90 protein-coding genes (1 of these 90 cut by a window edge) are annotated in these 89,323 nt (G+C 59.5%); 40 read left to right on the forward strand and 50 right to left on the reverse strand.

What is annotated here, in order from left to right:
• Positions 1–57 carry the beginning of an NADPH:quinone reductase gene (locus PMI35_RS05175; protein WP_008064655.1) on the reverse strand. It extends 921 nt beyond the left edge of the window, so 57 of the gene's 978 nt are visible here — the first part of the coding sequence; it begins with the start codon at positions 55–57; the stop codon falls past the left edge of the window.
• Positions 58–219: 162 nt separating this feature from the next.
• Here PMI35_RS05175 and hemF point away from each other — a divergent pair, with 162 nt between their 5' ends.
• Complete coding sequence (gene hemF, locus PMI35_RS05170; protein WP_008064657.1) at positions 220–1,134, forward strand: oxygen-dependent coproporphyrinogen oxidase; 915 nt, start codon at positions 220–222, stop codon at positions 1,132–1,134.
• Between the two features lie 13 nt (positions 1,135–1,147).
• Complete coding sequence (gene aroE, locus PMI35_RS05165) at positions 1,148–1,969, forward strand: shikimate dehydrogenase (protein WP_008064660.1); 822 nt, start codon at positions 1,148–1,150, stop codon at positions 1,967–1,969.
• An 81-nt stretch (positions 1,970–2,050) separates the two neighbouring features.
• Here aroE and PMI35_RS05160 read toward each other — a convergent pair whose 3' ends face one another.
• The 3 genes from PMI35_RS05160 to betC all read right to left on the reverse strand — a co-directional run bounded on the left by PMI35_RS05160 (position 2,051) and on the right by betC (position 6,212).
• Positions 2,051–3,619 carry a SulP family inorganic anion transporter gene (locus PMI35_RS05160; protein ID WP_008064661.1) on the reverse strand — a complete coding sequence of 523 codons (1,569 nt, stop codon included), beginning with the start codon at positions 3,617–3,619 and terminating at the stop codon, positions 2,051–2,053.
• Positions 3,620–3,760: 141 nt separating this feature from the next.
• Positions 3,761–4,681, reverse strand: coding sequence for a choline ABC transporter substrate-binding protein (gene choX / locus PMI35_RS05155; protein WP_008064662.1), 921 nt, complete (start codon positions 4,679–4,681; stop codon positions 3,761–3,763).
• Between the two features lie 16 nt (positions 4,682–4,697).
• Positions 4,698–6,212: a choline-sulfatase gene (gene betC / locus PMI35_RS05150; protein ID WP_008064663.1), complete on the reverse strand. Its 1,515-nt coding sequence runs from the start codon at positions 6,210–6,212 to the stop codon at positions 4,698–4,700.
• A gap of 114 nt (positions 6,213–6,326) precedes the next feature.
• Here betC and PMI35_RS05145 point away from each other — a divergent pair, with 114 nt between their 5' ends.
• On the forward strand, positions 6,327–7,277 hold the full coding sequence (locus PMI35_RS05145; RefSeq protein ID WP_008064664.1) for a choline sulfate utilization transcriptional regulator: 951 nt from the start codon (positions 6,327–6,329) through the stop codon (positions 7,275–7,277).
• Here the strand turns inward: PMI35_RS05145 and PMI35_RS05140 are convergent.
• Positions 7,274–7,936 (reverse strand): NAD(P)-dependent oxidoreductase, encoded by a 663-nt coding sequence (locus PMI35_RS05140; RefSeq protein ID WP_008064665.1) that lies wholly within the window; start codon positions 7,934–7,936, stop codon positions 7,274–7,276. The genes PMI35_RS05145 and PMI35_RS05140 overlap by 4 nt on opposite strands.
• Positions 7,937–8,021: 85 nt before the next feature.
• Here PMI35_RS05140 and PMI35_RS05135 point away from each other — a divergent pair, with 85 nt between their 5' ends.
• The gene (locus PMI35_RS05135; protein WP_008064666.1) at positions 8,022–8,348 is read left to right on the forward strand and encodes a DOPA 4,5-dioxygenase family protein; all 327 of its coding nucleotides are present in this window, start codon (positions 8,022–8,024) and stop codon (positions 8,346–8,348) included.
• Here the strand turns inward: PMI35_RS05135 and PMI35_RS05130 are convergent, their stop codons facing one another.
• Complete coding sequence (locus tag PMI35_RS05130; protein ID WP_008064667.1) at positions 8,349–8,750, reverse strand: GFA family protein; 402 nt, start codon at positions 8,748–8,750, stop codon at positions 8,349–8,351.
• Positions 8,751–9,169: 419 nt separating this feature from the next.
• Here PMI35_RS05130 and PMI35_RS05125 point away from each other — a divergent pair, with 419 nt between their 5' ends.
• The 9 genes from PMI35_RS05125 (at position 9,170) to PMI35_RS05085 (ending at position 19,345) form a co-directional block, all read left to right on the forward strand.
• On the forward strand, positions 9,170–10,477 hold the full coding sequence (locus tag PMI35_RS05125; protein ID WP_008064669.1) for a CitMHS family transporter: 1,308 nt from the start codon (positions 9,170–9,172) through the stop codon (positions 10,475–10,477).
• Positions 10,478–10,562: 85 nt separating this feature from the next.
• On the forward strand, positions 10,563–11,330 hold the full coding sequence (locus tag PMI35_RS05120) for a TerC family protein (protein WP_008064671.1): 768 nt from the start codon (positions 10,563–10,565) through the stop codon (positions 11,328–11,330).
• A gap of 215 nt (positions 11,331–11,545) precedes the next feature.
• Positions 11,546–13,204: a Na/Pi cotransporter family protein gene (locus tag PMI35_RS05115; RefSeq protein ID WP_008064674.1), complete on the forward strand. Its 1,659-nt coding sequence runs from the start codon at positions 11,546–11,548 to the stop codon at positions 13,202–13,204.
• A gap of 104 nt (positions 13,205–13,308) precedes the next feature.
• The gene (locus PMI35_RS05110) at positions 13,309–14,685 is read left to right on the forward strand and encodes a M16 family metallopeptidase (protein ID WP_008064675.1); all 1,377 of its coding nucleotides are present in this window, start codon (positions 13,309–13,311) and stop codon (positions 14,683–14,685) included.
• 65 nt (positions 14,686–14,750) lie between these two features.
• Positions 14,751–15,779 carry a DUF5924 family protein gene (locus PMI35_RS05105; protein ID WP_008064678.1) on the forward strand — a complete coding sequence of 343 codons (1,029 nt, stop codon included), beginning with the start codon at positions 14,751–14,753 and terminating at the stop codon, positions 15,777–15,779.
• A gap of 54 nt (positions 15,780–15,833) precedes the next feature.
• Entirely contained in the window at positions 15,834–16,982 is a 1,149-nt protein-coding gene (locus PMI35_RS05100; RefSeq protein ID WP_008064680.1) for an ABC transporter permease, read from the forward strand.
• Positions 16,979–17,782 carry an ABC transporter ATP-binding protein gene (locus PMI35_RS05095; RefSeq protein ID WP_008064682.1) on the forward strand — a complete coding sequence of 268 codons (804 nt, stop codon included), beginning with the start codon at positions 16,979–16,981 and terminating at the stop codon, positions 17,780–17,782. The genes PMI35_RS05100 and PMI35_RS05095 overlap by 4 nt, the downstream gene beginning before the upstream one ends.
• Before the next feature lies 1 nt (position 17,783).
• Positions 17,784–18,722, forward strand: a complete 939-nt coding sequence (locus PMI35_RS05090; protein WP_008064684.1) for an MlaD family protein — start codon at positions 17,784–17,786, stop codon at positions 18,720–18,722.
• Positions 18,719–19,345 (forward strand): ABC-type transport auxiliary lipoprotein family protein, encoded by a 627-nt coding sequence (locus tag PMI35_RS05085; protein ID WP_008064685.1) that lies wholly within the window; start codon positions 18,719–18,721, stop codon positions 19,343–19,345. Before PMI35_RS05090 ends, PMI35_RS05085 begins: the two co-directional genes overlap by 4 nt.
• A gap of 118 nt (positions 19,346–19,463) precedes the next feature.
• Here PMI35_RS05085 and PMI35_RS05080 read toward each other — a convergent pair whose 3' ends face one another.
• The 4 genes from PMI35_RS05080 to PMI35_RS05065 all read right to left on the reverse strand — a co-directional run bounded on the left by PMI35_RS05080 (position 19,464) and on the right by PMI35_RS05065 (position 23,499).
• Positions 19,464–20,693 (reverse strand): nucleoside recognition domain-containing protein, encoded by a 1,230-nt coding sequence (locus PMI35_RS05080; protein ID WP_008064687.1) that lies wholly within the window; start codon positions 20,691–20,693, stop codon positions 19,464–19,466.
• A 208-nt stretch (positions 20,694–20,901) separates the two neighbouring features.
• The gene (gltP, locus tag PMI35_RS05075; RefSeq protein WP_008064689.1) at positions 20,902–22,233 is read right to left on the reverse strand and encodes a glutamate/aspartate:proton symporter GltP; all 1,332 of its coding nucleotides are present in this window, start codon (positions 22,231–22,233) and stop codon (positions 20,902–20,904) included.
• Positions 22,234–22,975: 742 nt separating this feature from the next.
• Positions 22,976–23,140, reverse strand: coding sequence for a DUF1328 domain-containing protein (locus PMI35_RS34245; protein WP_003177151.1), 165 nt, complete (start codon positions 23,138–23,140; stop codon positions 22,976–22,978).
• A 71-nt stretch (positions 23,141–23,211) separates the two neighbouring features.
• Positions 23,212–23,499 (reverse strand): hypothetical protein, encoded by a 288-nt coding sequence (locus tag PMI35_RS05065; RefSeq protein ID WP_008064690.1) that lies wholly within the window; start codon positions 23,497–23,499, stop codon positions 23,212–23,214.
• A 431-nt stretch (positions 23,500–23,930) separates the two neighbouring features.
• Between PMI35_RS05065 and algB the strand changes: the two genes are divergently transcribed.
• Positions 23,931–25,277: a sigma-54-dependent response regulator transcription factor AlgB gene (gene algB / locus PMI35_RS05060; protein ID WP_008064691.1), complete on the forward strand. Its 1,347-nt coding sequence runs from the start codon at positions 23,931–23,933 to the stop codon at positions 25,275–25,277.
• A gap of 10 nt (positions 25,278–25,287) precedes the next feature.
• The gene (locus PMI35_RS05055) at positions 25,288–27,072 is read left to right on the forward strand and encodes a KinB sensor domain-containing domain (protein WP_008064692.1); all 1,785 of its coding nucleotides are present in this window, start codon (positions 25,288–25,290) and stop codon (positions 27,070–27,072) included.
• Between the two features lie 6 nt (positions 27,073–27,078).
• Here the strand turns inward: PMI35_RS05055 and PMI35_RS05050 are convergent, their stop codons facing one another.
• From PMI35_RS05050 to PMI35_RS05020, 7 genes are all read right to left on the reverse strand, one after another.
• Positions 27,079–28,692 carry an EAL domain-containing protein gene (locus PMI35_RS05050; protein ID WP_008064693.1) on the reverse strand — a complete coding sequence of 538 codons (1,614 nt, stop codon included), beginning with the start codon at positions 28,690–28,692 and terminating at the stop codon, positions 27,079–27,081.
• Positions 28,693–28,767: 75 nt separating this feature from the next.
• Positions 28,768–29,547, reverse strand: coding sequence for an N-acetylmuramoyl-L-alanine amidase (locus PMI35_RS05045; protein WP_008064694.1), 780 nt, complete (start codon positions 29,545–29,547; stop codon positions 28,768–28,770).
• Between the two features lie 105 nt (positions 29,548–29,652).
• Entirely contained in the window at positions 29,653–31,644 is a 1,992-nt protein-coding gene (locus PMI35_RS05040; protein WP_008064695.1) for a diguanylate cyclase, read from the reverse strand.
• Positions 31,645–32,520 carry an endonuclease/exonuclease/phosphatase family protein gene (locus PMI35_RS05035; RefSeq protein ID WP_008064696.1) on the reverse strand — a complete coding sequence of 292 codons (876 nt, stop codon included), beginning with the start codon at positions 32,518–32,520 and terminating at the stop codon, positions 31,645–31,647.
• 12 nt (positions 32,521–32,532) lie between these two features.
• Positions 32,533–33,174: a thiol:disulfide interchange protein DsbA/DsbL gene (locus PMI35_RS05030; protein WP_008064697.1), complete on the reverse strand. Its 642-nt coding sequence runs from the start codon at positions 33,172–33,174 to the stop codon at positions 32,533–32,535.
• A 199-nt stretch (positions 33,175–33,373) separates the two neighbouring features.
• On the reverse strand, positions 33,374–34,003 hold the full coding sequence (locus PMI35_RS05025; protein ID WP_008064698.1) for a c-type cytochrome: 630 nt from the start codon (positions 34,001–34,003) through the stop codon (positions 33,374–33,376).
• A gap of 43 nt (positions 34,004–34,046) precedes the next feature.
• Entirely contained in the window at positions 34,047–34,337 is a 291-nt protein-coding gene (locus PMI35_RS05020) for a c-type cytochrome (RefSeq protein ID WP_008064699.1), read from the reverse strand.
• Positions 34,338–34,528: 191 nt separating this feature from the next.
• On the opposite strand from PMI35_RS05020, the gene yihA reads away from it, so the two are divergent.
• Positions 34,529–35,173, forward strand: a complete 645-nt coding sequence (gene yihA, locus PMI35_RS05015; protein WP_008064701.1) for a ribosome biogenesis GTP-binding protein YihA/YsxC — start codon at positions 34,529–34,531, stop codon at positions 35,171–35,173.
• Positions 35,174–35,506: 333 nt separating this feature from the next.
• Here the strand turns inward: yihA and polA are convergent, their stop codons facing one another.
• A complete protein-coding gene (gene polA / locus PMI35_RS05010; protein WP_008064703.1) occupies positions 35,507–38,326 on the reverse strand; it encodes a DNA polymerase I in 2,820 nt (939 codons plus the stop codon).
• Positions 38,327–38,400: 74 nt separating this feature from the next.
• Here polA and PMI35_RS05005 point away from each other — a divergent pair, with 74 nt between their 5' ends.
• The gene (locus PMI35_RS05005) at positions 38,401–38,691 is read left to right on the forward strand and encodes a DUF2782 domain-containing protein (protein ID WP_008064705.1); all 291 of its coding nucleotides are present in this window, start codon (positions 38,401–38,403) and stop codon (positions 38,689–38,691) included.
• 59 nt (positions 38,692–38,750) lie between these two features.
• Positions 38,751–39,701, forward strand: coding sequence for a homoserine kinase (locus PMI35_RS05000; protein WP_008064707.1), 951 nt, complete (start codon positions 38,751–38,753; stop codon positions 39,699–39,701).
• A gap of 116 nt (positions 39,702–39,817) precedes the next feature.
• On the opposite strand, the gene PMI35_RS04995 is transcribed toward PMI35_RS05000, so the two are convergent.
• On the reverse strand, positions 39,818–40,738 hold the full coding sequence (locus PMI35_RS04995; protein WP_008064709.1) for a zinc ABC transporter substrate-binding protein ZnuA: 921 nt from the start codon (positions 40,736–40,738) through the stop codon (positions 39,818–39,820).
• A gap of 66 nt (positions 40,739–40,804) precedes the next feature.
• Between PMI35_RS04995 and zur the strand changes: the two genes are divergently transcribed.
• Genes zur through PMI35_RS04975 form a run of 4 tightly spaced genes read left to right on the forward strand, consistent with a single transcriptional unit; the run spans position 40,805 to position 43,610 of the window.
• Positions 40,805–41,287, forward strand: coding sequence for a zinc uptake transcriptional repressor Zur (gene zur / locus PMI35_RS04990; RefSeq protein ID WP_008064711.1), 483 nt, complete (start codon positions 40,805–40,807; stop codon positions 41,285–41,287).
• Positions 41,287–42,072 carry a zinc ABC transporter ATP-binding protein ZnuC gene (gene znuC / locus PMI35_RS04985; RefSeq protein WP_008064713.1) on the forward strand — a complete coding sequence of 262 codons (786 nt, stop codon included), beginning with the start codon at positions 41,287–41,289 and terminating at the stop codon, positions 42,070–42,072. Before zur ends, znuC begins: the two co-directional genes overlap by 1 nt.
• The gene (gene znuB / locus PMI35_RS04980; protein WP_008064715.1) at positions 42,065–42,853 is read left to right on the forward strand and encodes a zinc ABC transporter permease subunit ZnuB; all 789 of its coding nucleotides are present in this window, start codon (positions 42,065–42,067) and stop codon (positions 42,851–42,853) included. Before znuC ends, znuB begins: the two co-directional genes overlap by 8 nt.
• A 37-nt stretch (positions 42,854–42,890) precedes the next feature.
• On the forward strand, positions 42,891–43,610 hold the full coding sequence (locus PMI35_RS04975; protein WP_008064717.1) for a PA5502 family lipoprotein: 720 nt from the start codon (positions 42,891–42,893) through the stop codon (positions 43,608–43,610).
• Positions 43,611–43,685: 75 nt separating this feature from the next.
• Here the strand turns inward: PMI35_RS04975 and katE are convergent, their stop codons facing one another.
• Positions 43,686–45,827: a catalase HPII gene (gene katE / locus PMI35_RS04970; protein WP_274517864.1), complete on the reverse strand. Its 2,142-nt coding sequence runs from the start codon at positions 45,825–45,827 to the stop codon at positions 43,686–43,688.
• A gap of 206 nt (positions 45,828–46,033) precedes the next feature.
• Between katE and PMI35_RS04965 the strand changes: the two genes are divergently transcribed.
• The 4 genes from PMI35_RS04965 (at position 46,034) to PMI35_RS34250 (ending at position 49,825) form a co-directional block, all read left to right on the forward strand.
• On the forward strand, positions 46,034–47,041 hold the full coding sequence (locus PMI35_RS04965) for a methionine ABC transporter ATP-binding protein (RefSeq protein ID WP_008064721.1): 1,008 nt from the start codon (positions 46,034–46,036) through the stop codon (positions 47,039–47,041).
• Positions 47,041–47,715: a methionine ABC transporter permease gene (locus tag PMI35_RS04960; RefSeq protein WP_008002212.1), complete on the forward strand. Its 675-nt coding sequence runs from the start codon at positions 47,041–47,043 to the stop codon at positions 47,713–47,715. Before PMI35_RS04965 ends, PMI35_RS04960 begins: the two co-directional genes overlap by 1 nt.
• A gap of 77 nt (positions 47,716–47,792) precedes the next feature.
• The gene (locus PMI35_RS04955; protein WP_008064730.1) at positions 47,793–48,566 is read left to right on the forward strand and encodes a MetQ/NlpA family ABC transporter substrate-binding protein; all 774 of its coding nucleotides are present in this window, start codon (positions 47,793–47,795) and stop codon (positions 48,564–48,566) included.
• A gap of 164 nt (positions 48,567–48,730) precedes the next feature.
• Positions 48,731–49,825, forward strand: a complete 1,095-nt coding sequence (locus PMI35_RS34250; protein WP_008064731.1) for an RHS repeat-associated core domain-containing protein — start codon at positions 48,731–48,733, stop codon at positions 49,823–49,825.
• A 43-nt stretch (positions 49,826–49,868) separates the two neighbouring features.
• Here the strand turns inward: PMI35_RS34250 and PMI35_RS04950 are convergent, their stop codons facing one another.
• Genes PMI35_RS04950 through PMI35_RS04930 form a run of 5 tightly spaced genes read right to left on the reverse strand, consistent with a single transcriptional unit; the run spans position 49,869 to position 53,771 of the window.
• On the reverse strand, positions 49,869–50,504 hold the full coding sequence (locus PMI35_RS04950) for an SCO family protein (RefSeq protein WP_008064732.1): 636 nt from the start codon (positions 50,502–50,504) through the stop codon (positions 49,869–49,871).
• On the reverse strand, positions 50,501–51,400 hold the full coding sequence (gene cyoE / locus PMI35_RS04945) for a heme o synthase (protein ID WP_008064733.1): 900 nt from the start codon (positions 51,398–51,400) through the stop codon (positions 50,501–50,503). The genes PMI35_RS04950 and cyoE overlap by 4 nt, the downstream gene beginning before the upstream one ends.
• Positions 51,388–52,461, reverse strand: coding sequence for a COX15/CtaA family protein (locus tag PMI35_RS04940; RefSeq protein WP_008064734.1), 1,074 nt, complete (start codon positions 52,459–52,461; stop codon positions 51,388–51,390). The genes cyoE and PMI35_RS04940 overlap by 13 nt, the downstream gene beginning before the upstream one ends.
• 10 nt (positions 52,462–52,471) lie before the next feature.
• Positions 52,472–53,065, reverse strand: a complete 594-nt coding sequence (locus tag PMI35_RS04935; RefSeq protein WP_008064735.1) for a hypothetical protein — start codon at positions 53,063–53,065, stop codon at positions 52,472–52,474.
• Positions 53,031–53,771 (reverse strand): SURF1 family protein, encoded by a 741-nt coding sequence (locus tag PMI35_RS04930; protein WP_008064737.1) that lies wholly within the window; start codon positions 53,769–53,771, stop codon positions 53,031–53,033. Before PMI35_RS04930 ends, PMI35_RS04935 begins: the two co-directional genes overlap by 35 nt.
• Positions 53,772–53,841: 70 nt before the next feature.
• Between PMI35_RS04930 and PMI35_RS04925 the strand changes: the two genes are divergently transcribed.
• On the forward strand, positions 53,842–54,045 hold the full coding sequence (locus PMI35_RS04925; RefSeq protein ID WP_008064738.1) for a twin transmembrane helix small protein: 204 nt from the start codon (positions 53,842–53,844) through the stop codon (positions 54,043–54,045).
• A 57-nt stretch (positions 54,046–54,102) separates the two neighbouring features.
• Here the strand turns inward: PMI35_RS04925 and PMI35_RS04920 are convergent, their stop codons facing one another.
• From PMI35_RS04920 to coxB, 4 genes are all read right to left on the reverse strand, one after another.
• The gene (locus PMI35_RS04920; RefSeq protein WP_008064740.1) at positions 54,103–54,990 is read right to left on the reverse strand and encodes a cytochrome c oxidase subunit 3; all 888 of its coding nucleotides are present in this window, start codon (positions 54,988–54,990) and stop codon (positions 54,103–54,105) included.
• 25 nt (positions 54,991–55,015) lie between these two features.
• Complete coding sequence (locus PMI35_RS04915) at positions 55,016–55,567, reverse strand: cytochrome c oxidase assembly protein (RefSeq protein ID WP_008064742.1); 552 nt, start codon at positions 55,565–55,567, stop codon at positions 55,016–55,018.
• Positions 55,568–55,698: 131 nt separating this feature from the next.
• Entirely contained in the window at positions 55,699–57,297 is a 1,599-nt protein-coding gene (gene ctaD, locus PMI35_RS04910) for a cytochrome c oxidase subunit I (protein WP_008064745.1), read from the reverse strand.
• An 82-nt stretch (positions 57,298–57,379) separates the two neighbouring features.
• On the reverse strand, positions 57,380–58,507 hold the full coding sequence (coxB, locus tag PMI35_RS04905) for a cytochrome c oxidase subunit II (protein ID WP_008064747.1): 1,128 nt from the start codon (positions 58,505–58,507) through the stop codon (positions 57,380–57,382).
• A gap of 369 nt (positions 58,508–58,876) precedes the next feature.
• Between coxB and PMI35_RS04900 the strand changes: the two genes are divergently transcribed.
• Positions 58,877–59,527 (forward strand): hypothetical protein, encoded by a 651-nt coding sequence (locus PMI35_RS04900; RefSeq protein WP_008064749.1) that lies wholly within the window; start codon positions 58,877–58,879, stop codon positions 59,525–59,527.
• Positions 59,528–59,651: 124 nt separating this feature from the next.
• Here PMI35_RS04900 and PMI35_RS04895 read toward each other — a convergent pair whose 3' ends face one another.
• The 3 genes from PMI35_RS04895 to PMI35_RS04885 form a co-directional block, all read right to left on the reverse strand.
• Positions 59,652–61,178, reverse strand: a complete 1,527-nt coding sequence (locus PMI35_RS04895; protein WP_008064751.1) for a SulP family inorganic anion transporter — start codon at positions 61,176–61,178, stop codon at positions 59,652–59,654.
• A gap of 90 nt (positions 61,179–61,268) precedes the next feature.
• Positions 61,269–62,000 (reverse strand): carbonic anhydrase, encoded by a 732-nt coding sequence (locus PMI35_RS04890; RefSeq protein WP_008064759.1) that lies wholly within the window; start codon positions 61,998–62,000, stop codon positions 61,269–61,271.
• 240 nt (positions 62,001–62,240) lie between these two features.
• A complete protein-coding gene (locus PMI35_RS04885; RefSeq protein ID WP_008064761.1) occupies positions 62,241–63,299 on the reverse strand; it encodes a PA0069 family radical SAM protein in 1,059 nt (352 codons plus the stop codon).
• A gap of 196 nt (positions 63,300–63,495) precedes the next feature.
• Between PMI35_RS04885 and PMI35_RS04880 the strand changes: the two genes are divergently transcribed.
• A complete protein-coding gene (locus tag PMI35_RS04880; RefSeq protein WP_008064763.1) occupies positions 63,496–63,801 on the forward strand; it encodes a hypothetical protein in 306 nt (101 codons plus the stop codon).
• 54 nt (positions 63,802–63,855) lie between these two features.
• Here PMI35_RS04880 and PMI35_RS04875 read toward each other — a convergent pair whose 3' ends face one another.
• Together PMI35_RS04875 and prlC are read right to left on the reverse strand one after the other, a co-directional pair.
• Positions 63,856–64,143 carry a YheV family putative zinc ribbon protein gene (locus PMI35_RS04875; protein ID WP_008064765.1) on the reverse strand — a complete coding sequence of 96 codons (288 nt, stop codon included), beginning with the start codon at positions 64,141–64,143 and terminating at the stop codon, positions 63,856–63,858.
• On the reverse strand, positions 64,140–66,191 hold the full coding sequence (prlC, locus tag PMI35_RS04870; protein ID WP_008064769.1) for an oligopeptidase A: 2,052 nt from the start codon (positions 66,189–66,191) through the stop codon (positions 64,140–64,142). Before prlC ends, PMI35_RS04875 begins: the two co-directional genes overlap by 4 nt.
• Before the next feature lie 89 nt (positions 66,192–66,280).
• On the opposite strand from prlC, the gene PMI35_RS04865 reads away from it, so the two are divergent.
• A complete protein-coding gene (locus tag PMI35_RS04865) occupies positions 66,281–66,826 on the forward strand; it encodes a gamma carbonic anhydrase family protein (protein ID WP_008064772.1) in 546 nt (181 codons plus the stop codon).
• Positions 66,827–66,854: 28 nt separating this feature from the next.
• Positions 66,855–67,505 carry an HAD family hydrolase gene (locus PMI35_RS04860; protein ID WP_008064774.1) on the forward strand — a complete coding sequence of 217 codons (651 nt, stop codon included), beginning with the start codon at positions 66,855–66,857 and terminating at the stop codon, positions 67,503–67,505.
• Between the two features lie 139 nt (positions 67,506–67,644).
• Here PMI35_RS04860 and PMI35_RS04855 read toward each other — a convergent pair whose 3' ends face one another.
• Positions 67,645–68,721 (reverse strand): aminopeptidase, encoded by a 1,077-nt coding sequence (locus PMI35_RS04855; protein WP_008064776.1) that lies wholly within the window; start codon positions 68,719–68,721, stop codon positions 67,645–67,647.
• Positions 68,722–68,781: 60 nt separating this feature from the next.
• Here PMI35_RS04855 and PMI35_RS04850 point away from each other — a divergent pair, with 60 nt between their 5' ends.
• Both PMI35_RS04850 and PMI35_RS04845 read left to right on the forward strand, forming a co-directional pair.
• Positions 68,782–69,204 carry a PA0061/PA0062 family lipoprotein gene (locus PMI35_RS04850; RefSeq protein ID WP_008064778.1) on the forward strand — a complete coding sequence of 141 codons (423 nt, stop codon included), beginning with the start codon at positions 68,782–68,784 and terminating at the stop codon, positions 69,202–69,204.
• A gap of 40 nt (positions 69,205–69,244) precedes the next feature.
• Complete coding sequence (locus tag PMI35_RS04845) at positions 69,245–69,667, forward strand: PA0061/PA0062 family lipoprotein (protein WP_008064779.1); 423 nt, start codon at positions 69,245–69,247, stop codon at positions 69,665–69,667.
• A gap of 6 nt (positions 69,668–69,673) precedes the next feature.
• Here PMI35_RS04845 and PMI35_RS04840 read toward each other — a convergent pair whose 3' ends face one another.
• Positions 69,674–69,907 carry a DUF1161 domain-containing protein gene (locus PMI35_RS04840; protein WP_008064781.1) on the reverse strand — a complete coding sequence of 78 codons (234 nt, stop codon included), beginning with the start codon at positions 69,905–69,907 and terminating at the stop codon, positions 69,674–69,676.
• A 187-nt stretch (positions 69,908–70,094) separates the two neighbouring features.
• Complete coding sequence (locus PMI35_RS04835) at positions 70,095–70,526, reverse strand: OsmC family protein (protein WP_008064783.1); 432 nt, start codon at positions 70,524–70,526, stop codon at positions 70,095–70,097.
• Between the two features lie 240 nt (positions 70,527–70,766).
• On the opposite strand from PMI35_RS04835, the gene PMI35_RS04830 reads away from it, so the two are divergent.
• On the forward strand, positions 70,767–71,768 hold the full coding sequence (locus PMI35_RS04830) for an LLM class flavin-dependent oxidoreductase (RefSeq protein WP_008064785.1): 1,002 nt from the start codon (positions 70,767–70,769) through the stop codon (positions 71,766–71,768).
• A 92-nt stretch (positions 71,769–71,860) separates the two neighbouring features.
• Here PMI35_RS04830 and PMI35_RS04825 read toward each other — a convergent pair whose 3' ends face one another.
• Both PMI35_RS04825 and PMI35_RS04820 read right to left on the reverse strand, forming a co-directional pair.
• Entirely contained in the window at positions 71,861–72,085 is a 225-nt protein-coding gene (locus PMI35_RS04825) for a DUF1161 domain-containing protein (RefSeq protein ID WP_008064787.1), read from the reverse strand.
• A gap of 122 nt (positions 72,086–72,207) precedes the next feature.
• Positions 72,208–72,423: a dodecin gene (locus PMI35_RS04820; RefSeq protein ID WP_008027736.1), complete on the reverse strand. Its 216-nt coding sequence runs from the start codon at positions 72,421–72,423 to the stop codon at positions 72,208–72,210.
• Between the two features lie 156 nt (positions 72,424–72,579).
• On the opposite strand from PMI35_RS04820, the gene PMI35_RS04815 reads away from it, so the two are divergent.
• Positions 72,580–72,906 carry a DUF883 family protein gene (locus PMI35_RS04815; protein ID WP_008064789.1) on the forward strand — a complete coding sequence of 109 codons (327 nt, stop codon included), beginning with the start codon at positions 72,580–72,582 and terminating at the stop codon, positions 72,904–72,906.
• On the opposite strand, the gene PMI35_RS04810 is transcribed toward PMI35_RS04815, so the two are convergent.
• A complete protein-coding gene (locus tag PMI35_RS04810) occupies positions 72,879–73,796 on the reverse strand; it encodes a LysR family transcriptional regulator (protein ID WP_008064791.1) in 918 nt (305 codons plus the stop codon). The two genes, PMI35_RS04815 and PMI35_RS04810, sit on opposite strands and share 28 nt — an antisense overlap.
• A gap of 112 nt (positions 73,797–73,908) precedes the next feature.
• Here PMI35_RS04810 and trpB point away from each other — a divergent pair, with 112 nt between their 5' ends.
• The 3 genes from trpB (at position 73,909) to PMI35_RS04795 (ending at position 76,503) form a co-directional block, all read left to right on the forward strand.
• The gene (gene trpB, locus PMI35_RS04805; RefSeq protein WP_008064793.1) at positions 73,909–75,129 is read left to right on the forward strand and encodes a tryptophan synthase subunit beta; all 1,221 of its coding nucleotides are present in this window, start codon (positions 73,909–73,911) and stop codon (positions 75,127–75,129) included.
• Entirely contained in the window at positions 75,129–75,941 is an 813-nt protein-coding gene (gene trpA / locus PMI35_RS04800; protein WP_008064795.1) for a tryptophan synthase subunit alpha, read from the forward strand. The genes trpB and trpA overlap by 1 nt, the downstream gene beginning before the upstream one ends.
• A 121-nt stretch (positions 75,942–76,062) precedes the next feature.
• Positions 76,063–76,503 (forward strand): anti-virulence regulator CigR family protein, encoded by a 441-nt coding sequence (locus PMI35_RS04795; RefSeq protein ID WP_008064797.1) that lies wholly within the window; start codon positions 76,063–76,065, stop codon positions 76,501–76,503.
• Between the two features lie 48 nt (positions 76,504–76,551).
• Here the strand turns inward: PMI35_RS04795 and PMI35_RS04790 are convergent, their stop codons facing one another.
• The 10 genes from PMI35_RS04790 to PMI35_RS04745 all read right to left on the reverse strand — a co-directional run bounded on the left by PMI35_RS04790 (position 76,552) and on the right by PMI35_RS04745 (position 86,437).
• The gene (locus PMI35_RS04790; protein ID WP_032832028.1) at positions 76,552–78,513 is read right to left on the reverse strand and encodes a DUF7844 domain-containing protein; all 1,962 of its coding nucleotides are present in this window, start codon (positions 78,511–78,513) and stop codon (positions 76,552–76,554) included.
• Positions 78,510–78,830 (reverse strand): DUF2388 domain-containing protein, encoded by a 321-nt coding sequence (locus PMI35_RS04785; RefSeq protein WP_008064818.1) that lies wholly within the window; start codon positions 78,828–78,830, stop codon positions 78,510–78,512. The genes PMI35_RS04790 and PMI35_RS04785 overlap by 4 nt, the downstream gene beginning before the upstream one ends.
• A 28-nt stretch (positions 78,831–78,858) precedes the next feature.
• Positions 78,859–79,173 carry a DUF2388 domain-containing protein gene (locus tag PMI35_RS04780; RefSeq protein WP_008064819.1) on the reverse strand — a complete coding sequence of 105 codons (315 nt, stop codon included), beginning with the start codon at positions 79,171–79,173 and terminating at the stop codon, positions 78,859–78,861.
• A gap of 106 nt (positions 79,174–79,279) precedes the next feature.
• Positions 79,280–79,597 carry a DUF2388 domain-containing protein gene (locus PMI35_RS04775; RefSeq protein ID WP_008064820.1) on the reverse strand — a complete coding sequence of 106 codons (318 nt, stop codon included), beginning with the start codon at positions 79,595–79,597 and terminating at the stop codon, positions 79,280–79,282.
• 340 nt (positions 79,598–79,937) lie between these two features.
• Positions 79,938–80,153 (reverse strand): DUF1127 domain-containing protein, encoded by a 216-nt coding sequence (locus tag PMI35_RS04770; RefSeq protein WP_007947887.1) that lies wholly within the window; start codon positions 80,151–80,153, stop codon positions 79,938–79,940.
• A 319-nt stretch (positions 80,154–80,472) separates the two neighbouring features.
• On the reverse strand, positions 80,473–81,966 hold the full coding sequence (locus PMI35_RS04765; protein ID WP_008064821.1) for an acetyl-CoA hydrolase/transferase family protein: 1,494 nt from the start codon (positions 81,964–81,966) through the stop codon (positions 80,473–80,475).
• A gap of 215 nt (positions 81,967–82,181) precedes the next feature.
• The gene (locus PMI35_RS04760) at positions 82,182–83,615 is read right to left on the reverse strand and encodes an NAD(P)(+) transhydrogenase (Re/Si-specific) subunit beta (protein WP_008064822.1); all 1,434 of its coding nucleotides are present in this window, start codon (positions 83,613–83,615) and stop codon (positions 82,182–82,184) included.
• Entirely contained in the window at positions 83,612–83,968 is a 357-nt protein-coding gene (locus PMI35_RS04755; RefSeq protein WP_008064823.1) for an NAD(P) transhydrogenase subunit alpha, read from the reverse strand. Before PMI35_RS04755 ends, PMI35_RS04760 begins: the two co-directional genes overlap by 4 nt.
• An 11-nt stretch (positions 83,969–83,979) precedes the next feature.
• A complete protein-coding gene (locus PMI35_RS04750; protein ID WP_008064829.1) occupies positions 83,980–85,101 on the reverse strand; it encodes a Re/Si-specific NAD(P)(+) transhydrogenase subunit alpha in 1,122 nt (373 codons plus the stop codon).
• A gap of 436 nt (positions 85,102–85,537) precedes the next feature.
• A complete protein-coding gene (locus PMI35_RS04745) occupies positions 85,538–86,437 on the reverse strand; it encodes a LysR family transcriptional regulator (protein ID WP_008064831.1) in 900 nt (299 codons plus the stop codon).
• Positions 86,438–86,594: 157 nt separating this feature from the next.
• On the opposite strand from PMI35_RS04745, the gene PMI35_RS04740 reads away from it, so the two are divergent.
• Entirely contained in the window at positions 86,595–87,776 is a 1,182-nt protein-coding gene (locus tag PMI35_RS04740; RefSeq protein WP_008064832.1) for an acyl-CoA dehydrogenase, read from the forward strand.
• A 12-nt stretch (positions 87,777–87,788) separates the two neighbouring features.
• A complete protein-coding gene (locus PMI35_RS04735; RefSeq protein WP_008064835.1) occupies positions 87,789–89,009 on the forward strand; it encodes a CaiB/BaiF CoA transferase family protein in 1,221 nt (406 codons plus the stop codon).
• The last annotated feature ends 314 nt before the right edge of the window (positions 89,010–89,323 follow it).

Here is an 89,323-nt window from a genome sequence, read left to right on the forward strand (position 1 = left end):
CACATACTCGAGCACTTCGGGACCACCATGGGCACGGAACTGGATACGCTTTGCCACCTGCACTCTCCTGAGATCGTTTTACCAAGCGCCCTATCGGACTCCTAAGCGTGATCTGCGTCAACTGCGACGAGCGCTTCGGCGGTGGTATGCTACGCGCCCATTTGCGCCAGCCCGCTCCAATGGAGCGTCGCGTAGCTTTGCCCGATCCAAGGTGATGCCATGACTACCCGCACCGAGGCCGTAAAAGCCTACCTGCTCGACCTGCAAGACCGTATTTGTGCTGCCCTGGAGGCCGAAGACGGCGGCACGCGCTTCGTCGAAGACGCCTGGACCCGGCCTGCCGGCGGTGGCGGACGCACACGCGTGGTCGAAAATGGCGCGGTCATCGAAAAGGGCGGCGTCAACTTTTCCCACGTCTTCGGCAGCGGTTTGCCACCGTCGGCCAGCGCCCATCGGCCGGAACTGGCCGGGCGTGGCTTCGAGGCCCTGGGCGTGTCGCTGGTGATCCACCCGCACAACCCGCATGTACCGACCTCCCACGCCAACGTGCGGTTTTTCATCGCCGAAAAAGAAGGTGAAGAGCCGGTCTGGTGGTTTGGCGGCGGCTTTGACCTGACGCCGTACTACGGCAATGAAGAAGATTGCGTGCACTGGCACCGCGTCGCCGAGCAGGCCTGTGCGCCGTTCGGTGCGGACGTCTACCCGCGTTACAAGGCCTGGTGCGACAGCTACTTCCACATCAAGCATCGCCACGAACCCCGAGGCATCGGCGGCTTGTTTTTCGATGACCTGAACGAGTGGGATTTCGACACCAGCTTCGCTTTCATGCGTGCCATCGGCGACGCCTACATCGAGGCGTACCTGCCGATCGTGCAGCGTCGCAAAAACGACGCTTATACCGCCAAGCAGCGGGAGTTCCAGGAGTTCCGTCGTGGCCGTTACGTCGAGTTCAACCTGGTCTACGACCGTGGCACCCTGTTCGGCCTGCAGTCGGGTGGACGTACCGAGTCGATCCTCATGTCGCTGCCACCGCAAGTACGCTGGGGTTACGACTGGAAAGCCGAGCCTGGCAGCGAAGAAGCACGCCTGACTGAATATTTCCTGCAAGACCGCGATTGGTTGGCCAAGGCCTGAACGAGGAATCCAGATGGACCGTTACGTCGTATTCGGTAACCCGATTGGCCACAGCAAATCGCCGTTGATTCATCGTCTGTTCGCCGAGCAGACCGGGCAGAAACTCGACTACAGCACTTCGCTGGCGCCGCTCGATGATTTTTCCGGCTGTGCCCGGGCGTTTTTCCTCGAAGGCCGTGGCGCGAATGTGACGGTACCGTTCAAGGAAGACGCTTATCGCCTGGCCGACAGCCTGACGGCGCGGGCGCAACGGGCCGGTGCGGTCAATACCCTGAGCAAACTGGACGATGGCAGCCTGCTGGGCGATAACACCGACGGTGCGGGTCTGGTGCGGGACCTGACGGTCAATGCCGGTTTCAGCCTCAAGGGCAAGCGCATCCTGCTGCTCGGTGCCGGCGGCGCAGTGCGCGGTGCGCTGGAACCGTTGTTGGCAGAGCAGCCGGCGTCGGTGGTCATTGCCAACCGTACGGTGGACAAGGCCGAGTTGCTGGCCGAACTGTTCTGCGACCTGGGCCCGGTATCGGCCAGTGGTTATGACTGGCTGCAAGAGTCGGTAGACCTGATCATCAACGCCACGTCCGCGAGCCTGTCAGGCGATGTCCCGCCGATTGCCAGCAGCCTGATCGAACCGGGCAAGACCCTTTGCTACGACATGATGTACGGCAAGGAGCCGACCTCGTTTTGCCGTTGGGCCAGCGAACATGGCGCGGCGGTGTCGATGGATGGGCTGGGGATGTTGGCCGAGCAGGCGGCGGAAGCCTTCTTCCTGTGGCGCGGAGTGCGCCCGGATACGGCGCCGGTGCTGGCCGAGCTTCGTCGACAACTGGCCCTTTAAAATCAAAAGATCGCAGCCTTCGGCAGCTCCTACAGGGTGAGCGCAATCCCCATGTAGGAGCTGCCGAAGGCTGCGATCTTTTTAATCCTCAAACCGGATCGGGCATTTCTCTGCCCCTTCCAGCTTCCTCAATTCATCCACCACCTGCGGCCGTGCCCGGCGCAGGGTCAGGCTGCGGTCCTGGCGCAGCAGCCGCCGCGCTTCCTGATGCAGCATCTCAACCCCCGAATAGTCGATGAAGTTGATTTGCTGCGCCTCGATCACCACCCGAGCACCGTGCATTCGTTGCAGGCGAACCTGCAGGTAATGGCTGGCGCCGAAAAAGATCGAGCCGCCGACCCGCAGAATGTCTTCATCGCCGTCGCGTAAATGCTGCACGCGGGGTTGCGAGGTGCGCTTGAGGTAAAAGAACAGCGACGCCAGCACCCCGGCGTAGATCGCCGTCTGCAGTTCCAGCAGCAGCGTGGCGATGCAGGTCAGGCCCATGACCACGAACTCGGCGCGGCTGACCCGCAACAGCGCACGAATGCCACGATGATCCACCAGGCCCCAGGCGATCAGCAAAATGCTGCCGGCCATGGCCGGGATGGGGATATGTGCGATCAGGCTGGCGCCGAAGATTGCGAACAACGCCACCCATAAGGCCGAAAAGACGCCGGCCAATGGCGAACACGCCCCCGCTTCGTAGCTTAGGCCTGAGCGGGTGAAGGAGCCGGCCGAGAGTGATCCGGAGAAAAACGCGCCGACGATGTTGGACAAGCCTTGGGCGCGGACTTCCTGATTGGCGTCGAGCAACTGCTGCGAGCGCGCCGACAGCGAACGGGCAATCGACAGACTGGTGACCAGCCCGAGCATGCCGACCGCCACGGCACTGGGCAGCAGGCGCAGGATCAGGTCGAGGTCCAGTGGCAGCGGACTCAAGGGCGGCAACTTGCCGATAAAGGCGCTCACCAGTTTTACGTGACCGAACATCGAGGGCCACAGCCAGACCAGCAGCGCACCCAACACCAGCGTAATCAACAGCGTCGGCCAGCGCGGCAAGCACAACTTGAGGATCACGCCGACCACGACGGTGGCCAAGCCGAGCATGAGCGAAGGCTTATCCACTTCACCCAGGTGTCTGGTCAATGTGATGAAACTGTCCAGTGCGGTGGCCTGGCTGGGCAGGTCGAGCCCCAGCAGGTTGGGCAACTGGCCGACGGCAATCACCACCGCCGCGCCGAGGGTGAAGCCAAGCACCACTGAATGAGAGACGAAATTGACCAGCGCACCAAAACGCAGCAACCCCAGCAGCCACTGGAAAATCCCGGCCAGGAGGGTCAGCAAAAGGATCACGGTGACGTAGTCCTGCGTCGCCGGAACGGCGAGGGGACTGACGCTGGCGTACAGGACGATGGAAATGGCCGCCGTCGGACCGCAGATCAAATGCCACGACGAACCCCACAGACAAGCGATCAACACCGGGATGATCGCCGCATACAAGCCGTATTCCGGTGGAAGGCCGGCAATCAGTGCGTAAGCGATGGATTGCGGCAACGCGAGAATCGCGCCACTGAGGCCGACGATCAGGTCACGACCGACGCTGGCGCGGGTTTGCCGGGGCAACCATGTGAGGAATGGGAAGAGTGAATGGCGGCTGGGAAGGGCCATGGGTCCTCTCGGGTTGGGTGTTTGCGCAAGAGTATCAGCACCAGACATTGTGGGAGCGAGCCTGCTCGCGATTGGGGTGTGTCAGCCGATACAAATGTCGGATCTGATGGCCTCATCGCGAGCAGGCTCGCTCCCACAGTTTTAGAGCTTGGCTTTTACTGCCGGCAACGCATCCTTGCCATCCACGGTCTTCACGCCATCGAGCCACTTGTCCAGAACGGCCGGGTTAGCCTTGATCCACGCCTTGGCCGCATCGGTATTGCTGACTTTCTTGTTCACCACCTCGGCCATGATGCTGTTCTCCATTTCCTGAGTGAAGCTCAGGTTGGTGAGCAGCTTGCCGACGTTCGGGCAGGCCTGTGCATAACCTTTGCGGGTCAGGGTGTGGACGCTGCCGGTGTCACCGAAGTATTTCTCGCCGCCCTTCAGATAATGCATTTTCAGCTGCACATTCATCGGGTGCGGCGTCCAACCGAGGAAGGTCACGAACTTCTGCTTCTTCACTGCGCGGGACACTTCCGCGAGCATGGCCTGCTCGCTGGATTCGACCAGTTTCCACTGACCCATGTCGAAATCATTTTTCTTGATGATCTCTTGCAGCGAAATGTTTGCCGGTGCGCCAGACCCGATGCCATAGATCTTGTGGTCGAACTTGTCGGCGTACTTGTTCAGGTCGGCAAAGTTATGCACACCCGCATCCCAGACATAGTCCGGGACAGCGAGGGTGAACTCGGTGCCATCGAGGTTCTTCGCCAGTTGCGTGACGTCGCCGGTGGCGACGAACTTGTCATAGAAACCCTGCTGCGCCGGCATCCAGTTGCCGAGGAAGACATCCACCTGGCCGTCCTTGAGCCCGCCAAAGGTGATCGGCACCGCGAGGGTGTCGACCTTGGCCTTGTAGCCCATGCCGTCCAGCAGAAACCCGGTGATGGCGTTGGTCGCGGCGATGTCGCTCCAGCCCGGGTCGGCCATTTTCACCGTCTCGCAACTCTGATCGGCATACACCGATGCACTGCCAAGGGCCAGGAGCCCGACCGTCAGTACTGTGGATAACCTTTGCATGGACTTCCCCTTAACATTATTGGTTTTGGCAGGGTTGTGGATAACGTGCTTTGCGCTCCAGATCGTCGAGGTCGATGTGATTGCGCATGTACTGCTGACTGGCGTCCACCAGTGGCTGGTGATCCCAGCTCTTCAGCTTGCCGATGGTCAGGGCCTCGGCGACGAAACGCCGGCGCCGCTGGCTCGCGAGCACCTGTTGGTGGATCGCCGGAATGTCCCATTTAGCCCGCGCTTCCGCGAGAAAATCGTCGAACAGCTGGCGATGTTGCGGCGACTGGCTGAGTTCTTCCAGCTCCCGCGGGTCATTGTGTACATCGAAGAGTAGGCAAGGGTCGTCTTCGCTGTAGATGAATTTGTAAGCGCCACGGCGAATCATCATCAAGGGACCGATAGTGCCTTCGGCCATGTACTCGCCGAACACTTCATCGTGACCGCCCTGCCCTTGCAGGTGCGCAACCAGCGAACGGCCATCGAGCGGCAAGCCCGGTTCAAGAGAGCCGCCGGCCAGTTCTACAAAGGTCGGCAACAGGTCGGCGGTGGATACTGATGCGCTGACCCGGCTGGCGCCGAATTGCCCTGGCGCACTTATCAACAGCGGCACGCGAGCAGCCATTTCGTACCAGTGCATTTTGTACCAGAGGCCACGTTCGCCGAGCATGTCGCCATGGTCGCCGGAGAAGACGATGATGGTGTCATCGATCAGCCCGGTATCCTCGAGGGTTTGCAGGAGTTTGCCGACGTTGCTGTCGATATAGCTGCACGCACCGAAGTAGGCGCGGCGCGCGTCACGGATTTTATCCACAGGCAGGGGTTTGTCCCACAGGTCATAGACCTTGAGTAATCGTTGGGCGTGCGGATCGAGTTCGTGTTGATCCGGTGTTTCCGGCAACGGGATGTCGGCGTCGTCGTACAGGTCCCAGAACGCCTTGGGAATGGTGTACGGGTCGTGGGGGTGAGTCATCGAGACCGTCAGGCAAAACGGCTGGTCGCCATCCTCGCGAATGTGGTCGAACAGGTACTGCTGAGCCTTGAACACCACCTCTTCGTCGAAATCCAGTTGGTTGGTGCGCACACAGGGGCCTGCCTGCAATACCGACGACATGTTGTGGTACCAGGTCGGACGCACGTCCGGTTCGTCCCAGTTAACCGCCCAGCCGTAGTCGGCCGGGTAGATATCGCTGGTCAGGCGTTCTTCATAGCCATGCAGCTGGTCCGGACCACAGAAATGCATCTTGCCCGACAGCGCGGTGCGGTAGCCGAGGCGTCGCAGGTAATGGGCATAAGTCGGCACATCGGCAGGGAAATCCGCCGCGTTGTCATAGGCACCGATCTTGCTCGGCAACTGGCCGCTGACCAGGGTAAAACGCGAAGGCGCGCACAACGGGCTGTTGCAGTAAGCGCTGTCGAACACCACGCCCTCGGCGGCGAGGCGGCTCAGATTAGGTAGCTTGATGGGCGAAGGACCGTAGAACGGCAACATTGGCGCGGCCATTTGATCGGCCATGATGAAAAGAATGTTCTTGCGCTTCATGTGATCGCGGCATTCCATAGTGGATGTTTATGCGAGAGTGCTGGGACCGAGGATGTAACCCCCACACTTTGCGGTAAAGCCCATGGCCGACAATGACTAGGATAACTACAGCTTATGTATGAGGCGCTTGGTGACCTTTCCCTGGATCTGCTCCGCGCTTTTGAATCGGCGGCGCGCCAGCGCAGCTTCACGGCGGCGGCGAACGAGCTGGGCACCACGCAGCCGGCCGTGAGCCAACAGATCAAGCGACTGGAGGAGCAGTTGGGGACTCGATTGTTCGACCGCATCTATCGCGGCATCGAACTGACCGAGGCGGGGGCCATTCTTTTCGAGCAGGTTCAGCTCGGTTTGCAGAATATCGAGGCAGGATTGAGTGCGATCAGCGCGCAACAACAGCATGAAGTGCTACAGGTCGCCACCGATTTCGCCTTTGCCGCCTATTGGCTGATGCCTCGGTTGCACCGCTTTCACGCGGCCAATCCACAGGTCGACGTCAGCTTGGTGACCAGTGAACGCAGCCATAACATGCTGCGCAGCGATATCGATGTGGCGGTGCTGTTCGGCGATGGCCGCTTCAAGCAGGGCGAGAGCCATTGGCTGTTCAGTGAGGAAGTATTCCCGGTGTGCAGCCCGCAGTTGTTGAATGATCGTGCCCTGCCCTTGCCTGCCCGATCCTTGCTGGAATTTCCGCTCTTGCACCTGCGGGGCGAGAACAGCAGTCACTGGTTTGACTGGAGCGGGGTCTTCCGCGAGTTGGGCATCACCTCGCCCCCGGCTCCGGGCCAATTGCGTTTCGACAATTACACCTTGCTGATTCAGGCCGCCATTGGCGGTCAGGGCGTGGCTATTGGCTGGCGGCACCTTGTGGATAACTTGCTGGCACAAGGTTTGTTGTGTCGGCCGATTGCCGAAACGGTGATCTCCAGGCTGGGTTATTACGTGGTCTTGCCGCAGCGTAAACGGCGTGGCGCCCTGATTCAGCAGTTTGTCGATTGGCTGATGACTGAGCAGGCCAGTAGTGCGCAATCGTTGAACGGGATGGCGCTGCCCTCCATTGCGGTTTAGCTGTCGGTCGCGACGAAATTGACGTGCTCGCCGATATGCAAGTTCAAGTGCAGCTCATCGGCGATCCCTACCGCCGTGCGGGCAAGGCGTGCCAGCGGCTCGGCCAGCCCCGGCTCCAGGTTGCCGCCGATTTGACTGAAATGCTCAATGGTCAGCCCCGGCACTCCGCGGGGGGCGTTCACCATCGTCCAATGCAAGGGGCTGCTTTGTAGCGCTTCGCGGATTTCTTCGGCGGCGTGGCGTTGCAACCCGTCCTCGAACTCCGGATCGTCCAGGATCTCGAAATCGCCCACTAGAAACAACCGGGCGATGCCCGCCGCGTGCATGCCATCGATCAATGCATCCACTGCCAGCACCTGCTCTACCGGGCCGGGCACGATGTTTTTTTCCACGTGTTCACTGTTGAATGGCAACCCTGGTGCATCCAGCAAACAGATAACCACCGAACTGCCGGCTACGCTTTGCTTCACACGCTGGGCATCGAACAGGTCGCCGGTCTTCGTGCGCAAACCCGGGCGTGGCGCCAGCGCCGTCAAGTCATCGAGAATGGCGATCACTTCATGTTGGCGCCGCAACATTTCAGCCATCAGCGCACTGCCCAGGCTACTCATGGCACCATAAAGCACCACTTTCACCACCGGGGTCTCGGCATTTTTCATGGCTGAACTCCCTTGTTTGCCTTCCTGTATGGCATTTGACCTGCAGGAAACGGTGAGGGTTCGACTCGGTTTTAGAGGGATTCAGATGCAACGGATCAAGGGCTACCACGCCCACGTCTATTTCGATGCCAGCACCATCGACCAGGCGCGGGCCCTGTGTGAGCAAGCCGCACAATTGTTCCCGCTGAAAATGGGCCGGGTGCACGAACGCCCTGTCGGACCGCACCCGGACTGGAGCTGCCAACTGGCATTCGGCCCCGAGCTGATCGGGGATGTGCTGCCGTGGTTGGCGCTCAACCGCAAGGGACTGGTGGTGTTCCTGCACCCGGACACCGGCAACGATCTGCTGGATCACAGCGAGCACGCGATCTGGATGGGCGCGATTCGGCCGCTGGATCTGTCTATTTTCTGATCAGAGTGTTTCTTCGGCTTCGCCCGGCAAGTGCTCATCCAGGTGCAGCCACGGCAGGCGGCTGTCGGTCCAGATGTGGCGTTCGGCCGGGGCCTGCTCGGGATGGTCGAGGGTAGCGATGGTCAAGTCGATACTGTCCGGGCTCAGGTGGGTCACCAATGCCAGCTGCGCCCCACAGTTACCGCAGAAATAGCGCGCGCCGGTTGGCGAAGAGTCGTATCGTGCCGGTTTTCCCGCCAGCCATTGAAAGGCCGATGCCTGCACGGTGATCCAGGTGGTCACGATCCCACCGCTGACCCGCCGGCAAATAGAGCAATGGCAATGGGCGATATCGTGCAAAGGCCCGCTGAATTGATAGCGCAGTTGCCCGCAGTGGCAGCCGCCTGTATGAAAGTCGACCATACCTATTCCTCCTGATGCGTTTTCACTGACGCCATCGCGAGCAGGCTCGCTCCCACAGGGGATCTGTGCCGTACACAAAATCAGTGTAGGAGCGACCCTGCTCGCGAAGGACACAACCCGGTTTCCCTCCCTGCCCCGGTCCGACGACCGGTTGCACATCCGGTCAATGCTTTCATCGGCGAAAGCTGGCTGAAAGCTTCCCCGATTAGGATCGCCCTCACTGCCGGCAATAGACCGGCTGGCTAATGCGAGTGTTCGATTGCTCGCCCGGCCCATTTAACAACAACAATGGTGACCCTGATGTCCTCTTCTATCCGCCGCTTCGCTGCAACTCCGCCCGTACGCCTCGTGCTTCCCGTTCTGCGCTGATCCCGTCCGATCCGCCCATTCCCTAGCCGCGCTACGCCTGGAGTATTCCCATGCTGACTTTCCTTGGCTTCGCCATGGTCATCACGTTCATGTTCCTGATCATGACCAAGCGCCTGTCCGCGTTGATCGCCCTGATCATCATCCCGATCGTTTTCGCCCTGTTCGGCGGTTTCGGCCCGAAAATCGGCCCGATGATGCTCGAAGGCATTACCAAGCTCGCGCCGACCGGTGTGATGCTGATGTTCGCGATCCTGTACTTCGCCCTGATGATCGACTCCGGCCTGTTCGACCCGGCCGTGCGCAAGATCCTCAAAATGGTCAAGGGCGATCCGTTGAAAGTGTCGGTGGGTACCGCCGTACTGGCGCTCGTCGTTTCCCTCGATGGTGACGGCGCGACCACCTACATGATCTGCGTGGCCGCCATGCTGCCGCTCTACAGCCGTATCGGCATGAGCCCGCGGATCATGGCCGGCTTGATCATCCTCGCCGGAGGCGTGATGAACATGACTCCGTGGGGTGGCCCGACCGCCCGTGCCGCCAGTGCGCTGCACGTCGACCCGTCGGCCATCTTCGTCCCGATGGTTCCAGCGATGGCGGCCGGTGTCCTGGCCATCCTTGCCATTGCCTACTTCTACGGCAAACGTGAACGTGCGCGCCTGGGTGAATTGCACCTGGTGGGCGATGAGATCGATCACAGCGAGATCACCGTCTCGCAATTCCCGGATGCCCGTCGTCCGAACTTGATCTGGTTCAATGGCGCCCTGACCCTGGGCCTGATGTGCACCCTGATCGCCGGTCTATTGCCGCTGCCGGTGCTGTTCATGGTGGCATTCAGTATTGCAATGATCGTCAACTACCCGTGCCTGCAACAGCAGAAGGACCGCGTCGCGGCCCACGCCGGTAGCGTGCTGGCGGTGGTCGGGCTGATCTTTGCCGCGGGCATCTTCACCGGTATCCTGTCGGGCACCGGTATGGTCGATGCCATGTCGAAAAGCCTGCTGTCGGTGATTCCGGATTTCCTCGGCCCATACCTGGCAGTGATCACGGCGTTGGTGAGCATGCCGTTCACCTTCTTCATGTCGAATGATGCATTTTATTACGGCGTGTTACCGGTACTTGCCGAAGCCGCCAGCCATTACGGTATAACCGCGGTGGAAATGGCACGTGCCTCGATCGTCGGTCAACCCGTCCACTTGTTGAGCCCGTTGGTACCATCGACTTACCTGTTGGTGGCCCTGGCCGGTATCGATTTTGGTGATCACCAGCGCTTCACCCTGAAGTGGGCAGTGCTGGTTTGCATGTGCATACTGGTTGCTGCATTGCTGATGGGGATTTTTCCGCTGTTCAGCACTCTATAAGCCCAAGACTCACCATTTCGGGTCCAGGCTTCGCGGTTTGAAGTCGGGGCCCTTTTTGGTTTAACAATCGCTCAAAGGAATACACATGGAATGGCTGACCAACCCTGAAATCTGGGTTGCCTTCTTTACCCTGACCGCCCTGGAAATCGTCCTGGGTATCGATAACATCATCATGATTTCGATCCTGGTCAGCCGCATGCCCAAGCACATGCAACAGCGCACCCGGATTTTCGGCCTGGCGCTGGCCATGGTCACGCGGATTCTGTTGCTGCTGTCGATCACCTGGGTCATGCGTCTTACCGCCGACCTGTTCGAAGTGTTCGGCCAGGGTATCTCCGGGCGTGACCTGATCCTGTTCTTCGGTGGCCTGTTTCTGCTGTGGAAGAGCTCGCAAGAGATGTACCACGCGCTGGAAGGTGAAGACGAAAGCGATGACGAGCCTTCGATGAAGGGCGGCAACTTCCTCTACACCATCATCCAGATCGCGATCATCGACATCGTGTTCTCGCTGGACTCGGTGATCACCGCCGTCGGCATGGTCTCCCACGTACCGGTCATGGTGGCCGCGATTGTCGTGGCGGTACTGGTGATGATGCTGGCCTCGGGCACGATCAGCGCGTTCATCGACAAACATCCTTCGTTGAAGATGCTGGCGCTGGCGTTCCTGTTGATCGTCGGTATGGTGCTGATTGCCGAAGCCTTCGACGTGCATGTGCCAAAAGGGTACGTCTACTTCGCCATGGCGTTCTCGCTGGCGGTGGAAGCGATCAACATCAAGATGCGCACCGCGATTGCGAAAAAGAAGAAGCAGCAGGATCCGGTGAAACTGCGCAAGGACATTCCGGGGCAGTAACCCGAATGCTTTGCTGAACAAAAAGGGGCCTTCGGGCCCCTTTTTCTTTATCTGCATCAAACTGTTTTCATGACAGTTTCATTTCAATCGCTTCTTTAGCTATGCGATGCTGGCGCCCAGACCGTTAGCCAACTACAGCTTAAGTACAGAACGTAGAACGACGCGCGGCACTTTCAACTTGCTCCTTTGGGGCGCTACCACCACAGGGGGCCTGCATGCTCACCCTGCTCAATCTTCTTTCAGCCGTGGCCTTGCTGATCTGGGGCACACACATCGTCCGAACCGGCATCTTGCGGGTCTACGGCTCCAACCTGCGTCACGTCATCGGCCAGAACATGTCCAAGCGCTGGCTGGCGTTCATCTCAGGGATCGTCGTGACCGCGATGGTCCAGAGCAGTAACGCCACGGCGATGCTCGTCACCTCGTTCGTCGGCCAGGGCCTGATGGCGCTGACCCCCGCCCTGGCAACGATGCTCGGGGCCGATGTCGGTACGGCGTTGATGGCGCGGGTGCTGACTTTCGATCTGTCATGGCTCTCGCCACTGCTGATATTTCTCGGGGTGATTTTCTTCCTGTCGCGCAAACAGACGCGGCTCGGGCAAATGGGCCGCGTGAGCATTGGCCTGGGGTTGATCATTCTGGCGCTGCAATTGATTGTCGAAGCGGCCGCGCCGATCACCCACGCCCAAGGGGTGAAAGTGATTTTCGCCTCGCTAACCGGCGACATTTTGCTCGACGCCCTGGTTGGCGCGTTGTTCGCGATGATTTCCTACTCCAGCCTGGCGGCGGTCCTGCTGACCGCGACCCTCGCCGGCGCCAGCGTGATCAGCCTGCCGGTGGCCATCGGCTTGGTGATCGGTGCCAACATCGGCAGTGGCATTCTCGCGTTCCTCAGCACCAGCATGCAGAACGCCGCCGGCCGCCAGGTGGCGTTGGGCAGCCTGTTGTACAAGATGATCGGCCTGTTGCTGATCATTCCGGTGCTCGACCCCTTGGTGCACTGGATCGACAGCCTCGACTTCAGCCCCCAGGAGATGGTCATCGGCTTCCACCTGCTCTACAACACGGCGCGTTGCCTGGTCCTGCTGCCCAGTGTCGGGCCGATGGCCAGGTTCTGTGCGTGGATACTGCCCGAGCGCCCGCAAACCAACGGCATGGCCAAACCCCGGCACCTTGACCCGACAGCGTTGGTCACCCCAAGCCTGGCGTTGGCCAACGCTGCCCGGGAGACCCTGCGCATGGGCGATCTGATCGACAACATGCTGGAAGCCATGCTCGACGTGCTGCACGGCAAGCAAACCGCCGTGACCCAGGAGATGCGGCGTCTGACCGATGACGTCGAGGCGCTCTACAGTGCAATCAAGCTGTACCTGGCGCAAATGCCCCGGGAAGACCTCAGTGACCAGGACAGCCGGCGCTGGGCGGAAATCATTGAACTGGCGATCAACCTCAAGCTCGCCAGCGACTTGATCGAACGCATGCTGCGCAAAGTCCAGCAGCAGAAAACCTCCCAGCGCCGGTCGTTTTCCGAAGTGGGGCTGGAAGAATTGGCCGGGCTGCACAGCCAGTTGATCTCCAACCTGCGCCTGGGTTTGTCGGTATTTCTCAGTGGCGACAAGGAAAGTGCCCGCCAATTGCTGCGTGAGAAACGTCGCTTTCGCGCACAGGAACGCCGCCTGGCCCACGCCCATGTCAGCCGTTTGCAACGTAAGATCGTGCAAAGTATCGAGACCAGTTCGCTGCACCTGGAATTGATTGCCGACATGAAGCGACTGAATTCACTGTTTTGCAGCAGTGCCTACGTGGTATTGGAAACGTCTGACACCGGGGCATTGGCTGTCGACGATTTGGCGGACATCACACATTCGCCTTGAACGTCTGGCACGGTGGTTAGTCAGTAACATTGATTCAGCCTCAAGGCCGTCATAGCGGATTGAAGGACGAAACGGATCTCCGATTGATTGCCGGGAAGCTCGTTATGCGTTGTCTGTTGTTCGCCTGTCTGTTGCTTGGCTCACTCCCCTCGTTTGCCCTGGATCGCTTCCAGGTCGAAGGCTACACCCTGCGCAACGGTTTGCAGATGTTGCTCAAGCCTGGCACCGAACGCGGCCATGTGGCGATTCGGCTGGTGGTTGGCGTAGGCCTGGATGATTTCGGTTGCGCCGAGAAAGAACTGCCGCACCTGCTTGAACACTTGCTGTTCAGCGGTATCGACGCCAGCGGTGAAGGCGGCCTGGAGGAGCGCATGCAGGCGCTGGGTGGCGAGTGGAACGCTTTCACCAGCAACGCCGACACCACCTTCGTGATCGAAGCCCCGGCGAAAAACCAGCGCAAGGTGCTCGATCTGCTGCTGGCGTTGCTGACGCAGACCCATTTCGACGACGACGCCATCCACGCCGCCAAGCAAGTGGTCGAGCGTGAAGACGGCGGCCACTACACGCACCTGCAACGCTGGCTGGATCGCCAGGACCTGGGCAATACCGCCAGCAAGCAACTGGCCGTGGAGCTGGGCCTCAAATGCCCTGAGCGCGCGGAAGTCGATCACCTGACCCGCGAACAGCTGGAGAAAGTCCGCAAGGGCTGGTACGCGCCCAACAACATGACGCTGATCGTCGTCGGCGACCTCGACCGTTTACTGCCGGCCTATCTGGATCGGGCTTATGGCGCGCTGACCGCCATCGACCCGACAGAGCACCCGCCCCTGCCACAAATCCAGGCCAGCGCTGCCCATGAGCGCAACCTGATTCACGGCTTCGTCGGTGGCGGGGCCAAGCTGCACTGGCTGGTACCGGAGCCGGTACTGGACGATCAGCACGACGTAACCTTCGACCTGCTCAAGGACTATCTGGACTGGGCACTCTATCGCCAGCTGCGCCTGGCACACAGCCTGTCCTATGGCCCCTGGGCCGAGCGCGAGGTGTTTGGCGGCGTTGGCTTCATGAGCCTGAATGCCGACCTGGATCGCGACGACGTGGCCGAAGCGCAGAAGGTGCTGGATGAATTGAAGGCTGGTTTGCTCAAGGACGGTCTCAATGCCGAGACCTTCAATCGCCTAAAACAGGCCGCCATCGCTCGACAGGCCTGGGCGGTGCAAGGCAACAGCGCATTGGCCGACTACTATTGGAGTGCCTTGGGAGACTACGAAAACGGCCGTTTCGCCAGCCCGGTAAAAGAATTGCAAGCGGTCACGCTGGCGCAAGCGAACAAGGCCATGCGCGAACTGCTCCTGCAACCGGGCTATGTGCGGATCGAAAAGCCGTTGGTGAGTTATGACCAGTTGATGTGGGCGATTGCCGGGGTATTGGGATTGTTGGTGTTGAGCCTGGCGGCATGGCGTTTTCATCGCAGAAAGTAAGCACTTTTCGCGGATGAGGCGGTAACCTGTCAAGGATTTTTCCTACGACTACTGTGAACCGCCGAATGCCGACCCTGACCCTTATCGTCCAGCGCATCCTCGAACTGATGAAGCGCTACCCCGGGGTCATTGCGCTCGGTGGTTTCATCTCCGGAATCGGCAGCTTCATCCTGGTGGATCGCCAGCAGGGCCTGGCGAGCTGGATCACCACCATCATGCTGATCAGCTGGATCTGGCTGATGCTGGAAAACAGCCTGACCAAGCTGTTCACCCGAATCTTCAAGCGGGAAATCCCCCAGCCACTGCTGCGCTATGCGACGCAGATGATTCACCAGGAAAGCCTGTTCTTCGTCCTGCCCTTCTTTTTCATCACCACGACGTGGAACAGCGGCCAGTTGTTCTTCACCGGGCTGCTGGGCATCGCGGCGCTGATTTCCATCATCGACCCGCTCTACTACAAGTGGCTGGCGCCCCGGCGCTGGGCGTTCCTGGCGCTGCACACCCTGACCCTGTTCGCCGCCCTGCTCACCGCATTGCCGGTCATCATGCACCTGACCACCGCGCAGAGCTTCAAATGGGCCCTGGGCATCGCCGTGCTGTTGTCGTTCCCCAGCCTGGCGTCGATCTTTCCGATCCGCACCGTGCGCAACGCCGTGGCGATCCTGAGTATTACCGTGGGTATCGGCGGTGTCGGCTGGGTACTGCGTTCATGGGTGCCGCCTGCGACCCTGTGGATGACCGACGTGGCCATCAGCACCCAGATGCAGGATCGCACCCCCGGCGCCAGCCTCGATGAGGTCAGCGCCGAGCAGATTCGCGGCGGCGGCCTCTATGCCTACACCGCGATCAATGCGCCGCGCGGGCTGGACGAGCGGATTTATCACGTGTGGCAATTCAACGGCAAAGAGGTCGATCGCATCCCTCTCGATATCCACGGTGGGCGCAAGGAAGGCTACCGGGCCTGGACCCACAAGCAGAACTTTCCTGGCAACCCGGCAGGCAAATGGCAGGTGCGGGTGTTGACCGAAGACGGCCAACTGATCGGTGTGTTGCGCTTCAAGGTGGCAGACAGCACACCGGTCAAAGAAAAGTGAGTCAGTTCGTGTTATTACATAGCTCTGCGTAATAGCCGAAAAAGCACGGAGCTTATGACCAGCAGCACAGTGGCCGGCAATGCCCAATTGGACACCTCGCACTCCCCGCCGCAGATTCGGGTGACGGGAGACTGGACGCTTGCCCATTACGCCGACCTCAAGCACCTGAGCGAAAAGCTCGAAGGCCAATACGACGACAGCACCCGCATCGATCTCAATGGCCTCGGCGCCCTTGATACCGCCGGCGCCTCGTTGTTGGTGGAGTTGCTGGGCTCCGAACGCCTGGGCCGATCCGCCGAACATCCCGATTGCACCCTCTCCTCCGCCGACCGCGCCTTGTTGCAGACCGTCTATCAGTCACTGACGGATTTCTGTGCGCCGCTCAAGGAGCCGGAAATCAGCGTAGGCATTCAATTGCTGACCCGCATTGGCCGCGCGGTGGACACCGTCTGGCAGGACACCCTGCAGCTGCTGGGGTTCGTCGGCCTGATTCTGGAAACCATCGTTCGTGGCCTGTTCCGCCCCAGCCGCTGGCGCATCACGCCGATGGTGGCGCACATCGAACAGACCGGCCTCGACGCCGCGCCCATCGTTGCCCTGCTGACCTTTCTGGTGGGCGCCGTGGTGGCCTTTCTCGGGGCGACAGTGCTGACCACGTTCGGCGCCAGCGTGTTCACGGTGGACCTGGTGGCGTTTGCCTTCCTGCGCGAGTTCGGTGTGCTGCTGACGGCGATTTTGATGGCCGGGCGCACCGCCAGTGCGTTCACCGCGCAGATCGGCTCGATGAAGGCCAACGAGGAAATCGACGCCATCCGCACCTTGGGCCTCGACCCCATGGAGTTGCTGGTAGTGCCGCGGGTCCTGGCCTTGCTGGTGGCATTGCCGATGCTGACCTTCCTGGCGATGGTCTCGGGGGTCATCGGTGGCGGCGTCGTCTGCGCCGTATCGCTGGATATTTCGCCGGCGATGTTCCTGTCGCTGCTGCAATCGGACATCGGCGTTCAGCATTTTCTGGTGGGGATCGTCAAAGCACCGATCTTCGCGTTTCTGATTGCCGCGATCGGTTGTCTGGAAGGCTTCAAAGTCAGCGGCAGCGCCGAGTCCGTCGGCGCCCACACCACCTCCAGCGTGGTGCAGTCGATTTTCGTGGTGATCGTGCTCGACGCCGTGGCCGCGCTGTTTTTCATGGAGATGAGCTGGTGAGTCGTTTACCCCGAGCGCCCGCCGAGGCGGTGATCGAAGTCCGTGGGCTGTGCAATCGTTTCGGCAGCCAGAGCGTGCACGAAAACCTCGACCTGGATCTGTACAAGGGCGAGATCCTGGCCGTGGTCGGCGGTTCCGGCAGCGGTAAATCAGTGCTGCTGCGCAGCATCGTCGGTTTGCGCCAGCCCAGCGAGGGTGAGGTGAAAGTCTTCGGTAAAAACCTGCCGACCCTGCCCGAGCACGAGCGGTCCCTGATCGAACGGCGCTTCGGTGTGCTGTTCCAGAAAGGCGCCCTGTTCTCTTCGTTGACCGTGACCGAGAACGTCGCCCTGCCCCTGATCGAACACGCGGGTTTGAGCCGTGACGATGCCGAGCACCTGGCGGCGGTGAAACTGGCCTTGGCCGGCTTGCCGCTGTCGGCGGCGGACAAGTACCCGGCGTCGCTGTCCGGCGGCATGATCAAGCGTGCGGCCCTGGCGCGGGCCCTGGCGCTGGACCCGGACATCCTGTTTCTCGACGAGCCCACCGCCGGTCTCGATCCGATTGGTGCCGCCGCTTTCGATCAACTGATCCTGACCCTGCGTGATGCCCTGGGCCTGAGTGTGTTCCTGGTCACCCACGACCTCGACACCCTCTACACCATCACCGACCGCGTGGCGGTGCTGGCGCAGAAGAAAGTGCTGGTGGCCGATGCCATTGATGTCGTCTCGGAAACCGACGACGCGTGGATTCACGAATACTTCCATGGCCCTCGCGGCCGCGCGGCGCTGACGGCCGCTCAACAGCTCAACGAGGTCTGACATGGAAACCCGAGCCCATCATGTATTGATCGGCCTGTTCACCGTGATTGTGGTGACAGGCGCCCTGCTCTTCGGCCTTTGGTTGGCCAAGTCCAGTGTCGACACCGAGTTCAAGGACTACGAGGTCGTGTTCAACGAGGCGGTCAGTGGCCTGTCCAAGGGCAGTTCGGTGCAGTACAGCGGGATCAAGGTCGGCGACGTGGTGTCGCTGCGCCTGGACCCGAAAGACCCGCGCCGGGTGCTGGCGCGGATCCGACTGGGCGGCGATACCCCGATCAAGGAAGACACTCAGGCCAAGCTGGCGCTGACCGGGGTCACCGGGACATCGATCATTCAGCTCAGCGGCGGTACGCCCCAGAGCCCGACGCTTAAAGGCAAGGACGGCAAACTGCCTACCATTATTGCTTCGCCCTCGCCCATCGCCCGTCTGCTCAATGACAGCAACGACCTGATGGCCGGGGTGAACACGTTGATGCACAACGCCAACCTGATGTTTTCCACGGAAAACATCGAGCGCATCAGCAAGACCCTGGAGCATCTTGAAGTCACCACCGGCACCATCGCCGACCAGCGTGGCGATATCCGTCAGGCGATGCAGCAATTGGCCGCGGTCGGCAAGCAGGCCAGCACCATGATGGAACAGACATCGGCGTTGATGCGCAACGCCAACGGCATGCTCAATGATCAGGGCAAGCAGATGTTCGGCAGCGCTGAGCAGGCCATGAAGTCCCTGGAACAGAGCACCGCGACGATCAACAAACTGCTGGTCACCAATCAGGATTCGCTCAATAACGGCATGCAGGGGCTCAATGGCCTGGCCCCGGCGGTGCGTGAACTGCGTGAAACCCTCACCTCGTTGCGCGCCATTTCTCAACGCCTGGAATCCAACCCCAGCGGCTACCTGCTGGGCAGTGACAAGAGCAAGGAATTCACCCCATGAAGCTGACCCGACTCGCCCTCCTCGCCAGCTTCACCCTGGTCAGCTCGTGCTCGATCCTGCCCAAGACCGAACCCTTCGAGCTCTACCGATTGCCGTCGGCGCATAGCAGCACATCGGCCAGTCAGGTCACGCCGCAACGCTGGTCGTTGCGCCTGAACAAACCCCAGGCCAGCGAAGCGTTGAACAGCCCGAACATCGCTGTCATTCCCCAGGGCGATGTGATCAGCAACTACAAGGGCGCACGCTGGAGCGATCCGGCGCCGGTGCTGGTGCGCAATCGCCTGCTCGATGGTTTCCAGCGTGATGGCCGGGTGACGCTGCTCAGTACCGATGACAGCAATTTCCAGGCGGATCTGGAGTTGGGCGGCAGCTTGCAGGCGTTTCAGACGGAGTATCAAGGCACCACCGCCAGTGTCGTGGTAAGGCTGGATGCGCTGCTGGTGCGTGGGTATGACCAGCGCATTCTTGCCAGCCGCCGCTTCGAGGTGCGCCAGCCATTGAATGATGTGAAGGTGCCCGCCGTTGTCAGCGGATTCGGCCAGGCCAACGATCAACTGACGGCACAGGTGGTGGCTTGGGCGGTGGAGCAAGGGCAGAAAATCGCGCCACCACCGAGATCATAAGCCTTACACAGGACCAAGTGTGGGAGCGAGCCTGCTCGCGAAGGCGTCCTGTCATTCAACATTGATGTTGGCTGACACACCGCTTTCGCGAGCAGGCTCGCTCCCACAGGGTTCTCTATCAGCCGAAGAACCAGTAGCAGACGCCAATAGCGCCCAGTACACCCGCCAATTCCGCCAGCAACGCACACCCCACCGCATGCCGCGCTCGCTGGATACCCACCGCACCGAAGTACACCGCCAGCACATAAAACGTGGTTTCGGTACTGCCCTGAATCGTCGCCGCCACCAGCGCCGGGAAGCTGTCCACACCCGATGTTTTCATCGTTTCGATCAACATCGCCCGGGCGGCGCTGCCGGAGAACGGCTTGACCATCGCAGTCGGCAGCGCATCGACAAAGCGCGTGTCCCAACCGGCCCATTCCACCAGGTGACGAATCCCGTCCAGGCCGAAATCCAGGGCGCCGGACGCCCGCAACACGCCCACGGCGCAGAGCATCGCCACCAGGTACGGCAGCAGGTTCTTCGCCACGTCGAAGCCTTCTTTGGCGCCTTCGACGAACGCTTCGTAGACCTTAACTTTGCGCAACGCGCCGATCACCAGGAACAGCATGATTATTCCAAATAGCGTCAGATTGCCGAGGATCGACGACAAACTGGCCAGTGCAGTGGCCGAGAGCGTTGCCAGCAATGCCATGAAGCCACCCAGGATCAGGGCGCCGGGAATCATGTAGGCCAGCACCACCGGGTCCCAGACACGCAGGCGTTGCATGAACGCTACGGCCAGGAAGCCGACGATGGTCGAGCAACTGGTGGCCAGCAGGATTGGCAGGAACACCAGCGTCGGGTCGGGCGCGCCCTGCTGGGCGCGGTACATGAAAATCGTCACCGGGAGCAGGGTCAGGGAGGAGGCGTTGAGTACCAGGAACAGAATCTGCGCGTTGCTGGCGATCGTATCGCTGGGATTGAGCTCCTGCAGGGCCTTCATGGCCTTGAGGCCGATGGGTGTGGCGGCATTGTCCAGGCCCAGGCCGTTGGCGGCGAAGTTCAGGGTAATGAGGCCGATGGCGGGGTGGCCGGCCGGGACTTCCGGCATCAGGCGCAAAAACAGCGGCCCGAGGGCCTTGGCCAGCCATTCGACGATCCCGGCCTTCTCGGCGATCCGCAGAAAGCCCAGCCACAGGGTGAGGGTGCCAAACAGCAGGACCATGACCTCGACCGACAACTTGGCCATGGCGAAGATGCTTTCCACCATCGCCGCGAAGATCCCGGCGTTGCCGCCGATCAGCCATTGCGCCAGCGCCGACACGGCAGCCACGATGAAGAAGCCAAGCCACAGGCCATTAAGCATCAGTCAAATCCCCCAAAAGATGCGCGAATGATAGCGGGGTGGCCAGAAACGACAAACCCCGGATTTCTCCGGGGTTTGCGTATATGTCCTACAGACTCTTGTAGGAGCCGGCTTGCCGGCGAATGCGTCATCATTAGCGATGCAAGGCTTGAAGGCCTCTTCGCTGCGATGCGGCGACCCGACGAGCCAGCTCCTACAAGGTTGTGCGTCAGTTGCTGGAGGTTTCACCTGCCGGCAACTTTTCCTTGCTGCGCCAGTGCGGCAGGGAGTTCCAGTAGCGCTGGCCCTTGGCGTCGTCGTACATGCCTTCCCAACGAGAGATGACCAGTACGGCCAGGGCGTTGCCGATCACGTTCAGAGCGGTACGCGCCATGTCCATCACACGGTCGACACCGGCGATGAATGCCAGGCCTTCGAGCGGGATACCGACGCTGCCCAGGGTGGCCAGCAGCACCACGAAGGACACGCCCGGTACGCCAGCGATGCCTTTGGAGGTGACCATCAGGGTCAGTACCAGCAGCAATTGCTGGCTGATCGACAGGTCGATGCCGTACAACTGGGCAATGAAGATGGCCGCGATGCTCTGGTACAGGGTCGAACCGTCCAGGTTGAACGAGTAACCGGTCGGCACCACGAAGCTGCAAACGGCTTTTGGCGCGCCGTAGGCTTCCATCTTCTCGATCACACGTGGCAGCACGGTTTCGGAGGAGGCGGTGGAGTAGGCCAGCACCAGCTCATCCTTGAAGATGCGCATCAGCTTGAGCACCGAGAAGCCGAACAGGCGAGCGATCAGGCCCAGTACCACGAAGGCGAAGAAGGCGATGGCGAAATAAACCAGGATCACCAGTTTTGCCAGTGGCAGCAGGGACGCGAAGCCGAAGTTAGCCACGGTCACCGCGATCAGTGCGAACACGCCGATCGGCGCGTAGTTCATGATCATGTGGGTGACCTTGAACATGCTTTCCGATACGCCCTGGAACATCTTCACCAGCGGCTCGCGCAGGTCCGCCTGCAAGCTCGACAAACCGAGACCGAACAGTACGGAGAAGAAGATGATCGGCAGCATTTCGCCGCGGGCCATGGCCGCGAAGATGTTCGACGGGATCAGGTTGAGGATGGTTTCGATGAACGCGTGTTCATGCTGAACCTCGGCCGCCGTGGCCTGGTACTTGGAAATGTCCACAGTGCCCAGGGTGCTCATGTCGATGCCGGCACCTGGATGGAACAGGTTGGCCAGCAGCAGACCGACCACGATGGCGATGGTGGTGACGATCTCGAAGTAAATGATGGTCTTGAGGCCGATGCGCCCAAGCTTCTTGGCGTCACCGACGCCGGCAATGCCCACGATCAGGGAAGAGATGACGATCGGGATCACGATCATCTTGATCAGACGGATAAAGATATCGCCTGCCGGTTGCAGGACGTTGCTGATCCACCAGGCTTTTTCGGCACTGAAATGGTTGAGCAGCGCACCGATTGCAATCCCCAATACCAGACCGATGAGGATCTGCCAGGCGAGGCTAAGCTTTGCCTTCTTCATATCTTTACCCTTACTTCAGTTTGACTCGAACACATGCATGAGCGGCTTCGCTTGTGGCGAAAATGTCAGTGCACCTGTCCCCGTATAAGGAGCCCCGGAGCGCTTGTTAATGGCTCTCTGGCAGGCGAAAAAAGGCGCAACTATTCCGATGCAAGGAAGCGACGTCTAATGCCGTAAACGCCTACCCTATGCCGAATCGGCATGAGGTTTTTTGAGTGAAACGCGCGTCCCAACCGGTTCGAATACGACATATTGGCAGGCATAAGTGCCGTGAACCGGCCATCACAGAGCAGGTTGTGTGTTTTTTGAACAGGGGGGAAGGGTGTCAAAATGACGGAAAATCGCAAGATGCGCACGGAGACCTGAGCGCAAAAGACAGGCGATTTTTCTCGATGTACGGTCGCTTATGAAGCCCCGCAAGACTATTTCTCGCGGGCGTTTTGAGATTCAAGCCCTACGCAAGCCCGTCGAGCCGTGGTTGGCCGGCGAACTTGCGTGGCAGCTTTCCTGACCCGGCCCTTGCGCAGGCACTCCCTGTACCCGTAGGTCACTCCGCCCCTGAAACAGGCAGAACATCCCGACCCCTTGGTCATGCGCCTGCCTTCCTCAGGTGGCGCAGCGGGAAAGAAGCGATGCGCATCTTTCGCGTCTTGAATTCATTACTACTTCGGATCTGCGCTTGCCATGGCACTGCCGCCCGGTAGCAGGGCGGCTGCCAGTGTCTTTAGCGAAACGCTCATGTTCACCCTCGGCCGCGACGGCCAAAGAAGAAGGAAGCAATGAACATCACCAGGAACACGACAAAGAGAATCTTGGCGATACCCGTGGCGGTGCCCGCGATACCACCGAAGCCCAATACTGCAGCGATGATGGCAATGATCAAGAATGTGATTGCCCAGCTCAACATGGTGATTCTCCTTACGCTTCTATTTAGAGGTATTGCTATCCCGGCGCGTCGAGCGCACCAAGTCGATGTGCTCAGAACACCCAGCGTTCCTGACGAGGCATGTCATTGGCCGGCTGGGCCTGATCGACGTCCATCATTCTCATCGGGGTGTTATCTACCAAACCGCTTCCCGCCGCGCTGAATTGGGTTTGGGTCGGATGCTCAAACGAAATTTGCGGGGCTTCTGGCTGCTGGCTCTGTTCCCACAGAAGAAACTGTTGACCGGCGATCAAGGTGATCACCAGTGCAAGTACCGCAAACAGGCCTTGCTGAACATGCAGTGGCGAGAGATGCAATTGGGCGGCACGTTGGCGATTCATCCTGAAGCTCCTCCCACGCTGGGGAAATCGGTTGAGGGCATTTGTTGTTGCCCTGCGTTAATCAGGTTATTGCAGCCTGCATGCCAGCTTTTTTTCTTTAAAAAATCGTTTAAAAACAGATAGTTATGCTTGTTAGGAGAATGTGGGCCGACGCATCCTGCACGATGAGCCCTCACACCGTCGTGCGTAATGCACGACTCATCGGAAAGAGATCGCAATATTTTTGAATTGAGAGGAGGGCGCGGCTGTCAGAAATGGACGCAAGGCATCTCTGATAGGGGTTTCCTTTGGAGCAAGCGCAATTGCGGGCGCTCCAGCGAGGGGACAGGAGTTAGCTACCCTGCTAAGGCAGGAATGGATCAGAATAAACCATGCAACTTGCCCGATTTTTCCGGGACTAACCAAGATCATTCATTAAGGAGCGTAGGAAAATGGAATCCGCCACTGAGCATCAAGGCCGCATTCTTCTGGTGGATGATGAATCTGCCATCCTGCGAACCTTCCGCTATTGCCTTGAAGATGAAGGTTACAGCGTGGCGACCGCTAATAGCGCTGCGCAAGCGGAAGCCTTGCTGCAGCGGCAGGTCTTCGACCTGTGCTTCCTGGATTTGCGCCTGGGAGAGGACAACGGCCTCGACGTTCTGGCGCAGATGCGCATCCAGGCCCCATGGATGCGCGTGGTGATCGTCACCGCGCATTCGGCCGTAGATACTGCCGTGGATGCGATTCAGGCGGGTGCCGCCGATTATCTGGTCAAGCCGTGCAGCCCCGATCAGTTGCGCCTGGCCACGGCCAAACAGCTGGAAGTGCGGCAATTGTCAGCACGTCTGGAGGCGCTGGAAGGTGAGGTCCGTAAACCCAAGGACGGCCTGGACTCCCACAGCCCGGCAATGAAGGTCGTGCTTGAGACTGCCCGTCAGGTGGCCACAACCGACGCCAACATCCTGATCCTTGGCGAGTCCGGCACCGGTAAAGGCGAGTTGTCCCAAGCGATTCATGGCTGGAGCAAGCGCTCGAAAAAGTCCTGTATCACCATCAACTGCCCGTCGCTGACGGCCGAACTCATGGAAAGCGAGCTGTTCGGGCACAGCCGGGGTGCATTTACCGGCGCCAGCGAAAGCACCTTGGGGCGCGTCAACCAAGCCGATGGCGGGACCTTGTTTCTAGACGAAATCGGCGATTTTCCCCTGGTTTTGCAACCAAAGTTGCTGCGCTTCATTCAAGACAAAGAGTACGAGCGGGTGGGTGACCCAGTCACCCGTCGCGCCGATGTGCGCATTCTGGCGGCCACCAACCAGAATCTCGAAGACATGGTGCGCGACGGCCGTTTCCGCGAGGACCTGCTGTATCGCCTCAATGTCATTACGCTGCACCTGCCGCCATTGCGCGAACGCCGGGAAGACATTCTCACCCTCGCTGACCGGTTTCTGGCCCGTTTCGTCAAGGAGTACGCACGTCCGGCACGGGGTTTCAGTGATGAGGCCCGTGAGGCGCTCCTCGGTTACCGCTGGCCCGGGAACATTCGCGAGCTGCGTAACGTTGTGGAGCGCGCGAGCATCATTTGCCCGCAGGAGCGGGTGGAGATCAGCCACCTGGGCATGGCCGAAGCACCGATCAATAACGCCCCGCGTATCGGTGCCCCGTTAAGCCTGGATGAGCTGGAAAAGGCCCATATCGGTGCTGTCCTCGCCACCGCGGGTACGCTGGATCAAGCCGCCAAAACCCTGGGGATCGACGCGTCGACGCTGTATCGCAAGCGCAAGCAGTACAACCTGTGAGTTCGCGGCGATGAAGCTGGCGATGAAGTTGCAGACCCGTCTTTTCCTCAGCATTTCTGCGCTGATCACTGTGGCACTGCTTGGGCTGCTGCTCGGTCTTGTCAGCGTGTTGCAGATGGCCGGGAGCCAGGAAGCGTTGGTGCGCAACAACTTCGTCACCCTGGACCTGGGGCTCAAGTTGCGGCAGACACTGGGCGATCAGTTGCTCGTCATGCTCAGCGAAAACAATGATCCGGCCGCCTTCGAAGCGGCCAGGAAGCGTTACCTTGAGCTGCTGGATGAGGGTATCGCCCAAGAGCCGCCGGGTGAAATCCAGGGTTTCAAAAAGGCCAAGGCCGACTATTTGAGCTTTATTGGTGCGTATGAAGTGTCCGCTGACCCGACGCGCGTGCTCAGTGGCAACGATGAGCTGACTGAAAAATTCAATCTATTGCGCAATGGCTTGATTGCCGAACACAAGCGGGCGCTGGATGACATCAGTACCGTCGAACGCAAGGCCCGTGAGCGTGCGCTGCTGATCGCCGGGCTGCTTGGCCTGGTCGGGCTGGCGGTGCTGGTCATCGGCTTCATCACCGCCCACGCCATTGCGCGGCGTTTCGGTGAGCCCATCGAGGCTCTCGCGCAGGCGGCGGATAATATTGGCCAGGGAAATTTCGACGTCACGCTGCCGGTGTCCTCGGCCGTTGAGCTGAATCAGCTGACCCGGCGATTCGGGATCATGGCCGAGGCGCTGCGCGAACATCAGGCCACCAACGTCGATGAGTTGCTGGCGGGACAGCAGCGGTTGCAGGCGGTGCTCGACGGCATCGACGATGGCTTGTTGATGATCGATCGCCAAGGGCACCTGGAACACCTCAACCCGGTGGCGCAACGCCAGCTGGGCTGGGACACCGATCGACTCGGGCGAGGCCTGGGGGAAGCGCTGGAGCATCCCGAACTCGATGAACAACTGCAGCTGGTACTGCGTGGCGGTACGTTGGAGCGTATGCCGGATGACCTGAATATCGAGGTTGAAGGCGAGACGCGTTTGCTGACTTATAGCCTGACACCTGTCATCCATACCCAGGGCCATATCCTCGGTGCGGTGATGGTGCTGCACGATGTGACGGAACAGCGTGCCTTCGAACGGGTGCGTAGCGAGTTCGTCTTGCGCGCCTCCCATGAATTGCGCACGCCCGTTACCGGCATGCACATGGCATTTGGCCTGTTTCGCGAGCGCGCGCATTTCCCGCCAGAATCCCGGGAAGCGGACCTGCTGGACACGGTAAACGAAGAAATGCAGCGGCTGATGCAGCTGATCAACGACTTGCTGAACTTCTCCCGCTACCAGAACGGCTTGCAGAAACTCACCCTGGCGCCGTGCTCCATCGAGGATTTACTGGAACAAGCGCAGATTCGCTTTACCGACGGTGCGCAAGAGAAGGGCGTCGAGCTGTTGGTGGAAGTCCAGGGACCCTTGCCACGGTTGCAAGCCGATCAGCCGCAACTGGACAGAGTGCTCGACAATCTGATCGATAATGCGCTGCGCCATACCGCCGCTGGCGGACTGATACGCTTGCAAGCCCGGCGCCATGGGGAGCGGGTTATCATCAGCGTCGAAGATAACGGTGAAGGCATTGCCTATGGGCAACAGGGTCGAATCTTCGAGCCCTTTGTCCAGGTCGGCCGCAAGAAAGGCGGGGCTGGGCTGGGCTTGGCGTTGTGCAAGGAAATCGTGCAGCTGCATGGTGGCCGGATGGGCGTTTACTCACGACCGGGGCAGGGGACTCAGTTCTATATGACGTTGACCGTGTAATTGCTTTTACGCTTCGTCATCCAGGCGTCGACCGGCCAGTCGGCGGCCTCGGGTTATCAGCTCAATGAACTGCACCGCACTCAGTGCATGAGCGAACAGCCAGCCCTGGCCGAACCTAACCCCCTCACTGCTCAGGAGCGCCGCCTGGGCTTCATGCTCGATACCCTCGGCAATCACCTTCAAGTGCAGTGACTGGGCCATGTGAATGATATGCGGCGCCACACCGCTGCTCGCCGCGTCATGGCCGAGCGCATCGATGAAAGCCTTGTCGATCTTCAGGCAATCCACCGGCAGGGTTTGCAGGTAGGCGAGGCTGCAGTAGCCGGTGCCAAAGTCATCGATCAGTACCTGATGCCCGACATCCCGCAAGGCTTGCAGGTTTTCCCGGGCCACCACCACATCGATCAATCCGCGTTCGGTGACTTCGAAGGCAATCTGCTTGGCCGCGACCCGGTGCAGGGTCAACAAGCGAGCCATCACTTGGCCGATCCGCGGGACCATGACATCGCAGGCCGCCAGGTTGACCGAGATGTACAGCTGCGGATTGGCCCGCAGCAGTTGCCCCAACTGTTCAAGCAGGCGTTGCAGGACAAAGTCGGTCATCTGGCGGATCTGTCCGGTGTTCTCTGCCATCGGGATGAACAGATCGGGACTGGTCAGGGTGCCATCCGGCCGTCGCCAGCGCAGCAAGGCCTCAGCCCCGACGCAGTTGCGGCTGTCGAGGTCGAAGATCGGCTGATACAGCACCTGCAACTCACCTCGGCGGATGGCGCCCGTCAGCTCCGCGTCCAGTGACTGGCGCTGGCGCACCAGCAAAAACACCAGGAAGCCCACGCACAGTGCCAATAGCAGGCAGGCGGGCAGCAACCACCACCACACGGGTGGTATATGGGTGCCACTGCGCGGGCTTATCAGTACCAGTTGGTACTCCGGGTTGTCGGTGGGCATGCGGTAAATCAACTTGGTCTGGGTGACTTGCAGCGCATCGCGGGTTTTCGGGGGCCAATGGCCGGTGGGTGGCCAGGCTTGCGCAACGCCCAGTACCGGAATCGCCCGGGTGCCATGGTCAAGGACTACCAGCAGGCTGCTTCCCGGCGAAAGATCGACCATGTCGGTCAAATGGCCGCGTGACGTCGCGACCCGGAAATTGCCGCGTCCAAGCATCAGCGCGGCACGGTTTTCATCGGGCTCGGTGGTGGTGTTCAACCAGTAACTGTAGGTGGGGCCCTGGATGTCCGGTGGGCGTATCAATGACAAACCTTCCTGGCGCGGACGGTTGGAGCAGATTCTTGAGGCGTCCATGTAGGCCGCCTCATAGACGAAACGGTAATTGAAGCTGACCTGCTGCAGGGTCGCGATCATGTCGTCATCGCAGCTACGCAGCGGCTGGGCTTCCAGGTCATCAAGGCTTTCGCGCAACTGCCCGAACAGTTGCTCCAGCCGAGCGAGAAAACGTTCACCCTGGGCGTTCATTTCCCAGCTTTCGTTTTGCTCAACCTGGTGAATGGCGACAAAGTAGCTTCCGGCCATCATCAACGTAGCGCTCAAGACAGCAGCCAGCATCGCCAGAAACCAAGGGCGATAGAACCAGCTGCGAAGTGTCTCTCGAGCAACAGTCATTATGGAATATCCGACGGATTACCAATGAGTTATAGCTGCTATTTGAGAAATGCGCTGACCGTCGGGCGATCGTCATTATTTTGTCTGATTTAAAACCTGAAGCAGCGCTGCCGTTTGTGCATCCGGCGTACCGTCAAAACGCGACGGTCGGAAATGCATCTGGAAGGCCGCCAGCACATGGCGGGTAGCGACATCCAGTTCGCCGGTTTGCGGCGTGTCATAACCGACGCGTGCCAGTTGTGCCTGGAACCAGCTGATGCTCGGCAGCTGTGTTTCGAACCGGGGTTGCTGGCGGGCTACGGCTTGCTCGTTCGGCCATATTCCGATCCCTTGTTCAGCCAGGCGCTTCCAGGGAAACAGAGGCCCCGGATCAAGCTTGCGCAAGGGCGCGATGTCGCTATGGCCGACAATACTGCGAGGGCTGATTGCGTAGCGCTGGCTGATGTCCTTGAGCAGGACGATCAGGGACTCGACCTGCGCTTCGGAGTAGGGGTACCACAGGCGCCCGGTCGGGGTGTCCTTGAAGCCCGGATTGACGATTTCAATGCCGATGGAACTGGAGTTCATCCACGTCCTGCCTTGCCATTGGCTTTCCCCGGCGTGCCAGGCCCGCAGGTTTTCATCCATCAGCTTGTAGATGGTCGCCTTTTTGTCGTCGCCGATCAGGTAGTGGCTGCTGACTTCGCCATGGGTCAGCAGTTGCAGCGAGCGCTCCAGCGATGCATTGGTGTAGTGGAGCACGACGAACTGAATACGACTGTCGTGATTGGGCGAAGCATGGCTGGTGTCGTAGCGCGGACCACTGGCGCAGCCGGCCAGCAGGATCAGCGACACGATGAGAGCAAGATATTTCATGGAGGGAAGCCAATACGCTAGAGACAGTAATGCAACAGTGTAACGTACTGTCTTGCGCGTGTTGGGTCATCGCAACGATTTGAACTAAATGGAGCGACAAAGCGCTCAGCCCAGCTCCACTCGGTTGCGCCCGGCATTTTTTGCACGGTAAAGCGCCTGATCAGCTCTTTTGAGCACCACATCGCCATGCTCACCGGGCCTGAACGCCGCCAGACCTATGGAGAGGGTGACGGTTACCGGTTCACCCCTGAAGTGAAAAGGGCAGGCTTCGATGGCGGCGCGCAGGGTTTCCAGGAGTTTCATGCCGTTTGCCGGAACTGTGGATGGCATCAGCAGGACAAATTCCTCGCCACCAAACCGCGCAATGAAATCCGTAGTGCGCAGGCGCTTGCGCAGCACACTGGCAATGATTTTCAAGACTTTGTCGCCCGCCAGGTGCCCGTAATTATCATTGATGCGCTTGAAGTGATCGAGGTCGAGCATGGCCAGCATCAATGTATTGCCGTGCTGCTGATATTGGCCGATCTCATACTCAAGGCGCTCGCTCCAGGCCGCGCGGTTGGGCAGGCCGGTCAGCGGGTCGATCAAGGCTTTCTGGCGTTGCTCTTCCAGGTGCTCACGAAAGCCCTGGGCTTCCTGTTCCATGTGCGCAACTCGTTCGGCCAGGCCTTGAAGGCGGGCCGCCACCTCCTGCTCGCGCTCGTCGCGCTGCTGGCGGTGCTGGTCCATGGTGCCGAGCAAACCTTCCAGATGGTTTTCCAGCACGTGCTTGAGATCATCCAGGTCGGCTGCCTCCTGCATGCTGCTCTGCATGCCGTCGACCTGTTCGCGAATCTGCGTGTCCATCGCATGAGCGGCGGATCGGCTGTCGGCATGCCCGGCGCTGGCGGCCAGCAAGTTGCTCTGGAACGATTCCAGGCGTTCGTTGAGCCCCTGCAGATAGGCTTCGAACTCGTGTTGGCCACCGTCGGAGATTGCCAGCATTAAAGTCGCAAGATCGTCGAGAATCGGCAGCAACTCGTACCAGTTCAAGCCATTTTTCAGGCGTTCACGCATTGATTCGGCTTGTGGACGATGACGCTCGGGTACCGTCAGATCGTCAAGCAAGCCCAGCAAGGTGTCTTCGATGTGTTTGGCCACCGAGCTGTAGGACGGTTCGGGCGAGTCGGGCAGGGCGTAGAGCATGTCTTGCTCGGGCTGCTGCGGATCGATGGCCGCCAGGGCCTGGGCCATGGGCGAGGGTAGCGGCAGGGTGTCGAGCGGCACCACCGGGCTCAATTCGTCGGGATTGACTGCCGGTTCAGCCTGGATGGTGGGTGCAACGGCAGGTGCGGGCTGTATCTCGGATTGCTGCGTAGGGGCTTCGGCCATGACTTGCGCAGGCCGGGCTGGCGATTGCTGCGGCTCCAGGGCTGGCGCAACAGCAGCAGGTTGGGTTGCATCCGGTGTGTCGCGGAGTAACTGCGGCACAGTGTCGGCAGTGACCGGCGGGGTTGCGACCACGGGCGTTAGAACGGTATCGCCCGTCTGCGCGACAAGCGCTTGTTCTGTGGGGGCGGTTGTATTTTCCGCATCGCGATGACCGAACAGCCGCTGCAACAGTCCCGGGCGTTCAGGTTCCACCGGGCTCTCAAGCTGGCTCAAGGCCTTGCCTTGCAGTCCGCTCAGCTCGCCGAGCAGCAACGGGATCTCGCGCGCCTGGCTGACGCGACTGTCCAGTTGCTTGGCGAAGTGCTTGAGGGGACGACTCACTTCCCGGGGCAGCGGCAATGTTTGCAGCTGCGTGACCAGGGCGGTAAGCGCGGCGCTGGTCTGGTTGATCCGGGTTTCCCGTCGCTGCTCGGAGTCGAGTACGGCTTTTTCCAGGCGTGGCAGCAGGGCGGCGAGACCGGCGTCCATGTCATTGGTGCGTACGACTTCACGCATCTCCTTCATGCATTGGTCAACGACTCGGTCGGTGCCTTCGGCTGCCAGCGTGCTGCGCACCAGGCCCCGACGCAACAGGTCGAGCCGGGCATCCCAGCGTCGTTCGAGTTTTTCCTGTGTTTCGATGCTTTGGAGGTATTTCTCTTTCCAGCGCTGTGCGTCGTCGCTCATTCATGGGATCCGCGGGGGGGCAGGACTCAACGCGGGCAATGCATCGGCCGTGAGCGAACCCGGCAGACGAATCTCTACCGCGACCGGCAGGTGATCGGAAATGGGTTGCGCCAGCACCTCGACCTTTTCAAGGGTCAGGCTCGGGCTCAACAGAATATGGTCCAGGCAGCGCTGGGGGCGCCAGCTGGGGAACGTCGCTTCCATTTGCGGGGCCAGCAGCCCAAGGTCGCGCAATGGAGAGTGTTGCAACAGGTCACTGGCGTGGGTGTTCATGTCGCCCATCAGCACCTGGTGTTTATAACCGCCGATGACTTCGCGGATGTAAGCCAGTTGCATGCTGCGGGCGCGAGCGCCCAGTGCCAGGTGCATCATGACCACCACCAGCGCTTCGGGGCCTTCGCCGAAGCGCACCAGAATCGCTCCGCGACCCTTCGGCCCCGGCAGCGGATGGTCCTCGATCGCCCACGGCCGCAGGCGACTGAGCACACCGTTGCTGTGCTGACCCAGGCGACCGAGATTGCGATTGAGTTGTTGATACCAGTAGGGAAAGGCGCCGAGCTGGGCCAGGTGTTCGACCTGGTTGACGTAGCCTGAACGCAGGCTGCCGCCATCGGCTTCCTGGAGGGCGACCAGGTCGAAGTCGCCCAGCAGGTTGCCGATCTTTTGCAGATTGTCGGCACGCCCGGTGTGCGGCAACAGATGTTGCCAGCCCCGGGTCAGATAATGCCGATACCGTTCGGTGCTGATACCGACCTGGATATTGAAGCTGAGCAAGCGCAGACGGCTGTCTGCGGGCAGGCCCGTCGATTCCAGGTGATGCTCGTTGACCCGCGGATCATGCAGGCCAACGATGCGTTCGGTTCCCCAGCGGCGCATGGCAGGCGCCTCTTAGTTGGCGGCAGCCTTGTTAGCCGCTCGCTCCTGGTCGACCAGTTTATCGGCCAGTTGCAGGGCTTGTTCGGCACCGCCGGCAGAACCTACGTCAAAACGATACTTGCCGTTGACGATCATGGTCGGAACCCCGGTGATTTCATATTTTTTCGCCAGTTCGCGAGCCTTGTTGATCTGGCCCTTGATGGCGAAGGAGTCAAACGTGGCCAGGAACTTGTCCTTGTCGACGCCCTGGGTGGCCAGGAAGTCCGCCATGTCATTCTTGTCGGTCAGCTTCTTGTGTTCTTTCTGAATGGCTTCGAACACTGCGGCGTGGACCTTATGCTCGACACCCATGGCTTCGAGGGTCAGGAACATCTGGCCGTGTGCATCCCATGGGCCGCCGAACATGGCTGGAATACGTACGAAGTTCACGTCGGAAGGCAGCTTTTCAACCCATGGGTTGATTACCGGTTCGAAGGCGTAGCAGTGCGGGCAACCGTACCAGAACAGCTCCACCACTTCGATCTTTCCAGGCACGGCGACAGGCACCGGATTGCTCAGCTCGACATAAGGTGCGGCGGGGGTTTCAGCGGCTTGGGCAGTCATGCCGAACAGGCTGGCAGCGGCAAAAACGGCGCTGATGATCAGATTACGCATGCTTTACTCCTGGACAATTTTTTCGCCTCGCGGGACCTGATTTCAGACAGGTCTTGGCGGGCCTGAGTTCTGTAGTGTAACGGCAGCGGCCACAAAAAAGGGCGGCCAAAGCCACCCTTTTTATACTTGCTGTGACGGATTAATCGAGCGTTAACGTTGCAAGGGTTCTATGCCTTGCGCAACGCCCGATGCATCGGTCTTAGTGCAGGCCCTGGATGTAGCTGGACACTGCGGCGATGTCTTCGTCGCTCAGCTTCTTGGCAATGCTCTGCATTGGTTTGGTGTCGCCGTCGTTGGCCCGACCACCTTCTTCCTTGCGGAAATCGGTCAGTTGCTTGGCGATATATTGAGCGTGCTGGCCACCCAGGTGCGGGAAGCCTGCCGCTGCGTTGCCCGCGCCATTTGGCGAGTGGCAGCCGGTGCACGAAGGCAAGCCCTTGGCCAGGTCGCCGCCGCGAAACAGTGCTTCACCGCGAGCCACGACTTTCGGGTCGGCGGCGCCGACGCTGCCCTTCTGGCTGGCGAAGTAGGCGGCGATGTCCGCCAGATCCTGGTCGCTCAGGTTGGTCAGCAGGCCAGTCATTTCCAGAACGGTGCGCTTGCCCGACTTGATGTCGTGCAGCTGCTTGGTCAGGTAGCGTTCACCTTGCCCTGCCAGTTTTGGAAAGTTAGGCGCCATGCTGTTGCCATCCGGGCCATGACAGGCGCCACATACGGCGGCTTTTGCCTGGCCTGCGGCGGCGTCACCAGGTTTGACTGGCTCACCTGCAGCATGGGCAATGCCGGAGATCCCCACGGTCAACAGCAGACTCACGATCAATTTGTTCATCAGCTAATCCAACTACGGCTAAGGGTTAAGTTATGGACCGGGTTTACTCGCTCATCCAGTGGATGATGGCTTGGTAATCCTCGGCACTGCAGTCCATGCACAAACCACGCGGCGGCATCGCCTTGAAACCCTGGGTCACGTGTTGCACCAGCGTCTCCATACCTTTCGCCAACCTCGGCGTCCAAGCTTCCTGATCGCCCTTGCGGGGCGCCATGGGTAGTTGGCCGGAATGACAGGCACCACAAACACGGTTGTACACAGTTTCCGGATCCTGTGTAGCCTGAGCGCTGTAAAGCGGCATCAAGATTCCGGCAACTAGCAGCCATTTCGTCATAAAACGACCTTTTCAGGGTTGAGAGCGATCTGCGTTCTAGTGCGCAATCAAGGTCTGTCGCTCTCGTGAACTTCATCCTGCGTCGGGACAAAGCGCACACAAAATCTGCGGCATTATATACTGGCGTCACTGAAACGGAAGCGACACTGCTTGCCGCGCCCATTCCTGGCGCCGCCCACATCGGAAATCCCATGCAACTCAAGAATCCCATCCTCGGTCTGTGCCAACAGTCCACCTTCATGCTCAGCGCCGCCAAAGTCGACCAATGTCCGGATGACGAGGGCTTCGAAGTCGCCTTCGCCGGTCGTTCCAACGCCGGCAAGTCCAGTGCTCTGAACACCCTGACCCATGCCAGCCTGGCGCGCACCTCGAAAACGCCGGGGCGCACGCAACTGTTGAACTTCTTCAAGCTAGACGATGAACGCCGTCTGGTCGACCTGCCGGGCTACGGTTATGCAAAAGTACCGATCCCGCTCAAGCAACACTGGCAGCGTCACCTGGAAGCCTACCTGGGTGGTCGCGAGAGTTTGAAGGGGCTGATCCTGATGATGGACATCCGTCACCCGATGACCGACTTCGACCTGCTGATGCTCGATTGGGCCGTTGCGGCTGGCATGCCGATGCACATTTTGCTGACCAAGGCGGACAAGCTGACCTATGGCGCGGCCAAGAACACGCTGCTCAAGGTGCAGTCGGAAATTCGCAAGGGTTGGGGCGATGCCGTGACGATCCAGTTGTTTTCGGCCCCGAAGCGCATGGGCCTGGAAGACGCCTACACTGTACTGGCAGGCTGGATGGAACTGGCGGACAAGGGCGCTGACGAAGTAACTGTGTAAGAGTGAAAAAGCTGTCTGGGGAGCGGTCAGGCCAGCGCGGCATGATCGCACCAGCCAGTTTTTTACAGGCAAAAAAAACCCCGGACTTCTATGGGGAGGGGGAAGTTCCGGGGTTCAAGTTCTAGACCGCTAGGGCGGGGTCCAGATATCTGCCAACACTTAACACAACATAGGAGCATCGAAGGGCTTCACCAGCCATTCAGTAAATCTGAGTGGCTGGGGCCAGATTAGTTCAGTTTTTTTTCAGAAGCTTTGGAATAACCTCAAGCGCCTTTTGGACTAAGCAGCCTGCGAGCGGTCTGCCGCGACATGATGCCGCAGCAGAGTCTCCACTCAGTGCGCCTCATCCCAGTTATTGCCCACCCCGACTTCCACCAGCAATGGCACATCCAGTTTCGCAGCACCGCTCATGTGCAGGCGAATCTCGGCGCTGACCTGTTCGACCAGGTCCTCGCGCACTTCAAGTACCAATTCATCGTGCACCTGCAGGATGACTTTGGCGTCCAGGCCTGACGAGGTTAGCCAGTCATCCACGGCCACCATGGCTTTCTTGATGATGTCGGCCGCCGTGCCTTGCATCGGCGCGTTGATTGCCGTGCGTTCGGCGGCGGCACGCTCCTGCGGCTTGTTGGAATTGATCTCCGGCAGGTACAGCCGCCGCCCGAAGAACGTTTCCACATAACCTTGATCCGCAGCCTGGGCGCGGGTGCGATCCATGTACTCACGAACGCCGGGATAACGGGCGAAGTAGGTATCGATATAGGCCTTGGCGGTCTTGGTATCGACGCCGATGTCCTTGCCGAGTTTCTGCGCACCCATGCCGTAGATCAGGCCGAAGTTGATGGCCTTGGCGCTGCGCCGCTGGTCGGAGGTGACCTGGTTGAGCTCGACCTTGAACACTTCGGCAGCGGTGGCGGTGTGCACGTCCAGGTTATTGCGGAAGGCATTCATCAGGCCTTCATCGCGGGACAGGTGCGCCATGATCCGCAGCTCGATCTGCGAATAGTCGGCCGCCAGCAGCTTGTAGCCTTTCGGAGCGACGAAGGCCTGGCGAATGCGCCGCCCTTCCGCGGTGCGCACCGGGATGTTCTGCAGGTTCGGATCGCTGGACGAGAGACGCCCGGTGGACGCCACGGCCTGGTGATAGGAGGTGTGGATGCGTCCGGTGCGCGGATTGATCTGTTCCGGCAGACGGTCGGTGTAGGTGCTTTTGAGCTTGCTCATGGAGCGGTATTCCATCAGCACCTTGGGCAGCCGATAGTCGTCCTCGGCCAGCTTGGCCAGCACTTCTTCGGCGGTGGACGGTTGGCCCTTGGCGGTCTTTTTCAGCACCGGCAATCCGAGCTTCTCGTAGAGGATCACGCCGAGCTGCTTGGGTGAGCCCAGGTTGAATTCCTCACCGGCAATCTCGAAGGCTTCACGCTCCAGCGCCACCATCTTGTCGCCCAGTTCGATGCTTTGCACCCCTAGCAGGGCGGCATCCACGAACGCGCCCTGGCGTTCGATACGTGCGAGCACCGGTACCACGGGCATCTCGATGTCGGTCAGCACGCTGGCCAGGGTCGGGATGACGGTCAGCTTCTCGAACAAGGCCTGGTGCAGGCGCAGGGTGATGTCCGCGTCCTCGGCCGCGTAAGGCCCGGCCTGCTCCAGCGCAATTTGGTCGAACGTCAGCTGCTTCACGCCTTTGCCGGCGATGTCCTGGAAGCTCACGGTGGTGTGATCCAGATACTTCAGCGCCAGGCTGTCCATGTCATGGCGGGTGGCCGTGGAGTTGAGCACATAGGACTCAAGCATGGTGTCGAAAGCGACGCCGCGCACGGTGATGCCGTTTGCCTGATCGCCACCGATGGCGCAGTTGGCCAGGATGTTCATGTCGAACTTGGCGTGCTGGCCGACCTTGAGCTTGTTCGGGTCTTCCAGAATCGGCTTGAGGGCGCGCAGGACGGTGTCGCGATCCAGTTGATCGGGCACGCCGATGTAGGAGTGGGTCAACGGGATGTAGGCCGCTTCGTTGGCCTGCACCGCAAACGACAAGCCCACCAGTTGCGCCTGCTGCGCGTCGATGCCGGTGGTTTCGGTGTCGAAGGCGAACAGCTTGGCGCTGTTCAGTTTTTCGAGCCAAACGTCGAATCGAGCCTGGTCGAGGATGGTCTCGTAACGGGCTTCTGACGTGGCCGGCGGCACTTCGGCTTCGGCTTCGGTTTCGGCGGCACTGAACAGATCGACTACCGGCTGAGGCTTGGAGGCAGCAGCGCTCAGTTCAAGACGTTTGGCGTCCCGATCAAGATCGTTCAGCCAGCTTTTGAATTCCAGCAGGGAATAGAGCTCGTAGAGTTTGGCCGGATCTTCCGGGCCCATTTGCAAGTCGTCGAGGCCAATCTCCAGCGGCACATCGACCTTGATGGTCGCCAGTTGATAGGAGAGGAACGCCATCTCCTTGTGCTCTTCGAGCTTGGCCGGCAGGGTCTTGGCACCGCGGATCGGCAGTGTGGGGACGATGTCTAGCTGCGCGTAGAGCTCGGTCAGGCCGCCATTCACACCCACCAGCAGGCCGGAAGCGGTCTTTGGGCCTATGCCCGGAACGCCTGGAATGTTGTCGGAAGAATCGCCCATGAGTGCCAGATAATCGATGATCTGCTCCGGAGCGACGCCGAATTTCTCCTTCACGCCGTCTACGTCCATGCTGCTACCGGTCATGGTATTGACCAAGGTAATGTGGCCGTCGACCAGTTGCGCCATGTCCTTGTCGCCGGTGGAGATGACCACCGGACGATCGGCCGCCGCGCTGCTGCGTGCCAGCGTGCCGATCACGTCATCGGCCTCGACGCCTTCAACGCACAGCAGCGGGAAGCCCAGGGCGATCACGCTTTGATGCAGGGGTTCGATCTGCACACGCATGTCATCGGGCATGCTCGGCCGGTTGGCCTTGTATTCGGCGTACATGTCATCGCGAAATGTCCCACCCTTGGCATCGAACACCACGGCGAAGGGACTGTCCGGGTACTGCTTGCGCAGACTCTTGAGCATGTTCAACACGCCCTTGACCGCGCCGGTGGGCAGGCCTTTGGACGTGGTCAGCGGTGGCAGCGCGTGAAAGGCGCGGTACAGGTAAGAAGAACCGTCCACCAGGACGAGGGGGGCTTGGCTCATGAGCAGGATCAACCTTTTCGGCGGGTCCGGCGCTAGAATAGCGGGACCGTTGACGACAAAGGGACAAGGTTATCATGCGCACACTAAATCGCCTGTTGCTGGCTGGGTTGTTTGCAGTCACTCCGTTGGCCGTCATGGCGGCGGACGATGCGCCATCGCCAGATCCGGAAGTAACCATTCGCACGGAAGGCGACAAAACGATTCAGGAGTACCGTCAGAACGGTTTTCTCTACGCCATCAAGGTCACTCCGAGCGTCGGCAAACCCTATTTTCTGGTGCGCGCCGATGGATCGGACGGTAACTTCATCCGCTCGGATCAGCCGGATATGCTGATACCGTCGTGGAAGATCTTTGAGTGGAAGTAGTTTCTTAATTTCAATCGGCGTTGGCTCAAGAGCGGCGCCTCGTACTGGCAGTTTTAATCATGTCTGTGTTTACCCCCCTGGCTCGGCCCGAGCTGGAAGCTTTTCTCGCCCCTTATGGCCTCGGCCGCCTGCTTGATTTCCAGGGGATTGCCGCCGGTAGCGAAAACACCAATTTCTTTATCAGCCTGGAGCAGGGCGAGTTTGTCCTGACCCTGGTCGAGCGCGGCCCGGTGCAGGAGATGCCATTCTTCATCGAATTGCTCGACGTGCTGCACGAGGCCGACCTGCCGGTGCCTTACGCGCTGCGCACCACCGACGGCGTTGCGTTGCGCGAGCTGGCCGGTAAGCCTGCGCTGTTGCAACCGCGCTTGGCCGGCAAGCACATCAAGCAAGCCAACGCCCAGCATTGCGCGCAGGTAGGCGAGTTGCTTGCCCACCTGCACCTGGCGACCCAGGCCAAGATGATCAAGCGCAAGACCGATCGTGGCCTGGACTGGATGCTGGAAGAGGGCACGCAATTGCTGTCGCACCTCAATGCTGGGCAGAAAGCTTTGCTGGAGCGGGCGCTGGAAGAAATCACCCAACAGAAAGAGAAAATCCTGGCGCTGCCTCGGGCCAACATCCATGCCGACCTGTTCCGCGATAACGCGATGTTCGAAGGCACGCACCTGACCGGGCTGATTGATTTCTACAACGCCTGCTCGGGGCCGATGCTCTACGACGTGGCGATTGCCCTGAACGACTGGTGTTCCGACGATGACGGCTTGATTGACGGCCCGCGGGCGCGGGCACTGCTGGGGGCTTATGCCGCGTTGCGACCGTTTACCGCGGCCGAGGCTGAGTTGTGGCCGACCATGTTGCGGGTGGCGTGCGTGCGTTTCTGGTTGTCACGGTTGATCGCGGCGGAGTCGTTTGCCGGGCAGGACGTGTTGATTCACGATCCGATGGAGTTTGAGCTGCGTTTGGCGCAGCGCCAGACAGTTAATACGCCTTTGCCGTTCGCCCTTTAAGAGCTTCGCGGGCAAGCCTCGCTCCTACAGAAATCGGTCGTTCGCAATTATTGTGATCGGCGCGAAATCTGTAGGAGCGAGGCTTGCCCGCGAACGGGGCGACACAAATTCCGGGGTTACAACGACTCCAGACACCCCGCCAAATCATTCCCCAATTTCTCCAGCACCTGCTCGTACCCCTGAGCCGTCGCTGGCGTATACCCACCCAAAGCATCCAGTTCCGCCAGCTTCACCGGCAGGCCCGCCACCAGGGTTTCCGCCAGGCGTGGGCGTAGCGGTGGTTCGCTGAATACACAGGTCTTGCCCACTTCCTGCAACCGCGCACGCATTGCCGCAACATGCTGGGCGCCAGGCTGCACTTCGGCTGCGACACTGAAAACGCCGGCGTGCTTGAGGCCGTAGGCGTCTTCGAAGTAATCGAACGCTTCGTGGAACACGAAGTAAGGTTTGCCTTCAATACCAGCCAGACGTTTCTTCAGGCGTGCATCCAGCGCATCGAGACGCTCGTCAAATGCCTTCAGGTTGCTCTGGTAGCGCGCCGCGTTGGCCGAGTCGGCCGCACTCAGGTCCGCAGCCATTTTCGCCGCGATCACCCGGGCGTTGACCGGCGACAGCCACAAATGCGCATCCAGGGTGCCCGGACGGTGATCGTGGTCGTGTTCGTCGGCTTCTTCGGCGTGGGAGTGGTTATCTTCGGCGAAATGTCGCAGCTTCAGGCCAGGAAGCTCCTGCACGGCGACGCTCGGCAGCGTACGACCATTGAGCACCCGTGGCATGAAACCTTCCATGTCCGGCCCGATCCAGTACAGCAGATCCACCGATTGCACCTTCCGTACGTCGGATGGGCGCAAGGCATAGTTATGCGGCGAGGCGCCGGGTGGCAGCAAGACTTCCGGGATCGCCACACCGTCCTGTACGGCAGCGGCGATCAGCTGCAGTGGCTTGATGCTGGTGAGGACCTTGACCTCGGCTTGCGCCGAGCCAATCAGCAGAAAACTGGTGAAAATTGCGACAAAGATGGAAAAAAGTCGGGACACGATGACCACTCGAAGAGGCGAGAACGGGTAACATAATAACGTCTCTCACAAAACTCGTCGCCGCTCATGCCTAAAACACCGATTGCCAGCCGTCCCCACGACCACTCTCATTGCGTTCACAGCGCATTGTCTGAGGCCGATGCCTTGTGCGCGCGCCAGGGTTTGCGCCTGACCGCATTGCGTCGGCGGGTGCTGGAACTGGTGTGGCAAAGCCACAAACCCTTGGGCGCCTACGACATTCTTGCGGTGCTCAGCGAGCAGGATGGCCGCCGAGCGGCGCCACCAACCGTGTACCGCGCGCTGGATTTCCTGCTGGAAAACGGCCTCGTGCACCGAATCTCCTCGCTCAACGCCTTCATCGGTTGCAATCATCCGGAGCACGCGCACCAGGGTCAGTTCCTGATCTGCCGTGAATGCCACGCCGCCATCGAACTCGAACAGAAATCCATCAGCGACGCGATCATCGCCAGCGCCAGGGACGTCGGGTTTGTCGTCGAAGGCCAGACCGTCGAAGTGATCGGTCTCTGTTCGGGCTGCCAGGGGGCTTGATGAGCAACGCGCTGATCCGCCTCGAGCAGGTTGCCGTCACGTTTGCCGGGCAACCCGTGCTGGATAATATCGAACTGAGCGTCGAGCCGGGGCAGATCGTGACCCTGATCGGCCCTAATGGTGCCGGCAAGACCACCCTGGTGCGCGCTGTGCTCGGCCTGTTGAAACCCGACAGCGGCAGTGTCTGGCGCAAGCCGAAACTGCGGGTCGGCTATATGCCGCAAAAGCTGCATGTCGATCCGACCCTGCCGCTCTCGGTGCTGCGCTTCTTGCGCCTGGTGCCGGGTGTGGACCGTGCGATGGCCCTGGCTGCGCTCAAGGAAGTCGGCGCCGAGCAGGTGATCGACAGCCCCGTGCAAAGTGTTTCCGGCGGTGAAATGCAACGCGTCCTGCTGGCCCGGGCCTTGTTGCGTGAGCCTGAACTTCTGGTGCTCGACGAGCCGGTACAAGGCGTCGACGTGGCCGGCCAGGCCGAACTCTATAGTCTGATCACCCGCCTGCGAGACCGTCACGGCTGCGGTGTGTTGATGGTTTCCCACGATCTGCACCTGGTGATGAGCACCACCGACCAGGTGGTTTGCCTGAACCGCCATGTCTGCTGCTCCGGCCACCCCGAGCAGGTCAGCGGCGATCCGGCATTCGTCGAACTGTTCGGAAAAAACGCGCAAAGCCTGGCGATTTATCACCACCACCACGACCACGCCCACGATTTGCACGGCTCAGTGGTCAAGGCGCCCGCATCGGGCCATAACCATGTTCATGGAGATAGCTGCAAGCATGGCTGATTTTCTGCTCTACGCCCTGCTTGCAGGTCTGGCTCTGGCGGTTGTGGCGGGCCCCTTGGGCTCCTTCGTGGTCTGGCGGCGCATGGCCTATTTCGGCGACACCCTGTCCCACGCGGCATTGCTGGGCGTGGCGTTGGGCTTTCTGCTCGATGTCAGCCCGACCGTTGCAGTCACCGTCGGCTGCTTGCTGTTGGCGGTGTTGCTGGTGACCTTGCAACAGCGTCAGCCGCTGGCTTCCGACACGCTTTTGGGAATTCTCGCACCCAGCACCCTCTCTTTAGGCCTGGTGGTACTAAGCTTCATGCACGAAGTGCGGATCGACCTGATGGCCTATCTGTTCGGTGACTTGCTGGCGATCAGTCCAACCGACCTGGCGTGGATCCTCGGTGGCAGCGCCGCGGTGCTGGCGTTGTTGGTGACGTTGTGGCGGCCACTGCTGGCAATCACCGTGCACGAAGAGTTGGCAAGGGTCGAAGGGCTGCCGGTGGCGGGGTTGCGCCTGGCGCTGATGCTGTTGATCGCCGTGGTGATTGCCGTGGCGATGAAAATCGTCGGTGTGTTGCTGATCACCTCGTTGTTGATCATTCCGGCCGCTGCGGCACAGCGTCACGCCCGCTCACCGGAGCAGATGGCACTGGGCGCCAGCGTGCTGGGCATACTCGCCGTGTGTGGCGGATTGGCGCTGTCCTGGTTCAAGGACACCCCGGCGGGGCCGTCGATTGTAGTGGCGGCCGCCGCGCTGTTTCTGCTGAGTTTTGTTCTGCCCCGTCGAGGGGTGTAGACTTGCTCGTTTTTTGCGCAAATAGAGAGTCGCAGGAATGAAGTCGTTCGCCTCCCGTTATCTGCTCCTTGTCGCATTTTCTTTGCTGCTGGGCGCTTGCCAAAGCACGCCACCGGCAGCCACCGAGGTTTCGGATGCGCGGGCCACGGCCATTGCACAGCTGGAACAAAGCCTGGCCAGCAGCGATTTGGCCACGGCCGAAGGTCAATTGGCCGCGTTGCAGGCCGAGTCCCCCAACGATCAATCCCTTGAGCAATACCAGCGTCAACTGGCCGAAGCCTACCTGCTGCGTAGCCAGATCGTGCTGCAAAAAGGCGATGTAAACGCTGCTGCCACCGCATTGGCCCGGGCCCGGGTCTTGATGCCTAAAGCGCCTGCGCTGACCGGTGGCGTCAATGGTGCCATCGCACAAGCCCGGAAGGCTGAGCTGGAAAAGGCCGAAGCAGACCTCAAGTCCGCCGAAGCCAAGCGCAAAGCCAAGGTCATTGATCCAGAGGCGGAAAGCACCACGGTGAAGCTAAAAATCACCGATATGGGGAAAATGCGTCGTCAACTGGATGCGATTGCCGCCGATGTTGTGAATTTTCAGTGCGACGTGAGCATTCAGGTGCCGCGTACCGATGATTATCCCTGGGTGGCTAACTTGCTGACCAAGCGGGTGAAGAAGCTTGATCCGCAGTTTGATCTGAACCTGGAGCGGCAGATTATTCGCAGCGTTCCGGCGCAGGTGGTCCTGAGTCCGCGCAAGCAGCCTTAAAAGCATCGCGGGCAAGCCTTGCTCCTACAGGAGCAAGGCTTGCCCGCGATGGCGTCCTCTCAATCAATACAAAACTCAGGCCGGAATCGCTTTAGCCTTCGGCTCTCTCTCCCAAACCCGATGCTGACCAATCGCCGTAAAGAACGCATTGGTCAACTTCGCATCCGCACCAACAATCAATCCCGCATCAACCTCCAGCTTCAACACATCCAGCAACTGCTTCGCCTCGCCATGCAACGCAATCGCTTTCAAATGCTTGTAAGCCTCCAGCACGTAGTGCAACGCCACGCCATCAGTGCTCAGCGCCTTGATCGATGCCGCTCCTCCGGGCACGAACACCGCGTCGAATGCCACTGAAGGCAAGCCTTCCATGGACGCATCCACCGGCAACGACTTGCCATCGGCGGTTTTCACCGGTGCCGAGGTCGGGCCGAGCAATTTGGCATGCGCCCCTTCAGCTTCCAGCGCTTTCTTCATGGCATCGATTGCTGCGCCGTCTACGCCATCGGCAGCCAGGATCGCTACTTTGCGGGTTTTGATATCGCCTGGCAGCAGGTTGGCCTGACTCAGAGCCGGCGAGCGGTCCAGGGACGTTTTTGGTACATCGACGGTCTCCGCTTTCGGCACCGCAAGTCCGAGGTTCTGGGCCACCCGCTTGGCCAGCTCCAGATCGATGTTGGCCAGGATCTCATTCACTTCCCTTGCCCGAATGAACTCACGCTCAACCTTGCCCAGCTCGAAGCTGTACGCGGCGATGATGTGTTCTTGCTCATGTTTGCTCATGCTGTGGAAAAACAGGCGTGCCTGGGAAAAGTGGTCGCTGAACGACTCGCTACGCTGACGGATCTTGTTGGCGTCGATGCGCTCGGCGTAACTCTCGAAGCCGCCATCTTGCGCTGCGGGCGGCGTTTCTTTCGGCCAGCCGCCATCGATAGAGTTAGGTTCGTAGGCCGCACGGCCCTTGTCGATGGTGGTGCGGTGCAGCGCATCCCGCTGGCCGTTGTGCAGGGGTGAAATCGTTCGGTTGATTGGAATCTCGTGAAAATTCGGGCCACCGAGTCGGCTGATCTGCGTGTCGGTATAGGAAAACAGCCGGCCCTGCAGCAGCGGATCGTTGGAGAAATCGATCCCCGGCACGATATGTCCCGGGCAGAACGCGACCTGCTCGGTTTCGGCGAAAAAGTTGTCCGGATTGCGGTTCAATACCATCTTGCCCAGCGGGGTGATGGGTACGATCTCTTCAGGGATGAGCTTGGTGGGGTCGAGGATGTCGAAATCGAAGGCGTGTTCGTTTTCTTCCTCCACTACCTGGACACCCAGCTCCCATTCCGGATAGTCACCCATCTCGATGGCCTCCCAGAGGTCGCGACGATGGTAGTCGGTGTCTTTGCCTGCAAGCTTTTGTGCTTCATCCCACACCAGCGAACAGGTACCCGCGGCAGGGCGCCAGTGAAACTTGACGAAGCGCGATTTTCCTTCGGCATTGATCATGCGGAAGGTGTGAACCCCAAAGCCCTGCATGCTGCGCAGGCTTTTGGGGATCGCCCGGTCGGACATCGCCCAGATCACCATGTGAGCCGATTCCGGTTGCAACGAAACAAAATCCCAGAAGGTGTCGTGGGCCGAGCCGCCGGTGGGTATTTCGTTGTGGGGCTCTGGTTTCACGGCGTGGACGAAGTCAGGGAATTTGATGGCGTCCTGGATGAAAAAAACCGGCATGTTGTTGCCCACCAGGTCGTAGATGCCTTCATCGGTGAAAAACTTCACCGCGAAGCCTCGTACATCACGCACGGTATCGCCTGACCCGCGAGGCCCCTGCACCGTGGAAAAGCGCACGAATACCGGGGTCTTTTTGCCGGGGTCCTGCAGGAATCCGGCTTTGGTCAAGACGCTGTGGTTTTCATAACTCTGGAAGTAACCATGGGCACCCGTACCGCGGGCATGAACGATGCGCTCGGGAATGCGTTCATGGTCAAAATGCGTGATCTTTTCACGCATGATGAAATCTTCCAGCAGCGACGGCCCACGGGCGCCGGCTTTCAAGGTGTTCTGGTTGTCGGCCACCTTCACGCCCTGATTGGTACGCAAGGCCTGACCGGTGGCGTCTGAGCGGAATTTTTCCAGGCTATCGAGCTTGGCGTTGGTGTTATTGCGGTCCAGGGTATCGGTCCCGGCCAGGTCGCTCTTTGGCGCGGCAGGCTTTTTAGTGCTCATCAGGCGTGACTCCTCGGCAGAAATTCGAGTTGCCTAAGTAGTGACTGATGACGCTTTTAGCCGTTCCTTTTATCTGACCTTTGATCGCGTTATTGCCAAATGACTGGTCGAATACGAAATAAATGCTAAGAACTGCTATACGGACAGGCTAAAATGCGCGCCCGGCTAACCGCTGATCCTTTTCCAACGCGCCCCACAAGGTTCGCTACGTGATCGAGTTTCAAAACGTCCATAAAACCTACCGCGTCGCCGGTAAGGATATCCCCGCCCTGCATCCGACCAGTCTGACGATAGAGAATGGTCAGGTCTTTGGCCTGATCGGCCATTCCGGTGCGGGAAAAAGTACCCTGCTACGTCTGATCAATCGCCTGGAAAACTCCAGCGGCGGCAAGATCATCGTGGACGGCGAAGAAGTCACCGCGCTCGACGCCAACGGACTGCGCCGTTTCCGTCAGCAGGTCGGAATGATTTTCCAGCACTTCAACCTGCTGGCGTCCAAGACCGTTGCTGACAACGTTGCGCTGCCGCTGACACTGGCGGGTGAAATGTCCCGCCGCGACATCGATCAGCGCGTGGCGGAATTGTTGGCCCGAGTCGGTTTGTCCGATCACGCCAACAAGTACCCGGCGCAGTTGTCCGGTGGCCAGAAACAGCGTGTCGGCATTGCCCGCGCCCTGGCGACCAAGCCGAAAATCCTGCTGTGCGACGAAGCGACCAGTGCACTGGACCCGCAGACCACGGCGTCGGTCCTGCAATTGCTGGCCGAGATCAATCGCGAGCTGAAGCTGACCATCGTGCTGATCACCCATGAAATGGACGTGATCCGCCGGGTCTGCGACCAGGTCGGTGTCATGGACGCTGGCGTGATCGTCGAGCAAGGTTCGGTGGCCGAGGTGTTCCTGCATCCGAAACACCCGACCACCAAGCGCTTCGTGCAAGAAGACGAACACATCGACGAAAGCGAACAGCGTGACGACTTTGCTCACGTGCCAGGCCGCATCGTGCGTCTGACCTTCCAGGGCGAAGCGACCTACGCGCCCCTGCTGGGTACCGTCGCTCGGGAAACCGGTGTGGACTACAGCATCCTGGCCGGTCGTATCGACCGCATCAAGGACGTCCCTTACGGGCAACTGACCCTGGCGGTGACCGGCGGTGACATGGAAGCGGCTTTCGCCCGCTTCACCGCAGCGGACGTCCACATGGAGGTGCTGCGCTAATGGAAGCCCTGACAAGTTTCTTCGCCAACATTGACTGGTTCGAAATCTGGCTGGCCACTGGCGATACCTTGCTGATGCTTGGTGGCTCACTGCTGTTCACCGTATTGCTGGGCCTGCCGCTTGGCGTGCTGCTGTTCCTCTGCAGCCCGCGCCAGTTGCTGGAAGCCAAAGGCGTCTACGCGATGTTGTCCCTGGTGGTGAACATCCTGCGTTCGCTGCCGTTCATCATTCTGTTGATCGTGATGATTCCGTTCACCGTGTTGATCACTGGCACGTCCCTGGGCGTTGCTGGTGCAATCCCGCCGCTGGTGGTGGGTGCCACGCCGTTCTTCGCGCGACTGGTGGAAACCGCCCTGCGCGAGGTGGATCGCGGCATCATCGAAGCGACCCAGGCCATGGGCGCGACGACGCGGCAGATCATCACCAATGCCTTGCTGCCCGAAGCCCGCCCGGGCATTTTTGCGGCGATTACGGTGACGGCCATTACACTGGTGTCCTATACGGCAATGGCCGGTGTGGTCGGCGCCGGTGGTCTGGGTGACCTGGCGATCCGGTTCGGTTACCAGCGTTTCCAGACTGACGTGATGGTGGTCACGGTGGTGTTGCTGCTGGTGCTGGTGCAGGTCCTGCAAACCGTCGGCGACAAGCTGGTTGTGCATTTTTCTCGGAAATAAAAAGTTCTCGTAAATGACAAATGAGCCGGCCATTCGCTGGCAGGCGCCAGACGGGCGCCTCAAATGGAGTTAGCTGAATGAAAAAACTACTCGTTGCGTTCGCTGCCGTTGCAGCCTTTTCCGCCCACGCCGCCGACACCCTGACTGTCGCCGCGACCCCGGTGCCGCACGCGGAAATCCTCGAGTTCGTTAAACCGGCCCTGGCCAAAGAAGGCGTCGACCTGAAGGTCAAGGTCTTCACCGACTACATCCAGCCGAACGTACAGGTTGCGGAAAAACGCCTGGACGCCAACTTCTTCCAGCACCAGCCGTACCTCGATGAGTTCAACAAGGCCAAGGGCACCAATCTGGTCTCGGTTGCAGGCGTACACCTGGAGCCCCTGGGCGCTTACTCCAGCAAGTACAAAGCGCTGACTGAACTTCCGGGTGGCGCCACCGTGGTCATCCCGAACGACGCCACCAACGGCGGCCGTGCGCTGTTGCTGCTGGCCAAGGCCGGTGTGATCAAGTTGAAGGATTCGAACAACATCCTGTCGACCGTCAAGGACATCACTGAAAACACTAAAGACCTGAAGTTCCGTGAGCTGGAAGCCGCGACCATCCCGCGCGTGCTGACCCAGGTCGACCTGGCGCTGATCAACACCAACTACGCGCTGGAAGCCAAGCTCGATCCGGCCAAGGACGCGCTGGTCATCGAAGGCAGCGACTCGCCTTACGTGAACATCCTCGTTGCCCGCCCAGACGACAAGGACAGCGAAGCGATGAAGAAACTGGTGGCTGCCTTGCACAGCCCGGAAGTGAAGGCCTTCATTCTCGAGAAGTACAAAGGCGCGGTCGTGCCGGCGTTCTGATCTGCAGCGGTAACAAAAAATGGGGCGCATTGAATGCGCCCCATTTTTTTTCCTGAAACAACGTCCGTGTGAACCGCCATCCTATCAGTTCTGCTAGTAGACAAAGTTACCTCGGTTGCCGAAGCTGAATCACCTGGATCAAAGACCCTTTAGTAGTGCATCTTATGACTGCCAATACGCAAGACTTGCTATGCCGTTACCATTACGACCCGCTGGACCGACTCGTTGGAGCGACACCTTCAGGCGAGGCAGGAATTAAGCGTTTCTATTGCGGTACACGCTTGGCCACTGATATTCAAAACACATTGAAGTATTCGATTTTTGAATACGGTCATTACTTGTTAGCTCAAAAAAACCAAATGGATATTCGTATCCAAACTTCACTACTAGCGACAAACCAGCTGCGGTCTGTTGTGCACATGGTTGACGTCCATTCCTCGCAGCCGATTATATATTCTCCCTATGGTTATCGATGTCCTGAGTATGGAGTTTCTAGTCTGTTGGGGTTCAATGGTGAAAGGCGGGACAAAATCACCGGATTTTATATGTTGGGTAACGGCTATCGAGCATTCAACCCTATACTCCTGAGGTTCAACAGTCCAGATAGTTCAAGTCCGTTTGGACCAGGGGGAATAAATTCGTATGTGTACTGTTTGGGAGATCCGATTAATCGACGTGATGAGAGTGGTCATTCGTCTCTCGGGATAAGTGCGACATTAGGTTTCATTGAAAAAAAAGCCCACAAGATCTTTTCTGCAGGGAAAAGGCCAAGCTTCACCGCGCCTGCCAAGAATCAAGGAATAGTAAATACCATAAATGGTGAGCCGGCGACAATAATCAAAAACAAGATGCCGCCATCCCTGATAAAGCAGGAGTTTCAAGAGTTTATAGGTAAACAAAATGTCAGTGATTCAGTTCTCATCATGAGAATAAATAACTCTCGCGATCTGAAGTTGTTAGAGAGTGATTATTCCTACAAGTTTGTCTTTACGGACCAAGGTCAATTGATTGTAGGTGGTCGACCTGGGACGCCGGCAGGACACATTGTAAGTCATTCGGTATTAAGTCACCATGCAGGCAATACGAATATAATAAGCGCTGGATATATACATAAGTTGCACGGTAGGAATTTTTACAAAGTTGATAATTATTCAGGTCATTATGAGCCAGATTTTGAGTCTCTTCGTTATATCGCTACGCATATTAGAGGTATGGGGTCTCGAGTGAAGGTGGAGCATTGGAAAAAATCCACATTGTAAGATGTGGATTTCAGTTGATCATGTTACTGCAGGGGTATCTCGACTATTTGCGGTTAAGCATCACCGGCAACTGCGCCACCAATTTCTGGTTGTTCAACGGTGCCCGAATGAACCCGCGCTGGGTCCCGTCCGGGCCGATCACCGCGAGATTGCCGCTATGGTCGACCGTGTAGTTCGGCTTGCTGATATCGGCCGGAATAAACGGAATGCTCACGGCATTGGCGACTTTCTGCAGTTCTTCGATCGAGGTTGCTGTCAGGCCGACAAACTGCGGATCGAAGTAGCCCAGGTACTGCTTGAGCTGCTTGGGCGTATCGCGGTGCGGATCGACACTGACCAGTACGATCTGCAACTTGTCCACAGCCTCGGGCGGTAGCTCACTCTTGATCTGGCGCAGCTGGGCAAGGGTAGTCGGGCAGATATCCGGGCAGAAGGTGTAGCCGAAGAACAGCAGGCTCCACTTGCCTTTGAGCTCGTTGATCGCCACCGGCTTGCCATCCTGATCGGTCATCTTCACATCCGGCAGGTTGCGGCTTTGCGGTAGGAGAATGATGCCGGCGTCGATCAGCGCCGTCGGATCGCCCTGGCCTTTGCCGGAGAGTACTTTGTTGATGGTCAGGCCCAGGACCAGCGCGATCAGGGCGACAAGGATGAAGACGGTTTTCTGGGTTCGGGTCATAGGTTCAACAATAAGTAGTGGTCAACGAGCAGGGCGATGAACAGCAGGAACAAGTAGTAAATAGAGTACTTGAAGGTGTTGATCGCCGCGTGCGGCCGAGTGCCACGGTACAGCACCACGGCCCACTGCAGGAATCTGGCGCCAAGACCGATGGCGCAGACCAGGTAGAGCAGGCCGCTCATGTGGATCACGTAGGGCATCAGGCTGACGGCCAGCAGCGCGCAGGTGTAAAGCAGGATGTGGATTTTGGTGTAGTGCTCGCCGTGGGTCACCGGCAGCATCGGGATGTCGGCCTTGGCATATTCCTCCTTGCGATGGATCGCCAGCGCCCAGAAGTGCGGCGGCGTCCAGGCGAAGATGATCAGCACCAGCAACAGTGGTTCGGCGCTGACGTGGCCGGTGGCGGCGGTCCAGCCGAGCAGCGGCGGAGCGGCGCCGGCCAGGCCACCGATGACGATATTCTGCGGGGTCGCGCGCTTGAGGAAACCGGTGTAGACCACTGCGTAGCCGAGCAGGGAGGCGAGGGTCAACCATGCGGTCAGTGGATTGGTGAAGGCCAGCAACAAGGCCTGGCCCAGCAGCGCCAGCACCAGGGCAAAGGTCAGCGCCGCGGCCGGAGACACCCGGCCTTCGGCCAGCGGCCGCTTGTGGGTGCGTGCCATGACCGCATCGATCCGCCGGTCCACCACATGGTTGACCGCTGCCGCACCGCCCGCACACAGGGCAATGCCCAGGTTACCGAACACCAGCACGGTCCACGGCACTCCGGCGCGCGTCGCGAGGAACATCCCCACCAGCGAAGTGATGAGCATCAGCACCACCACTTTGGGTTTGGTCAGCTCCAGGTAGTCACGCCAGATCGCCTGGCTGGGACGTTCGCCGATCAGAATCGCCACGGCATCTCTCCTTTTATTGTTATGGGCCCGGCTGAGTGTTTACGCGGGCTGAAACGCCAGCGTGTCGGCTGCTTGACCCGAACCAGGCTGGTCCGGGCGTGGTAATTGACCAGCACCATCGTCAGCAACAGCGCTGCACCCCCGGCGTTGTGGGCGACGGCAATCGGCAACGGCAGGTGCAACAGCACGTTGCTGATGCCCAAGGTGATTTGCGCCGCGAGGGCGATCAGCACCAACCCGGCGAGTCGCGTCATGCCGACGACTTTCAGTTGCCAGGCGAGGCCGAGCAGCACCAGGGTCACCAACAACGCGCCGATTCGGTGGGTCAGGTGAATGGCGGTGCGGGCGTCGCTGTCCAGTTGCCCGCCGAGGTAGTTCGGGCCGATGTGCTGGGTCAGGTGGAAGCCGTTGGCAAAATCGGCCGGTGGCAGCCATTGACCATGGCAAGTCGGAAAGTCGATGCAGGCCACGGCGGCGTAGTTGGAGCTGACCCAGCCACCCAGGGCGATTTGTCCGATGACCAGCAACAGCCCCGCCGTCGCCCAGTACTGCAGGCGTCGCGGCACCGTGAGTGCGGGCAACACGCCGGACAGGCGCAAGGTCAGCAGAAACAGCAGGCTCAAGGTCGCAAAGCCGCCAAGCAGATGCCCGGTGACCACTTGCGGCCAGAGCTTGAGCGTCACCGTCCACATGCCGAATGCCGCTTGGGCGAACACCACCGCCAGCAGGAACAACGGCAGCTTCACCGGTTGCCCAGGATGCCGGCGATGGACCCAGGCCCGACCGGCCAGCACCGAGATCAGCAGCCCCAGTGTGCCGGCAAAGTAGCGGTGGATCATTTCGTTCCAACCTTTATGGGCTTCTACCGGCGTGTCCGGAAAATGCAGTTCGGCATGGGCCAGTTGCGCTTCGCTTTTCGGCACGCTGATAAAGCCGTAGCAACCAGGCCAGTCCGGACAACCCAAGCCTGCGTGGGTCAGGCGGGTATAAGCACCGAGCAACACCACAATCAGTGCCAGCAAGGTGGCAAACAGTGCGAGGCGAAATCCAGGCTTGGCCATGACGATGCCCTTATCCGATGTTCGACAGTTTCAACAGATGCCGCAGGTCATTGAGCAGATCCTTGCCTTTGACTGACGGGTCGTAGCGCAACACCAGATTGCCGTGGGGGTCGATGATCCACAGGTGTGGAGAGTCATTGCTCTGAGCGCCTTTGGTGTAGGTCGGCAAGTCCAGTGGATAGCGCTGCAACTGCGGGTACTCGCGTTGAAGTTTAGTCTCGTAATCACTGCTCAGCGGTTGTGTCACCGCCAGCGCGTGACTGGCACGACCGGCATCGCGACCCAGGCCGATCTGGATTTGCCGCGCCAGATAAACCAGTTGCTGGCAGTCGACCGAACACGTCTTCGGTGCCGTGACCAGCAACTGCCAGCGGTCTTCCTGCGCCTGGACGCCGAGGTCGGCACGGCTTTGTCCGTTGCCGATCAGTTCGCCGTGATAACTGCGGCCTTCCGGCACCCAGAAATTCAGTTTGTACATGCCGGTGGCCAGGATCATCGGACCGACCACCCCCAGCACAATCAGCAGTAGCTGCAACCGTCCCTTGCGCCGGTTGACCGGCGTTTTTGCCTCAGACATGCTGGGTGGATTCATGGCCGCTCCCATGGTGTTTCTCCTTTGCGTTGTGCCAGCCGAGGTAGAGATAAAGACCGAACAGGGCGATCGACATGGCGAACCACTGCACGGCATAAGCGATGTGTTTTTCCGGGCCCGTGGCAACCACTGGCCAATCGGCCTGATAAGTTGCAGGTCCGGTTTCTGCGCGTAATTCGTAGGCAAAGCCTTCGCGGTCCAGGGCTGCCCAGAGTGCATTCGGGTCAATGGCCGTCAGCAATTTTGGCCAGGTGCTGGTGCTTGGGTCGGCGTGGAGCTGGAAGGTCGCGCCGGGCGAAACGTAGACCCATGCCTCGAGACTCAAGGCATCGGTCGGTGTGGTGAATTGCGGTGGCGTCCGGCGGTCGGGCCATGGCAGCCAGCCGCGGTTGACCAGCAGCCACAGCCCGGTGGCCTGATCCTGAAACGGTTGCAGCAATTCGACCCCGACCTTGCCGCCACGCTGACGGTTATCCAGCAACAGACTGTGCGCGGCATCGAACCGGCCGTGCAGGTGAATCCGTCTGAAGGCCGGGTCTGGCGTGTGTTGCAGCTCGGTGCTGGCCATCGGTTCTGCGGCCCGGCGTTCGGTGTAGCTTTGCAGCAGCGCGCTTTTCTCCGCGCCCCGGCTCAATTGCCAGAACCCGAGCGACACCAGCAGGGGCAGCAACAGCGCAACCACCAATGTCGGAATGATGCCCGGCCGAAAGCGCTTCATGGCGTCGCCAGAAAGTCGGTCATCGCGATAGCTATACTCAGATGCATCGCTTGTCCCCCGGAGTCTCACCATGCTCAAAGCAGCCATCGTCCTGATGCTGATTGCCACGGTTGTCAGCCTGTTCAGCGGCCTGTTTTTTCTGGTCAAGGACGACAGCAGCTCGAACCGCCTCGTCATTGCCTTGAGTGTTCGTGTGGCCCTGGCCGCCATCACCGTCGGCTTGATCGCCTGGGGTTTTTTCAGCGGCCAACTTGTCTCTCACGCGCCCTGGTAGGGCGCTTCGCTTCAAACTTGAGGCTTGCAGCTTGAAGCTTGAAGCTTGCATCTGCCGTTAGAGTACATAGACAAAAACGAACAGCCCGATCCACACCACATCCACGAAGTGCCAGTACCAACTCGCCGCCTCGAAGCCGAACTGATGATCGCTGTCGAAGTGCCCGCGCATGACCCGCATCAGCATCACGAACAGGATGATGGTGCCGATGGTCACGTGGGCGCCGTGGAACCCGGTGAGCATGAAGAACGTGGCGCCGTAGATGCCCGAACCCAGGGTCAGGCCCAGTTCGTGGTAGGCGTGCATGTACTCTTCGGCCTGAAAGCCGAGGAACGCAACGCCCAGCAGCACCGTGAGCGCCAGCCAGATTTTCAGGGCGCCGCGATGGCCCTTTTTCAAGGCATGGTGGGCGATGGTCACGGTGACGCTTGAGGTCACCAGTATCACGGTATTGAGCAGCGGCAATCCCCAGGGGCTGATGACCTCCTTGGGTGGTGGGAACAGCTTGGAATCGGGGTTGTTCAGCAGTGGCCAGGTCCACTCGAAGGCAGGCCACAGCATGTGGGCGAGACCTTTGGTACCTTCGCCACCCAGGGCGGGACCGGAGACGTGGCGCACATAAAACAGCGCGCCGAAAAAGGCGATGAAGAACATCACTTCCGAGAAAATGAACCAGCTCATGCCCCAGCGGAACGAGCGATCCATCTGTGCGCTGTACAAGCCGCCGCGACTTTCCTTGATCACCGTGCCAAACCAGCCAAAGAGCATGTAGGCCAGCAACAGGCCACCGACGAAAAAGATCAACGGGCCGTGGGATTCCGGCCGCGCCGCTTTCAGGTCGTTGAACCAGGTGGCCAGGCCGAACACCGTGACGAACATCCCGACCGTAGCGATGATCGGCCATTTGCTCTGGGCCGGAACGTAATAGTGTTCATGAGTTGCCATTTATTGTTCTCCTTATCGGGCACGCTCAACCGCCAGTATTTACTGCGACCGGTGGATGTCGGGAGGTGATATCGAACAGCGTGTAGGACAGCGTCAGGTGCTTCACATCCTTGGGCATGTCGCGGTCAACGATGAAACGTACCGGCATCTCGATCCGTTGACCGGGCTGCAGCACTTGTTGGGTGAAGCAGAAGCATTCGGTCTTGTGGAAATACGCCGCCGCCGCGCTGGGCGCGATGCTTGGCACCGCCTGGGCGCTCATCGGGCGATCGGTAGGGTTGTGCGCGATGAAAATCATCTCGTTCACTGCCCCGGGGTTGGCCGTCAATTCATCGTGCTTGGGATAGAAGTCCCAGGACATGTCGGCGGAATTGGTCGACAGGAACTGCACGCGAACCTGTCGCGAGGTATCGACCGTTTGTTCGCCCTCGTACTGCCCGGCGGTCTTGCCATTGATACCGAATGCCTTGCACATCACGTCGTAGATCGGCACCAGGGCAAAGCCGAAGATAAACATCGCTACCACCACCAGTAACAGGCGGGTGACCAGTTTCTTCATCGAAATCGAGTCAGCCATGGCTCTGATCTCCTGTAGGAGCGAGCCTGCTCGCGAAAAACCTGAGAGCACCGCGGGGTGTCAGGCTTCCAGCGTTATCGTTGAAGACCATCGCGAGCAGGCTCGCTCCCACAAAGGCCATGGCGCTCATTTCATTTCACTTCCGGCGGCGTGGTGAAGGTGTGATACGGCGCCGGTGACGGAATACTCCATTCCAGGCCTTCAGCTCCATCCCACGGTTTGGCCGGTGCTGGCGGGCCGCCGCGAATGGTCTTGATCACGATGAACAGGAAGAAGATCTGCGTTGCCCCGAACATGAATGCGCCGATCGACGACACCATGTTGAAGTCGGCGAATTGCAGGTTGTAGTCCGGAATCCGTCGCGGCATGCCCGCAAGCCCCACGAAGTGCATCGGGAAGAAGGCCATGTTCATGCCGATGAACGACAGCCAGAAGTGCAGCTTGCCGAGGGTTTCGTCGTACATGTGGCCGGTCCACTTCGGCATCCAGTAATAAGCCGAGGCGAAGATCCCGAAGATCGCCCCCGGCACCAGCACGTAGTGGAAGTGCGCGACCACGAAGTAGGTGTCCTGGTACTGGAAGTCCGCCGGGGCGATGGCCAGCATCAGCCCGGAAAAACCGCCAATGGAGAACAGGATCACGAACGCCACCGCGAACAGCATCGGCGTCTCGAAGGTCAGTGAACCCTGCCACATGGTACTGGCCCAATTGAACACCTTGACCCCGGTGGGTACCGCGATCAGCAATGTGGCGTACATGAAGAACAGCTCGCCCACCAGCGGAATGCCGACCACGAACATGTGGTGCGCCCAGACGATGAACGACAGGAAGGCAATAGATGCCGTGGCGTAGACCATCGAGGTGTAGCCGAACAGCGGCTTGCGCGAGAAGGCCGGAATGATCGAGCTGACGGCACCGAAGGCCGGCAGGATCATGATGTACACCTCGGGGTGGCCGAAGAACCAGAACACATGCTGGAACAGCACCGGGTCACCGCCACCGGCGGCACTGAAGAAGCTGGTGCCGAAGTGGATGTCCATCAGCATCATCGTTACGCAGCCGGCCAGTACCGGCATCACCGCGATCAGCAGGAACGCGGTGATCAACCAGGTCCAGACGAACAGCGGCATTTTCATCAACGTCATGCCGGGGGCGCGCAGATTGAGAATGGTGGCGATCACGTTGATCGCACCCATGATCGAACTGATCCCCATCAAGTGGATGGCGAAGATGAAGAACGTCACGCTTTCCGGTGCATAGGTCGTCGACAGCGGCGCGTAGAACGTCCAGCCGAAGTTGGGTCCGCCGCCGGGGGTGAACAGGGTCGAAACCAGCAGGATGAACGCCGCCGGCAACAGCCAGAAGCTGAAGTTGTTCATCCGCGGCAGCGCCATGTCGGGTGCGCCGATCATCAGCGGGACCATCCAGTTGGCGAGGCCGACAAAGGCCGGCATCACCGCACCGAAGACCATCACCAGGCCGTGCATGGTGGTCATCTGGTTGAAGAATTCCGGCTGGACGATCTGCAGCCCTGGCTGGAACAGCTCGGCGCGAATCACCATCGCGAACGAGCCGCCGAGCAGGAACATGGAAAACGCAAACCACAGGTACAACGTACCGATGTCCTTGTGGTTGGTAGTCAGCACCCAGCGCATCAGGCCTTTGGCGGGGCCGTGGGCGTGCTCGTGGGCGGTGCCGGTCTGAACATGGTCATCGACTACAACAGTCATGTCCTGTCTCCTGCAAGCAGATGGGCTGGGCAGGTCGGGGCGTGATGCCCCGACGGGTTCCTTGGGTGCGCAATAGACCGGGTCATTTGCTTTCCGCCTGTTTCAGCTCCAGCACTTCCTTGGGAGTGACCATGTCGCCCTTGTTGTTGCCCCAGGCGTTACGCTCGTAGGTCACGACTGCTGCGATATCGACTTCCGACAGTTGCTTGCCGAACGCCGCCATGGCGGTGCCAGGCTTGCCATGGAAGACGATGCCCAGGTGATCCTTGATCGGTCCGGTGGCGATTTTCGAGCCCTTGAGTGCCGGGAACATGGGCGGCAGGCCTTGGCCTTCGGCCTGGTGACAGGCCACGCAGGTGGTGTGATAGACCTTGTCACCGCGCTCCTTGAGCTCGTCGAGGGTCCATTCCTTGCTGGTCAGCTCCTTGAGTTGAGCAGCTTCGGCCTTGCGTTCAGCCAACCATTTTTCGTAATCGGGCTTGTCCTTGACCTCGACCACGATCGGCATGAACCCGTGATCCTTGCCGCACAGCTCGGCGCATTGACCGCGGTAGACGCCGGGTTTTTCGACACGGGTCCAGGCTTCGTTGACGAACCCCGGGATCGCATCGCGCTTGACCGCGAACGCCGGCACCCACCAGGAGTGGATCACGTCGGCGGAGGTCACCAAAAAGCGCACCTTGGCGCCGATCGGCAGCACCAGGGGCTTGTCGACCTCAAGCAGGTAGTGCTCGGTCTTGGCTTCCTTGTTGTGGATCTGATCGGCGGGAGTGGCCAGGTTGCTGAAGAACTCAACGTCCTGGCCCAGGTACTTGTAGTGCCATTTCCACTGATAGCCAGTGACCTGGATATCGATATCCGGCTCACTGGCGTCGTACATCTTGATCAGGGTGGCAGTCGCCGGAACCGCCATGGCCACCAGGATGATGAAGGGCACGATGGTCCAGAGGATTTCGACGGTGGTACTTTCATGAAATTTTGCCGCCACCTGCCCGGTAGAGCGGCGGTGCAGGATCATCGACCAGAACATGGCACCAAAGACGATGATGCCGATCACTACACAGATCCAGAAAATGGTCATGTGCAGGTCAAACACAGCGTGACTGATTTCAGTCGCTCCAGGCGCCATATTCACAGTCCAGGCCGCTTGCGCCTGACTGAAAATCGACCACAACAGGAGGCCCATCCAGACATGTGGATGTCGCATCATTGCGGGTTCCCCTTATCGTTCTTTTTATCCCGCCGGCTTTCACCTGCGGCAAGGGAGCGGCTGCATCAGACTACGAACTTGAATCGCCGGGCCTTGCTGCATTGCAGTCGGGCGTCATCAGCTAACTCCATTCCAACCCGAGTATAGACAGCGACTCTCACCTCGCAATGTGCTGGCGTAAATCATGTGAAACAGCATTAACTTGCATTGCAGGGCACGAATGGAGAAGGATGCAGACGAGTGGTGGCGAACCGATATAACGGAGACGTCTCAAGGATGAAACAATTATGACAAATGCGTCTTAGCATTTTTCGTATGCCAGCTAAGTTATGTCTTCCCTATTTCATTGCCTTGTTTCCTGGAGTTTTCATGAACACCGCCGCATTGCGCGAGCAGATCCAAAAAGCCCGACAACACGAAGCCGAGACCGGCCTGCTGACCCGTCAGCTGGAAACCCAATTGCCTCATTTACACCGCGCGATCCAGTTACCGGAGGCTGATGCCAACGGCGTACTGGCGCGCTTTGTCGCCGCCTATATCGATGAAGTGCCAGACCTGCTGGATGCAGCCAATGAAGTCGCCAGGGAAGCGGGCATCGAGTCACAGATCAAACCGGTGCTGAAAATAGCCGAACAGTACTTCCTCCAGCCGCCGGCGATCATGGCCGGGCACGTCGGGCTCGACAGCCTGCTGGACGAGGCCTATCTGGCGCACCGGTTCGTCGAAGAGGTCAACGACCTGTACATCAAGCATCTTGGCCAGCCACTTATCCCCTTGGACATGACTGTTGCCAACCTGATTGCTCACCAATTGATCGGTGAGGAATTTGCCAACCAACTGGATGAGGCGGTGCATCACGCCGTGGACGAAATGCTCAACGACGACAGCTTTGCACTGGAATCGGTCGAAGCCTACCGCGAGAAACTCAGCAGTCCGGACACGGGCGCCGCGTGGAAGCGCTGGCCGTGCATGTCCCGCCGCCTGGGCGTGGGCCTGGATCTGGAACAGCCGGTGGCGTAAGTTCGCATTACCCTTGTAGAAGCGAGCATGCTCGCGATGGTCGACAACGATTACGCGGGTATCCTGATATCCCGCGGTGTTCTTTGGCCCATCGCGAGCAGGCTCGCTCCTACAGGTGTTTTACTCAGCCAGCCGCACCAATACCGATGTTGGTCCTCACCCGCCCCTCCAGCCTGCGCTTCAACCCGCGCGATTCGATCAACAACTTCGAACCCTTGGCCGCATTGGCCCGTCCCCATTCCTCCAGCAGCTCCAGACACGAATGATCGATGTAGCTCAGGTTATTGAGCGGCACATGCACCGTCGCACCGGCTGGAATACTGCCCAGTACCCGGGTCAATGCCGGGACCTTGAGAAAGGTCGCCGCACCCACCAGGCGCAGCTCCATTTCACCATCCCGGGGCAGGTCGATCAGGCTGATTTTCAGTCGTGAAGCCTTCAGCGCCAGTTTCACCAGGGTCAAGCCGAAGCCGATCAGCACGCCTGTCAGCAGGTCAGTGAAGATGATCGCCAATGCCGTCGCGGCGTAGGTGAACATCGGCATCCGACCGTATCGACCCAAACCGCGAAAAGCCTTGAGGTCGACCAGTTTGAAACCCGTGTAAACCAACACACCGGCGAGGCTCGCCACGGGAATGCTTTGCAGCACGCTCGACAGCAACATCACGAACGCCAGCAGCCACAATCCGTGGAGGATCGTCGAATAGCGCGTGGTTGCACCCGCCTGGACGTTGGCTGAGCTACGTACGATCACCCCGGTCATCGGCAACGCGCCGAGCAATCCGCACAGCATGTTACCGACGCCTTGGGCAGACAGTTCGCGGTCGAAGTCCGAACGTTGACCACTGTGCATGCGGTCGACGGCGGCGGCGGACAGCAGGGTTTCGGCGCTGGCGATGAAGGCTACGGCGAATGCCGCGATCAGCAGCGCAGGGTCAGCCAGGTTCAGCAAGTCTGCAGGTTTCAGCCAGTCGATGGCTTCGGCCAGATTGGCGGGCACTTCCACCCGTTTGACTTGCAGCGCCAAGACCAGGCTGACGACGGTGGCGATCCCTACTCCAAGTAACGCGCCGGGAACGAAGCGCAGGGAATGGGGACGCAGCTTTTCCCACAGCCACATCACAGCGATCGTTGCCAGCCCGAGCAAACCAGCCTGCCAGCCAAAGGAGGGCAAAGCTTGAGCCACGGCGGCTGGGAAAGCTGCCAGGTTATCCAGCCCTGAGGGCTTTGGCGTGGCGTCCAGCATCACGTGCAGCTGAGACAGGACGATCAGCACCCCGATCCCGGCGAGCATGCCGTAGACAACGGCGGGCGCTGTCACGCGAAACCAGCAGCCCAGTTTCAACCGACCGGCCACCAGTTGTAAAAAGCCCGCCAACAGAAGGATCGGCCCGAGCATGACCACGCCATGCTGGCGTACCAGTTCGAATACCAACACCGCCAGGCCTGCCGCCGGGCCACTGACTTGCAAAGGCGAGCCGGCCAGCCAACCGACTACCAGGCCACCGATGATCCCGGTGATCAGGCCTTTGGCCGGTGGCAATCCCGAAGCAATGGCAATGCCCATGCACAGGGGCAGGGCGACCAGAAACACGACCACCGAAGCCAGCAGCTCCCGTGGCAGCACAGCTTTAAGTTGCGCAGCACGCATGATGATTCTCCCGAAGTTTTCTTCAGGCATGGCAAGGCCGGGCCGCTGAAACAGCGGCCGGCGTCAAACCACACAGATGGTTAGGAGGATTTAGAAGCGCGCTTTGGGCGTCGCCACCGGAATCGGATGGCTGCCGTCGAGCGGGAGGAATCGACCCTGATCCGCGTCGTAAGCTTTGATTTCGCTGGTTTCGATGTCATAGACCCAGCCATGGATGAACAGTTGACCGTTCGCCATGCGCGAGGCTACCGAAGGGTGGGTCCGCAAGTGCTGCAACTGGGCGATGACATTTTCATCGGTGAGGACATGCATGCGCTCGTTTTCGTCGGCGCAGTTGCAGTTGTCGTGCACCATGGTCTTCGCGACCTCCGCATGCCGCAGCCAGGCTTTGACCGTAGGCATTTTTTCCAGGCTGTCGGGATTGAGTACCGCACGCATCGCTCCGCAATCGGAGTGGCCGCAGATGATGATGTGCTGCACGCCCAGTGCCAGTACCGCGTACTCGATGGCGGTGGAAACACCACCGTTCATCTGGCCGTAAGGTGGAACGACGTTGCCGACGTTGCGGGTGACGAACAGGTCGCCAGGCGAGCTGTGGGTGATGAGCTCGGGCACGATGCGCGAATCAGCGCAGGTAATGAACATCGCCCGTGGTTGTTGGGCCGTGGCGAGTTTTTTGAAGAGTTCTTCCTGTTGCGGAAAGATCTCATGATGAAAATGCAAAAAGCCGTCAACGATATGCTGCAGCGCTGCATCGGCGCTTTCCGCCTCGGGTTTGGCAGAAGCCGACGCAGCCAACGGCTGTTTATCCTTGTCACTCATGATTCATCCTCTTTTGCGGAGTCAGGGATATTCCCGTTTTGTCCGGTGTGAAGCCAGTGGCTGTTTAAAAAAACATCCAGGTCGTCAATCGACCCGTCAGTCACTCGATGAACAAGGTAGCCGTCGAATCTTAACTCAAACTGAATAGACCGCTCTAGAACCTGTGTTCCAGGTCACAAAAAACGTGACTGGGGAAAAGTTGAGCGCGTTCCCCAGTACTCAACCATAGGCTAATTGTCCTCAAATCAACGACATTTGGCGACCCGGCGGACAGAAGGCTTCGCAGTCCAGGTTAAAACCTTCCCGATGGTTAAGCCCCAGGCGCTTGATGGCCTTGGCAAAACGTTGTGCCAACAAATCGGCAAAGGGGCCTTCACCACGCATGCGTGCACCAAAGCGACTGTCGTACAGCTCGCCGCCCCGGCTCTGGCGAATCAGGCTCAGGACATGGGCCGCACGTTGCGGATAGTGGGCCGCCAGCCACTCTTCGAACAGGGGAGCGACCTCCAGGGGCAACCGCAACATCATATAGGCGGCGCTCTGTGCCCCAGCCGCGTGTGCCTCTGTGAGCAGGTTTTCGATTTCGCTGTCGTTGATCATCGGAATCATGGGCGAACACAGCACACCCACTGGAACGCCCGCTTCGCGCAACACCCTGATCGCCCGGAGCCGGGCCTTGGGTGTCGCCGCGCGGGGTTCGAGGATGCGCTTGAGCTCGTCGTCCAGCGTGGTCAGGCTGATCATCACCGCCACCAGCCTTTGCCGAGCCAGTTCGGCCAGCAGGTCCAGATCGCGCAGAATCAACGAGCCCTTGGTCACGATTGTCACCGGATGACGGTAGCGCAGCAGCACTTCGAGGGTTTGGCGGGTGATCTTGTACTCGCGCTCGATGGGCTGGTAAGGATCGGTGTTGGACCCCAGGTTTATGGGGGCACATTGGTAGCCACGTTTGGAGAGCTGTTCCTCCAGTATGTCCGCGGCATTGGTCTTGGCGATCAGCTTCGTCTCGAAATCCAGGCCTGGTGACATGTCCCAATAAGCGTGGCTGGGCCGCGCGTAACAGTAGATGCAACCGTGCTCGCAGCCACGATAAGGATTGATCGATCGATCGAAGGGCAGGTCCGGTGAGTTGTTGCGGGTGATGATGGTTTTCGCCGTCTCGATGGACACCTCGGTGCCTTGGGTCATCGGCGCTTCCTGATACCAGCCGTCGTCCTCGGCCACCGAGCGATGGGGTGCGAAGCGGTTATGCGGGTTGGTGGCGGTGCCGCGACCGCGTGGGGGCAATGGCGCGTTCATGGGGCTGGCTCGCATGCTGTATGCCCATACAGTATACGTGAAAGACTCAAGTGACCAGTGCCGTTTGGCAGCTCTTCGGTCTGGTCTCGAAAGTCATTGAACGATACATATCGCGTCTGGTTGAAACGCTCCAGGCACCGGTATTGTTATGGCCGCTCCATGCATTGATTGGGGTATTAATTAAAAGGATTTAATTATGTCTATGTTCAATCGTCGCGGTATTTTTTTACAAAAGCTTGGCCCAAGCGCCGTCAATCCAAAAGAAGTGCAAGTATCGATGCAGTTCGCATTGAAAGAAGAGACTTGGGATGCAAAAAATTTCGCGACGACCACCGCTTTGCTGGACTCCACCACTCTCATCGCCTCCTCAAATGATGGGGGACAATCAATCAAGATCCGTAACTTCAATAAAGATGTCGATGGTGATGGCGATGTTGACGCCGAGGACCTGCTGAAACTGCTGGCGCTGGCTAAAGCCTACGTCAGCATTTCCACGCCTTGACTGAAACTCGATTACCTCTCACGGCGTTGCGCCGTGAGAGGTGTCGCTTCCTACTCAGTGTTGTTCGTCAGGCTTTTTCTTCAGCTTCGGGTTCGGAAAAAACTGCACGGCCTGAACCTTGGTGTCCGCAGGCTTGAGTGCGGAAGTGTTGACCCGGGTGCCCAGTTCCTTGGGAACGGACAGGCCTTGTTCATTCAGCGTATCGGAGTAACCGCAGGCCACGCACTCGCGGTGCGGTACGTCGTCTTCGCTCCACATCATCAACTTGTCCGGCTCGCTGCAGGCCGGGCAAACCGCGCCGGCGATAAAGCGTCGTTTGGTAATCACGGGACTCTCACTCATGCTGCTGCGCCCTCACTCAGGCCGCTGTGGCGCAAGAGTGCGTCAATCGACGGCTCACGACCACGGAAGTCGACGAACAGCACCATCGGCTCTTGAGAACCGCCGCGCGCCAGGATCGCTTCTCGGAACGCCCGGCCGGTGTCAGCATTGAGCACACCTTCTTCCTCGAATTTGGAGAAAGCATCGGCCGAGAGCACTTCAGCCCATTTGTAGCTGTAGTAGCCCGCCGCGTAACCACCGGCAAAGATGTGCGCGAAGCTGTTAGGGAAACGATTGTAGGCCGGAGGACGCATCACCGACACCTCGTCACGCACGCCTTCAAGCACTTGCAGTACGCTGCGACCGTCACCGTGGGTGGCGTGCAGTTCGAAGTCGAACAGCGAGAACTCCAGTTGGCGGACCATCATCAGGCCGGACTGGAAGTTTTTCGCCGCGAGCATTTTCTGCAGCAGGTCCTGTGGCAGGGGTTCGCCGGTTTCATAGTGACCGGAGATCAGCGCCAGCCCCTCGGGCTCCCAGCACCAGTTTTCCATGAATTGGCTCGGCAGCTCGACCGCGTCCCAGGCCACACCGTTGATGCCAGACACCCCGGCGTGCTCGACGCGGGTCAGCAGATGATGCAGGCCATGACCGAACTCGTGGAACAGGGTGGTGACTTCATCGTGGGTCAGCAGCGCAGGCTTGCCGCTGTCGGCTGGAGTGAAGTTGCACACCAGGTTGGCCACCGGGCTCTGCAGCACGCCCTCGGCGGTGCGGCGACGGTCACGGGCACCGTCCATCCAGGCGCCACCGCGTTTGTTGGCGCGGGCGTAAAGGTCGAAGAAGAAGCGGCCGACGTGCTGGCCGTTTTCCTTGATTTCGAACAGGCGCACATCCGGGTGCCAGGTGTCGAAGCCTTGCTGCTCGGCGATTTCGATGCCGTACAGGCGTTGCACGATGGCGAACAGGCCGCCCAGTACTTTATCGATCGGGAAGTAGGCACGCAGGGCTTCCTGGGCAACGCTGTAACGCTGCTCGCGAAGTTTTTCGCCGTAGAAGCCGCTGTCCCAGCTTTGCAGGTCGGGGCAACCCTGCTCGGCGGCATAAGCCTTGAGCTGTTCCAGGTCCTGGGCGGCGAACGGTTTGCTGCGCTTGGCCAGGTCGCGCAGGAAGCTCAGCACCTGATCGCTGGATTCAGCCATCTTGGTGGCCAGGCTCAACTCCGAGAAGCTTGCGAAGCCCAGGAGTTTCGCCAGTTCCTGACGCAGGTCGAGGATTTCCTGCATGACCGGGCCGTTGTCGTTCTGGCCGGCATTCGGGCCCTGGTCCGACGCGCGGGTGCAGTACGCCGCGTAGACTTCTTCGCGCAGGGCGCGGTCATGGGCGTAGGTCATCACCGCGTAGTAGCTCGGGAATTCCAGGGTGATCAGCCAGCCATCGAGGTCCTTGGCTTGCGCGGCGGCGGCCATTTGCGCCTTGGCCGAATCGGTCAGGCCGGCGAGGGCGGCTTCTTCGGTGATGTGCTTGGTCCAGGCCTGGGTAGCGTCCAGCAGTTGGTTGGAGAAGCGGCTGCCCAACTCCGACAATTTGCTCTGCACTTGGGCGTAGCGTTTCTGCTCGGCTTCCGGCAGGTCGATACCCGACAGACGGAAATCGCGCAGGGCGTGTTCCAGGATAGTTTTCTGCGCTACGTCGAAACCGGCGGCTTCCGGGCTGTTGGCCAGGGCTTCATAGGCCTGGAACAGTTCACGGTTCTGGCCCATTTCGGTGGAGTAGGCGCTCAGGGCCGGCAGGCAGGACTCGTAGGCTTCGCGCAGTTCGGCACTGTTGCACACGGCGTTCAAGTGGCTGACCGGACTCCACGCCGCACCCAGGCGGTCGTTGAGCTCGTCCATGGCCAGTACCAGCCCAGCCCAGGTCGGTTGTTTGCCCTGGGCCTTGAGGATCTCGATAATGGCGGCGCGGTTGTCAGCCAGGATCTGTTCAATGGCCGGTTGCACGTGCTCGGCACGGATCGCGGAGAACGGCGGCAGGTCATAGGACTGCAAAAGAGGGTTGTTCACGCTCACGGTTGGCACCTTGGCTGGAAGAAACGTACAGCCATCTTAATTACAATCGACACTCACCGCAGCTATCAGCGACAGAGAGAGAACCTATCGTGTCCCTTCGCAAGTACCAGAACCACACGCCGTTGCTCGGTAAAGGCGCTTTTGTCGACAGTTCGGCGGTGGTGATCGGCGATGTTGAAATCGGCGAAGACAGCTCGGTGTGGCCATTGACGGTGATCCGCGGCGACATGCACCGCATCCGCATTGGCGCGCGCACCAGCGTGCAGGACGGCTGTGTGCTGCACATCACCCATGCCGGGCCTTTCAACCCCGACGGTTTCCCGTTGCTGATTGGCGATGACGTGACCATCGCCCACAAAGTCATGCTGCATGGCTGCACCGTCGGCAGCCGGGTGTTGATCGGCATGGGCAGCATCGTAATGGACGGCGCGGTGGTCGCCGACGATGTGATCATCGGCGCCGGTAGCCTGGTGCCACCGGGCAAACGCCTGGAAAGCGGGTTTCTATATGTGGGCAGCCCGGTGAAACAGATCCGGCCACTGACCGACAAGGAACAAGCCTTTTTCACCTACAGCGCGGCGAACTACGTGAAGCTCAAGGATCTGCATCTTGCCGAAGGCTACGACCAGATCTGAAACATCTCGCTATCGCCCAGGAATTTTCATGCATTACCAAACCGTTCTGTTCGACCTAGATGGCACCCTGACCGACCCGCGCGAAGGCATTACCCGTTCGATCCAGTTTGCCCTGGGCAAGTTGGGCATAGATGAGCCCGACCTGACCAAGCTCGAACACTTCATCGGCCCGCCCTTGTTGCAGGCCTTCATGCAGTTCTATGACTTTGACGAGGCCAGGGCCTGGGAGGCGGTGAACTTCTACCGGGAACGGTTCAAGGTCACCGGGTTGTACGAAAACCGGGTGTTCGACGGCGTCACGCCGCTGCTCGAAACCCTGGGTGGGCAAGGACGACAACTGTACATCGCGACCTCCAAACCCTGGGTCTTCGCCCGGGAAATCGCCCGCCATTTCGACTTCGCCAAACACTTCAAGGTGATTTACGGCAGCGAACTGGACGGCACCCGCACCAATAAAGTCGAATTGATCGCCCACCTGATGGCCGAAGAGGGCCTCGACCCGGCCAGCACCCTGATGATCGGCGACCGCAAGCACGACCTGATCGGTGCGCGCAGTAACGGGCTGGATGCGGCAGCGGTGGGTTATGGGTTTGGCAGTCGGGAGGAGTTGAGCGCTGAAGCACCGGCCTATCATTTTGAAACGTTGGACGAGATGCATCAGGCGTTTTTGCAGCGCTAGTTAAAACGCCTTCGCGGGCAAGCCCGCTCCCACAGGGTTCTGCGTCGATCTCAATTTACAGGTCGACACAAATCACTGTGGGAGCGGCGGTGCGGCGACCCGACTTGCCCGCGAAGAGGGCCTCACCGCCACCAAAGATTTATGATCCAACCAAATCCTTCAGCGCCGCCTTGCGTTCACCAACAGGCAACGCACCCAACTTCTCGACCCGCGCATAAAACTTCACCCAATCCCCACCCTCCTGCCTGAACAACTCGGCAAACGCCGGCACCCATTGGTCATACAGGCCAAACGGCAGTAATCGCGCATTGTTCATCGGCGCATTGATCCACGCGTCGTAACGTTTATCCCCGGCCCATTGTTTATCACGCATCTGTCGGTATTCAGCGCGCAACTGTTCGAACGCCTCGGCTTTACGCTGGCGCATTTGCTCGGGCGGCAGCGGTAGGCTGTACAATTTTTCCAGCCGGGTGCGGGTGTCCAGAATCAGCTCAATGAATTGGTCCCGTTGTTGCGTCTTTGTCCCGCTTTCGGGTGGCAGGTTACGGTAAGCCCGCCACTGGCGAGTACCTTCCTGCTCGACGAAGGTGGCGAATGACTCGTTGAACTCAGTGTCATCCTTCACATAAACGCGCTGATGTGCGAGTTCATGAAAGATCAGCGTGGCCAGGCGTTCATCGCCCCAGCCCATCATTGAGTTCATGATCGGATCGTTGAACCAGCCCAGGGTCGAATAGGCTTCTACTCCACCAATGGACACGTCCATCCCTTGCAGGCGCTGCAACGCCGCCTCACCGCGAGCCGCGCTCTGGCTGTAAAAACCGCGATAAGCCACGCAACCGGCGATGGGGAAGCAATGGTTTTGTGGCTTCAGGGAAAATTCCGGTGTGACAAACACGTTCCAGACTACATAGGGACGGCCAATGTCGGCATACAAGCGGTAACTCTGATTATCCGGTAAGTGCAGTTGCTGGCTGGCGAAGGTCCGGGCCTTTTGTGATTGGGCCAGGTGCGCGCGCAGTTTCTGATCGCGCTGCGGATCGGCAATCACCTGGGCAACGGGCTCCCGTGCCCGCAGCAATTGCAGCTGACCACTGGCCAACTGACTGTAGTAGCTGACGCTGGAACAACCGTTGAGTAACAAAAACAACACGCCCGGAAACAAAATGCGTAAAACGCGATCAAGTAACCCAAGGCTTCGACGCGGCCTGATCAAAATAAAAAAATCCCTGGAGAGTCTGCTCGCAAGACTATCCCGCTTGACTGGAGCTCCGCTATGCGCAAGTTGATGCTGACGGGAGGCCTGCTGATGCTGGCCGGTTGTGCAGGATTCGGATTACCTCGCCATGATCCGACGCAAGCATGGATCGATCTGGAGTCACATCAGGAAGACACGGCCCTGCTGGCGCTGGAGGTGGACAATAAAGCGGCCACCGACAAGCGCTATTTCGAGGTCCAACCCGGCAGCCATGAATTGACCGTTCGCTACCAGTTCCCGGTCCAGCCCACCAATATCGGCCCCGATGCGGAACCGCTGTGGCGAGACTGCCAGCTGAATGTGAAATTCAACGACTTCAACGCGGGCGAGCGCTATCAACTGCAGGCGGGGAATATCGGCTTTCGGCCATGGGCCAAGCTGTATGATCAACAGCGAAAAGTGATTGGCCAGGGCACACCGGCGGGCTGCCAACGGACCTGATCGGCGCTATTCTGAATATCCCGACATTGGGATATTCATCATGCGCAGGTTGATGCTGTTATTGGCCGCTAGTGCCCTGGCCGGCTGTTCGACGCCGATGCCGGCGGTCAATCCGAACATGGCGTGGGTAGACTTCTCTACGCCATTCCCTAACGATAAATTGCTGATGGCCGAGCGATTGGATAACCAGCGATTGCGCGACGGGCGTTATTTTCAGGTCACACCCGGTAGCCACGAGCTTACGGTGCGCTTCGATTTTGAAGTGCCAGGCGGCGGGGGCTCGGACTTGTTCGGCGGTACCACGGAGCGGTTGTGCTACATGATCGTCAAATACGATCATTTCGAAGCCGGTCAGCGTTATTTGTTACAAGCTCGCTCCATGGCGTTTACCCCTGAAGCGCGGCTGTATAACGCCAAGCATGAGATCGTTGCCGAAGCGGGCCAGATCAACTGCGTGCCGTAACTGCGGTCAGCGGTCATTCTTCTGGTAGATGATTTTTTTGGTGCCGCCATCGCACGAGCCAACGACCATGTTCTGATCGTGCACTTCGTCATTGGTAACGATTTCCAGGGTATAGGACGTCACCCCTGCAGCCTGAATCTTGGCTTCGATTTCGGCCTTGAGTTCTTCACAAGGTTTGGGTGCCGCCAGGGCCGAAGTGGCCAGGGCGCAACAGATGACCGCCAAGGCAAAACGTTTCATGGTTGAAGCTCCTTGAGGCAGCGCGCACAGGTCATGCGTTTTAGCTGCTGTCATTTATTCGACCACAATTTGACCCGGCAAATCTGTTTCAACTCAAAAAAGATCGCAGCCTTTGGCAGCTCCTACAGGATCAGCGTCAATCTGTAGGAGCTGTCGGAGGCTACGATCTTTCCATTTCAATGCGAGTTCAGCTGAGCAAAGTCGCATCCAGGCTGATTTTCGCATTCAGCACCTTGGATACCGGGCAGCCCTCTTTGGCCTTGTTGCTCAACTCATCGAACTGCGCCGGGCTCGCGCCAGGGATTTTTGCCTTGAGAATCAATTTCACGGCCGTGATCGCAAAACCACCTTCTACCTGGTCCAGGGTCACTTCGGCGTTGGTATCGATGCTGTCGGCCTTGAGGCCGGCGTCACCGAGAATCATGGAAAAGGCCATGGAGAAACAGCCCGCGTGGGCCGCACCGATCAACTCTTCCGGATTGGTGCCCTTGCCGCCTTCAAAGCGGGCCTTGAAGCCGTAGGGCGCGTCCCTGAGCACCCCGGTTTCGGTGGAAATCGAGCCGATGCCGGTTTTCAGATCACCTTCCCAGTGGGCGGATGCTTTCTTGGTGATAGCCATGCCTGTCTCCTCAAGATCCGGCGCGAAGGGTCGCGCCGTTGTGGTTTCGGTCGCTAGGGTTCTGAGGGTAGACCGGGGAGCAAAGTTCAGCGCATCTGATCGTTCGGCTTTTTTGCCGGTAAATTTCGCCGTGCTATTGAAACTCGGGTATATGCCCTCATTGCATGAAACACGCTTATGGATTCGGCAGGTTTTCGTTTGTAACAAAAAACCTGCGCCCTCAATTGGAGAAGCAGGTTTATGAAACGACTGTCCGATATCAAGTTCTCGACCCTCGACCTGGTGCCCGTGCGGGAGAACGGCAGCGCCGCCCAGTCGTTGCGCAACTCGCTGGACCTGGCGCAGCACGTGGAAAAATTCGGCTATAACCGGTTCTGGGTTGCCGAACACCACAACATGGACGGCATTGCCAGTTCCGCGACCTCCGTGCTGCTCGGCTATCTGGCCGGTGGCACCTCGACCATTCGGGTCGGTTCCGGCGGAGTCATGTTGCCCAACCATGCGCCGTTGGTGATCGCAGAACAGTTCGGCACGCTTGAAAGCCTGTATCCGGGGCGCATCGACCTGGGACTTGGCCGTGCACCCGGTTCCGATCAGATGACGGCCCGCGCACTGCGCCGTGAGCGCTCGGGTAGCGCCGACGACTTCCCGGACGATGTGGCCGAACTGGTGCGTTATCTCGGCCCGCGCACGCCGGACCAGCGCGTTATCGCGATGCCAGGAACCGGCACGAATGTCCCGATCTGGCTGCTGGGCTCAAGCCTGTTCAGCGCGCAGTTGGCAGGGGAGCGCGGGTTGCCCTACGCCTTCGCTTCACATTTCGCTCCACGCTTCATGCATGAGGCCATTCGCGTCTACCGCAATCATTTCAAGCCTTCTGCAGTGCTGGACAAGCCATACGTGATGCTCGGCGTGCCGCTGGTGGCCGCCGACACGGATGAGCAGGCCGACTATCTGGCAACCTCGGTATTCCAGCGCATTCTCGCGCTGATGCGCGGACAGAGCCTGGTGCAGCGCCCGCCGGTGAAAACGATGGACGGGCTGTGGTTGCCCCATGAAAAAGAAGCCGTCAGCGATTTCCTGGGGTTGGCGATGATCGGCAGCCCGCAAAAAATTCGCGCCAGGCTGGAAGTACTGATCGAGCAGACCCAGGCCGACGAACTGATTTTCACCTGCGACCTGTATGAACACGCGGATCGCCTGCACTCCTATGAGCTGCTGGCGCAGGTCATGAAGGGCTAGGCACGCTGACCGCAAAAAAGCCGACGCTGGCGTCGGCTTTTTGCTTGCAATCGGTCGGGGCTATCGTTTGTTGGAGCTACCGTTTTTAGGGACTACCGCTTGTAGACTATTTCCTTGCTGCCCTTCTCGCACGTGCCGACGATTTTTCCGCCAGACGCATTGCCTTTGTCGACGATTTCCAGCGAATAGCCAGAAACGCCCTTGGCATCAAGCCTTGCAGCGATTTCGGCTTTCAGCTCTTCGCAGGACTTGCCGCCTTCAGCAAAGGCAGTACCCGCCAGGCTCAACAAACCTACCGCCAAAATAAACTTCTTCATCGGTCGCATTCTCTGGTCGGATCAAAAAAAAGGCATCCAGCCATTGGCCGGAAACGCGCAAAGCGCATTGCCAGTCCCTATGGCACTCGGCCAGCGCGCAAGTTCAGAAGACTAGACCAACGTCAGCTGCTGGCAATCCGGAACCCGACCTTGAGCGTCACCTGGAAGTGCGCCGCCTTGCCGTCCTTGATGTGGCCGCGGGTTTCGGTCACTTCAAACCACTCCATGTACTTGAGGCTCTTGCTGGCCTCGGCCAGCGCGTTGTTGATCGCGTCTTCGATACTGCTGGTGGACGAGCCTACGAGTTCGACTTTCTTATAGGTGTGATGGTCAGTCATGGCGTTCTCCTTAGGGTGTGAAATACAGCCTAGCAGTGATTTTCTGTCTTACTTCCTTCGGCGCTGCGACATGGAAGCTCACATTTACTGCACTTTCTCGAGTCCCTGAAGTCCCAACCAACACACGCCACTCATCAACAATGCAGGAGAGCCACCATGGCCAACAGCTCGTTACGCAAAGCCTCATTGCAAAGCATGGAAGCGGAGATCGAGAGTCTGCTCAAATCCTTGGAAAACCTGAAGGACGACGCCTCGGACGAGTCGCGTAAAACCCTCAAGGTGCTTAAAGGCAATGCCGAGAATGCGTTGAGGCATTCGCGCCATCTGCTCTCGGATGCCTATGAAGAGGTCAAGGTCAAAACCCGTGAAACCGGAATTGCCACTCGTGATTACGCACAGGAGCACCCCTGGACGACTGCCGGTGTTGCCGTCGGAGCGCTGGGCCTGTTGGCGGCCTACCTGCTGTTTAAACGCGGGGAATGATCTGTCTGGCGCAGCTCATTCTTGAGCCATTGCGCCAGTTGCCTGGCGCGCCCGTCCGCGGCGCGCTTGGGTAGCCACAAGGCCAGATGAGCGGGTGTTTCGCAAAATCCCCAAGGGGCGACCAGGCGACCCGCCTTCAAGTCCTCGGCCACCAGCGGCTCGGGGGCAATCGCCACACCTAGTCCGGCCACCGCGGCTTCCAACAAGTAATACAAATGTTCGAAACCCTGCCCGTACTTCAACGCTTTGGCGTCGAGACCGCTTTGCTGCGCCCAGCTGGGCCAGGCTTGCGGACGCGAAGTGGTGTGCAGCAAGGGTTCAGTGAGCAGCGCGGTGGCCGGCGCCGTTTTCAGGCGCTCATAACCGGCAAATCGCGGGCTCATGACCGGGCCGATCCGTTCGCTGGCGAGTTCGAAGACCTGCATATCAGCGGGCCAGGGCGGTTCGGCGAAAACCAGCAGGGCATCCAGGCCCGGGCGACGGGGGTCGAGATCACCTTCGCCGGCCGACAGGTGCAGGCGCAGGTCGGGCAGATCAGCGTTCAGTCGCCCCAGGCGCGGTATGAACCAGCGTGCCAGCAGGCTTCCCGAGCAGCCCAGGACAAACGGCGCATCGGCGGTGCTTTGCGTGAGCTCGGCGCACACGGTGCGCAGACGCTCAAACGCTTCAGCGCTGGCGTCACGCAGACGCATGCCTGCATCTGTGAGTTTCAGGCCGCGTCCTTCCTTGATGAACAGCCTCACACCGAGGTGTTCTTCAAGCACTTTAAGCTGCCGGCTGACCGCACCATGAGTGACGTGCAGCTGCTCGGCCGCCTGACTGACGCTGTTTAAGCGGGCAGTGGCTTCGAAGGCTCGCAAGGCGTTCAGCGGTGGCAGGTCGTGGCTCATGGTATCTGTGAGTTTTCCTGACAGGTTGTTGCGATCTTATCGGTTTTCAGGGCCAGGCGTCAGGGGTAGAGTGAAGCCCATTGTCATATCACGCATTCAATTGGAGCGCCCCATGACCCAGACTAATCTGCGCAACGGCCCTGACGCCAATGGCCTGTTCGGCTCGTTCGGCGGCCGTTACGTCGCTGAAACCTTGATGCCGCTGGTCCTCGACCTGGCCCGTGAATACGAAGCGGCCAAGGAAGATCCTGCCTTCAAGGAAGAGCTGGCCTATTTCCAGCGCGACTACGTCGGTCGTCCGAGCCCGCTCTATTTCGCCGAACGCCTGACCGAATTCTGTGGCGGCGCGAAGATTTATCTCAAGCGTGAAGAGCTGAACCACACCGGCGCACACAAGATCAACAACTGCATCGGCCAGATCCTGCTGGCGCGGCGCATGGGCAAGAAACGCATCATCGCCGAAACCGGCGCCGGCATGCACGGCGTGGCGACCGCCACCGTGGCTGCGCGTTTTGGCCTGGACTGCGTGATCTACATGGGCACCACTGACATCGAACGTCAGCAGGCCAACGTGTTCCGCATGAAGCTGTTGGGCGCCGAAGTGATCCCGGTCGTGGCCGGTACCGGCACTCTGAAAGACGCGATGAACGAAGCCCTGCGTGACTGGGTGACCAACGTCGACAGTACCTTCTACTTGATTGGCACCGTGGCCGGTCCGCACCCTTACCCGGCTATGGTCCGCGACTTCCAGGCCGTCATCGGCAAGGAAACCCGTGACCAGCTGCAAGCCCAGGAAGGCCGCCTGCCGGACAGCCTGGTGGCGTGCATCGGTGGTGGTTCGAACGCCATGGGCCTGTTCCACCCGTTCCTGGATGACAAAAGCGTTGAGATCATCGGCGTGGAAGCGGCCGGCTACGGCATCGAAACCGGCAAGCACGCGGCCAGCCTGAACGGCGGCGTACCGGGTGTGCTGCACGGCAACCGGACCTTCCTGCTGCAGGACGAAGATGGCCAGATCATCGACGCCCACTCGATCTCCGCTGGCCTCGACTACCCTGGTATCGGCCCGGAACACGCCTGGTTGCATGACATCGGCCGTGTCCAGTACACCTCGGTGACCGACGACGAAGCGCTCGCGGCATTCCACCAGTGCTGCCGCCTGGAAGGGATCATTCCTGCCTTGGAAAGCGCCCATGCCTTGGCTGAAGTGTTCAAGCGCGCGCCGACTTTGCCGAAGGATCACCTGATGGTGGTCAACCTCTCCGGCCGTGGCGACAAAGACATGCAGACCGTCATGCACCATATGGAACAATCTAAGCAGGAGAAACACTGATGAGCCGCCTGCAAACGCGTTTTGCCGAACTCAAGGAACAGAATCGCGCCGCCCTGGTGACCTTCGTCACCGCCGGTGACCCGGACTACGACACCTCTCTGGCAATCCTCAAGGGTTTGCCGGCCGCTGGGGCCGACGTGATCGAATTGGGCATGCCCTTCACCGATCCGATGGCCGACGGCCCGGCGATTCAGCTGGCTAACATCCGCGCGCTGGGTGCTAAGCAGAATCTGGCGAAAACCCTGGAAATGGTGCGTGAGTTCCGCAAGGACAACACCGACACGCCGTTGGTGCTGATGGGTTACTTCAACCCGATCCACAAATATGGCGTGCCACGTTTCATCGCCGACGCGAAAGAAGCCGGTGTCGATGGCCTGATCGTGGTGGACATGCCGCCCGAGCATAACGGTGAGCTGTGCGACCCGGCCCAGGCGGCCGGTCTGGACTTCATCCGTCTGACTACCCCGACCACTGACGATGTGCGTCTGCCAACAGTCCTCAATGGCAGCTCCGGGTTTGTGTACTACGTATCGGTGGCTGGTGTGACCGGTGCTGGCGCCGCAACCCTGGAACACGTCGAAGAGGCGGTTACTCGCCTGCGTCGCCACACCGACCTGCCGATCAGCATCGGTTTCGGCATCCGCACGCCGGAGCAAGCGGCATCCATCGCGCGCCTGGCGGACGGTGTGGTGGTGGGCTCGGCACTGATCGATCACATCGCCAATGCCACGACGCCGGATCAGGCCATCGATGGCGTGCTGAGCCTGTGCTCGGCGTTGGCCGATGGCGTGCGTAAGGCTCGCGTCAGCTGAAGGTAAAGTTCCTGATACAGAGGAATTAGAGCCTCCCGACACAGACTAACCAGCAAGACCGAGGGCTTCAGGACTACGTTCTGAAGCCCTTTTTGTTGTGTGTGCGGTGAGGAAAGCCCCAATGAAAATGCCGAAACGTCTGATTGCCAGCCTGGGCGTGCTGATGCTCAGTGCGACCCCGTTGCTGCACGCCAGCGCCGATCAGCGCAACGATCATGACCACGGCGGCCCGCAACAGGGCCAATACGATAACCACGACAATGACCATCGTGGCGGGCAGGACAACCATCGCGGTGGACCACCCCGGGATTTTGGCCCGGTGCGTCAGACGATTCATGACCATCACGACTATTTCGTCCGTGGTGCGCCGTCGCCTCCAGGCATACATCTGGAACGCGGCCGGCCACTGCCCCATGGCTATTACGGCGAACGCCTGGACAATCGCGCGTTGAGTCGTTTGCCGTATTACCAGGGCTACGAATGGCGTCGCGCGGGTAGCGATATTGTATTGATCGCAATGGGTACCGGGATTGTCTACGAGATTCTCGAAGGGGTGCTCTGACCCGCGTTTGGCAAAAGGCTTCGCGGCTGTTGCGCCGCAAAGCCTTTTTTACGGCAACTCCAAACCACCCGAAGCCTTGTGCAGCTTGCGCAGGTGCTCGCCAATCTGTTTCACATTGGCCTCATTGGCCGCCATTTCCGCTGCACGGTCTGGATCGAGCAGCGCCCTGACTTCCTTGTCCAGATCCCCAGTCAGCGCCTGAAGCTGCTTCTGCCGCAGGCTGGTCTCCGATTCCAGGCGTTGCCATTCAGCAGGTTGTGGCAAGCCATACCCGCCGCTGCCGAGCAATTCCGCCGGACGGCTGAGGAACCCGCTGCTATCGAGGATTTGCCTCAGCGTTGCGTTGGCCTTGTCCATTCCGCCGTTCTTCAACTCACGGGCACCCAGGTAACGTTGCTTGACCTCGTCCTGTGCCAGGAGCAACTGCTGGCGATAGCTTGCCTGTTCGAGCAGGAGCAATGCCGCGCTGGTGCGCAAATCCGCCTGATCGAACCACTGGCGGCGCTGCGCTGCGGTCAGGGACAACCAGTCTTCGACCTTTTCCTGTTTGATCGGTAGCTGCTTTCGCAATACCTCGAACATCGCTTGATAGCGGTCGCGGAAGGAGTCGAAGCGATAACCCAGGCGCAGTGCCTCACGTGGATCGTCCAGCACGCTGGTATCCGCCAGCCCGCGGCCCTTCAGCACTTCCAGCAATCCATTGGGCATGATGTTGTCCAGGGCAACCAACTTTGAGTTATTGGTGCCGCCACGCAACAATTTCAGTTCTTCCACAGCGCAGTTGTTCGACAGGAAGAAGTAGTTGCCGTCGTAACTCCAGTGCATCTCGGCGGCACGTTCCACCACGTTTTCAATCTCTTCACGAGACAGGTTCAGCGGCACGGAGGCAAGGCTGCGCAGTTCGGTCTTGGTGTATTCGTCGATCACCTGGGCCAGTGGCAGCACGAACAGGCGTGACGGGTATTTACCCACCAATCCATCCCAACTCGATAGCTGCACGTCGCCCACGAATGCGCGGTAGGACAACACCAGGTGCTGGTCCAGGTCCAGGCGGCAATCCGGACCGCGTGGCCGGCCCGGTGCGCAGATCACCAGGCGCAACATGCTGTGGCCCCAACGGCTGACCCAGTTCTGGTTGGCCTCTGCCAGCAGGTAGTCGACGGCGTAGACCCGCTCCGGATCGACCTGGCCCAAAGGCGTCTTGGCAAAGTCATTGCCAGCATTGAGGAATGCGAAGGTCTTGCCGCAATCGCCCTTGGCCGCAGGTGCCCAGCCGAAGCGCTCCTTGTAGTAGCGGTACAGCGCAGGGCGGCGACAGGCGTAGCTCGGGTCGAGGAGGAAATACTCCATGTTGACCGCGACGAATTCCTTGGGACTGCTGGTCTCGTAGATATCCGGGCTGCGGACGATCTGGCGGTTGTGCTGTTCGCGCTCGCCACGACGGCCAACGTACTGTTGCCAACCGGCAAGGTCGAGCAGGCGCGGGTCGTCGCTGAAGGTAAAGCGTCGATCGGACTGGCCGCGGCATTGATCGGGAATGCCGATCAGCCCTGAACTGCCATTGCGTTGGGTACAGCGCTGGATCAGCGTGCGTTCCGTGTTCGACCAGAGGCGCGAGCGGTCATAAATGTGGGTAAGCTCATGCAGCACCGTGGCGAGCATTTCCCGGTGCACCGTGCCATGGGGGCGATAGGTTTTTTTGGTCGCGGCGCTGCCATCGGTGAGGCTCGCCAACAGGTTGCGATTCAGATCGAGCTCGGACACCAGCGACGCCTGGCCGTAGGCATCGCTGCGCATGTTATCGGTCCAGCCGACGTCAATACGCCGGTCGAGTTGTTCGATGAACCGTGGCGGCAATGCCTGCATGGCTTCATCAAGCAACGCTTGGCTGGCTTGCTGTTGCGCGGGGCTCAGGCCTTCGGTCTTGAGGCGTAGTTCGAGGTCGGCGTGGGCCGTGCTGCCGAACAGCAGCATGGCCCCGGCCAACAGCCAGGCAGCTGGCGACCTCACAGTGCGAGGATGGCTTCGGCGAGATCCTGATCACTGGCTTCGCGGGCTTCCGGAACGCGAGTGCGCAACAAGTTGAGAGCGGATTCCAGATGCGCACCACGAATATCGCCGTTGCTGGCGACGAAACTGGCGGCATCGTCCTGGGCTTCGCGGACAATTTTCGAGTCGCGGATCGACGTCGTGGTGTCGGAAGTGAAGTCCAGTGTGCGCTGGGTGGCACGAATGAGAATGTTGCTGGTGGCAACCAGGGTTTGGGCCTGGGCCACATCAGCCAACAACAGCAGGCCAAGGGTGGCAACAATCAGTGGGTTACGCATGGAACGACTCCGGAGAAACTTGGGATAACTATTGGACGAGAATTGCCTGTGCCAGTTCAAGGTCGCTGGCATGAAGTTTTGGCTGGGTCTGGCGCAGGTAAGCCAGGGCCGACTCCAGCCGTGCGCCTCTCATCTGGCCATCACTGGCGATGAATGCCGCGGCATCATCCCGGGCGGAGAGCAGTTTATGGTCGAAGGGGGCAGAGGTCACCATGCCTGAGGCATAACTGCTGGCCACGATGCCCTGGGTAGACAGGTTAAACGCGTCGAAAGCATGGGCCGGCCCTGAGTAGCAGGCTGCTAGAAATACTGGAGTAATCAACAGGCTTGAAAGAAAACGCATGAGACTCGACAGTTGAACGTGAGTCCCAAGGCTAGCGCAAGGCCCGGGCTAGAGCCAGTGCTGAAACATTGGGACACGCCACGCGTGTCCCTGTCGCGGCAAACGATTAGATGGTCAGGATGGCCTGTGCCAACTGTGCGTCGGTTGCGTTCAGTTGTGGAGCCTGATGGCGAATGTGATCAAGTGCGCTTTCCAGTTTTACCCCACGGATGCTGCCTTCGCTGGCGACGAAGCTGGCAGCATCGTCACGGGCCGCGAGCACGATCTTGTCGTCCTTGAACGAAGACGTGACGTCGGAGGTCGCGTCGGACGTGGCTTTGAGTGCACCGACGACGGCATCGGTGGTCACGATGAAGCTGGTGGCGTGGGCATTGGCAGCCACGGCAAGCAGGGCTGCAGCGCTGAGCAGACGAAGACGGGACATGGTGTAACTCCTTTGGATAAGACAATTAAGAGGTGGTGCAGTGTCTGATGAGTTAGACGTTAGACACTCGGGGGGGGCAACACGTTCTGGCTTGATATTAGGCCTGAGCAGGGCGTTTCGAACAGCCTATAAGAGAAAAGGTTGCTAAAAATCAGTTCGATCGGCCGAAAGGTAATTGTAGAACTGTATCGGTCTACTGTCTTGTTGTAGGAACTGTACCTGTTTGCGCATTAACAGGCCTGAAACGACAAAGCCCGTCGTGGCTTCCCACGACGGGCTTTGTTTTTTCAATTCGGGTTGCTGGCGGTAGACCCTGCAGGTCAGAGCCAGCGACGCTAACTTAGCGCCAGAACGGCTTGCTCAGCTCTTCGTAGCGTTGTGCTTCGCTAATCCCGGCATCAGCCAGCAGACGCGAATCCAGACGAGCCAGTTGGTGGCGGCTGGAGATGCGGCGCTGCCACAGCATCAGGTTGGCGATAACGCGCAGAGGCATGGAGGCCTGGGTTTTTGCAGCGGTGTCTTCGAAGAACAGATCGGAACTGAGTGTACGTTCCATGGTTTTCATCCTTCCGCTTATGGCGGGATTAGGTAGTGGCTTAACTGGTGCCCATGATCCTCTTGTTTGCCTAGTCTCTGTAGATACAGTTCATCTGTATTGTGAGAGCTCAGTTAACTGTTTATAGGGGGTGTACTGGTCAAAAATGAGGCAACTGTACCTGTCTGCGCCGTTATGGTGCAATTTTGCTCATTTGAGTGAAGTGTGTAGGAGAATTCGGTAAGAAAAGACCGGTACAGCAGTACAGTTTTTGATGGGATTGGGCTTAGCAACAGCAAGCTGACGAAACTGTGTTTGCGTCAGCTGCCATCTGTATCAATCAAACAGCGATCATTCTCCCGGTTTCTTCCAGGTTCATGTGCCAGCTCAGGGCACCACGCAGGATATGCGGGGTGTGTCCGCCGATTGCGCAGGCTGCCGTGAAGTAGTCGTTCAGCGCCTGACGGTAATCCGGGTGTACACAGTTGTCGATGATCACGCGAGCGCGCTCTCGAGGTGCCAGGCCGCGCAGGTCTGCCAGGCCGACTTCGGTGACGAGGATGTCGACATCGTGTTCCGTGTGGTCAACGTGGCTGACCATCGGCACCACGCTGGAAATCGCCCCGCCCTTGGCGATCGACTTGGTCACGAAGATAGCCAGGTGCGCGTTGCGCGCGAAGTCGCCCGAGCCGCCAATGCCGTTCATCATGCGCGTGCCGCAGACGTGGGTGGAGTTGACGTTGCCATAGATATCGAATTCAAGGGCGGTGTTGATGCCAATGATGCCGAGTCGGCGGACCACTTCCGGGTGGTTGGAGATTTCCTGCGGGCGCAGGACCAGTTTGTCCTTGTAGCGCTCCAGGTTGCCGAATACGTCAGCGTTGCGCCGGCTCGACAAGGTGATCGAGCTGCCGGAGGCAAAACTCAGCTTGCCGGCGTCGATCAGGTCGAACGTCGAGTCCTGAAGCACTTCGGAGTACATGGTCAGGTCTTCGAATGGCGATTCGATCAGGCCGCACATCACCGAGTTGGCGATGGTGCCGATACCGGCCTGCAGCGGGCCGAGCTTGTTGGTCATGCGACCCGCGTCGACTTCTTGCTTGAAGAAGTCGATCAGGTGATCGGCGATGGCCCGGGTGTCCACGTCCGGTGGCAGCACGGTGGACGGAGAGTCCGGCTGGTTGGTGACCACGATTGCGACGATCTTTTCCGGTGGGATCGGGATGGCGGTGCTGCCAATGCGATCGTCGACCTTGACCAGGGGAATCGGCGTGCGGGTCGGGCGATAGGTCGGGATATAGATGTCGTGCAGGCCTTCGAGGTTCGGGTTGTGCGCCAGGTTTATCTCGACGATCACGTGCTTGGCGAAAATCGCGAAGCTGGCCGAGTTGCCCACGGAAGTGGTCGGCACGATGTGGCCTTGCTCGGTAATGGCCACGGCTTCGATCACCGCGATGTCCGGCAGCTTCAGTTGCTGGTTGCGCAGCTGCTCGACGGTTTCCGAGAGATGTTGGTCGATGAACATCACATCGCCAGCGTTGATTGCCTTGCGCAAGGTGCTGTCCACCTGGAAGGGCATGCGGCGCGACAATACGCCGGCCTCGGTGAGCTGTTTATCGAGGTCGTTGCCCAGGCTGGCGCCGGTCATCAGGCTGATCTTCAACGGGGTGACCTTGGCCCGTTCGGCCAGTGCGTGGGGTACGGCCTTGGCTTCGCCGGCGCGGGTGAAGCCGCTCATGCCGACGGTCATGCCGTCCTCAATCAGAGCGGCAGCCTCGGCGGCGCTCATCACTTTATCCAACAACGAAGGCAGGCGAATACGGTCACGGTACATGGATTGTTATCTCGGGCAACGGGTAGCAGGACGTGCAGTCTAGTGAATTTCACGGCGCTGTGTCCCGCTACCAAGGTCGCAAACGAGGCGTCTATTCCGGTGCTTTCAGACAAAACACCGTTACCGTTTCGGTAATAACGCGGTGGTTTGTCCGACAATGTTCGCAAACAAAAACGCCCCGACGAGTCGGGGCGTTGTGGTACTGCGAAACGGTCTTACTCGACAGCTTTAACCATGTCTTCGATGACTTTCTTGGCGTCGCCGAAGACCATCATGGTTTTGTCCAGGTAGAACAGTTCGTTGTCCAGACCGGCATAGCCGCTGGCCATCGAACGCTTGTTGACGATGATGGTCTTGGCCTTGAACGCTTCGAGGATCGGCATGCCGGCAATCGGCGATTTCGGATCGTTCTTCGCGGCCGGGTTGACCACGTCGTTGGCGCCCAGCACCAGCACCACGTCGGCCTGGCCGAACTCGGAGTTGATGTCGTCCATCTCGAACACCTGGTCGTAAGGCACTTCGGCCTCGGCCAGCAATACGTTCATGTGGCCAGGCATACGACCGGCAACCGGGTGGATCGCGTACTTCACGGTCACGCCGCGATGGGTCAGCTTCTCGGTCAGTTCCTTCAGCGCATGCTGTGCCCGTGCTACCGCCAGGCCGTAGCCCGGAACGATGATCACGGTGTCGGCGTTGGTCAGCAGGAAAGTCGCATCGTCAGCCGAACCGGATTTCACCGGACGCGCTTCTTTCGAGCCTGCAGGGCCCGCATCCGCCGTGTTGCCGAAGCCGCCGAGCAGTACGTTGAAGAACGAGCGGTTCATCGCCTTGCACATGATGTACGAGAGGATCGCACCGGACGAACCGACCAGCGAACCGGCAATGATCAGCATCGAGTTGTTCAGCGAGAAGCCGATACCCGCTGCTGCCCAGCCGGAGTAGCTGTTGAGCATCGACACCACCACCGGCATGTCGGCACCGCCAATCGGGATGATGATCAGCACGCCGAGCACGAAGGCCAGCGCCAGCATCACGCTGAAAGCGGTGTAGTCGCCGGTGAGCATGAAAGTCACGCCCAGTGCCAGTGTGGCCAGGCCCAGCAGCAGGTTCAGCTTGTGCTGACCGCCAAACTGTACTGGCGCGCCCTGGAACAGGCGGAACTTGTACTTGCCCGCCAGCTTGCCGAACGCAATGACCGAGCCGGAGAAGGTGATCGCACCGATGGCAGCGCCCAGGAACAGCTCCAGGCGGTTACCGGCCGGAATGGCATCGCCGAGGTTCTGCACGATGCCCAGCGACTGCGGCTCGACCACGGCGGCCACGGCGATGAACACCGCCGCCAGGCCGATCATGCTGTGCATGAAGGCGACCAGTTCGGGCATCTTGGTCATTTCAACGCGTTTGGCCATGATCGTACCGACAGTGCCGCCGATCAGCAGGCCGACGATCACGTAGACGATACCGTCGTGGGCCAGTTCGGCGCCCAGCTTGTAGATCAGGCCGACCGTGGTGAGGATCGCCAGGCCCATGCCGAGCATGCCGAACAGGTTGCCGCGACGCGACGTGGTGGGGTGCGAGAGTCCCTTGAGCGCCTGGATGAAGCAGACCGAGGCGATCAAATACAGGGAAGTAACCAGATTCATACTCATGCTTGCTGCACCTCAGCCTTGATTGCTTCGGCCTTGGCTGCCGGAGCTTTTGCTGGCGCCGCTTTCTTCTTGAACATTTCCAGCATGCGCCGGGTCACCAGGAAGCCACCAAATACGTTTACAGCGGCCAGGGCCACGGCCAGGGTGCCCATGGTCTTGCCCAGTGGGGTCACGGTGAGGGCGGCCGCGAGCATGGCGCCGACGATGACGATGGCCGAGATCGCGTTGGTCACGGCCATCAGTGGGGTGTGCAGTGCAGGGGTCACGTTCCAGACCACGTGGTAGCCAACATAGATGGCCAGCACGAAGATGATCAGGTTGTAGATACCGTGAGAGATCAGCATGTCTTCCATTGTTTTTATCCTCAGCCGTTCTTGCGCACGATCTGGCCGTCGCGGCACATCAGGCACGCGGCGACGATATCGTCTTCAAGGTTGATCACCAGTTGTCCTTCTTTATCGAACAACAGTTTCATGAAGTCCAGCAGGTTGCGGGCATACAGTGCCGAGGCATCGGCACCGACCGCGGCCGCCAGGTTGGTCGGGCCAACGATGGTCACGCCGTTTTCGACAACCACCTGGTCGGCCACGGTCAGCGGGCAGTTGCCGCCCTGTGCCGCCGCCAGGTCGATGACCACCGACCCCGGTTTCATCTGGGCCACGGTTTCCGCGCTGAGCAGCGTCGGTGCCTTGCGACCTGGAATCAGTGCCGTGGTGATGACGATGTCAGCCTGCTTGGCGCGTTCGTGCACGGCCACGGCCTGGCGCTGCATCCAGCTGGCCGGCATTGGGCGTGCGTAACCGCCGACACCGACGGCGCATTCGCGCTCTTCATCGGTCTCGTAAGGCACGTCAACGAACTTGGCGCCCAGGGATTCGATCTGCTCCTTCACCGCAGGCCGCACGTCCGAGGCTTCGATCACCGCACCCAGGCGCTTGGCCGTAGCGATGGCCTGCAGCCCGGCAACACCGGCGCCGAGAATCAGCACCCGCGCCGCTTTCACGGTGCCCGCGGCGGTCATCAGCATCGGCATGAAGCGCGGATAATGATGGGCGGCCAGCAACACGGCTTTATAGCCGGCGATGTTGGCTTGCGAGGACAGTACGTCGAGGCTCTGTGCACGGGAGGTGCGAGGCGCGGCCTCCAGGGCAAAGGCGGTAATGCCGCACTCGGCCATCTTGGCGATGGTTTCGTTGTTAAACGGATTGAGCATCCCCACCACAACGGTGCCGCTCTTTATCAGAGCAAGCTCGCTGTCGCTGGGAGCGACCACCTTCAAAATCAGCTCTGCACCGAACGCCTCACTGGCGCTGCCAATGACCGCACCAGCGGCTACATAGGCACTGTCGACAACGCTGGCATTGACGCCCGCGCCGCTTTGTACAGTGACCTTATGACCCTGGCCGATGAGCTTCTTGATAGTTTCGGGGGTTGCAGCAACCCGTGTTTCACCGGTCTGGGTTTCGAGAGGAACACCAATGTGCACGTCAAATCTCCTGCGTGATCTTATTGAGTAAACCCATGCACTACGGATGGTGCGGCTGGGGCGGCCGATCAGCACGACCCCGCCAAATTCAGGCGGGGCGCGGCATTTTGCAGGCGAACTTTGTGCCCTTTCAAGGGATTATGACGGGTGACGGAAAATTAACTACAAGTCACCCCGTGACCGAATGTCGCAACCAAACGGCTCAATCCCTTGTAGGCCGTACCTTTCGGGCACTTTGGCGCAAATCAAACAATTTTCGCATCGGCCATATGAATGATGCGCCATTGTGCTGAAATAGTGGCGCAAAGCCGCGTCGTCAGGCGCTTATGGCACGTTTGTACTGCTTCGCCGTACAGTTTTCTTCCATGCGACAAATACTTATATCTGTAGGGTTTTTATTTTTCTGACTACGAGGTCAGATAAGTGCTCAGGGCCTTTATCCTTCTAGGCTGTAGCCATGGGCCTGATTTACCAGCCAGTCACGAAAAGCCCTTAAAGAGGCCGATTCGACCTTTCGCTCCGGAATCATCAGGTAATAAGCCTTGATGCTGGAGAGTGCCTGCGGGTTGGCGATCACCAGGCGCGACTCGGCCAATTCGCGCTGAATCAGGAACGGCGGGATCAGCGCAATCCCCATATCGTGCATCGCCGCCTGGGCCAGCATGGAGAATAGCTCGTAACGCGGCCCTGTCATGTCTCGGGGGACGTTCAGGTGTTGAGAGTCGAACCATTGGCGCCAGGCGTAGGGGCGAGTGGTCTGTTGCAGCAGGGGCAGGTCGGCGATTTCAGAGGGGGTCAGGGCATCCTTGTTGCCCAACAGGTTGGGGCTGCACACGGGCATCGGATTTTCACCCATCAGCCTGTGGGATTCAGTACCCGACCAATCCGCATCACCGAAGTAGATCGCCGCGTCGAAATCGGTGTCGGCAAACAGGAATGGCCGCGTGCGGTTGGTCAGGTTGACCGTCACTTCTGGGTGTTTGTGTTGAAAGTCCTTGAGCCTGGGCAGCAGCCACTGGGTGCCAAAGGTCGGAACCACGGCCAGTTCGATGACGTTGGCTCCCTGCTGGCCCATCACCGACAAGGTGTCGCGCTCGACCGCATCGAGTTGAGTGGCCACACGGCGACTGTAGGAAAGTCCCGCCTCCGTCAGCTTGACCCCGCGCCGGGAGCGTCGGAACAGTTCCACGCCGAGGAACTCCTCGAGGCTGGCGATTTGTCGGCAAATCGCCCCTTGGGTCAGCGAAAGTTCCAGGGCTGCCTTGGTGAAGCTTTCATGGCGGGCGGCCGCCTCGAAGCTGATCAGGGCCGTTGTGCTGGGTATTTTCCTTCGCATGTACGTCAACCTCACTAATACATCGCATTGAATGGGTTTTGCGACGTTTCGGAGTGAGAAATTAGCACAACAGTATGCGAAATCCTCGTTTGCCCAGACGCCGAACCCGGCCTAGGATCACTGCACGTTATTTGACCTGTTTCGAGAGGACACACTCATGGCCGGTAAAGCTAGCTTCAACTGGATCGATCCCCTGCTGCTGGATCAACAGCTCACCGAAGAAGAGCGCATGATCCGCGACACCGCTGCGCAGTTCGCTCAGCAAAGTCTCGCGCCGCGCGTGCTCGAAGCTTTCCGCCATGAAAAGACCGATCCGGCGATCTTCCGCGAAATGGGCGAAGTGGGCCTGTTGGGTGCAACCATTCCCGAGCAGTACGGTGGCAGCGGCCTGAACTACGTCAGCTACGGTTTGATTGCGCGTGAAGTCGAGCGTGTCGACTCCGGCTACCGCTCGATGATGAGTGTGCAATCCTCGCTGGTGATGGTGCCGATCAATGAATTCGGTACTGAAGCCCAGAAACAGAAATACCTGCCAAAACTGGCGTCGGGCGAGTGGATTGGCTGCTTCGGCCTGACCGAGCCTAACCATGGCTCCGATCCGGGAGCGATGATCACTCGTGCACGAAAAGTGGAAGGCGGCTACAGCCTGACCGGCAGCAAGATGTGGATCACCAACAGCCCGATCGCCGATGTGTTCGTGGTCTGGGGCAAGGACGATGCCGGCGACATCCGTGGCTTCGTTCTGGAGAAGGGCTGGAAAGGCCTGAGCGCCCCGGCGATTCACGGCAAGGTTGGCCTGCGGGCTTCGATCACCGGTGAGATCGTCATGGACAACGTGTTCGTGCCGGAAGAAAACATCTTCCCAGACGTCCGTGGTCTGAAAGGTCCCTTCACCTGCTTGAACTCGGCCCGTTACGGCATTTCCTGGGGCGCACTGGGCGCAGCCGAGTTCTGCTGGCACACCGCTCGTCAATACACCCTGGATCGTCAGCAGTTCGGTCGCCCGTTGGCCGCTACCCAGTTGATCCAGAAGAAGCTGGCCGACATGCAGACCGAAATCACCCTGGCGCTGCAAGGCTGCCTGCGTCTGGGGCGCATGAAGGACGAAGGCACCGCGGCGGTTGAAATTACCTCGATGATGAAGCGCAACTCCTGCGGCAAGTCCCTGGATATCGCCCGTATGGCCCGTGACATGCTGGGCGGCAACGGTATCTCGGATGAATTCGGGGTGGCGCGTCACCTGGTCAACCTGGAAGTGGTGAATACCTATGAGGGTACGCACGACGTCCACGCGCTGATCCTCGGTCGCGCGCAGACCGGCATCCAGGCGTTCTATTAATAGGAGAACGCCATGGGCGCGCTTTCGCATCTACGGGTACTGGATTTATCGCGGGTGCTGGCCGGGCCATGGTCCGGGCAGATCCTCGCCGACCTTGGCGCCGAAGTGATCAAGGTCGAGCGTCCGGGCAATGGCGATGACACGCGCGCCTGGGGCCCGCCGTTCCTCAAGGACGCCTATGGCGAGAACACCAGCGAGGCCGCCTATTACCTGTCGGCCAATCGCAACAAGCAATCGGTCACCATCGACTTCACGCGCCCGGAGGGACAGAAGCTGGTGCGTGAGCTGGCGTCCAAGTCGGATATCCTGATCGAGAATTTCAAGGTCGGCGGTTTGGCGGCCTACGGTCTGGACTATGAGTCGCTGAAGGCGATCAATCCTGATCTGATCTATTGCTCTATTACCGGGTTTGGGCAAACCGGTCCTTACGCCAAGCGTGCGGGCTATGACTTCATGATCCAGGGTCTTGGTGGTCTGATGAGCCTGACGGGTCGACCTGAAGGCGAAGAAGGGGCGGGGCCGGTCAAGGTTGGCGTGGCGCTGACGGATATCCTCACCGGGCTCTATTCGACGGTGGCCATCCTGGCTGCGCTTGCGCATCGAGACCACGATGGTGGTGGGCAGCATATTGATATGGCATTGCTGGATGTGCAGGTCGCGTGCCTGGCCAACCAGGCAATGAACTACCTGACAACGGGCAATGCGCCAAAGCGCCTGGGCAATGCTCACCCTAACATCGTGCCTTACCAGGATTTTCCTACGGCAGATGGCGATTTCATCCTGACGGTCGGGAACGACGGGCAGTTCCGCAAGTTTTCCGAAGTGGCGGGTCAGCCCCAGTGGGCGGACGATCCGCGTTTTGCGACCAACAAGTTGCGGGTGGCAAACCGGGCTGTGCTGATCCCCCTGATCCGTCAGGCGACGGTGTTCAAGACGACCGCTGAATGGGTCGCTCAGTTGGAGCAGGCCGGTGTGCCGTGTGGCCCCATCAATGACCTGGCGCAGATGTTTGAAGATCCCCAGGTCAAGGCGCGCGGGTTGGCGATTGAGTTGCCTCACGCGTTGGCTGGCAGCGTGCCCCAGGTGGCCAGTCCGATACGGCTGTCCGAGACGCCAGTGGAGTATCGGTATGCACCGCCTTTGCTGGGCGAGCATACGCTGGAGGTTTTGCAGAGGGTACTGGGGCTGGACGCTGGCGCCGTGTCTGTACTCAAGACTTCGGGCGTCCTCTGATAGAGCTCTTCTATATAGAGAAGCGTTTGCCTCTTCTATATAGGGCTTAATCGGGGTGTTTTGGCGCCTTCTGTAAGTTATTGATAGAAAACTAAAATCAACGCTTGACGGCAGATTCTGGAGGCCTATAATTCGCCCCACTTCCGGCGCAGTCGAAACAGAAAACTCCTTGGTAAACAATGAGTTATGCAGTTTTGGCAGCAGGTTGCTTCAGTTCATCGAAGCCCGAAGGAAGTTGAAAAAGAGGTGTTGACAGCAGCGTGTAACGCTGTAGAATTCGCCTCCCGCTGATGAGAGATCTGAAGCGCAAGTGG

The sequence above is a fragment of the Pseudomonas sp. GM78 genome (assembly GCF_000282475.1).
Lineage (GTDB): Bacteria > Pseudomonadota > Gammaproteobacteria > Pseudomonadales > Pseudomonadaceae > Aquipseudomonas.

Excerpts from the sequence above, each read along its gene's own strand:
- yihA (WP_008064701.1), top strand. The coding sequence starts at position 34,529 with ATGCAACTCAAGAATCCCATCCTCGGTCTGTGCCAACAGTCCACCTTC.
- PMI35_RS04940 (WP_008064734.1), bottom strand. The coding sequence starts at position 52,461 with ATGGCCAAGCCTGGATTTCGCCTCGCACTGTTTGCCACCTTGCTGGCA.
- algB (WP_008064691.1), top strand. The coding sequence starts at position 23,931 with ATGGAATCCGCCACTGAGCATCAAGGCCGCATTCTTCTGGTGGATGAT.
- PMI35_RS05105 (WP_008064678.1), top strand. The coding sequence starts at position 14,751 with ATGCCGACCCTGACCCTTATCGTCCAGCGCATCCTCGAACTGATGAAG.
- PMI35_RS05090 (WP_008064684.1), top strand. The coding sequence starts at position 17,784 with ATGGAAACCCGAGCCCATCATGTATTGATCGGCCTGTTCACCGTGATT.
- PMI35_RS05030 (WP_008064697.1), bottom strand. The coding sequence starts at position 33,174 with ATGCGTAATCTGATCATCAGCGCCGTTTTTGCCGCTGCCAGCCTGTTC.
- trpB (WP_008064793.1), top strand. The coding sequence starts at position 73,909 with ATGACCCAGACTAATCTGCGCAACGGCCCTGACGCCAATGGCCTGTTC.
- PMI35_RS04795 (WP_008064797.1), top strand. The coding sequence starts at position 76,063 with ATGAAAATGCCGAAACGTCTGATTGCCAGCCTGGGCGTGCTGATGCTC.
- PMI35_RS04845 (WP_008064779.1), top strand. The coding sequence starts at position 69,245 with ATGCGCAGGTTGATGCTGTTATTGGCCGCTAGTGCCCTGGCCGGCTGT.
- PMI35_RS04740 (WP_008064832.1), top strand. The coding sequence starts at position 86,595 with ATGGCCGGTAAAGCTAGCTTCAACTGGATCGATCCCCTGCTGCTGGAT.
- PMI35_RS04830 (WP_008064785.1), top strand. The coding sequence starts at position 70,767 with ATGAAACGACTGTCCGATATCAAGTTCTCGACCCTCGACCTGGTGCCC.
- PMI35_RS04915 (WP_008064742.1), bottom strand. The coding sequence starts at position 55,567 with ATGGCTGACTCGATTTCGATGAAGAAACTGGTCACCCGCCTGTTACTG.
- PMI35_RS05085 (WP_008064685.1), top strand. The coding sequence starts at position 18,719 with ATGAAGCTGACCCGACTCGCCCTCCTCGCCAGCTTCACCCTGGTCAGC.
- PMI35_RS05120 (WP_008064671.1), top strand. The coding sequence starts at position 10,563 with ATGGAATGGCTGACCAACCCTGAAATCTGGGTTGCCTTCTTTACCCTG.
- PMI35_RS04885 (WP_008064761.1), bottom strand. The coding sequence starts at position 63,299 with ATGAACGCGCCATTGCCCCCACGCGGTCGCGGCACCGCCACCAACCCG.
- PMI35_RS05035 (WP_008064696.1), bottom strand. The coding sequence starts at position 32,520 with ATGCGCCGCTGGGGAACCGAACGCATCGTTGGCCTGCATGATCCGCGG.
- PMI35_RS04770 (WP_007947887.1), bottom strand. The coding sequence starts at position 80,153 with ATGGAACGTACACTCAGTTCCGATCTGTTCTTCGAAGACACCGCTGCA.
- znuB (WP_008064715.1), top strand. The coding sequence starts at position 42,065 with ATGGCTGATTTTCTGCTCTACGCCCTGCTTGCAGGTCTGGCTCTGGCG.
- PMI35_RS04760 (WP_008064822.1), bottom strand. The coding sequence starts at position 83,615 with ATGAGTATGAATCTGGTTACTTCCCTGTATTTGATCGCCTCGGTCTGC.
- PMI35_RS04955 (WP_008064730.1), top strand. The coding sequence starts at position 47,793 with ATGAAAAAACTACTCGTTGCGTTCGCTGCCGTTGCAGCCTTTTCCGCC.
- PMI35_RS05050 (WP_008064693.1), bottom strand. The coding sequence starts at position 28,692 with ATGACTGTTGCTCGAGAGACACTTCGCAGCTGGTTCTATCGCCCTTGG.
- PMI35_RS05145 (WP_008064664.1), top strand. The coding sequence starts at position 6,327 with ATGTATGAGGCGCTTGGTGACCTTTCCCTGGATCTGCTCCGCGCTTTT.
- gltP (WP_008064689.1), bottom strand. The coding sequence starts at position 22,233 with ATGAAGAAGGCAAAGCTTAGCCTCGCCTGGCAGATCCTCATCGGTCTG.
- choX (WP_008064662.1), bottom strand. The coding sequence starts at position 4,681 with ATGCAAAGGTTATCCACAGTACTGACGGTCGGGCTCCTGGCCCTTGGC.
- PMI35_RS05025 (WP_008064698.1), bottom strand. The coding sequence starts at position 34,003 with ATGAACAAATTGATCGTGAGTCTGCTGTTGACCGTGGGGATCTCCGGC.
- ctaD (WP_008064745.1), bottom strand. The coding sequence starts at position 57,297 with ATGACTGTTGTAGTCGATGACCATGTTCAGACCGGCACCGCCCACGAG.
- polA (WP_008064703.1), bottom strand. The coding sequence starts at position 38,326 with ATGAGCCAAGCCCCCCTCGTCCTGGTGGACGGTTCTTCTTACCTGTAC.
- PMI35_RS04815 (WP_008064789.1), top strand. The coding sequence starts at position 72,580 with ATGGCCAACAGCTCGTTACGCAAAGCCTCATTGCAAAGCATGGAAGCG.
- PMI35_RS04935 (WP_008064735.1), bottom strand. The coding sequence starts at position 53,065 with ATGGGAGCGGCCATGAATCCACCCAGCATGTCTGAGGCAAAAACGCCG.
- PMI35_RS04890 (WP_008064759.1), bottom strand. The coding sequence starts at position 62,000 with ATGAGTGACAAGGATAAACAGCCGTTGGCTGCGTCGGCTTCTGCCAAA.
- PMI35_RS05110 (WP_008064675.1), top strand. The coding sequence starts at position 13,309 with ATGCGTTGTCTGTTGTTCGCCTGTCTGTTGCTTGGCTCACTCCCCTCG.
- betC (WP_008064663.1), bottom strand. The coding sequence starts at position 6,212 with ATGAAGCGCAAGAACATTCTTTTCATCATGGCCGATCAAATGGCCGCG.
- PMI35_RS05055 (WP_008064692.1), top strand. The coding sequence starts at position 25,288 with ATGAAGCTGGCGATGAAGTTGCAGACCCGTCTTTTCCTCAGCATTTCT.
- PMI35_RS04925 (WP_008064738.1), top strand. The coding sequence starts at position 53,842 with ATGCTCAAAGCAGCCATCGTCCTGATGCTGATTGCCACGGTTGTCAGC.
- PMI35_RS04900 (WP_008064749.1), top strand. The coding sequence starts at position 58,877 with ATGAACACCGCCGCATTGCGCGAGCAGATCCAAAAAGCCCGACAACAC.
- znuC (WP_008064713.1), top strand. The coding sequence starts at position 41,287 with ATGAGCAACGCGCTGATCCGCCTCGAGCAGGTTGCCGTCACGTTTGCC.
- PMI35_RS04765 (WP_008064821.1), bottom strand. The coding sequence starts at position 81,966 with ATGTACCGTGACCGTATTCGCCTGCCTTCGTTGTTGGATAAAGTGATG.
- PMI35_RS05160 (WP_008064661.1), bottom strand. The coding sequence starts at position 3,619 with ATGGCCCTTCCCAGCCGCCATTCACTCTTCCCATTCCTCACATGGTTG.
- PMI35_RS04860 (WP_008064774.1), top strand. The coding sequence starts at position 66,855 with ATGCATTACCAAACCGTTCTGTTCGACCTAGATGGCACCCTGACCGAC.
- PMI35_RS05000 (WP_008064707.1), top strand. The coding sequence starts at position 38,751 with ATGTCTGTGTTTACCCCCCTGGCTCGGCCCGAGCTGGAAGCTTTTCTC.
- PMI35_RS04930 (WP_008064737.1), bottom strand. The coding sequence starts at position 53,771 with ATGAAGCGCTTTCGGCCGGGCATCATTCCGACATTGGTGGTTGCGCTG.
- PMI35_RS04850 (WP_008064778.1), top strand. The coding sequence starts at position 68,782 with ATGCGCAAGTTGATGCTGACGGGAGGCCTGCTGATGCTGGCCGGTTGT.
- PMI35_RS04880 (WP_008064763.1), top strand. The coding sequence starts at position 63,496 with ATGTCTATGTTCAATCGTCGCGGTATTTTTTTACAAAAGCTTGGCCCA.
- PMI35_RS04875 (WP_008064765.1), bottom strand. The coding sequence starts at position 64,143 with ATGAGTGAGAGTCCCGTGATTACCAAACGACGCTTTATCGCCGGCGCG.
- PMI35_RS04825 (WP_008064787.1), bottom strand. The coding sequence starts at position 72,085 with ATGAAGAAGTTTATTTTGGCGGTAGGTTTGTTGAGCCTGGCGGGTACT.
- PMI35_RS04840 (WP_008064781.1), bottom strand. The coding sequence starts at position 69,907 with ATGAAACGTTTTGCCTTGGCGGTCATCTGTTGCGCCCTGGCCACTTCG.
- PMI35_RS05040 (WP_008064695.1), bottom strand. The coding sequence starts at position 31,644 with ATGAGCGACGACGCACAGCGCTGGAAAGAGAAATACCTCCAAAGCATC.
- PMI35_RS04835 (WP_008064783.1), bottom strand. The coding sequence starts at position 70,526 with ATGGCTATCACCAAGAAAGCATCCGCCCACTGGGAAGGTGATCTGAAA.
- PMI35_RS04745 (WP_008064831.1), bottom strand. The coding sequence starts at position 86,437 with ATGCGAAGGAAAATACCCAGCACAACGGCCCTGATCAGCTTCGAGGCG.
- PMI35_RS05080 (WP_008064687.1), bottom strand. The coding sequence starts at position 20,693 with ATGCTTAATGGCCTGTGGCTTGGCTTCTTCATCGTGGCTGCCGTGTCG.
- PMI35_RS05135 (WP_008064666.1), top strand. The coding sequence starts at position 8,022 with ATGCAACGGATCAAGGGCTACCACGCCCACGTCTATTTCGATGCCAGC.
- coxB (WP_008064747.1), bottom strand. The coding sequence starts at position 58,507 with ATGATGCGACATCCACATGTCTGGATGGGCCTCCTGTTGTGGTCGATT.
- PMI35_RS04975 (WP_008064717.1), top strand. The coding sequence starts at position 42,891 with ATGAAGTCGTTCGCCTCCCGTTATCTGCTCCTTGTCGCATTTTCTTTG.
- PMI35_RS05115 (WP_008064674.1), top strand. The coding sequence starts at position 11,546 with ATGCTCACCCTGCTCAATCTTCTTTCAGCCGTGGCCTTGCTGATCTGG.
- hemF (WP_008064657.1), top strand. The coding sequence starts at position 220 with ATGACTACCCGCACCGAGGCCGTAAAAGCCTACCTGCTCGACCTGCAA.
- PMI35_RS34250 (WP_008064731.1), top strand. The coding sequence starts at position 48,731 with ATGACTGCCAATACGCAAGACTTGCTATGCCGTTACCATTACGACCCG.
- PMI35_RS04755 (WP_008064823.1), bottom strand. The coding sequence starts at position 83,968 with ATGGAAGACATGCTGATCTCTCACGGTATCTACAACCTGATCATCTTC.
- PMI35_RS04895 (WP_008064751.1), bottom strand. The coding sequence starts at position 61,178 with ATGCGTGCTGCGCAACTTAAAGCTGTGCTGCCACGGGAGCTGCTGGCT.
- trpA (WP_008064795.1), top strand. The coding sequence starts at position 75,129 with ATGAGCCGCCTGCAAACGCGTTTTGCCGAACTCAAGGAACAGAATCGC.
- PMI35_RS05045 (WP_008064694.1), bottom strand. The coding sequence starts at position 29,547 with ATGAAATATCTTGCTCTCATCGTGTCGCTGATCCTGCTGGCCGGCTGC.
- PMI35_RS05140 (WP_008064665.1), bottom strand. The coding sequence starts at position 7,936 with ATGAAAAATGCCGAGACCCCGGTGGTGAAAGTGGTGCTTTATGGTGCC.
- PMI35_RS04775 (WP_008064820.1), bottom strand. The coding sequence starts at position 79,597 with ATGTCCCGTCTTCGTCTGCTCAGCGCTGCAGCCCTGCTTGCCGTGGCT.
- PMI35_RS04785 (WP_008064818.1), bottom strand. The coding sequence starts at position 78,830 with ATGCGTAACCCACTGATTGTTGCCACCCTTGGCCTGCTGTTGTTGGCT.
- PMI35_RS05005 (WP_008064705.1), top strand. The coding sequence starts at position 38,401 with ATGCGCACACTAAATCGCCTGTTGCTGGCTGGGTTGTTTGCAGTCACT.
- PMI35_RS05130 (WP_008064667.1), bottom strand. The coding sequence starts at position 8,750 with ATGGTCGACTTTCATACAGGCGGCTGCCACTGCGGGCAACTGCGCTAT.
- PMI35_RS05100 (WP_008064680.1), top strand. The coding sequence starts at position 15,834 with ATGACCAGCAGCACAGTGGCCGGCAATGCCCAATTGGACACCTCGCAC.
- PMI35_RS04810 (WP_008064791.1), bottom strand. The coding sequence starts at position 73,796 with ATGAGCCACGACCTGCCACCGCTGAACGCCTTGCGAGCCTTCGAAGCC.
- PMI35_RS04920 (WP_008064740.1), bottom strand. The coding sequence starts at position 54,990 with ATGGCAACTCATGAACACTATTACGTTCCGGCCCAGAGCAAATGGCCG.
- PMI35_RS04735 (WP_008064835.1), top strand. The coding sequence starts at position 87,789 with ATGGGCGCGCTTTCGCATCTACGGGTACTGGATTTATCGCGGGTGCTG.
- aroE (WP_008064660.1), top strand. The coding sequence starts at position 1,148 with ATGGACCGTTACGTCGTATTCGGTAACCCGATTGGCCACAGCAAATCG.
- PMI35_RS05125 (WP_008064669.1), top strand. The coding sequence starts at position 9,170 with ATGCTGACTTTCCTTGGCTTCGCCATGGTCATCACGTTCATGTTCCTG.
- PMI35_RS04820 (WP_008027736.1), bottom strand. The coding sequence starts at position 72,423 with ATGACTGACCATCACACCTATAAGAAAGTCGAACTCGTAGGCTCGTCC.
- PMI35_RS04950 (WP_008064732.1), bottom strand. The coding sequence starts at position 50,504 with ATGACCCGAACCCAGAAAACCGTCTTCATCCTTGTCGCCCTGATCGCG.
- PMI35_RS05065 (WP_008064690.1), bottom strand. The coding sequence starts at position 23,499 with ATGAATCGCCAACGTGCCGCCCAATTGCATCTCTCGCCACTGCATGTT.
- PMI35_RS04960 (WP_008002212.1), top strand. The coding sequence starts at position 47,041 with ATGGAAGCCCTGACAAGTTTCTTCGCCAACATTGACTGGTTCGAAATC.
- PMI35_RS34245 (WP_003177151.1), bottom strand. The coding sequence starts at position 23,140 with ATGTTGAGCTGGGCAATCACATTCTTGATCATTGCCATCATCGCTGCA.
- zur (WP_008064711.1), top strand. The coding sequence starts at position 40,805 with ATGCCTAAAACACCGATTGCCAGCCGTCCCCACGACCACTCTCATTGC.
- PMI35_RS04780 (WP_008064819.1), bottom strand. The coding sequence starts at position 79,173 with ATGCGTTTTCTTTCAAGCCTGTTGATTACTCCAGTATTTCTAGCAGCC.
- PMI35_RS05020 (WP_008064699.1), bottom strand. The coding sequence starts at position 34,337 with ATGACGAAATGGCTGCTAGTTGCCGGAATCTTGATGCCGCTTTACAGC.